At 57.0% G+C, this 115343-nt stretch carries 104 protein-coding genes, 6 tRNA genes, 1 other RNA gene and 2 pseudogenes (1 of these 113 running past the window's edge); 65 read left to right on the top strand and 48 right to left on the bottom strand.

The window, feature by feature from the left end:
- From PY793_RS08515 to PY793_RS08495, 5 genes are all read left to right on the top strand, one after another.
- A protein-coding gene (locus PY793_RS08515) for a peptidylprolyl isomerase (RefSeq protein WP_275177724.1) crosses the window boundary here: on the top strand, window positions 1–328 show its 3' end. Its footprint begins 725 nt before the window's first position; 328 of the gene's 1053 nt are visible here — the last part of the coding sequence; the start codon falls outside the window, past its left edge; its stop codon occupies window positions 326–328.
- Between the two features lie 84 nt (window positions 329–412).
- On the top strand, window positions 413–1660 hold the full coding sequence (argJ, locus tag PY793_RS08510) for a bifunctional glutamate N-acetyltransferase/amino-acid acetyltransferase ArgJ (RefSeq protein ID WP_275177666.1): 1248 nt from the start codon (window positions 413–415) through the stop codon (window positions 1658–1660).
- 56 nt (window positions 1661–1716) lie between these two features.
- Window positions 1717–2373, top strand: coding sequence for an RDD family protein (locus tag PY793_RS08505; RefSeq protein ID WP_275177665.1), 657 nt, complete (start codon window positions 1717–1719; stop codon window positions 2371–2373).
- Between the two features lie 135 nt (window positions 2374–2508).
- Window positions 2509–4971 (top strand): mechanosensitive ion channel domain-containing protein, encoded by a 2463-nt coding sequence (locus PY793_RS08500; RefSeq protein WP_275177664.1) that lies wholly within the window; start codon window positions 2509–2511, stop codon window positions 4969–4971.
- A 12-nt stretch (window positions 4972–4983) separates the two neighbouring features.
- Window positions 4984–5736 carry a 2OG-Fe dioxygenase family protein gene (locus tag PY793_RS08495; protein ID WP_275177663.1) on the top strand — a complete coding sequence of 251 codons (753 nt, stop codon included), beginning with the start codon at window positions 4984–4986 and terminating at the stop codon, window positions 5734–5736.
- A gap of 29 nt (window positions 5737–5765) precedes the next feature.
- On the opposite strand, the gene PY793_RS08490 is transcribed toward PY793_RS08495, so the two are convergent.
- Window positions 5766–6107, bottom strand: coding sequence for a hypothetical protein (locus PY793_RS08490; RefSeq protein ID WP_275177662.1), 342 nt, complete (start codon window positions 6105–6107; stop codon window positions 5766–5768).
- 174 nt (window positions 6108–6281) lie between these two features.
- Here PY793_RS08490 and PY793_RS08485 point away from each other — a divergent pair, with 174 nt between their 5' ends.
- Window positions 6282–6692, top strand: coding sequence for a hypothetical protein (locus tag PY793_RS08485; protein WP_275177661.1), 411 nt, complete (start codon window positions 6282–6284; stop codon window positions 6690–6692).
- Between the two features lie 72 nt (window positions 6693–6764).
- Here the strand turns inward: PY793_RS08485 and PY793_RS08480 are convergent, their stop codons facing one another.
- Window positions 6765–7679, bottom strand: a complete 915-nt coding sequence (locus PY793_RS08480; RefSeq protein ID WP_275177660.1) for a DnaJ C-terminal domain-containing protein — start codon at window positions 7677–7679, stop codon at window positions 6765–6767.
- Between the two features lie 421 nt (window positions 7680–8100).
- Between PY793_RS08480 and PY793_RS08475 the strand changes: the two genes are divergently transcribed.
- From PY793_RS08475 to PY793_RS08450, 6 genes are all read left to right on the top strand, one after another.
- A complete protein-coding gene (locus PY793_RS08475; protein ID WP_275177659.1) occupies window positions 8101–8391 on the top strand; it encodes an accessory factor UbiK family protein in 291 nt (96 codons plus the stop codon).
- Between the two features lie 62 nt (window positions 8392–8453).
- Window positions 8454–8954, top strand: coding sequence for a type III secretion system chaperone family protein (locus PY793_RS08470; protein ID WP_275177658.1), 501 nt, complete (start codon window positions 8454–8456; stop codon window positions 8952–8954).
- A 2-nt stretch (window positions 8955–8956) separates the two neighbouring features.
- Complete coding sequence (gene proC, locus PY793_RS08465) at window positions 8957–9778, top strand: pyrroline-5-carboxylate reductase (RefSeq protein ID WP_275177657.1); 822 nt, start codon at window positions 8957–8959, stop codon at window positions 9776–9778.
- 64 nt (window positions 9779–9842) lie between these two features.
- A complete protein-coding gene (locus PY793_RS08460; RefSeq protein ID WP_275177656.1) occupies window positions 9843–10502 on the top strand; it encodes a TetR family transcriptional regulator in 660 nt (219 codons plus the stop codon).
- 69 nt (window positions 10503–10571) lie between these two features.
- Window positions 10572–10646 (top strand) — tRNA-Gln (locus PY793_RS08455).
- Window positions 10647–10781: 135 nt separating this feature from the next.
- The gene (locus PY793_RS08450) at window positions 10782–12023 is read left to right on the top strand and encodes an MFS transporter (protein WP_275177655.1); all 1242 of its coding nucleotides are present in this window, start codon (window positions 10782–10784) and stop codon (window positions 12021–12023) included.
- An 87-nt stretch (window positions 12024–12110) separates the two neighbouring features.
- On the opposite strand, the gene PY793_RS08445 is transcribed toward PY793_RS08450, so the two are convergent.
- A complete protein-coding gene (locus PY793_RS08445; RefSeq protein WP_025826862.1) occupies window positions 12111–12380 on the bottom strand; it encodes an HU family DNA-binding protein in 270 nt (89 codons plus the stop codon).
- Window positions 12381–13083: 703 nt separating this feature from the next.
- Here PY793_RS08445 and PY793_RS08440 point away from each other — a divergent pair.
- Together PY793_RS08440 and PY793_RS08435 are read left to right on the top strand one after the other, a co-directional pair.
- Window positions 13084–13536 carry an Ivy family c-type lysozyme inhibitor gene (locus tag PY793_RS08440; RefSeq protein ID WP_275177654.1) on the top strand — a complete coding sequence of 151 codons (453 nt, stop codon included), beginning with the start codon at window positions 13084–13086 and terminating at the stop codon, window positions 13534–13536.
- An 8-nt stretch (window positions 13537–13544) separates the two neighbouring features.
- On the top strand, window positions 13545–13979 hold the full coding sequence (locus PY793_RS08435) for a DUF4186 domain-containing protein (protein ID WP_408744689.1): 435 nt from the start codon (window positions 13545–13547) through the stop codon (window positions 13977–13979).
- A gap of 18 nt (window positions 13980–13997) precedes the next feature.
- Here PY793_RS08435 and ubiM read toward each other — a convergent pair whose 3' ends face one another.
- The 9 genes and pseudogenes from ubiM to PY793_RS08390 form a co-directional block, all read right to left on the bottom strand.
- Window positions 13998–15191, bottom strand: a complete 1194-nt coding sequence (ubiM, locus tag PY793_RS08430; RefSeq protein WP_275177653.1) for a 5-demethoxyubiquinol-8 5-hydroxylase UbiM — start codon at window positions 15189–15191, stop codon at window positions 13998–14000.
- A 3-nt stretch (window positions 15192–15194) separates the two neighbouring features.
- Window positions 15195–15776: a nitroreductase family protein gene (locus PY793_RS08425; protein WP_275177652.1), complete on the bottom strand. Its 582-nt coding sequence runs from the start codon at window positions 15774–15776 to the stop codon at window positions 15195–15197.
- Between the two features lie 39 nt (window positions 15777–15815).
- Window positions 15816–16190, bottom strand: a complete 375-nt coding sequence (locus tag PY793_RS08420) for a histidine triad nucleotide-binding protein (protein WP_086646532.1) — start codon at window positions 16188–16190, stop codon at window positions 15816–15818.
- A 6-nt stretch (window positions 16191–16196) separates the two neighbouring features.
- Window positions 16197–16679: a phosphoribosyl-ATP diphosphatase gene (locus PY793_RS08415; RefSeq protein WP_275177651.1), complete on the bottom strand. Its 483-nt coding sequence runs from the start codon at window positions 16677–16679 to the stop codon at window positions 16197–16199.
- A complete protein-coding gene (hisF, locus tag PY793_RS08410; RefSeq protein ID WP_275177650.1) occupies window positions 16676–17464 on the bottom strand; it encodes an imidazole glycerol phosphate synthase subunit HisF in 789 nt (262 codons plus the stop codon). The genes PY793_RS08415 and hisF overlap by 4 nt, the downstream gene beginning before the upstream one ends.
- Window positions 17458–18797, bottom strand: a pseudogene (gene hisA, locus PY793_RS08405) (1-(5-phosphoribosyl)-5-[(5-phosphoribosylamino)methylideneamino]imidazole-4-carboxamide isomerase). Before hisA ends, hisF begins: the two are co-directional and overlap by 7 nt.
- A complete protein-coding gene (gene hisH / locus PY793_RS08400) occupies window positions 18797–19453 on the bottom strand; it encodes an imidazole glycerol phosphate synthase subunit HisH (protein WP_275177649.1) in 657 nt (218 codons plus the stop codon). The pseudogene hisA and the gene hisH overlap by 1 nt, the downstream one beginning before the upstream one ends.
- Before the next feature lie 136 nt (window positions 19454–19589).
- A complete protein-coding gene (hisB, locus tag PY793_RS08395; RefSeq protein ID WP_275177648.1) occupies window positions 19590–20186 on the bottom strand; it encodes an imidazoleglycerol-phosphate dehydratase HisB in 597 nt (198 codons plus the stop codon).
- Window positions 20187–20244: 58 nt separating this feature from the next.
- Window positions 20245–22296, bottom strand: a complete 2052-nt coding sequence (locus PY793_RS08390; RefSeq protein ID WP_275177647.1) for an NAD(+) synthase — start codon at window positions 22294–22296, stop codon at window positions 20245–20247.
- A 181-nt stretch (window positions 22297–22477) separates the two neighbouring features.
- On the opposite strand from PY793_RS08390, the gene PY793_RS08385 reads away from it, so the two are divergent.
- Window positions 22478–22552, top strand: a tRNA-Gly gene (locus tag PY793_RS08385).
- A 710-nt stretch (window positions 22553–23262) separates the two neighbouring features.
- Here the strand turns inward: PY793_RS08385 and PY793_RS08380 are convergent.
- The 6 genes from PY793_RS08380 to mnmE form a co-directional block, all read right to left on the bottom strand.
- Window positions 23263–23338: transfer RNA gene (locus tag PY793_RS08380), tRNA-Lys, on the bottom strand.
- Between the two features lie 67 nt (window positions 23339–23405).
- The gene (locus PY793_RS08375; protein ID WP_275177646.1) at window positions 23406–24317 is read right to left on the bottom strand and encodes a ParB/RepB/Spo0J family partition protein; all 912 of its coding nucleotides are present in this window, start codon (window positions 24315–24317) and stop codon (window positions 23406–23408) included.
- Entirely contained in the window at window positions 24314–25105 is a 792-nt protein-coding gene (locus PY793_RS08370; RefSeq protein WP_275177645.1) for a ParA family protein, read from the bottom strand. The genes PY793_RS08375 and PY793_RS08370 overlap by 4 nt, the downstream gene beginning before the upstream one ends.
- Window positions 25092–25688, bottom strand: a complete 597-nt coding sequence (gene rsmG, locus PY793_RS08365) for a 16S rRNA (guanine(527)-N(7))-methyltransferase RsmG (RefSeq protein ID WP_275177644.1) — start codon at window positions 25686–25688, stop codon at window positions 25092–25094. Before rsmG ends, PY793_RS08370 begins: the two co-directional genes overlap by 14 nt.
- A complete protein-coding gene (gene mnmG / locus PY793_RS08360) occupies window positions 25678–27558 on the bottom strand; it encodes a tRNA uridine-5-carboxymethylaminomethyl(34) synthesis enzyme MnmG (RefSeq protein ID WP_275177643.1) in 1881 nt (626 codons plus the stop codon). Before mnmG ends, rsmG begins: the two co-directional genes overlap by 11 nt.
- A gap of 22 nt (window positions 27559–27580) precedes the next feature.
- Window positions 27581–28900: a tRNA uridine-5-carboxymethylaminomethyl(34) synthesis GTPase MnmE gene (mnmE, locus tag PY793_RS08355; protein ID WP_275177642.1), complete on the bottom strand. Its 1320-nt coding sequence runs from the start codon at window positions 28898–28900 to the stop codon at window positions 27581–27583.
- Window positions 28901–29083: 183 nt separating this feature from the next.
- Here mnmE and PY793_RS08350 point away from each other — a divergent pair, with 183 nt between their 5' ends.
- The 4 genes from PY793_RS08350 (at window position 29084) to PY793_RS08335 (ending at window position 30922) form a co-directional block, all read left to right on the top strand.
- Window positions 29084–29548 (top strand): methylated-DNA--[protein]-cysteine S-methyltransferase, encoded by a 465-nt coding sequence (locus tag PY793_RS08350; protein WP_275177641.1) that lies wholly within the window; start codon window positions 29084–29086, stop codon window positions 29546–29548.
- Window positions 29549–29699: 151 nt separating this feature from the next.
- Complete coding sequence (locus tag PY793_RS08345; protein WP_275177640.1) at window positions 29700–29864, top strand: hypothetical protein; 165 nt, start codon at window positions 29700–29702, stop codon at window positions 29862–29864.
- A gap of 196 nt (window positions 29865–30060) precedes the next feature.
- On the top strand, window positions 30061–30201 hold the full coding sequence (locus tag PY793_RS08340) for a hypothetical protein (protein ID WP_275177639.1): 141 nt from the start codon (window positions 30061–30063) through the stop codon (window positions 30199–30201).
- A 271-nt stretch (window positions 30202–30472) separates the two neighbouring features.
- Window positions 30473–30922, top strand: coding sequence for a hypothetical protein (locus PY793_RS08335; protein WP_275177638.1), 450 nt, complete (start codon window positions 30473–30475; stop codon window positions 30920–30922).
- A gap of 211 nt (window positions 30923–31133) precedes the next feature.
- Here PY793_RS08335 and PY793_RS08330 read toward each other — a convergent pair.
- From PY793_RS08330 to hemE, 5 genes are all read right to left on the bottom strand, one after another.
- Window positions 31134–31210, bottom strand: a tRNA-Pro gene (locus PY793_RS08330).
- Between the two features lie 69 nt (window positions 31211–31279).
- The gene (locus tag PY793_RS08325) at window positions 31280–31864 is read right to left on the bottom strand and encodes an LOG family protein (RefSeq protein WP_275177637.1); all 585 of its coding nucleotides are present in this window, start codon (window positions 31862–31864) and stop codon (window positions 31280–31282) included.
- A 90-nt stretch (window positions 31865–31954) separates the two neighbouring features.
- Window positions 31955–32407, bottom strand: a complete 453-nt coding sequence (gene hemJ, locus PY793_RS08320) for a protoporphyrinogen oxidase HemJ (protein ID WP_275177636.1) — start codon at window positions 32405–32407, stop codon at window positions 31955–31957.
- Window positions 32407–33099 carry an HAD family hydrolase gene (locus PY793_RS08315; RefSeq protein ID WP_275177635.1) on the bottom strand — a complete coding sequence of 231 codons (693 nt, stop codon included), beginning with the start codon at window positions 33097–33099 and terminating at the stop codon, window positions 32407–32409. Before PY793_RS08315 ends, hemJ begins: the two co-directional genes overlap by 1 nt.
- On the bottom strand, window positions 33099–34178 hold the full coding sequence (gene hemE, locus PY793_RS08310) for a uroporphyrinogen decarboxylase (protein ID WP_275177634.1): 1080 nt from the start codon (window positions 34176–34178) through the stop codon (window positions 33099–33101). The genes PY793_RS08315 and hemE overlap by 1 nt, the downstream gene beginning before the upstream one ends.
- Window positions 34179–34546: 368 nt before the next feature.
- On the opposite strand from hemE, the gene PY793_RS08305 reads away from it, so the two are divergent.
- From PY793_RS08305 to PY793_RS08295, 3 genes and pseudogenes are all read left to right on the top strand, one after another.
- Window positions 34547–35179, top strand: coding sequence for a Maf family protein (locus PY793_RS08305; RefSeq protein ID WP_275177633.1), 633 nt, complete (start codon window positions 34547–34549; stop codon window positions 35177–35179).
- Window positions 35180–35278: 99 nt separating this feature from the next.
- A tRNA-Ala gene (locus tag PY793_RS08300) sits at window positions 35279–35354 on the top strand.
- A gap of 227 nt (window positions 35355–35581) precedes the next feature.
- A pseudogene (locus tag PY793_RS08295) lies at window positions 35582–36096 on the top strand (tyrosine-type recombinase/integrase); the annotation flags it as partial.
- A 30-nt stretch (window positions 36097–36126) separates the two neighbouring features.
- On the opposite strand, the gene PY793_RS08290 reads toward PY793_RS08295, so the two are convergent.
- Together PY793_RS08290 and PY793_RS08285 are read right to left on the bottom strand one after the other, a co-directional pair.
- On the bottom strand, window positions 36127–37602 hold the full coding sequence (locus PY793_RS08290) for an ArnT family glycosyltransferase (RefSeq protein WP_275177632.1): 1476 nt from the start codon (window positions 37600–37602) through the stop codon (window positions 36127–36129).
- Window positions 37603–38213: 611 nt separating this feature from the next.
- Entirely contained in the window at window positions 38214–39707 is a 1494-nt protein-coding gene (locus tag PY793_RS08285) for a methyl-accepting chemotaxis protein (RefSeq protein WP_275177631.1), read from the bottom strand.
- 892 nt (window positions 39708–40599) lie between these two features.
- Here PY793_RS08285 and PY793_RS08280 point away from each other — a divergent pair.
- Complete coding sequence (locus tag PY793_RS08280; RefSeq protein WP_275177630.1) at window positions 40600–41121, top strand: Spy/CpxP family protein refolding chaperone; 522 nt, start codon at window positions 40600–40602, stop codon at window positions 41119–41121.
- Between the two features lie 144 nt (window positions 41122–41265).
- Window positions 41266–42498, top strand: coding sequence for a multidrug effflux MFS transporter (locus PY793_RS08275; protein WP_275177629.1), 1233 nt, complete (start codon window positions 41266–41268; stop codon window positions 42496–42498).
- A gap of 9 nt (window positions 42499–42507) precedes the next feature.
- Here PY793_RS08275 and PY793_RS08270 read toward each other — a convergent pair whose 3' ends face one another.
- The 4 genes from PY793_RS08270 to PY793_RS08255 all read right to left on the bottom strand — a co-directional run bounded on the left by PY793_RS08270 (window position 42508) and on the right by PY793_RS08255 (window position 44819).
- The gene (locus tag PY793_RS08270) at window positions 42508–42903 is read right to left on the bottom strand and encodes a hypothetical protein (protein ID WP_275177628.1); all 396 of its coding nucleotides are present in this window, start codon (window positions 42901–42903) and stop codon (window positions 42508–42510) included.
- 34 nt (window positions 42904–42937) lie between these two features.
- On the bottom strand, window positions 42938–43123 hold the full coding sequence (locus PY793_RS08265) for a Trm112 family protein (RefSeq protein ID WP_275177627.1): 186 nt from the start codon (window positions 43121–43123) through the stop codon (window positions 42938–42940).
- 23 nt (window positions 43124–43146) lie between these two features.
- Complete coding sequence (locus PY793_RS08260) at window positions 43147–43788, bottom strand: LON peptidase substrate-binding domain-containing protein (protein ID WP_275177722.1); 642 nt, start codon at window positions 43786–43788, stop codon at window positions 43147–43149.
- A gap of 74 nt (window positions 43789–43862) precedes the next feature.
- Entirely contained in the window at window positions 43863–44819 is a 957-nt protein-coding gene (locus PY793_RS08255) for a tetratricopeptide repeat protein (RefSeq protein WP_275177626.1), read from the bottom strand.
- A gap of 238 nt (window positions 44820–45057) precedes the next feature.
- On the opposite strand from PY793_RS08255, the gene uvrA reads away from it, so the two are divergent.
- The 8 genes from uvrA to PY793_RS08215 all read left to right on the top strand — a co-directional run bounded on the left by uvrA (window position 45058) and on the right by PY793_RS08215 (window position 53974).
- On the top strand, window positions 45058–47922 hold the full coding sequence (gene uvrA / locus PY793_RS08250; RefSeq protein WP_275177625.1) for an excinuclease ABC subunit UvrA: 2865 nt from the start codon (window positions 45058–45060) through the stop codon (window positions 47920–47922).
- A complete protein-coding gene (locus tag PY793_RS08245) occupies window positions 47922–48740 on the top strand; it encodes a creatininase family protein (protein ID WP_408744688.1) in 819 nt (272 codons plus the stop codon). The genes uvrA and PY793_RS08245 overlap by 1 nt, the downstream gene beginning before the upstream one ends.
- A 135-nt stretch (window positions 48741–48875) precedes the next feature.
- Entirely contained in the window at window positions 48876–50078 is a 1203-nt protein-coding gene (locus tag PY793_RS08240; protein ID WP_275177623.1) for a YncE family protein, read from the top strand.
- Between the two features lie 82 nt (window positions 50079–50160).
- Window positions 50161–51369, top strand: a complete 1209-nt coding sequence (locus PY793_RS08235) for a DUF2075 domain-containing protein (protein WP_275177622.1) — start codon at window positions 50161–50163, stop codon at window positions 51367–51369.
- 207 nt (window positions 51370–51576) lie between these two features.
- Window positions 51577–52137 carry a NifU family protein gene (locus tag PY793_RS08230; protein WP_275177621.1) on the top strand — a complete coding sequence of 187 codons (561 nt, stop codon included), beginning with the start codon at window positions 51577–51579 and terminating at the stop codon, window positions 52135–52137.
- 102 nt (window positions 52138–52239) lie between these two features.
- Complete coding sequence (locus tag PY793_RS08225; RefSeq protein WP_275177620.1) at window positions 52240–52824, top strand: malonic semialdehyde reductase; 585 nt, start codon at window positions 52240–52242, stop codon at window positions 52822–52824.
- Window positions 52821–53516, top strand: coding sequence for a tRNA (adenosine(37)-N6)-threonylcarbamoyltransferase complex dimerization subunit type 1 TsaB (tsaB, locus tag PY793_RS08220; protein ID WP_275177721.1), 696 nt, complete (start codon window positions 52821–52823; stop codon window positions 53514–53516). Before PY793_RS08225 ends, tsaB begins: the two co-directional genes overlap by 4 nt.
- Before the next feature lie 14 nt (window positions 53517–53530).
- Window positions 53531–53974, top strand: a complete 444-nt coding sequence (locus PY793_RS08215; RefSeq protein ID WP_275177619.1) for a GNAT family N-acetyltransferase — start codon at window positions 53531–53533, stop codon at window positions 53972–53974.
- An 82-nt stretch (window positions 53975–54056) separates the two neighbouring features.
- Here the strand turns inward: PY793_RS08215 and purD are convergent, their stop codons facing one another.
- Window positions 54057–55346 (bottom strand): phosphoribosylamine--glycine ligase, encoded by a 1290-nt coding sequence (gene purD / locus PY793_RS08210; protein ID WP_275177618.1) that lies wholly within the window; start codon window positions 55344–55346, stop codon window positions 54057–54059.
- Between the two features lie 43 nt (window positions 55347–55389).
- On the opposite strand from purD, the gene xseA reads away from it, so the two are divergent.
- The 4 genes from xseA (at window position 55390) to PY793_RS08190 (ending at window position 58652) form a co-directional block, all read left to right on the top strand.
- Window positions 55390–56838: an exodeoxyribonuclease VII large subunit gene (xseA, locus tag PY793_RS08205; protein ID WP_275177617.1), complete on the top strand. Its 1449-nt coding sequence runs from the start codon at window positions 55390–55392 to the stop codon at window positions 56836–56838.
- A gap of 95 nt (window positions 56839–56933) precedes the next feature.
- The gene (locus PY793_RS08200) at window positions 56934–57275 is read left to right on the top strand and encodes a hypothetical protein (protein ID WP_275177616.1); all 342 of its coding nucleotides are present in this window, start codon (window positions 56934–56936) and stop codon (window positions 57273–57275) included.
- A gap of 83 nt (window positions 57276–57358) precedes the next feature.
- Window positions 57359–57445 (top strand) — tRNA-Leu (locus PY793_RS08195).
- 31 nt (window positions 57446–57476) lie between these two features.
- Window positions 57477–58652 (top strand): phosphoserine transaminase, encoded by a 1176-nt coding sequence (locus tag PY793_RS08190; RefSeq protein ID WP_275177615.1) that lies wholly within the window; start codon window positions 57477–57479, stop codon window positions 58650–58652.
- Window positions 58653–58818: 166 nt separating this feature from the next.
- Here PY793_RS08190 and PY793_RS08185 read toward each other — a convergent pair whose 3' ends face one another.
- From PY793_RS08185 to PY793_RS08165, 5 genes are all read right to left on the bottom strand, one after another.
- Window positions 58819–60210, bottom strand: a complete 1392-nt coding sequence (locus PY793_RS08185; RefSeq protein ID WP_275177614.1) for an NAD-dependent succinate-semialdehyde dehydrogenase — start codon at window positions 60208–60210, stop codon at window positions 58819–58821.
- A 37-nt stretch (window positions 60211–60247) separates the two neighbouring features.
- The gene (adhP, locus tag PY793_RS08180; protein ID WP_275177613.1) at window positions 60248–61276 is read right to left on the bottom strand and encodes an alcohol dehydrogenase AdhP; all 1029 of its coding nucleotides are present in this window, start codon (window positions 61274–61276) and stop codon (window positions 60248–60250) included.
- Window positions 61277–61342: 66 nt separating this feature from the next.
- The gene (locus tag PY793_RS08175; RefSeq protein ID WP_275177612.1) at window positions 61343–62758 is read right to left on the bottom strand and encodes an NAD(P)(+) transhydrogenase (Re/Si-specific) subunit beta; all 1416 of its coding nucleotides are present in this window, start codon (window positions 62756–62758) and stop codon (window positions 61343–61345) included.
- A 1-nt stretch (window position 62759) separates the two neighbouring features.
- A complete protein-coding gene (locus tag PY793_RS08170) occupies window positions 62760–63086 on the bottom strand; it encodes an NAD(P) transhydrogenase subunit alpha part 2 (RefSeq protein ID WP_275177720.1) in 327 nt (108 codons plus the stop codon).
- A complete protein-coding gene (locus PY793_RS08165; RefSeq protein ID WP_275177611.1) occupies window positions 63086–64234 on the bottom strand; it encodes an NAD(P) transhydrogenase subunit alpha in 1149 nt (382 codons plus the stop codon). The genes PY793_RS08170 and PY793_RS08165 overlap by 1 nt, the downstream gene beginning before the upstream one ends.
- Window positions 64235–64644: 410 nt before the next feature.
- On the opposite strand from PY793_RS08165, the gene PY793_RS08160 reads away from it, so the two are divergent.
- The 8 genes from PY793_RS08160 to PY793_RS08125 all read left to right on the top strand — a co-directional run bounded on the left by PY793_RS08160 (window position 64645) and on the right by PY793_RS08125 (window position 73191).
- Entirely contained in the window at window positions 64645–65667 is a 1023-nt protein-coding gene (locus PY793_RS08160) for an aspartate-semialdehyde dehydrogenase (RefSeq protein WP_275177610.1), read from the top strand.
- A gap of 137 nt (window positions 65668–65804) precedes the next feature.
- Complete coding sequence (gene sdhC, locus PY793_RS08155; protein ID WP_275177609.1) at window positions 65805–66278, top strand: succinate dehydrogenase, cytochrome b556 subunit; 474 nt, start codon at window positions 65805–65807, stop codon at window positions 66276–66278.
- A 1-nt stretch (window position 66279) separates the two neighbouring features.
- Complete coding sequence (gene sdhD / locus PY793_RS08150; RefSeq protein ID WP_275177608.1) at window positions 66280–66693, top strand: succinate dehydrogenase, hydrophobic membrane anchor protein; 414 nt, start codon at window positions 66280–66282, stop codon at window positions 66691–66693.
- Between the two features lie 116 nt (window positions 66694–66809).
- Window positions 66810–68621, top strand: a complete 1812-nt coding sequence (sdhA, locus tag PY793_RS08145; RefSeq protein ID WP_275177607.1) for a succinate dehydrogenase flavoprotein subunit — start codon at window positions 66810–66812, stop codon at window positions 68619–68621.
- Between the two features lie 24 nt (window positions 68622–68645).
- Complete coding sequence (locus PY793_RS08140) at window positions 68646–69428, top strand: succinate dehydrogenase iron-sulfur subunit (RefSeq protein ID WP_275177606.1); 783 nt, start codon at window positions 68646–68648, stop codon at window positions 69426–69428.
- A gap of 188 nt (window positions 69429–69616) precedes the next feature.
- Window positions 69617–70279, top strand: a complete 663-nt coding sequence (locus tag PY793_RS08135; RefSeq protein WP_275177605.1) for a tyrosine-protein phosphatase — start codon at window positions 69617–69619, stop codon at window positions 70277–70279.
- A gap of 28 nt (window positions 70280–70307) precedes the next feature.
- Entirely contained in the window at window positions 70308–71225 is a 918-nt protein-coding gene (locus PY793_RS08130) for a DMT family transporter (RefSeq protein WP_275177604.1), read from the top strand.
- Window positions 71176–73191, top strand: a complete 2016-nt coding sequence (locus tag PY793_RS08125) for an acyltransferase family protein (protein WP_342803917.1) — start codon at window positions 71176–71178, stop codon at window positions 73189–73191. The genes PY793_RS08130 and PY793_RS08125 overlap by 50 nt, the downstream gene beginning before the upstream one ends.
- Window positions 73192–73349: 158 nt before the next feature.
- Here the strand turns inward: PY793_RS08125 and PY793_RS08120 are convergent, their stop codons facing one another.
- The 3 genes from PY793_RS08120 to PY793_RS08110 are packed head-to-tail and all read right to left on the bottom strand — an operon-like array spanning window position 73350 to window position 77571.
- Complete coding sequence (locus PY793_RS08120) at window positions 73350–74576, bottom strand: phosphoglycerate kinase (RefSeq protein ID WP_275177603.1); 1227 nt, start codon at window positions 74574–74576, stop codon at window positions 73350–73352.
- Window positions 74576–75598: a type I glyceraldehyde-3-phosphate dehydrogenase gene (gene gap, locus PY793_RS08115; protein WP_275177602.1), complete on the bottom strand. Its 1023-nt coding sequence runs from the start codon at window positions 75596–75598 to the stop codon at window positions 74576–74578. The genes PY793_RS08120 and gap overlap by 1 nt, the downstream gene beginning before the upstream one ends.
- Before the next feature lie 20 nt (window positions 75599–75618).
- Window positions 75619–77571, bottom strand: a complete 1953-nt coding sequence (locus PY793_RS08110) for a transketolase-like TK C-terminal-containing protein (protein WP_275177601.1) — start codon at window positions 77569–77571, stop codon at window positions 75619–75621.
- Window positions 77572–77769: 198 nt separating this feature from the next.
- On the opposite strand from PY793_RS08110, the gene PY793_RS08105 reads away from it, so the two are divergent.
- Window positions 77770–78303: a hypothetical protein gene (locus tag PY793_RS08105; RefSeq protein WP_275177600.1), complete on the top strand. Its 534-nt coding sequence runs from the start codon at window positions 77770–77772 to the stop codon at window positions 78301–78303.
- 62 nt (window positions 78304–78365) lie between these two features.
- Complete coding sequence (hemA, locus tag PY793_RS08100) at window positions 78366–79679, top strand: 5-aminolevulinate synthase (RefSeq protein ID WP_275177599.1); 1314 nt, start codon at window positions 78366–78368, stop codon at window positions 79677–79679.
- Window positions 79680–79747: 68 nt separating this feature from the next.
- Here the strand turns inward: hemA and PY793_RS08095 are convergent, their stop codons facing one another.
- Window positions 79748–80908: a methyl-accepting chemotaxis protein gene (locus PY793_RS08095; RefSeq protein ID WP_275177598.1), complete on the bottom strand. Its 1161-nt coding sequence runs from the start codon at window positions 80906–80908 to the stop codon at window positions 79748–79750.
- A 348-nt stretch (window positions 80909–81256) separates the two neighbouring features.
- The gene (locus PY793_RS08090; protein ID WP_275177597.1) at window positions 81257–82033 is read right to left on the bottom strand and encodes a DsbA family protein; all 777 of its coding nucleotides are present in this window, start codon (window positions 82031–82033) and stop codon (window positions 81257–81259) included.
- Between the two features lie 191 nt (window positions 82034–82224).
- On the opposite strand from PY793_RS08090, the gene PY793_RS08085 reads away from it, so the two are divergent.
- Together PY793_RS08085 and recA are read left to right on the top strand one after the other, a co-directional pair.
- Window positions 82225–83661 (top strand): gamma-glutamyltransferase, encoded by a 1437-nt coding sequence (locus tag PY793_RS08085; RefSeq protein WP_275177596.1) that lies wholly within the window; start codon window positions 82225–82227, stop codon window positions 83659–83661.
- Between the two features lie 264 nt (window positions 83662–83925).
- A complete protein-coding gene (gene recA, locus PY793_RS08080; RefSeq protein WP_166115395.1) occupies window positions 83926–84957 on the top strand; it encodes a recombinase RecA in 1032 nt (343 codons plus the stop codon).
- On the opposite strand, the gene PY793_RS08075 is transcribed toward recA, so the two are convergent.
- Window positions 84958–85473, bottom strand: coding sequence for a GNAT family N-acetyltransferase (locus PY793_RS08075; RefSeq protein ID WP_275177595.1), 516 nt, complete (start codon window positions 85471–85473; stop codon window positions 84958–84960).
- A 64-nt stretch (window positions 85474–85537) separates the two neighbouring features.
- Between PY793_RS08075 and PY793_RS08070 the strand changes: the two genes are divergently transcribed.
- The 3 genes from PY793_RS08070 to mdoH all read left to right on the top strand — a co-directional run bounded on the left by PY793_RS08070 (window position 85538) and on the right by mdoH (window position 89671).
- Window positions 85538–85912, top strand: coding sequence for a winged helix-turn-helix domain-containing protein (locus PY793_RS08070; RefSeq protein WP_275177594.1), 375 nt, complete (start codon window positions 85538–85540; stop codon window positions 85910–85912).
- Window positions 85913–85973: 61 nt separating this feature from the next.
- Complete coding sequence (locus PY793_RS08065; RefSeq protein ID WP_275177593.1) at window positions 85974–87518, top strand: OpgD/OpgG family glucan biosynthesis protein; 1545 nt, start codon at window positions 85974–85976, stop codon at window positions 87516–87518.
- A 2-nt stretch (window positions 87519–87520) separates the two neighbouring features.
- Window positions 87521–89671 carry a glucans biosynthesis glucosyltransferase MdoH gene (gene mdoH, locus PY793_RS08060; protein WP_275177592.1) on the top strand — a complete coding sequence of 717 codons (2151 nt, stop codon included), beginning with the start codon at window positions 87521–87523 and terminating at the stop codon, window positions 89669–89671.
- 54 nt (window positions 89672–89725) lie between these two features.
- Here mdoH and PY793_RS08055 read toward each other — a convergent pair whose 3' ends face one another.
- From PY793_RS08055 to PY793_RS08045, 3 genes are read right to left on the bottom strand one after another with little or no spacing between them, the layout of a single operon-like run.
- On the bottom strand, window positions 89726–90832 hold the full coding sequence (locus PY793_RS08055; RefSeq protein WP_275177591.1) for an N-acetylglucosamine-6-phosphate deacetylase: 1107 nt from the start codon (window positions 90830–90832) through the stop codon (window positions 89726–89728).
- A gap of 3 nt (window positions 90833–90835) precedes the next feature.
- Window positions 90836–92173, bottom strand: coding sequence for a glucose/galactose MFS transporter (gene gluP / locus PY793_RS08050; RefSeq protein WP_275177590.1), 1338 nt, complete (start codon window positions 92171–92173; stop codon window positions 90836–90838).
- Between the two features lie 47 nt (window positions 92174–92220).
- Window positions 92221–92646: a hypothetical protein gene (locus PY793_RS08045; RefSeq protein ID WP_275177589.1), complete on the bottom strand. Its 426-nt coding sequence runs from the start codon at window positions 92644–92646 to the stop codon at window positions 92221–92223.
- Between the two features lie 146 nt (window positions 92647–92792).
- On the opposite strand from PY793_RS08045, the gene ffs reads away from it, so the two are divergent.
- From ffs to folB, 6 genes are all read left to right on the top strand, one after another.
- Window positions 92793–92887, top strand: an RNA gene (ffs, locus tag PY793_RS08040) — signal recognition particle sRNA small type.
- A gap of 90 nt (window positions 92888–92977) precedes the next feature.
- Window positions 92978–95023 carry a DNA polymerase III subunit gamma/tau gene (locus PY793_RS08035; protein WP_275177588.1) on the top strand — a complete coding sequence of 682 codons (2046 nt, stop codon included), beginning with the start codon at window positions 92978–92980 and terminating at the stop codon, window positions 95021–95023.
- Between the two features lie 118 nt (window positions 95024–95141).
- Entirely contained in the window at window positions 95142–95465 is a 324-nt protein-coding gene (locus PY793_RS08030) for a YbaB/EbfC family nucleoid-associated protein (RefSeq protein WP_048854954.1), read from the top strand.
- A gap of 46 nt (window positions 95466–95511) precedes the next feature.
- Entirely contained in the window at window positions 95512–96108 is a 597-nt protein-coding gene (gene recR / locus PY793_RS08025; protein WP_275177587.1) for a recombination mediator RecR, read from the top strand.
- A 32-nt stretch (window positions 96109–96140) separates the two neighbouring features.
- The gene (locus tag PY793_RS08020; protein WP_275177586.1) at window positions 96141–96893 is read left to right on the top strand and encodes an SDR family NAD(P)-dependent oxidoreductase; all 753 of its coding nucleotides are present in this window, start codon (window positions 96141–96143) and stop codon (window positions 96891–96893) included.
- 3 nt (window positions 96894–96896) lie between these two features.
- Complete coding sequence (folB, locus tag PY793_RS08015; protein WP_275177585.1) at window positions 96897–97295, top strand: dihydroneopterin aldolase; 399 nt, start codon at window positions 96897–96899, stop codon at window positions 97293–97295.
- Between the two features lie 103 nt (window positions 97296–97398).
- On the opposite strand, the gene PY793_RS08010 is transcribed toward folB, so the two are convergent.
- Window positions 97399–97728: a TIGR02300 family protein gene (locus PY793_RS08010; protein WP_275177584.1), complete on the bottom strand. Its 330-nt coding sequence runs from the start codon at window positions 97726–97728 to the stop codon at window positions 97399–97401.
- A 246-nt stretch (window positions 97729–97974) separates the two neighbouring features.
- On the opposite strand from PY793_RS08010, the gene aroA reads away from it, so the two are divergent.
- The 3 genes from aroA (at window position 97975) to rpsA (ending at window position 101971) form a co-directional block, all read left to right on the top strand.
- Complete coding sequence (gene aroA / locus PY793_RS08005; RefSeq protein ID WP_408744687.1) at window positions 97975–99324, top strand: 3-phosphoshikimate 1-carboxyvinyltransferase; 1350 nt, start codon at window positions 97975–97977, stop codon at window positions 99322–99324.
- Window positions 99321–99974 (top strand): (d)CMP kinase, encoded by a 654-nt coding sequence (cmk, locus tag PY793_RS08000; protein ID WP_275177583.1) that lies wholly within the window; start codon window positions 99321–99323, stop codon window positions 99972–99974. The genes aroA and cmk overlap by 4 nt, the downstream gene beginning before the upstream one ends.
- A 284-nt stretch (window positions 99975–100258) precedes the next feature.
- Window positions 100259–101971: a 30S ribosomal protein S1 gene (gene rpsA / locus PY793_RS07995; protein ID WP_275177582.1), complete on the top strand. Its 1713-nt coding sequence runs from the start codon at window positions 100259–100261 to the stop codon at window positions 101969–101971.
- 149 nt (window positions 101972–102120) lie between these two features.
- Here the strand turns inward: rpsA and PY793_RS07990 are convergent, their stop codons facing one another.
- A complete protein-coding gene (locus tag PY793_RS07990; protein WP_275177581.1) occupies window positions 102121–102867 on the bottom strand; it encodes a LexA family transcriptional regulator in 747 nt (248 codons plus the stop codon).
- A gap of 834 nt (window positions 102868–103701) precedes the next feature.
- Here PY793_RS07990 and PY793_RS07985 point away from each other — a divergent pair.
- Complete coding sequence (locus PY793_RS07985) at window positions 103702–107661, top strand: autotransporter outer membrane beta-barrel domain-containing protein (protein ID WP_275177580.1); 3960 nt, start codon at window positions 103702–103704, stop codon at window positions 107659–107661.
- A gap of 134 nt (window positions 107662–107795) precedes the next feature.
- Here PY793_RS07985 and rdgB read toward each other — a convergent pair whose 3' ends face one another.
- Both rdgB and rph read right to left on the bottom strand, forming a co-directional pair.
- Complete coding sequence (rdgB, locus tag PY793_RS07980; protein WP_275177579.1) at window positions 107796–108395, bottom strand: RdgB/HAM1 family non-canonical purine NTP pyrophosphatase; 600 nt, start codon at window positions 108393–108395, stop codon at window positions 107796–107798.
- Window positions 108392–109126, bottom strand: coding sequence for a ribonuclease PH (gene rph, locus PY793_RS07975; RefSeq protein ID WP_275177578.1), 735 nt, complete (start codon window positions 109124–109126; stop codon window positions 108392–108394). Before rph ends, rdgB begins: the two co-directional genes overlap by 4 nt.
- A gap of 124 nt (window positions 109127–109250) precedes the next feature.
- Between rph and hrcA the strand changes: the two genes are divergently transcribed.
- The 4 genes from hrcA to PY793_RS07955 all read left to right on the top strand — a co-directional run bounded on the left by hrcA (window position 109251) and on the right by PY793_RS07955 (window position 115325).
- Window positions 109251–110330, top strand: a complete 1080-nt coding sequence (hrcA, locus tag PY793_RS07970) for a heat-inducible transcriptional repressor HrcA (protein ID WP_275177577.1) — start codon at window positions 109251–109253, stop codon at window positions 110328–110330.
- A gap of 108 nt (window positions 110331–110438) precedes the next feature.
- Window positions 110439–113147: a penicillin-binding protein 1A gene (locus PY793_RS07965; RefSeq protein WP_275177576.1), complete on the top strand. Its 2709-nt coding sequence runs from the start codon at window positions 110439–110441 to the stop codon at window positions 113145–113147.
- A 59-nt stretch (window positions 113148–113206) separates the two neighbouring features.
- Window positions 113207–114338, top strand: a protein-coding gene (prfB, locus tag PY793_RS07960; protein ID WP_275177575.1) for a peptide chain release factor 2 whose coding sequence is annotated in 2 segments (ribosomal slippage) — window positions 113207–113275 and window positions 113277–114338 — 1131 coding nt in all. Because the reading frame shifts where the segments join, the coding sequence is not laid out codon by codon here.
- 300 nt (window positions 114339–114638) lie between these two features.
- Window positions 114639–115325, top strand: coding sequence for an energy transducer TonB (locus PY793_RS07955; RefSeq protein WP_275177574.1), 687 nt, complete (start codon window positions 114639–114641; stop codon window positions 115323–115325).
- Window positions 115326–115343 lie beyond the last annotated feature (18 nt).

The raw sequence follows: 115343 nt of genomic DNA, 5'->3' as shown, positions 1-115343 counted from the left end.
CGCCGCACAGAATGGTGGCGACCTTGGCTGGTTTAAAAAGGGCGACATGATCCCCGCCTTCTCCGATGCAGCCTTCGCCATGAAGAAGGGTGAGATCAGCACCAAACCCGTGCAGAGCCAGTATGGCTTCCACGTTATTCAGGTGCTGGACACACGCACGGACCCGACCCCCACGCTCGAAGCGGTGCACGACAAGATCCGTCAGGCCCTGATCCAGAAATACGTGCGTCAGGCCGTGGAAAAAGCCGCAGCCGGGGTCAAGATCGTGCGCTTTGACCCCACCACGGGCAAGCCGCTGGCCGATACGCCCGCAGCACCTAAAAAATAAGATACTCAAACCGGCAACAGCCCCGGCCCGCTCCAGACTGTTCTGTAGTGGACCGGGGCTGACATCTACCAAGGATACCGCCAGATGGCGCAGTCTCTCCCCGTTTCTCCCCTTGCCCAGCCAATGCCTGAGCTTGGCATTGTTCGTGGGGTAAGGCTTGGCGCCATTGCAGCGGGTATTCGCTACAAGGGCCGGACCGATCTGGTGCTGGCCGAATTTACACCCGGCACCACAGTTGCCGGTGTGTTTACCAAATCCAAATGCCCCGGCGCGCCAGTGGACTGGTGCCGCGCCATTCTGCCCGGCGGACAGGCCCGCGCACTGGTCGTCAATGCTGGTAACGCTAACGTGTTCACCGGTCGCGCAGGCCGCCAGACATGCGAAGCCACGGCACAGGCCGCAGCCAAAGTGGCAGGCTGTTCACCCGATACGGTCTACCTGGCCTCCACCGGGGTTATTGGGGAAATCCTGCCCGCCGAGCGCATTACCACCGCCCTGCCTGCCCTGCATGCCACCCTGTCCGAGACCGGGTGGGAAGCTGCTGCGCGCGGGATCATGACCACGGATACCTTCCCCAAGGCGGCTATCCGTAAAACGCAGATCAACGGCACAGAGGTGGTTATTCAGGGCATGGCCAAAGGCAGCGGCATGGTCGCACCTGACATGGCCACCATGCTGTCTTTTGTCGCAACGGATGCAGCCCTGCCAGCCTCCGTGCTGCAAACCCTGCTGGGAACAGGGGTCAAAACCACCTTCAACTGCATTACGGTCGATTCCGACACGTCCACCTCCGACATGGTTCTGTTCTTTGCCACCGGTGCAGCAGGCAACGCCCCCGTGGCCGATACGGTGGACGCCCTGCACGACCCCGCTCTGAGCGACTTCAGAACCGCACTGAATGACCTGCTGCGTGAACTCGCCCTGCTGGTCATCCGTGATGGCGAGGGGGCGACCAAACTCATGAGCATTACGGTCAGCGGAGCCGTATCTGACGAATCCGCCTGGCGTGTGGCCATGGCCATTGGCAACTCCCCACTCGTCAAGACCGCCATTGCCGGTGAAGACGCCAACTGGGGCCGTGTGGTCATGGCTGTTGGCAAATGTGGCGAACCTGCCGACCGAGACACGCTGAGCGTGTCCATTGGTGGCGTCTGCATTGCCCGTGATGGCACCGTAACCGAAGGGTATGACGAAACACCCGTGGTGGCCCATATGAAGGGGCAGGAAATTGATATTGCGGTTGACCTGGGACTTGGTCAGGGTACGGCCCGTACATGGAGCTGTGACCTGACACACGGCTATATCGACATCAACGGCTCTTACCGTAGCTGAGTGTTCCGTTTTTTACAGATGATCTGCCTTTTCTTGGCACACCAGGGAGCCTGACCATGTCCAGCATTACGCCTCCGCCCGGCTGGGGCGCTACACCGCAACCTGCCGGGTCCGGTGCATGGAACACACCACCGCAGCAGCAGCCCGATGTATGGGTTTACGCAGGGTTCTGGTGGCGTGTCTGGGCATTTTTGGTTGATGCGGTCATCCTGAGCACGGCCGAATGTATTCTCAGCCTGTTTTTTGGCCCAAAAATTAACGTGGACTGGGAAGAACTGTCCATTCCCGACGCATCCAGCCAGACGGTGGATGTGGTTAACATCACAGCAACATCGCTCCCGCATGCAAACCCGGTTTCCGTCCTGATCCCGCATCTGCACGCGGGGGCGGAATGGCATACGTTTGGCATTGTACTCAGCCTCCTGCCCATGGTGTACTGCGTCATGTTCGAAGCCTCATCATTCCGGGCGACACCGGGCAAGCGGCTGTTCGGGCTGGAGGTGGTCTCACTTCAGGGGGAGCAGATTTCTCATCTGCGCGCGCTGCTGCGATTTGTCATCAAGGCATTCCTGTCCTTCCCCCTGCTTTATATCGGGGTGCTGATGGTGGCATTCACACAGCGCAAACAGGGGTTGCATGACATGATTGCAGGCACATTGGTCCTGCGCCACACAAAACCCGCGCAGATTGCCCCTTTTCCACCCCACGCCTAAGCTCATTCCCCTGCCTGAATAACAGTTGCGCCGGTTGCCGGTCTTGATACCGCCTGATTTGCCTCCTACCCTGCAGGCAGCATCAGGCGCGTAGCGCAAAACCCCCAGACCGTTCAGCAAAGGACAGGGCAGGTCATGACCGCACAAAGCCGGGATCGTTTTTTTGTTTTTTCCTGGATTTTCAAAAGCTGCCTTCTACTCCTGCTTGGCTGGAGCTTGCTCCCCACCGAGCGCGCTCTGGCTGACAGCCCTGCCACCGTGCAGGCAGGCGGACTAAGCCAGCAGGATGCCCAGCAACTGCTGGACGTGCTGAACGACCCCCAAAAGCGCGCCGAATTTTCCCGAACACTTACCCTTATGGCCAAAGGGCTGCCCACAGCCCCGAGCAGTGCCGCCTCTACCACCACACCTGCGGTCATAGATAATTCCGTGCACTCGGAACTCGATAATCTGGGCAACACGGCTACCGAGTATGTAGACAACTTTACCAGTCTGTTTACCGATCTGGGCTCTGTTGGCACATGGTTCCGCCACGAGGTACAATCCCCCCGGTCCCGCCAGTCCCTGCTGGATTCCTTTGGCCGCGCCCTGCTGATTATTGCCCTTGCCCTTGTGGGCGAGCGGGCAACCAGCATTGGCCTGCGCAGGCCCCTGACTTCGGTCAAGAAAATGGCCGAAGCGCGCGAGGTCCGGCAGGCGGAAGCCCAGACCATAAGCAACGACACGCCCCCCGAAACCGCAGCAGTGGCCGATGCGGACGCAGACACACCCACAGATGCAGACACAACCCAGACGCGCGAAAAAGACCAGCGCCGTGGGAACGAGGTGCTCCGCTACCTTGTGCGCATTCCCTACAACGCCATGCACTTCCTGCTCAAACTGCTGCCCGTAGGGGTGTGCCTGCTGCTTGGCTATCTGGGCGCGGAATTTCTGACCTCCACCGATCAGGCCCGTACGGTGGCACTCACGCTGGTTAACGCCTACGCCATTGCCCGTGGCCTTTATCTGGTTATCGAGACCATTCTGGTCCCACACTCCCCCGCCATCCGCCTGCTGCCCATGCCAGATGACACGGCCCGGCTGCTGACCCGGTGGTGGAACGTACTGGTGGCAGCGCCTTCCATTGTCATCTGCTTGTCCATTCTGGGGCGGGAGTTTGATCTGGATACCCGCGGGGTAGAAGCCATGATGCGCGGCGTGGTGCTGGTCGAACACCTGCTGATCGCCGCCTTCATCTGGCGTATCCGCCATATTGTGGCCCGCGCACTCCAGCCCTCTCCGGGGTTGCGCAAAAATGCCCTATGGGCGTTTGCAGGCACGCTGGCCAAACTATGGTGGGTGCCGGTCATTTTTCTGGACATGGCATTGTGGTTTGTCTGGGCGGCCCACCTGAAGGGGGGGTACCAGTGGATTCTGCATGGCACACTGCTGAACCTTTTATGCCTGATTATCTCCCGCATCCTCGCGCTGCTGGTGTACGGGTTACAGGACCGACTGTTCCGCGTTGGACCGGAGTTGCAGGCCCAGTACCCTGACCTGCAAAAACGGGCGGATTTTTACTACCCGTTTGTACGCAAGATCATAACCGTCGCCATTATCCTGACCACCGCGATCTGTGTTGCGCAAAGCTGGAGTATTCCCACCTTTGACTTCTTTCTCCACTCGGCCCTTGGGCTGCGCCTGATCGGAGCCGCAGCCTGCCTGCTGATCGGCATGACCATTGCCGCTATGGCGTGGGAGACGGTGAACAGTATGCTGAACAAGCAGATATCGCGCTATTCGGCCAGCGCGCAGGAAGCGCGGGCGGCAAGACTGCGCACCGTACTGCCCATTATCCGCACGGTGCTGCTGACCGTGATCATTATTTTTGTTGCGGTCACCACCCTCTCGCAGATCGGGATCAATGTGACACCACTGCTGACGGGCGCGGGTATTCTGGGTGTCGGCCTGTCCTTTGGTTCGCAAAGTCTTGTCAAAGACGTGATCACCGGCTTTTTCATGCTGGCCGAAGACGCCATTCAGGTGGGAGACTGGGTGACGACAGGTGGCATCGCCGGTACGGTTGAACACCTCTCCATCCGTACCCTGCGTGTCCGGTCGTTTGACGGAGACCTGCATATCATTCCGTTCTCCTCCGTAACCTCCATTGCCAACACAGCACGCGGCTTTAACCAGATTATTGTGCGCCAGACACTGGATCTGAGCGAAGACACGGGCAAGGTCGTCAAGATCATGCAAAAAACCATTGAAGACATGCGTAAGGAAGATACCTTCCGCCCCATCATCTTCTCTGATTATACCGATCTGGGTGTGGATAATTCGGATGGGAACGGCGCAGTGCTGGTAGGTATTATCAAAACCGCACCGATGATGAAGTGGAAGGTCCAGCGCGAATTCTATCGCCGTATTGCCCTGCGCATGGCAGCCGCTGGCGTCAAGTTCTATACCTCCACCAGCTACTCCACCACACCACCCAACGTACCCCTGCATATGGCGCTCGACGCCATGCCCTCCATGCTGCAAGGTAGCCCTGCGGCCACCACCCCGGCCAGAACCGAGCAGCAGCCACCGGCTGCTCCGCTCAAAGCCGACAAATAAGAGGCCCACCCCATGTCCGAGCCTATTTTTGCGACCACCCTTGCGGGCACGATTATCCAAAGCCTGGAAACGCCTCTGGCAGAAGACGGGTTCGCCTTCCTTCAGGCGCAGGCCATGCAGGCCGTGCTGGAGGCCGGGGGGCTGCGGGGATGGGAGGATTTTGCCGCAAGCTGGAACGATCTGGGCGTGGACCGCTACATGGCCGATGGCGGGCGCTACCGGCGCAGGCGCTATGCCACGTTCTCGCTGACCCAGAATGCTGTAACGCGCAAACCACACCAGCCCCACTACCAGAGCAGGGACTACAATACCCTGAATGGCGGCGTGGAGCGCTGGTTCAAGCCCGTGCTGCCCGCCCTTGGCGAGCACCCGGCACTGATGGCCATATTACGGCTGGCTCTGCGCGTGGTCACGGATATGACCCCCGCAGAACGCAGGCCTAATGCGTGGCATACGGAAATACACCAGTTCCGTATTGAAGCCCGGCCAGATGCGCTCGGCCACCCAACACCTGAAGGCCTGCACCGTGATGGCGTGGACTGGGTTTTTGTCGTGATGGTCCGGCGGGAGAACGTGGCGCAGGGGGAAACATCCATCCACGACCTCAGTCACAAACAGATTGGCAGCTTTACCCTGACCAACCCCATGGACACAGCCGTTGTCAACGACAACAGGGTTTACCATGGCGTAACCCCCGTACAGCCTGTGGACCCCAGCCGCCCGGCTTACCGCGATGTTCTGGTGGTGACCCTCCGCCACGAATAGCGGAACAGCAGCCCCGGACCGAAGCGGATTTAATACCCTGCGTAATAAATGGCGTGCAGCCCAAGGGCTACAAAGCAGATAACAAAAGCCAGCGCGCCCCCCATCTGGGAAAATTCCTTGAATGTCATCCCCACGTCACTGGCAGGGGGTACAACGGGGTTCTGGACCGGAACCGGGGTGTCTGGCCGGGAGGCAGGCAGCACATGCACCGGCTCACTCAGCGCCTCGTGTGTTTGCGTGTGCACCGTGGCGTTACCGGGCAGGGCGGAAGGTACCCCGTCTACCTGCTGCGGAGCTTGTAATGCAGAAGTCTGCCCATCGTGCAGAGGAGTGGCTCCGTCAACACTGCCTTGTGTTTCCTGTTCACTCATGATGCTGTTCTCCACGTGGTTATCATGCAGACCGAAAAGGATCCTGTTTTTTTGGTCCTGTCATAGGGGTTCGTCAAGCCGTTCAGGGTATCTGCCCCACGCAGCCAGCACTGGACGGCACCCGACCGGACACGCCACATAAACCGGACCTGATTTTTTGCTATGGAAGCAGACATGAAACATATTCTTCTTTGTTCCGTCATGCTGGGGCTGGCAACAGCTCCCGCAATGGCCGCTCCCCACACAGCAGCTCCTGCACCCGCACCCACGGCTGCAGCCACTTACCCCATGACCACCTTTATGGGCTCATGGACCGTGCGGGCCGAAGTGCCAGCCTTTACGGTTGCTGGTAACAAGGCCGTGGGCCCCGCCGCGCGGCTTTTGGTCAATGTGCCCGAAGTCTACGCCGCCAATATTGGCGAAAGCCGCTTCAGCCTTGCCCAGAAAACCGGTTCATCCTGGTCTGGCACCCAGAATGGCACCACCATGACCATGACCCTGATCTCCCCCAATGCCGGGCATATCCTGATCACCAACACAAACGGACATCAGGTGGACGTCCCCCTATACCGCAACGACCCCTAAGCCACCAACCGGCCTGCGGGTCTGCTGCTTCCCCTCCCACGCGCGTTGACGTGTGGAAGGGGTACGCATGCCTTATGCGTTCACCGCGCTCTGTGGCGTCCAGTCCTTTAGAAACGCCTCCAGTGCGGCGTCAACCTTGCCAACCCTGACCTCCAGCCGCACGTAAAGATTCCCCGCATCCTTGCCACCATGAGCCTGCACACCCTTGCCGCGCAGACGCAGCACGGTACCGGTATCGGACCCGGCTGGCACGTTCATCTTAACCGTACCTGTAGGTGTTGGCACCATAATGGGGCCACCCAGCACTGCGGTTTTCAGGTCCACGGGCAGGGTTTCACGCAGGTCGGAGCCTTCTCGCGTAAAGATGGCATCGGGCAGTACGGTCACCGTAATCAGCGCATCCCCTGCCGGACCGCCCTGCACACCAGGCATCCCCTTGCCGCGCAGACGCAGAACCTTGCCATCCTCCATACCAGGGGGGATACGCACATCCAGCGTTGCGCCATCCGGCAGGTTCACACGCGACGTAGCGCCATTAACCGCATCCAGAAAGCTGACATTCAGCGCAAACGACCTGTCTGCCCCCTTGCGCGGGCCAGCACGGCGCGCACGGGCACCCCCGCCAAACATACCGCCGAACAGGTCGCTCAGGTCTTCTTCCTGAAAACCGCCCATGCCAGCACCACCGGGACGGAACCCGCCTGCACCGCCAAAACCACCGCCGCCAAAGCCGCCAGCTCCAAAACCGGGGTGGCGTTCCTGCCCCGAAGCATCAATCTCGCCCCGGTCAAAACGCGCGCGCTTGTCCGCATCGGACAAAAGATCATTGGCCTGATTAAGGGCCTTGAATTCCTCTTCAGCCTTTTTATCGCCGGGATTAAGGTCCGGATGATATTTTTTGGCCAGCTTGCGGTACGCCTTGCGGATGTCATCCTGACTGGCTGTTTTGGCAATACCTAATACTGAATACGGATCGCGATCACTCATGCAGCCGTCCCTTCCCCCATCCTGTTACCATTACCGGGCCGCATCCTGCGCCGCCCACAGCCAGTCGCCGCCCCAGGGCGTGCGTTCAGGCGGGGGGTGCAAAAAGCCTCCGCCAAGACTGTTGTCATTATAATCTTGTCTCCATACCACACTACACGCCTGCCCAAAGTGTGTTGGCTGCGCGCACCGTTTTTGCAACTGTTACCCCTAATAATGGGAACGAGACCCCAAGCGGTCAATGGAAGACAGGAGAAAGCCCCCTGTGCGTCCGACAGATAAACTGCTCCACAAAAATGGAAACCGGAGCATGGCCTCTGTCCGGCTGGACCTTTATTCTTTATAAAGTCGGAACCATAAGAGCGCTACGCCAGACAGCAACAGGCTGCTGGTCGCTCATAACGGATTGATTGGAGACCCCCGCATGGCTGACAAACCGCGCTTTTTTGACGATCTTGCAGGTGTTGCCGGAGGTGCTGTATCCGCACTGACCGGTGTGCGTGAGGAAATGAACGCCATTATCCGCAGCCGGGTGGACGAAGTGCTGACCAGCCTGCAGGTTGTCCGCCGTGAAGAATTTGAAGTCATGCGCGAACTGGCAGCGCAGGCCCGCATTGGCCAGGAAGAGGCCGAACGCCGCCTGGCCGCACTGGAAACACGGGTAAACGCGCTGGAACAGCACCTGACCGGCAGCCACAAGGGCGGCGCGCACTAATTACGGTCGCGCGCGCTCTTTTTCCCGTTTTTGTTTTTGACCGCAGGCACGGGAGTCATGCCATGCCAGCCCTGACAACCGGCTCCACCACCCCACCCACCAACCCGCTGGACCTGATGGAACAGGTCATTGCCGGGCATGGGTGGACCTTTGACCGCTGCACCCCGACCGAAATGGCGGCTGAAGCCCCGGCCCGATGGTGCGACTACGGGTTATTTTTTTCGTGGTCGGCAGAACTGGGCACCATTCTGTTCACCTGCGCCTTTGACCTGCGCGTAAGCCCGGATATGCGGCTGGCCCTGTACGAGCTGATCGGGCTTGCCAACGAGCAGGTATGGGTCGGCCACTTTAGCGTCGATACGGAAGATGGGGTGCTGCTGTTCCGCCACGCCCTGCTCCTGCGGGGCACGGAAACCGCAACCGACATTTTTGAAGACATGATCGACATCGCTCTGGCCGAGTGCGAACGGTTTTATCCGGCCCTGCGCTTTTTCCTGACCGGTGGGCTGAATGCGGCAGATGCGCTGGCCTCGGCCATGCTGGACTGCCATGGAGAGGCATGAACATGACTGAGCATTTTCCTCTTCCCTCCATCCTGCTTGTCGGATGCGGCAAAATGGGTGGCGCCATGCTTGAGGGCTGGCTCAAGGCCGGGCTGGCCCCCTCCGTCATTATTGACCGCCACCTTGCAGACCTGCCCGCCCCCCACAAGGTGGTGCAGAGCATACAGGATGTTCCCGCCAGCTTTACACCGGACATCATTATTGTCGCGGTCAAACCGCAAAAGGCCAACCCCGTGCTGGCCGAACTGGCCCAGCGCTTTGGGCAGGCAACGCTGCTTTCGGTCATGGCGGGGCGTACCATTGCCAGCCTGCATGCAACCTGCGTGCAGGCCAATCCACAGGCCAACCCGGTTATTATCCGCTCCATGCCCAACACACCCTGCGCGCTGGGGGCCGGTATGAGCGGGCTATACGCCCCCCCCCATGCTACAGTGGAACAGAAATCCCAGTGTAACGCCCTGCTCTCCGCCGTGGGGGAAACCGTATGGGTAGCTGAGGAAGAACTGATCGACTCCGTTGCCGCCATTTCCGGCAGTGGCCCGGCCTATGTGTTTTTAATGGCCGAACTGCTGGAAAAAGCAGGCGTGGAACAGGGCCTACCCGCCGCTGTTGCCCGCAAGCTGGCCCGCGGCACCCTGTATGGCGCAGGCTGCATGCTGCACACACTCCCGACCGATGCCGAAGAACTGCGCCGCAACGTAACCAGCCCCGGCGGCACCACGGCTGAAGCCCTGAAGGTCATGATGGCCCCGCAGGCATGGCCCGCAACCACCTCCGCCGCCATTGCCGCTGCCGTGCACCGCGCCAGAGAACTGGCCAGCTAAGGCTTCCCGCCTTGCCAGCACCATTCCGCCAAACCATTTACCGCTCATGCGACAGGTCTTTGATATGGATAATGATGACTTTGACACAGCCCTTGTCTCGGCTGCCCTGACACTGGCCCAGAACCGGGGCTGGGGTTCCGTAACCGTGCTGGCTGCAGCGCGCGAGGCGGGGTTGCCCCTGCCTGAAGCCCGGCGCCGCTTTCCCCTCAAGGCCAGTATCCTGCTCCGCCTTGGCCGCATGGCCGATGATGTGGCTTTAGCAGACGACATGCTCTGTGGCACTGTACGCGAGCGGCTGTTTGACCTGCTTATGCGCAGGCTCGATGTGTTCCAGCAGTATCGTGGTGGGTTGCAGTCTGTTTTGCGCACCCTGCCCATGGACCCGGCCCTGACCCTGCTGCTCGGAGGGGCTACGGTGGAAAGCATGCACTGGATGGCCGATGCCGCAGGCGTAAACGCCAATGGCGTGTCTGGCTTTGTACGCGTGAACATGCTGGTGGCCGTATGGACCCACACCCTGCGCGTCTGGGAAAAAGACGAAAGCCCCGATATGGGCAGCACCATGGCCGCTCTTGATCAGGCTTTGGACAGGGCCGGGCGCTTTGGCCTGTTCCCCACCGAAGCGGATACAGACACCCATCAGGGCGGGCTGGCTGATCTGGATGATGTGGCAGACATGGATGCAAGCTTTACGCAGAGCACAATATCGGCCCCGTGCAACTGATTTTACAACAAGCGGCCTTTACGACCGAACCCTGTTTGGCTTAAAAGGGGCGCAGGCAGTTCAGGCCATTGGGGCGTAGCCAAGCGGTAAGGCAGCGGATTTTGATTCCGCCATGCGGAGGTTCGAATCCTCCCGCCCCAGCCAGAACCCGTTCCCCCCTCCGACAAAGCAGTGGTTGCAGCCCTTCCCCGTCCTGTGGAAGGGTACGGTTGTCCTATCTGTTCCACCACACGCCATGGCCCCCGCACCAAGCGGAGCCATAACACAGCAGTTTTTGCCATGCCCGATGCCCCCGCTCCTTCATCACCCCTTTTGCGCCACCCCGGTCTGGTTGCTGTTATTGGCGCACGGGCCCTGTCTGCCTTTGCCGGGCAGGTGCAGGCCGTAGCCGTTGGCTGGCAGGTTTACGCACTGACCCATAGTGCGGCGGCTCTGGGGTTTGTGGGGCTGGCGCAGTTCCTGCCCATGGTGGCGTTTATCTTCCCTGCCGGGCATGCAGCGGACCAGCATAACCGCCAGCGTATTGTGGTAACCTGCCAGACCATAGAGTTACTGGCCGCAGCGTTCATGGCCTATGCCTCTTTTACACACCAGTTGAGCGCCACCATGATTTACGGACTGGTCGCCCTGTTTGGCACCTGCAAGGCGTTTGAAATGCCTGCCCAACAGACCTTTCTACCCTCTATTGTGCCGCCAGCCCTGTTCCCCCGGGCCACAGCCCTCTCTTCCTCCCTGTTTCAGGTCGCAAGCATTGCCGGGCCATCCCTTGGCGGGCTTTTATACGGTCTGGGTGCGGGGGTATGTTATACGCTCTGCGCGATCAGCTTTGCCGTAGCGGCACTGGCCACCTGGTCCATGGTCATCACAAGCCCGTCCCGACCACGGCAGCCCGCCACTCTGGCCGCTGTTTTTGGCGGCATTGCCTTCCTGCGGCGCAAACCCACCATGCTAGGTGCAATCTCACTGGATCTGTTTGCCGTCCTTTTGGGCGGGGCCACGGCCATGCTGCCTATTTTTGCCACGGATATTCTGCATGCCGGGCCATGGGGGCTTGGGCTGCTGCGGTCTGCCCCCGCTATTGGAGCCCTGCTTGTTGCTGCGGTTCTGGCCCGCCACCCACTGGGCCGCCACGCCGGACGGTGGATGTTTGCCTCCGTAGCCGTTTTTGGCGTGGCTACCATTCTGTTCGGTTTTTCCCACTCCATAGCCGTATCCGTACTTATGCTGGCCATTCTGGGCGGGGCGGATGTGGTGAGTGTTATGGTGCGTGGTGCGCTGGTCCAGCTTGGCACTCCGGACGAAATGCGTGGCCGTGTCTCTGCCGTGAATATGCTTTTTATCGGGTCATCCAACCAGTTGGGCGAATTTGAAAGCGGAATGCTGGCCGCTGTTATGGGCCCAGTTGCCGCCGTTGTGCTGGGGGGTATTGGCACACTGATTGTAACGGGCATATGGATGGGCCTGTTCCCCGGTCTGCGCAAACTGGACAGGCTGGAAGATATTACAACCGATACAGTATAAATCTGGAACAATAAAAAAAAGCCGCACCAGAAAACCGGTGCGGCTCCTTGCATGACCGGCCCTAAAAGGCCGGTAACGCTTTACCCGTCAGACAGCTTTTTTAAGATTGGGGCTGGCTTTAAACCGTACCGTTTTACCAGCCTTAACCTTGACCGGCTCACCCGTGCGGGGGTTGAGCGCCTTACGGGCCTTGGTTTTGCGGACTGTAAACGTGCCGAAGGACGGAAGGGTAAACCCACCCTCACGCTTGAGTTCAACAACAATGGCATCAATAAGGTCATTCGCAGCCTGATTGGCGGCAACCCCTGTGCAATTGATTGAATCCTGAATCACTGCTGCAATAAAGGCCTTGCTCATGGAGTTACTGGCTCCCTTTCAGACAGAATTTTTGTACATGACAATTATTGAACGAATATGCCTAAAAGGCTTTAACGGCTTGTAATCATATTTCTCAAAAATTACCAACATAAAAAATATATCTTTTTTCGATTCCTGCCGATGGGAACAGCAGAAACAGAATCTGTGTCTTTACAGACACACACATCTTCCCCGTCAGGTAGCACGGGGGACTGGCCCTGCATACCGCAAAAACCATGCCACTCTTTCTAACTGTTAGCACGCCTCTTTATAATATTACATAATTCCTAACTCTAAATAGTGTGACAATTTACAGAACATATCCAATGATTCCGATCATTTCTTGTCCGGACAAAAGCAACGTTCCCGGCCCTGCGCGACAACCAGACTGCCGCAGTTTTTTCTCCAGATGAGACATTTTTTGAAAATACTGTTTATAAAAATAAAATTTCCATATTCAGTTCCGTAATCAACCCGCAGAACAGCCAATTTTGCAAACCTGCGCCTGTATCCTTTTTGCCAGAAATGCACCCGATGTCCTGTTATTCCCGGATATTCCGGTTTTACTGCATGATGCAAAAAAACAGCCTTTCGGTTTATTGCCTTTATTTGATCATAAGACAGGTATATCCTGAGCCGTAAGCCAAATACAGCCCGGTTATGATGCTGTTATTGCGGCAAACAGGGTTCATGAGGTGCAACCATGCGTTTTTTCCTCTTTTTACTGTCTGCTCTTGGTCTGGCAACGCCTGCTCTGGCTGCGGACCTGCCCGTTACTGCGGACTTTGCCGCACAGCCAGCCTTCGCTCCCGCGTACCACGCCATGAGCACTCTCCCCCCCTGGGTATCGCAGTTAAAGGCGACCTCGGTCCCGGTTGAAAAAACAAATATTGATGGCAAACCCTATCTGCTGGGTCATCTGTGCAAACCCCATGACTGTGCGGACTACCAGATGGAAGTCCTGTTTACCCCTGATGGCCATAAGGCGTGGGGTTTCTTATCCGTTGTGACCCATGGTGCATTGTACCAGATGCCACTGGGTGACCCCTCCGCCCCCATTCTGGCAGCACTCAGAGCTGCTTACACAACCAACAACCCCGAACATCCCGGCTGCAATGGTCTTGCCGCTGGAAAAACAGACCTGCCAACCCCATAACGCAAGGTATGACTGTTTTTCAGGATGATCTTTTCCCACGCAGAACTGTGGCATCACAGGCTATGCCACCAGCAGAACTGTGGGAAAAGCTGGCGCGTTCGGCCTTCAGGCAACGTTTTCATCTCAATGCACAGGATATGGCGTATTTACGGGAGAAGGGTCTGCCGCTGGTAATGGAACATGGGCAGGACTTTATTGCCCGCCGTCTGGCCCCGGCCGCGCCACTCAGGGACGGACGGCAGACACCATGGAAAGGACACCCGGTTTTTGTCGCCCAGCATGCCACAGGAACATGCTGCCGCTCATGCCTGGCAAAATGGCATGAACTCCCATCCGGCCGCCGCCTGAGTGACGCGGAGCAGGATTATATTCTTGGTGTGCTGGCACACTGGCTGGCAAGGGAACTGGAACGGCCGGACGCATCCCAACCAGCCCGCAAATAAACCCGACCGCCCCCCAGCTCAGGGGGTAGAGGGCTGACGGTCCATTAACAGGGATGTCACCACCTTTTTGAAGGGGGAGAACCTGTCGGCCATACGCAGGCACCCTTCGCGGATCTGGCGGAAGGGTGGACCATCATGGGTATAGAGCGAGGCAATCCCGTTTGTGCCAGCAAACAGAAGCGCTGTTGCCTTGCGGTGCTGGCGCTCAAATGCGCGCAGGGCCGCAGGATTACCTGCATCACCATTATTCGCAACCGCTGCCAGCACCTGCCGGGCCAGTATGTCCTGCCCCTTCAGACCCAGATTGAACCCATGTGCCGTAATAGGGTGCATGCCAACGGCCGCATCCCCTACCAGAGCCAGCCTGCGGGCCGTAAACCTGTGCGCGTAAACACCTTTGAGCGGGTACACATGCCGGGTGCTGACGAGCCGCATGGCCCCAAGCCGGTTACCCACACGACGCATGATTTCGGCATTAAACGCCTCACGCGGCATATGGACCAGCGCTTCAATATCCTGCGGGGGCAGGGTCAGCACAAGGGAGGAGGCCATGCCGTTAACCGGCAGCAGGGCGATGGTCTGCCCCTCATCAAACCACTGGAGCGCAACATTGTGGTGGGGGGATTCGTGCGCCATGCGGCAAACCATCATGGACCTGCCGAAATCATGCACAATCGCGCCAATGCCCGCCCGCTGCCGGGTGGGGGAAAAACGCCCATCCGCCCCAACAACCAGCTTTGCATTCACCTGCCCGCCGGTATGGTGGACAGCCGCGTAATCCTGCCCCTGCCGGATGGTCTGCACGGCCGTACCGGATTGCAGGGTAATGTTGGGCATATGCTGTGCCGCAACAAACAGGCCACGGCGGATCTGGTTGTTGGAGACCAGCCAGCCCAGCGCATCCACCCCTTCGCCCCGCGTATCAAACGTAAGGGGGTGCCGAAAACTGCCGGTTTCAATCCGGGCTTCCTTGAGCGGGCAAACAACCGCCTGCGGAATGTGGGACCATGCCCCGACCTGTTCGAGCAGACGGACAGAATGGTGGGTCAGGGCAATTTCGCGCCCGTCAAAACCGGGTTCGGACCATATATCCAGTGGAGCACGCTCCAGAACGGTTACCGAAAGACCACCACGCGCCATAAGAAGGGCCGTGGCCAGCCCAACCGGACCACCACCAATAACGGCAACATCTGTCTGCTGTATGTCGGACATGGGTTAGTCCTTGTCTGCGCCAAAGGTTACGGGCTGGCCGTGCCAGCGTGCGGTAAACAGGGCGGGGTCGGCCCGTTTGGGGGTGTGCTGTACACCATCGGGTGTGCCCACAAACAAGAAGCCCGCCAGCCGGTCCACTCCCAGTTCGGCCGCCAGAACGGCGTCCTCCACCAGTGCGCCGGAAACCCATACGCCGCCAAAACCTGTTGCGTACAGGGCGTTAAGAATATTCATAGCCCCTGCGGCCACGCACATTTCCTGCTCCCAGAGCGGAATTTTGTGCTCCGGTTGCAGATGCATACCCAAGGCAATAATCATGGGCATGGTGGCAAAACGGGTGCGGCGTTTTTCAATTTTGGCAGCGGGGGCTTCTGGCTCCACCCGCGCCATGCTGGCCACAATGCGCTCGGCCAGAGCAGGGCGGTCCTGCCCCTCGATCACAACATAGCGCCATGGCTGAACCCGACCATGGTCGGGTGCGCACATGGCCGTGCCCAGAACAGCCATCAACTGCTCGGGCGAAGGCGCAGGCTCTTGCAGCCGGTCGGTAGAGGCGCGGGAGAGAAGCATGTCCATAGGCGTCATGGTCTGTGCCTTTGTTGCAAAAGAGGACGTTAAGCCGCGTTACTGCGGAAACGCCGGAAGTGGGCCACCCCCCATAAGGTGCAGATGAAAATGGGGAACTTCCTGCCCCGAATTGGTGCCTGCATTGGTAATCAACCGGTAGCCGTTTTCTTCCAGCCCCAGAGTGTGAGCAATCTGCCCGGCTGCACGCATGACTCCGGCAATTTCTTCCGCCGGAGCGGTTTTGCTGAAATCCATGAAGGAAACATATGGCTTTTTGGGAATAATCAGCACATGCACCGGGGCTTTGGGGGCAATGTCCTCAAAGGCCAGCACCCAGTCGTTTTCAAAAACGGGTTTGCACGGAATTTCACCACGCAGGATTTTCGCAAAAATGTTCTGCTGGTCGTAAGGGCCTTTGCCGGTCACAGCCATGGTGGGTCAGTCCTGTTTTGTTGCGTCTGGTGCGGTTGAGCCTGATGTGGGCAGGGATACTTTGGGGCGGGAGGCTTTTTCGGCAATGCCGCTTGTGCCTTCGCGCCGGGCCAGTTCTGCCCAGACCTCATCTGGCGTAATACCTGCGTTCACCCACATGACAATCAGGTGGTAAAGCACATCGGCACTTTCCCCCACCAGCAGGTTGGTGCGGCCTGCTACGGCCTCGATCAGACATTCCACCGCTTCTTCGCCAAATTTCTGGGCGATCTTGTAGGTACCGCGCGAGAGCAGGCGGGCCGAGTGACTGACTGCAGGGTCCGCGTTCTTGCGGCTTTGCACGACATCATACAGCCGGTTGAGCACGGAAGCATCGGCCCCGTCGGACTGAGGGGGGAGTTCCGGGGTTTCCGCCGCCTTGGCTTTTTTAGCCTTGATGGTTTTGGTCTCGGCTTTGGCGGTGGCTTTTGACGGAGCTTTTTTGATCATGGCGTCTGACTGACCTGAAAAGGGGCGGGGGAAGGACGAACCGGCAGTCCAGCCCGGGTCAAAGCCTGTTTGACCTGAGAGACGGTAAACTGCCCAAAATGGAAAACACTGGCGGCCAGCAACCCGGTTGCTCCAGCCTGGGCACCTTCCACAAAATGGTCAAGCGTGCCGACACCACCAGAGGCCACAATAGGCAGCCGCACAGCCTGTGTTGCCGCACGCAGCAGGGCCAGATCAAACCCGCTACCCGTGCCGTCACGGTCCATGGATGTCAGCAGGATTTCACCCGCACCGCGTTCGGCGGCCTGTTTGCACCAGTCTATGGCATTCATGCCCGTTGGAGTGCGGCCACCATGGGTAAAGACCTCCCATGTGCCCGGCGCGGTCTGCCGTGCATCCACTGCCACCACAACACACTGGCTGCCAAACTTGCGTGCGGCCTCACTGATCAGTTCGGGGCGGGTCACTGCAGCCGAATTCATGGCGCATTTATCTGCCCCGGCCAGAAGCAGGCGGCGCATGTCGTCCGTAGTGCGCACCCCCCCACCAACGGTCAGGGGGAGAAAGATTTTTTCCGCGGTGCGGCTCACCACATCCAGAATGGTATCCCGGTTTTCATGGCTGGCAGTGATGTCCAGAAAGGTCAGTTCATCCGCCCCGGCGGCATCGTACACCGCCGCCTGCTCAACCGGGTCGCCCGCATCGCGCAGGGCAACAAAGTTAACCCCCTTGACCACCCGGCCATTTTTAACGTCCAGACAGGGAATAACGCGTAGCTTCAGCATCCGCTCAGCACTCGCAGGGCTTGTGAGGGTGATACACGGCCATCATACAGCGCACGGCCAACAATAACACCTTCTATGCCCGGTGTGGTGCTGGCCGCCTCGCGCAGGGCTGCAAGGTGGTCAAGGCTGCCCACACCTCCACTGGCAATAACGGGAATGGATACGGTGTTGGCCAGCGTTACGGTCTGCTCGATATCCAGCCCTTCGAGCATGCCATCCCGGCTGATTTCGGTAAAGATAATTGCGGCCACACCAGCATCCTGCATCCGCAGGGCCAGGTCGGTTGCCTGCATGTCCGATACTTCCGCCCAGCCCTCGGTCGCCACCAGACCGGAGCGTGCGTCAATCCCTGCCACAATGCGACCGGGGAAGGCGCGGCAGGCCTCGCGCACCAGAGCGGGGTTCTTGACCGCGACAGAACCGAGAATAACGCGGGTAATCCCCGCCTCCAGCCATGCGGCAATGGCGGCCATGTCGCGCAGCCCCCCCCCAAGCTGGACCGGCACATGTGCTGCATCCAGAATGGAACGTACGGCCTGTGTATTGGCCGATGCCCCGGCAAATGCGCCGTTCAGGTCGACCACATGCAGCCATTCAAAACCTGCATCCTGCCATGCCGTGGCCTGTGCGCCGGGGTTGTCGGAATAAACGGTTGCATCGTCCATTTCCCCCCGGCGCAGGCGCACACACGCACCATCCTTCAGGTCAATGGCGGGGTAGAGGGTCAGCGGGCGGGGAGGCAAGGGTGTGGTCATGGCGTGTAGCTGGCTTCTTGTTCGTTACGGGTCTTGGTGAACTGTAAAGGCAGGGTATCATCGAGGCATTTGGTAAGGAACAGCCCTGAAACCAGCTCATCCCCCACCCGGGCGTAAAACGGGTGTTCGCCCCATATGTGGAACCCGGTCTTTTTAAACAGGGCGATGGCCGCAGTCTGTGTTTGCAGCACGTCCACATTGATCACCCGAAAGCCCATGTTGCGTGCGGCGTTTTCCACCTCCCGCAACAAGGCGGCTCCCAGCCCCTGCCTGCGCGCATACGGCGCGACAAACAGATGGGCAAGAGTGATGCACATGGCCTGTAGCTCGTTATTCCGCGGGGCGCGAATAAGCTGAGCCCCCCCAACAATAACTCCATCCAGCCGGATAGCGAACAGCATGCGCTCGGGCACCAGCAGCAGGCCCCGAAAATAACGTTCAAGCACCTGTCGGCCCTGTGGCTGTAACCAGCCAAACCCGCCTCCATCCAGAATGGCGGCATCCACGGACTCACACAAAGCCTGAAGGTCATCTTCCTCCAGCGACAGAATACGCTGGACGCGGGTTACGCGGGACATCAGAACGTTGCTTCCGGTTGCCAGGTTAAAAAGTTCGCAAGAATCTTCAGCCCCACGGTCTGGCTTTTTTCCACATGGAACTGCGTACCCGCCACGTTGTTGCGGCAGACTATGGCTGGCACGCTGCCACCGTAATCCGCACTGGCAAGCAGCACATCATCCGTGGTGTTACGCAGGGCATAGGAATGCACAAAATAGCCGTGCGGAGCCGGACCCAGCCCTTGGGTCAGGGGGTGGGACTGGTGAAGCTCCAGTTCGTTCCAGCCCATTTGCGGCAGGCGCAGACCGGGGGCTTCCATGGGAGCGATTTCCCCCCCAATCCAGCCAAATCCCTCGGTTACGCCATGCTCAAGCCCACGTTCGGCCATAAGCTGCATGCCAACGCAGATTCCCAAAAAAGGCGTCCCTTTTGCTACAGCCTGCAAAATGGCGTCCTTTAAGCCCGCAATGGCTTCCAACCCCTGCGCGCAGTCGGCAAATGCGCCTTGACCGGGCAGAATAATGCGGTCCGCGCGCCGGACCTCGGCTGGTTCGTTGGTAATGATCACCGAAGCGTCAAGGCCTGAAAGCTCGGCTGCGCGCATGGCAGCCCGGGCAGCAGAGGCCAGATTGCCTCCTTCGTAATCAACAACAGCAATGGAGAGAGGCTGGGCCATAAAACCCTCCTGGTTCTGATCGTGCGGAAAACCGTGCGACTCCCCCGCATAGGGGCAAAAACACGGCTGCTTGTCTGTTGAGGCGGGGCCATGTTCTGCCCAGAACACGGCTGGATCACACCCGCCACCGGTTGGTTTACAGGACGCCTTTGGTCGAAGGAATGGCACCAAGGGCGCGCGGGTCGGGCTCTACTGCCATACGTAGTGCGCGGGCGAGAGCCTTGAACGCCGCCTCGGCAATATGATGGCAGTTTTTACCGGCCCGCTGGTTCAGATGCAGGGTAAGCATGGCGGACATGGCAAACGCCCGAAAAAACTCCTCCACCAGTTCCGTGTCCAGCCCACCAATGCGGTCCCGGTCAAAGGTGGCTTCAAACGTCAGAAACGGGCGGCCCGAAAGATCGACCACCGCTTCGCACAAAGCTTCGTCCAGCGGCACAAGGGCAGAGCCAAACCGGCGCACACCGCGCTTGTCACCCAATGCCTGACGCATGGCCTGCCCCAGGGCAATGCCCGTATCCTCCACCGTATGGTGGCCATCTATATGCAGGTCACCCTTGACCGTTATATCCAGATCAAACAGGCCATGCTTGGCCAGAGCGGTCAGCATGTGGTCGAAAAAGCCGATACCGGTCTCAACCCGAGCCTTGCCAGTCCCGTCCAGAGTCAGGGCAATGGCGATATCGGTTTCGCTGGTAACGCGGTGAACTGTGGCGTGGCGCGATATTGTCATGGTCCCAGCTTATAGCCCAACACCGGGCACAATGCCATTCCGCCGACAGAGGGGTATTTCAGGCTTCAGGCACATGCTCTTCCAGTTCCTTCAGCCACAGGGTTGCGTTGCCATCGGATGGGGCGCGCCAGTCCCCACGGGGGGAGAGGCTTCCCCCCGCCATGACCTTGGGACCATTGGGCATGGCCGAGCGCTTGAACTGGCTGGTGGTAAAAAACCGGAACATAAAGACCTTCAGCCATTTGCGAATAACCGGCAGCCCGTAGCTTTTGTGGTCATGCGGCATAAAGCCCGGCGGCCATGCGCCGCGCCCGGCATCACGCCAGACCTGTTCGGCCATAAAGGCAATGCGGGCAGGGCCAAAGCCGTGGCGCAACACGTAATAAAGCGTGAAGTCATGCAGGGCATACGGCCCGATTGTCTCTTCCGTGCTCTGGCTGACACCTGCCGTTGCGGGGATCAGCTCGGGCGAAATCTCGGTTGCCAGCACGGTGTGCAGCACGGCGCAGACACCCGCCGGGAAATGCCCCGAGGCAATGCACCAGCGAATAAGATGCTGGATAAGGGTTTTGGGCAGGCCCGCATTGACGTTGTAATGCGCCATCTGGTCCCCCACGCCGTAGGTACACCACCCCAGCGCCAGTTCCGACAGATCACCCGTGCCAATAACAAGACTGTTATGCTGGTTGGCCAGACGGAACAGAAAATCCGTGCGCAGCCCGGCCTGCACGTTTTCAAACGTAATGTCATGCACGGCTTCCCCTCTGGCAAAAGGGTGATCCATGGTCTGGAGCATGAGGGTTGCGGCAGGCCGGATATCCAGCGTTGCCTGTGTGATGCCCAGATGCTCCATCAAGGCATGCGCACTGGCCAGTGTCTGCTCCGTGGTGCCAAAGCCGGGCATGGTGTAGCCTCGTACAGCCGTGCGGGGCCAGCCCAGTTCGTCTGCCGTGCGCACCGCCACCAGCAGCGCATGGGTGGAATCCAGCCCGCCAGATACACCAATCACCATGCCCGCTGCCCCGCAGCTTTTAAGGCGCTGCTTGAGTGCCGAAACCTGAATGGCAAAGGCCTCAAAACAGTCCTGCTCCAGCCGTGTGGGGTCCGCTGGCACAAAAGGAAAGCGGGAGAGCGGGCGCAGCAGACCAAGGTCAGCAGTAGGGGGAGCCAGTGTAAACCCTATGGAACGCCAGAGAGTTTCTGGTGGCCCGGTCATGGCGGCGCAATCGGCAAAAGAGCCAACCTGCGCACGCTCATGGCGGAGCAGTGTCAGATCAATATCCGCCACAACGGCACGAGCACCTGTAGGGAAACGCTCACTTTCGGCCAGCAGCACGCCATTTTCAAAAATGGCGGTCTGGCCATCCCATGCCAGATCCGTGGTGGATTCGCCCTCTCCCGCCGCGGCATACAGATAGGCGGCCACACACCGCGCGGACTGGGAGAGGCAGAGCAAGCTGCGGGTTCGGGCCTTGCCCACGGTAATATCGCTTGCAGACAGGTTGGCCAGAACGGTAGCCCCGGCCATGGCCTGAGCTGCGGAGGGCGGGCTGGGAACCCACATATCCTCGCAGATTTCCACACCAAGGCAAAAGCCCGGCACGTCGTGAGCCGTAAACAGAAGGTCCACACCAAAAGGAACATCCTGCCCGCCAAGACGCATGGTTTGCCCGCGAACGGCAGCCCCCGGTGCAAAATGCCGTTTTTCGTAGAATTCGCGATAATTGGGCAGGTAACTTTTGGGCACCACCCCAAGAATATGCCCCCGGTGCAGCACTACTGCGCAATTATACAGGCTGTTCCTGTGCGCCAGAGGAGCACCGACCACCAGCACGGGCAGCAGGTCAGCCGTGGCCTGTGCCAGTTCCACCAGTGCGTTTTCCACCCCGCGCTGTAGCGGGCCGTGCTGGATCAGATCCTCAATGGAATAACCACTCAACCCGAGTTCGGGAAAAACGCACAACCCCACACCCTGCCGGGCACAGGTGTGGGCCGTGGCCAGAATCTGGTCCCTGTTGGCATATGGGTCTGCAAGGGTAACGGGCGCCGTGCAGGCCGCCACGCGCACAAATCCCTGATGATACAGAGATCGGAATAAGGACGTGGTCACGGCTTTCCTTCCTTGCTGCGAGGAGCACAATCCTGTCTAGCAGGCAGGCAAACCGACCGCCAAGGGCTGGTAAGGGACAGCCCCATGACAGATGCGTGCAGTTGTATGCAAAAAAAGCGCTTTTTTTGCATTTTTCCTCTTGCATAATTGGGCGCACCCCCATAGAAGGAGGCCATCCAATGCGGGCGTAGCTCAGGGGTAGAGCACAACCTTGCCAAGGTTGGGGTCGTGGGTTCGAATCCCATCGCCCGCTCCAGATTTTCCTAAAATTTTCTGGAGCTTGGATGAATATTCCAATTATTCATCCTACCGCATTGTTTATCTCCCTTCTGCCATATTATAAATATGGCGACCTCAGACCGCAATAAGATGGTCAATCAGCCTGCCTTGTATTTGGTTGGAGTACTCCTCATGGAGTCGCCTGACATGCTGCCATAAATTGCCGCAATACCCGCTTTTGCAGACGTACAACGCTATCCCTTTAGCAATTCTAACGTATTCCAGTTACATCGGATCGCCCTAAAGGCCGGAATGTACGCCCCCTTGCCCGTACTCATATTTTTCATGGGGTCCGTCGGCAGATCCAAGCCTGTTATCACCATACGAAAAAGCAGGGTCACGCAAAGTGCGTTACATCTGACCAGCAAAACCTCTTCCTTGGTGAAAATCAGATTTTTTATACCTCATAATACCGTAAATACGTTACCAGAGCAGGGACTGGCATCATGACTATACCCGGTACAAATCTGGGCATACGTGGGAGAGAACCACAGCAACAGACAGATTTTTTGGGGAAAGAGTAAAGGAACCCTTCATTACCTGGCGGGAATCACCCCAGTAACAAAATAAACCACATGCCAGACCAATTTGGGAAAAAAAGCAGTTCCAAATAATTTCGAACTGACTCCGGACGGGCTGGACTACTTTTCCAGCCTGACACATAAACCACCAAAATCTAGAAAAATTTGGTGGGTGCACAAGGACTCGAACCTTGGACCCGCTGATTAAGAGTCAGCTGCTCTACCAACTGAGCTATGCACCCTTACAGCCCATTGGGCTGAAGTGGGGGTCTTTTACCACCCCTTTTTCATAAGCACAAGCCTGAAAATTCAGGATTTTAACAAAGCCAGCACCGTATCCAGCTGATCGAGACTTGTATAATGAATCTCCAGAGACCCCCCTTTGCGACCATCAAAATTAACGGCCACTTTTAACCCCAACCGGCTGGCAAGATCGCGCTCAAGGGCTGCGATTTCCGGGTTCTGGGTCTTTTTCTCCTTAACCACTGGTTTGCCGGTTTGCTGCTCCACTGCTTTTTGCACCAAAGCCTCTGTCTGACGAACGGATAAACCTCGGGCAATAACCTCGGCTGCGGCCGCTACAGGGTTGGGGTGAGGCAACAATGCTCTGGCATGACCAGCTGACAACGTACCTTTTTTAAGCTCTGCCCGAACTGCATCTGGCAACTTGAGCAGACGCAACATGTTGGCAACATGAGGGCGGGACTTGCCAATGGCCTTGGCAAGGTCTTCCTGCGTCAGGCTGTATTCATCCATCAGGCGGTTAAAGCCTTCGGCCTCTTCCACAGGATTCAGATCTGTGCGCTGGAGGTTTTCCACCAGCGCTGCGGCCATGGCATCGGCTTCGCTCAGATCACGCACATGTACGGGCACCTCATGACACTGAGCTAACTGTGCCGCCCGCCACCGTCGTTCACCTGCAATAATCTGGTACTGGCCTTTTTTATCCGGGTCTGGTCGCACCAGAATAGGTTGCAAAATACCCCGCTCACGAATGGAGTCCGCCAGTTCTTCAAGAGCGGCCGGTTCCATAATCTGCCGTGGCTGGAATGGCCCGGCGACAAGTGCTTCAACCGGAAGAACGCTCACAGTACCACCCTTGTGTTCAGTTGCATCCCCTTTTGCACTCATGCCCGCCCCTGCGGCATCACCCAATAATGCGGCAAGCCCCCGACCCAGTTTTGGACGGGCGATGGTTTTGCTCCGTGGTGGCGCGCTCATGCCGTTCTCCTCATGATTTCAGCGGCAAGCGCCTGATAGGCCATGGCTCCGGTTGCGCGGGGGTCATAGGTCATAACGGGCAGGCCGTGGCTCTGCGCTTCGGAAATGCGGATATTCCTCGGGATTATGGTCTCAAGCACATCATCACCAAAAAAGCTCCGTGCATCTGCGGCAACCAGTTCGGACAAATTATTCCGCTTATCATACATGGTCAGCACAATACCTGCGACCTTCAGGCCGGGATTCAGGTTTTTGGTCACATGCCCAATGGTTTTAACCAGATGCCCCAACCCTTCGAGCGCAAAAAATTCGCACTGCAAGGGAGCCAGCACACCATGGGCCGCTACCAGAGCATTCAGGGTCAGCAGGCCAAGGCTTGGTGGGCAGTCTATGATAATATAATCAGCCTGCTGTGCCAGAGATTCCAGTGCCTCACGCAGCCTGTATTCGCGGCCCTGCGTTTCAACCAGTTCGATCTCTGCCCCGACAAGTTCCGTATTGGCGGCAATAACCGACAGGTTATCAATCTCGGTTGGCTGTAACAGATCATGCGCCGATTTTTCGTGCATAAGCAGGGCATAGGCTCCACCTTTTCTGGCATCGTAGCTGACACCAACGCCGGTAGACGCATTGCCCTGCGGGTCCAGATCCAGAAGCACAACGCGAGCGCCATCGGCTGCCAAAGCTGCGGCCAGATTAATGGCGGTGGTTGTTTTGCCCACGCCACCTTTCTGGTTTGCCACTGCAAGAATGCAGCAGTCTTTTCGGGTTTTTTTAGCCTTCTGCACGATTAAAATTACTCACTTCCAGAATAACACCATCGGGGCTTGTTTTGCTGGGCCATGACCGGACATCAAACCTCCAGTTCATGGCTGCCTCTTCAATTTCCTGCTCGGCCTGCCGTCCCTTCAGAAACAGGCCAACACCACCGGGCTCCAGTATTGGGCGCGCCCATGCAAGCAATTTGTCCAGCGGGGCCAGCGCACGCGCTGTAACCACTGGTGTGGGAGCAACCTCAGCATCATCCAGCCGACAGGGCAAAACAGTAAGTGGCGCACCCGTTATTCTGGCGGCTTCACGCAAAAACGCGGATTTACGCTGATCGGATTCGATCAGCACCCCCGGAATATTAGCTGCGATTCCCAGCACAATACCAGGAAAACCACCGCCTGACCCCATATCCACAAATCGCTCACGCCCTTTTACCAAAGGTACAAGCTGGAGACTATCCAGAATATGCCGCTCCCACAGGTTATCCATATCTCTGGGGGAGACAAGGTTGATCCGCTCGTTCCATTTTTTGAGTAAAGCCATATAGGCATGCAGACGCTCTTCTGTTTCACGTGAAACAGTATCATACTCAACCAACATGAGTCTGCTCCTGCCCTTTGCGCAAATAGGCTAAAACCGCCATAAGCGCGGAAGGGGTCATGCCGGGAATACGCTGTGCAGCACTAAAACTTTCCGGCATGACCTGTTCCAGACGTTCCCTCATTTCCGTGCTGAGACCACCAATACGGGCAAAATCCAGATGTGGCGGAAAACGGATTTCCGTCTCGGCTTCCAGTTGTTTGATTTCCCTGTTCTGGCGGCTCAGATACCCGCTGTAGCGGGCCTGTGTGGTCACATATTGCCGCACCCGCTCAGGCACCTGCAAAAACCAGGGGGCAATCTGCTCTACAACAGACGGATCGGCTCCATAGCCCAGAACTTCCAGCAAACTCCTGCGCCTGCCATCCTGCGCGACCTTCATTCCCACGCAGGCAAGCTGCTGGGGCTGCCAGCCCTCGGCTGCGGCCTGCTCCGTTACAGCATTGATCTGCGCCAGTTCATGCGCAAAAGCTGCCTGTCGCTGCGCACCCACACACCCCCATTCCACGCCCAGTTGCGTCAGACGGATATCCGCATTATCTGCCCGCAGAGTCAGCCTGTATTCTGCACGGGATGTGAACATACGATAGGGCTCGCTAACCCCTTGCGTCGTCAGGTCATCCACCATAACGCCAATATACGCCTTACCACGGTCCAGACTAACGCCAGACTGGCCACCTGCGCAACGGGCAGCATTAACACCAGCCAGTAGTCCTTGCGCCCCGGCCTCCTCATACCCCGTTGTTCCGTTAATCTGCCCGGCCAGGAACAGGCCGGGACATTGACGCAACTCAAGCGATGTTGTGAGTTCACGCGGGTCAACATAATCATACTCCACCGCGTACCCGTACTGCGCAATCACCGCGTCTTCCAGACCGGGAATGGAGTGAATCATGGCATCCTGCACATGAGCTGGTAAGCTGGTGGAAATGCCGTTCGGATAAACCAGATTACCGCCCTCATGCTCAGGCAAGGCTTCGGGTTCGAGAAAAATCTGGTGGCTTGTCTTGTCCGCAAACCGCACGACCTTATCTTCAATGGAGGGGCAATATCTTGGCCCACGGCCCGAAATCCCTCCTCCATAAACAGCAGACAGGTGCAGATGTTCACGAATGATCTCGTGTGTTTTCTGTGTCGTCGCGGTAATGCCACACACCATTTGCGGGTTGGTGATGGCCTGCGTCATGCGGCTGAAAGGCTCGGGCACGACGTCCCCTTTATCTTCAGCCAGAGCGGACCAGTCTATGCTGCCGCGCTCAAGCCTTGCCGGTGTACCGGTTTTCAGGCGTCCCATCCGCAGCTTCATACCCCGTAGGCGCTGCGCCAGTGCTTTTGCTGGCTGCTCCCCGATACGTCCCGCAGGCTGGGACTGATGCCCGATATGGATAACCCCATCCAGGAATGTGCCGGTTGTCAGCACAACCGCACCCGCCTGCCATTGCCTGCCATCTTCACACACAATGCCACAGACTCGTCCATCGCTCTGGCACAGCAGGTCTGCCACAGCCCCTGCCACAATATCCAGCCCCGGCGTTTGGGCGAGCAGGTCCTGTATGGCCTGACGGTACAACATCCGATCGGCCTGCGCACGGGGGCCCTGCACCGCTGGCCCCTTGGAGCGATTAAGCAGTTTAAAATGAATACCCGCGCGATCTGCCGCACGCCCCATAAGCCCATCCAGCGCATCAATCTCCCGCACCAGATGGCCTTTGCCTATGCCCCCGATCGCCGGATTACAGGACATGGCACCAACCGTATGTTTGTTATGTGTCAGCAGAAGCGTTCTGGCTCCACACCGGGCGGCCGCGGCTGCGGCCTCGCATCCGGCGTGACCACCGCCAACCACAATCACATCATAAAACCCCATCATAACCACGCCCTGCACCATGCCTTTATTTGCCAATACAGAACTGCCCAAAAATGGCATCCAGCAGTTCTTCAACCCCTACATGTCCCGTTAACCGCCCCAGAGCCCGCATGGCCAGCCTGAGTTCCTCTCCCCGCACTTCGGGCCATTCCTGCCTGAGTGCTTCTTCCAGACTGGCGCAGGCATCCTGCACCCCTGCACTATGGCGGGCCCGGGTCAGCAACGGCATCCCCGTGGACGATGCAGTTAAGGCCAGCACCTTCTGCTCCAGAATCTGACGCAGCGTATCCAGCCCCTCACCTGTTTTAAGACTGACAGGGATAACACCAACGCCCTCTACCTCTGCCGGAAGGGCCGCCAAGTCAAGCTTGTTCCCGACCACAAGCGCACCGGGAAAGACACTTTGCGGGATATCAGATGCTGCAAACATCTGTACAACACAGTCAGCCTGTTTCACGTGAAACAAAGCGCGTCTTACACCTTCGGCTTCTATTTCATCCCCGGTTTCGCGCAGGCCAGCGGTATCAACAAACGTGACCTTGATCCCCGCCAGACTGCCCACAATTTCCAGCGCATCACGCGTGGTCCCCGCAATGGGGGAAACAATGGCGGCATCCCGTTCCGCCAGCCAGTTCAACAAACTGGACTTGCCCGCATTGGGTGGTCCCGTAATAGCAAATACCACACCACGACGGACACGCTCCCCCCGTTGTCCATCGGCAATATGCTGTTGCATCTGCACAATAAGATGGCGGATCCCTGCACGGATTTCCGCCTCCACTTCGGGGGGGATATCCTCGTCAGGGAAGTCTATCAAAGCTTCCTGAAAAGCCAGAAGCTTTTTCAGCTGTTCTGACCATCCTTCATAAACACGGCTCAATGCGCCATCGGCCTGCGCCAGTGCCTGCCTGCGCTGGCTTTCGGTTTCCGCTGCCACCAGGTCAGCTATGCCCTCGGCCTCCACCAGATCCATCCGGCCATTGGTAAAGGCCCTCCGCGTAAATTCACCGGGTTCCGCAGGGCGTGCCCCGGCCTGCACCAGAGCATGGGCCACAGCCTGAATTATGGCAGGCCCTGCATGCAGATGCAGTTCAAACCCGTCCTCCCCCGTATAGCTTTTAGGGCCGGGAAACCACAGAACAAGCGCTTCATCCAGCAAGGTATCCTGCACATCGGCCCGCCGCCAGATACGGCGCAGAACAGCCTTGCGTGGTGGAGGCAACATACCACAGAGCTTTACCAGAAGGTCCGCACTCCCTTTGCCGCTCACACGCATAACGGCAATAGCCGCACGCTCTACACCTGTAGACAGAGCAAAAATGGTGTCTTCCCCCTGATATCCCACCGTCCTGTGTTCCTTACTGTTTTGTTCAAGACAACATCGTGTTTTTAGTGCAGTTTTGTCTGCAAACGTAGATTTAAAAAATGATAAAAAACGGCCTATTATGGAAGGTGTTCGCAGCACCACCTATACTGTGCCAGCTTTTACCCTGCTCCACTCTGTTCTTATTCAGAAAGTGCCAGACCCATGCCTCAGCTTTCCCTTCATTCTCCCTTGGGACCACTTACCCTGTCTGAAGAAGATGGAAAAATCATTTCTCTGGATTGGGGCTGGGGGCGTGACCAGACCGAAACGCCTCTGCTCTGCCAGGCCCGGGACTGGCTGGACCAGTGGTTTGATGACCCATCAGCTCTGAGCGCCTTTCCCTTCCCACTGGAACCCTACGGCACGGCATACCAGAAAAAAGTCTGGGCGTTTTTGCAGACCATTCCCACAGGTTCTACCACAACATATGGGGAACTGGCACAAAAGACTGGCGGCAGCCCCCAGTCCGTAGGGCAGGCTGTTGGCCGCAACCCTATTCCCATTCTTATCCCGTGCCACCGCGTTCTGGCACGCAATGGGCTTGGGGGATATTCGGGGGATGGGGGCGTAGATGATAAACTCTGGTTACTCGAACTTGAAGGCGTAGTGCTCCCTCACCGGGCCTGAACAGCCCACAGGTTGCTAATCATCATGCCAGGCAACCTGTGGTTATGGTGTTAGCGCTTATCGCAATTTTGCGTTAAGTTGTTGTAAAAATAACCACTTTTGCAATTGAACATTGCTGTACCATCGCTTCCTTCCACATTCTGGTCTGGCGGTGGTACGTTTTGTGTGGCCGGATATTGCCCATAATCCGGGCTGGCATAATAGGATGGCGGAGCATAGTAGCTCTGGCCCGTTGCCTGCTCTGGCGGTGTTCTCTCTGGCATCGGCCGAGCAGGAGCCTGCTCAGACTGTGCATATGACCCGCTATATGTTTTGACATCCGCCATACGACCATATGCATACGGCATGGACCATCCCCAGCCCCATCCAGCCCAGTAAGGATTGCTCCAATACGGATCCCAACCGCCATATTCCCTGTAACCACCGTAATAGTCGGGGTATCCCCAGCCACCACCGTAATAACCACCCCAACCCCACCCCCAGCGCGGCCCTCTGTCCCATCTTCCGGGGCCATGCCAACCACCACCCCAGCCTCCGTGCCCCCCCCTATGCCAGCCGCCGGGACCACCATAAAAGTGGCCGCCCCAATGCTGCGCATAAGCATGACCGAAAGAGAGATGAACCCCCGCCAGCAGCAAAGCCAGAAGACCTAATTTTACCGTACGTGTCTGCTTCATTCCTACGCCCTCACTCTTGCCTGCTGATCAAGAGACAAGAAAATCATGTTCTAATAATGGGCACGATCTGGAAGGCTTTCCAGCATGGAATTCCATCTTTTTCAGTGTATCAGAAAAGCTGCTCCTACACGATTTACCTTGCATGTACTGAATACCTGATATACGTTTTAAACAATAGAGAAGCGGAGTGTCCTTAGACATCACTCCCTTTTGCCCCCTAACAAACCCAAATTAGGAGGCCGGACACATGGCATGGAAAAAAGCAACTTTTGTCTCCCTCTGGCTTGCGGCCCTGAGCCTTGCTCTCTGCTCCACATTTATTTTTATGACATGCGGACTTAAATTTTCTGTTTTCCATGCTGGTTTGGCCATGCATTGGCAGGATTTTGCAGATAATTCCACCCTGTCGCATTTTTTGTGGCAATCTCTGCCGGAGTCCGAACACTGGTCAGACTATGCGTTCTCGCTCCCCGGTCTGGTAGGGAGTGCCGCTTTTGTTTCCAGTATTGTACTCGGGTCTTTTGCTGCACTGCAGTTTGAGGAACTTAACAAGGATATTCAGGCTGACAGACAGGCCGATATGCGCCGGTGGGAAAACCTTCTGGTCGGGCAGATGCAGGATACACATCACTCCCCCCTGTTTGCTGCCAATATTCTTGTAGATAACCATTACACGGCAGCGGCCAAACAAGCCTGAACAGAAGTGCCTACTACGTAAAACCCCCTCATGTTCTCCAAGAGCATGAGGGGGTTTTTATTGAATAAACCAACATTTTTTGTAAATGCAGGTCATGTCTGCTTGAATTTTATATGAACTGGATTTTACCAGCGCTGCATGGTTCTGATATGCAAAAACACAGCGCTACGGAAGCACCCCGCAGGGAAGGCTGATTTTTCCGGAAAAGCCATGGTCGGAGTGAGAGGATTCGAACCTCCGGCCCCTGCGTCCCGAACACAGTGCTCTACCAGGCTGAGCTACACTCCGTTATGGCTGAATGCGCTATACATCTCTCTTGCTTCATAAGCAAGAGAGGAAATGCATGAGCGCCTTGGTTTACAGGGCAGACATAGGCTGATCATGCACCTGAGCAGACATGACGGAACACGCCAGAGCGGCCGATATGTCTGGCACTACCTGAAACAACGTCCGTGCTTCTGCCGAAGCAAAGCCCTGACTGACCGCCGTATCCAGCATGCCGACCATAGCATCTCCCCAGCCATCCACATTGACCAGCAGAATGGGCTTTTTATGCTGGCCAAGCTGCTTCCAGGTCAGAATTTCCATTGTCTCATCAAACGTGCCAAATCCACCTGGAAGAATCCAGAACGCATCAGCCTGTGCAAACATGATCTGCTTGCGAGCATGCATGGAACCCGTCACAATCAGTTCGGAAACCTGATCATGCATCCGTTCACGGGTTTTTAAAAACTCGGGAATAACCCCTGTTACCGCCCCACCGGATCGAATAACGGCGTCGGCCACCACACCCATGAGCCCATTGGCCCCACCGCCATAAATCAGTCGGATATTTTTTTCAGCCAACATTTTACCAGCCAGTTCAGCTGTCTGGCGATAAACAGGTTTATCCCCCATGCGGGAGCCACAAAACACTGCAACAGAACGCACAGTTAAGGACATATTACGCCGTCTCCCCGGTATTGTATTTTTATAAATTTCAGCGATTCAAACATATGAGCAAAAAATAATCCATGTTTTTAACACGGGTTTTCAAAATGGCCTGACAACAACCATAATCACGATAATCATCATCAGTACAGTTGGCACTTCATTAGCCAGTCTGTAAAACTTTTCCGAATGCTGGTTTTTATCCTGTGCAAACCCACGGTACCACCGGCCACACAGACCCTGAAAACCAAACATAAGCAGCACACTCAGCAGTTTTAAATGCCACCAGCCAGCCCCCCAGTCCACCGAGCCTGGTGTTAAAACCAGCAAAACGCCAAACAGCAGGCTGGAACACATGGCTGGCACCATAATAGCCTTGATCAACCGGCGTTCCATGGTTTTGAACCGCGTATTTTCCGCAGTCCCGGCCTCAACCTGACAATGATACACAAACAGCCGGGGTAAATAAAACAACCCCGCCATCCACGCCATGACAGACATGATGTGAAACGCGACAAACCACCTGACCCACGGAAGAAGCACGTCAAAAACCATTATGATGCAACCTTGATCAGTCTGGAAAGGATATGTGGAAAATCGGATAATTTCTCTATCCTTTCGACCCCTTTCCAATCCGGAACCGTTTTTTCCGGTGCGCGAAGCATAACACAGGCCATACCTGCATCAACTGCCGCTCTGGCACCGGGGTCACTATCTTCAAGCACGACACATTCGCACGGCAGAACACCCTCTGCCTCAGCAGCTTTCAGGTACACATCGGGTCGCGGCTTTGGCACACCCATATCCCGCGCGGAATGAATACGCCCGCCAAAATATGGGGAAAGACTGGTTTTCTCAAACTTCACGTCCATTTCCTCGCAGGAGGAATTGGACGCAACACGCATGGAAACACCCAGTTTTTGCACGGCATCAAGCATGGCGTGCACACCGGCAATGGGTTCTACGCCTTCCTTCATAGCCGTTACAAACCGCTGCTGCATTGCTGGCTCCCATTGAACGCCTAGTTCTTTACCTGCATTGCGTTCAATCATGGGTTGGATGGTCGCCAGGGACATGCCAGAAAATGTATGTACAGCCAGTGCATCTGGCACATCCCACCCGGCTTCCCGCGCCGCCTGCGCACACAGGCGGCAACAGGTTTCCTCGCTATCAACCAGCACACCATCACAGTCAAAAATAACCAGTTTGAGGGGCCCGCGAAAAACCTGGGAGAGCGCCAGACTCATCAGGGCGTTTCCCGCACGGTTTGAACAAGATCAGCCACATGCTCCACAGGCGTTTGAGGCAGAACACCATGGCCAAGGTTAAACACATGGGCACGTCCCCGCCCCGCTTCACGCACTTGCAGGGCTTCACGCCGCATGGCATCCCCCCCGGCAAGCACGGCAACCGGGTCCAGATTACCTTGTAAGCCTAAAGTTTCTGGCACCATTTTACGCACGCTCACCATATCGGCCCCGGTATCAAGTGCCAGAACATCCACCCCTGTCTCGCGCGCGTATTCTGCGGCCATCACGCCCGCAAGGCGCGGGAAACCAACAACTTTTACATGCGGGTAGCGAGCCTTGATGGTCTGCACGATCTGCCGGCTGGGCTGGATAACGTGACGGCGGAATTCCGAAGGCGGCAAAAGTCCGGCCCATGAATCAAACAGCATAACGGCTTCTGCTCCAGCTTCAATCTGGGCACAAAGGTAGGTTGCTGTTGTTTCGGTCAGCAGGGCCATAAGCCGGTCAAAAAGTGCTGGATCGGAAAAAGCCATGTTCCGCGTTACAGAAAATTCGCGCGAGCCGCGGCCTTCCACCATATAACAGGCCACGGTAAACGGAGCACCGGTAAAACCGAGCAACGTGGTTGCACCGGGTTTAGCAACCCCGATACTGTCTGGCCCATCCACTATCTTGCGTAACCGGGAGAGGGTCTCCAGCACAGGGGCAGTTGCTTCTGCAATGCGGGCAGGATCCAGCGCATTAAGATCCCGTTCGGAACGGATAGCACCAAGCACCGGACCTGTGCCTTCCACAAATTCAAGGGACTGGCCCATGGCCCATGGCAGGATCAGAATATCCGAGAACAGGATGGCGCCATCCATACCAAAGCGGCGAATGGGCTGCAGGGTCAGTTCTGTTGCAATATCGGGGGTCATGCAACGGGTCAGAAAATCCGCCTGAGCCCGCATAGCGCGAAATTCAGGCAGAAACCGGCCAGCCTGCCGCATCAACCACATCGGAGGGGGCCACATAGCCTCCCCATTCAGAGTTCTGAGCAGACGTTTGGCGGCGGGAATATGTGTTTGCGTTGTCATGAGCAGAAGTCCTGCACGTCTTTGTCCGCGCTGTCCACGTCCCTCTTCCTATAAAAAAAGAAAGAAAAAGATTTGATGATATATGAGGGTACTGTTGATAACGGGGTACCCGGCATTCCAGGAATGTACCCCATCTTTCCCACACTGTGTACAGATTGAAGACCCTTGCAAAATAAAGGCTTTTTGGAGTTATCCAGAAAACATCCAACCACCCCTGTGTACAACTCACCGGTTCATGAGAGTTGCAGGTTGTGCCCGGTACTCGGTACGGCCATGTTCTGAACCCCGTACAATCCACATGTACCCCGGTACTAAGGGAAGTACTCACAGCCCCATTTTTCACCAGTACCTGAAAGAGACTCGCCTCCGTGACCGATTTAGTACTAACGCCGACTCTAATACAGAACAGAGCGGACAAACTGCTTCTGGCCAGTGGTTCTGGTGCCAGGCGGCGTATTCTGGAAAATGCCGGACTGGCCTTTGATGTTGAAGTTTCCGAAGTTGATGAGACGCATCTCAAGCATGAAGGCTTACAGCAGAACTGGTCTGCCGATACGGTAGCCCTCCGCCTTGCAGAAGCTAAGGCACTCTCGATTCAGGAACCCGATCGGCTTGTAATAGGGGCTGATCAGATGCTGAGCTGTGGTGGAACATGGTATGACAAGCCGGAGGGGATGGCCGGAGCCCGTCAGCAACTGCTTGAACTGAGGGGTAAAACACATACCTTGCATACTGCAATCGTGCTGTGCCGGGATGGGCATATTCTTTGGCGGCATATCGTCCGGCCAAGACTGAGCATGCGTGCATTTTCACACGCATTTCTGGAGCAGTATCTGGCACTGGAGGGAGAGAGCTGCCTTGGTTGCGTTGGGTCCTACCGGCTGGAAGGTCGGGGCATACAGCTGTTTTCTGCAATAGAAGGCGATGCCTTTGCCATTCAGGGATTGCCGCTCCTGCCCCTGGTTGCCGCACTGCGTGAGATGAAAGTGCTTCCAGATTGAAAATTAGGACTTGTCAGCATTTTAAGTAGGTTGTAAGAGGCTCAACACACACCGCGAGACTGCTATAAAACAGGATCGTGCAGTGTGTAACAGAACAGTGGGGCCATAGCTCAGTTGGGAGAGCGCTTGAATGGCATTCAAGAGGTCGGCGGTTCGATTCCGCTTGGCTCCACCAGTTCTTCTTCCCAAGCCTCTGAAAAATAAATACTTTTGTTAGAGCTTGGAAGCCATACCCCTCTTAAAATCCCCCTTACGATAGCGCTTATTGAGCGCTGTGATTACCCAAATTTGAGGTTTGTTGGGTTGTCACCGCGCGTTGCTCCCACAAAGGTTGTCCATTACGCTTCTTGGGTTGCATAATAGCTGGGGAAGGCCGTGTAACATCCTGCCGTGTGTGACGGTAGGCTACGTGGGCGGATAGAACGGATCCTCGATTACGCCACCACCCACGACTGGCGCGAGGGAGAGAACCCGGCCTGGTGGCGCGGTCATCTAGCCAATATTCTGTCCAGACCGTCCTCCATCGCAAAAGTGCGACACCACCCAGCCATACCCAGAAAAGACATTGCTCACGTTATGGCAAAGCTGGCCACCGCCGATGGCATGGCAGCAAAAGCCGTCCGCTTCACCTACCTGACTGCTGGCCGCTCTGGTGAGATCAGAAACGCCGTCTGGTCGGAAATTGATCTGGCTGCCAGGATATGGACCGTCCCAGCCTCTCGCATGAAGACGGGCAAGGAACACCGCGTCTCTCTATCCGAAGGTGCAATGGCTGTTCTGCAAGACGTGTTACCCTTGCGGGATAGGCGCGCCGGGGAGATATGGTCTTCCCTGGCGGGCGGACCGGCAGGCCGCTCTCCGATGTAGCCCTATCCAAAGCTTTGCACATGGCGGCCGGCACAAAAGAAGTGACCGTACTGATCTTCTTTATTGCATATCATTCCGGATTATTTCAGGCGATAAACATCCATATCCTGCCAACCTAACTTACCATGAAAAACAAGGGTATAATCCCGCTGGACATACGAAAGCACCAAAGCCCTGGCTTCCCAGTTTTCGTCCCCTTTATAGGGTGAGCGAATGATAACAGTGCCTGGTGCGCTGAGCATAATACGTTTGACTTCCACTATGGCGGGGATACCAATCGCTTTTTCCTCCCGCGCACGGGACAGATGGCTCGGAAATGCGTAGGGGGTGGGAATACAAGCTCCACTCATACGATAGAGAGTTGAAACGCCACTGTAGACAAACAGACATTTGCTGCGGTCGACATGCTGCAAAATAGTCGACAGTTCGCTCTCAGAGCCATGCGCTATTTGTGTAACGGCAAGTTTGATCTGACCGATAAGAAAAAAACAGCCAAGGAAAATAAACGCTCGCCGTCTTTTACCTTCACGTCCAAAAAATGGAGATGCGGCGATGCTGGCCGGAATAATAATGGGTAACAGATACTGCTCAAGATAGGTTCCAAAAATCAGGAAGCCAAAAATGGCAGCCAACAGCCAGCATAGTGTAAAACGATAACTTGTACGTGCAAGGGAATTACCGAGAGGTACATGTATTCTAATACAGAAAAGTAAGGGCAGGAGAATAAGCAGTATGCCTTTTAGACGACTATAGATGACGCTATACGAAGGCGAACTCCGCTGCCATATTGATGAAAAATTGGCAAATATGAATGGCTGCACCTGACCAATGGTAAAATAATATCCGATTGCAGCAAGTGTTGGGGAAAGAGAAATAAAAATCCAAAATAGGGCATAAACTGGTAATAAAATGCGTAATCCTGCCCTCCATGCTATATACAGCCAGCAACACCCAAAAAATACACCTTCAAACACGACCGTGTATTTTATCTGCATTGCAATACCGAGCAGAAGCATGGTCACAGAGCCTTGTAGCCATACTGGCTGATCAGACAAACGAGCCCAGCCACGCAATGTAATCAAAGCCGCAATGGCAACCGGTAAACCGTAAAATATTTCAGCCTGTCCACCATTTGCAGAGCCCAGGGTCAACCAGATGAGATAGGCGATTGCAGCAAGAGTTGCTCCTGTATTGGTTGTGAAATAACGTGCAATTTTTGCAATAACCAAACCTGTTAAAAAGACAAAGACTGTCCCCACAAGCTGGTAAGCCCAAACGCCTCCCCCCCCCAAGCATCCTATACCCGCATAGAGAAGGAATAGGCCGATTGGTTTACGGTCCCATATATCCACATATGGTAACGCACCATGCAGCATTCTTTCTCCGACTAGAAGATAGAAGCCTTCGTCTGAATCAAGCAGAGGATTACCAAAAATTTGAATGCGGCTTACAATGGCAAAACAAAGAATTGTCAAACTATATTTATTGAATATTTTTTTCTCGCTAAAATAAAGATGACATTTTGAAAATAATTTTTCCAGAAAAACCGTAACCATCCCGGATCCTATACAGAAACCTGATACACAGAATGCAGCAAGTTTATTTATTGATTAACGTTTTAGAAAAATCTCTTATATTGTTGAAAATCACATGTCCATTTTTTTTTGAATGATGATTGATACGCCTTACCTGAAAGCGCACTGTACGGCCTCGAGCCTGCGAGTAAACTGTGTCACCTGATCAGTCGTGCCATAAGGTGGTATGAAAATACGAAGCTCCCTGCCGTGACCAACCGCAATGGGAGAGTTCTGAATTTCTTCATGACTGCTGGCGGACCGGAGTTATGATGCAGAGTGATTCCGTAACCCTCTTCAGGAGAGAAGGAGCGGGCCGTGTATTCCCGAACAGAAATCCCCCGCGTGTTCAGTCAGACACAACAAGCGATGCTATAGGTTGCAACCGCTATGATGGCTCCTGAGCTTGGTTTCTGTGTCTGGCAAAGTGCCACGGATGGAGATTGAAGCACTTACCATCGACCTTACCCTTCTCACATGCAGACCCGTGAGAAGAAAAACATGGATGATCTGTACTTTAAAACCAGGAGAGGTATGGTATCTCTCCTGCTGTTATTGGCATACAATGTCCGCAATAATAAAAAGAAAAATTTTTAGCTTAATATTTCTTTCAGTTTCATAATTGCGGCACCAGTGGACCGAGAGGCTTCGGCATAAGGAGTATGTGCCTTGAGCATTGCCGTGGCTTCATCATAGTACCCTTCATTAATAACCTCGGCGACTTCACTGGCGGCTCTATGGAACTCCGCATGTTTTTTCCGACAGAATTCAAATTCGGGAAGGTTTTTGTAGTCCTGCCTTGCTGGCCCGTACAGCCACTTCCCCAACATGCAACAGTTATCTTTTGCTATTGTATGCGCGTCCAGTTTCTGCCGCCGCATGATTGCAGTACGTAGTTTGGCTTTCCACTCAGCGTGTGCAATCAAAGCTGAACTTAAGTCAATTTGACCATGCAGAGTTAACGGTTGACCATCTATACCTTCAAACTGATTGATAAAACATTGTAGTGTATCGGTTTCTTCCGCCATTTTACTGATCGTGGAGGCAGACTGCTCCACCATGGTCGCATTTTGCTGCGTAATCTGATCCAAGGCGCTAACCGCTGTATTGATTTGCTGGAGCCCGGTGGCCTGCTGTTGCGCTGCCACAGCCAGCCTCTGGGTCAGGGTATTAATCTGATTTATATTATCAGCAACATTTTTTAATGCGTCCTGACTGTTCCCCACAGATTGCACACCATTCTCAATTTCGTGACCGGCATCACCAATCAAACGCCGGATTTCTTTCGAAGCCACAGAAGTACGTGCTGCCAGCGCCCGGACTTCACTTGCCACAACAGCAAATCCTGTCCCTACTACACCTGCTCTGGCGGCTTCGATACTGGCGTTAACAGCCAGTATATTCGTCTGGCTGGCAATATCATTAATGGTTCCTATGATATTTTCAATTTTACTCGATGAATCTTTGATTTCACACATAACAGAAACTGTTTTTTCCATAAATCTTCCAGATTCAGAAAGGATATTTTCTGCATTTTTAACAATATCTCTTACAGTTTCTGCATCTTTTGCGGTACTTTTTACTGCATCTGTAATTTCAGAAAGAGCCGAAGCTGTTTCCTCAAGGTTGGAAGCCTGACTTTCCGTTCTTTTTGCCAGGTCCGTGGTTGATTTACTGATTTCATGACCACTTACATACAGATGCTGGCTATTGTTATTAATAACACGCAATGTTCCCTGAAGGGTCTCCATCATTACGTTAAAATCATCACATAAATCTTGAAATTCAGCCGGAACTGGCATTGGAATACGATACGCCAGATCAGCTGCCGCCAGTGCGACAAGACCTTCGTCAATATATTTTGGAACACCGGGATCTATGTGGTGTTCAACTTTTACGTCTATTTCCTGCTCGATATGTTTTGAGTGAGAGATAACTTTCCCTATCTCATTCCTGATGACTTCCGATATATTTTCTTTAGCCCGCTGCAAATTTACACGGTTTTGTCCAAAGAACAGTGTTCTTGGCCATTCCCTTTCAATAATCGTGTCAATTTCATCAATCAGTTTTACAGCAATCTCATTCACGTCGCGGAGCCCCTCTTAAATGTAAACTTATTTTTATTGATTGATTTTTCCACACTACTTCATACTCGGAACCCTTTCAGAAGTGAAAAACAATAATTTGCTTTCACTTTGCATTTCCTGGCCAGCCTGCCATTTTGCAAATCCTTCGCAACAGATAAGGGGCTTGAGCAAAAATATCACAGGTTTGTACGAACCTGATGGCCACCACATGGCGACCGTCCTGATATCCAGCATCCTTCTTTTAACCCTGCCAAAATCATTTGCGTTCGATTTCTCAGAAACCGTGCACTGTATTCTGCAGAAAATTCTGTAACGCCATCAATGACATATGCCCTATCCAATGCGGCTGATTTACCCTTTTTAGTGACTGCCGAAAGGGAGGAGCACCGGTTATATGGCTCGGGGTTGAGCCAATGACAAGAGGCTTGAAAGTTATCCTTCAGCTCTCTTCTCCGGTGACCTGCCGCCGGATCGGGAATACGGCTCAGTGGTATTGTGAATTGCTGTCAACTACGCAGAGCAGGTCTGGTGCTTGGGGCCACAAAGCGCATGACGATGTCAGGGAGCATTATCCGCTTAATCCGGCGGAGTAAGGCAGGCCGTTGGCATAGGCACAGGAAATGCTCCCAGAGGCATCGCCTCCACGGCCACTCCTGCGCCATATCGTCCGCTGGCAGTCATGATGTCAGATAGGCGGAAGAAGATGGGGTGCAGCCGCTCAAACGGGATGATGCGACACACTTTAGGAATTTATCGCAAATCGCCAGAAACTGGTATTCCAGTTCGGCATCCTGTAAGGGATGCAATGCCTTTTTTCAGACATATCCGGGTGTCACTGTTCTTCACAGGCAGGGTGTGTGGTGCCTTGCAGCATGGCATTGATGAAAGCTGAATGATGAAAAGAGCATTGCTGGCAACAACACTGGTTATGGGTCTTGCAGCGTTTTCCGGGGCTGCTGCTCGGGCGGATGGCGTTGCGCCTTCTGTTGGAACGCCTCCCCCTGTGCCGGAATGTGGTGGCATGCACCACGGGCCGGGTGGGCATATTCTTAGGCTGGACGGGGTCAAACTGACCGCCGAACAGAAAAAAAAGATCAAGGCTGTGTTCGATTCCAATCGGCCGGAAGACCCCAAGGCAGGTATGGAGCAAGCTCATGCCCTGCAGGAGCAGATCCGTACCGTGCTGACAACACCGGGCCCGGTTGACCAGGCCAAGTTGCAGGGTCTGGAACAGCAGATCAGTGCGTTACATACGCAGTATGCCCTGCATAAGCTTCAGGTTGAGGCGCAGATCCATGATATTCTGACCAGCCAGCAACTCAAGCAGATTGCCGAACAGCCTGAGCATCCGTTGGATTGTAGAGGTAAAATGCCACTCCAACTCAGGCCTGCCCAGAGTGGCAAGCCAGAATAAGCCAGATATCCGGGCTGCCGGTTCGTCCGGCAGCCTTTTTGACGGGATACGCTGCCCGAGCAGGAGGTGCCCGGTTTTAGGTGGTGGACAAAAGCAGAGTGGCGGGAGAAAAAAAGACCTATTCTTTCTCCGGTAATTTAAAATATGACACCTTCTCCCACGGCCCCGATATCCGTTTTTCCATTAAGGCTTGTTTTTCTTCTGGGGCTGGTCACGGCCATCGGGCCGTTGGCGACAGATATGTATCTGCCTGCTTTTCCATTGGTCGAGCATGATCTGGGGGGTGGGGCCGGGTCTGCACAGTTTACGCTGGGAGCATGGTTTCTGGGGTTGGCTTTTGGTCAGTTCTCTCAAGGCCCTCTGTCTGACCGGTTCGGGCGCAAGGGGCCTCTGGTCGTGGGGTTGGGTGTATATGCACTCGCCTCTGCCGGGTGCGCACTGGTGAGTAGTTACCACCTGTTCTGCCTGTTGCGTTTTATTGGCGCGTTTGGTGGGTCCGCCTGCGCGGTTATCCCACGTGCAATTGTGCGGGATGTGGCAACAGGCAAAAAAGGCGCACATATAATGGCGCAGTTGACACTGGTTTTTGGTGTCATGCCTGTTCTTGCTCCGGGGCTGGGAAGCCTTGTTTTAAAAATGGGTGACTGGCGATGGATGTTCTGGATTGGTACGCTCTACGCGATTGCTGCCATTGTGGGTGTGCTGCTTATGCTGCCCGATACGCTGGTGGCTGAAAGGCGTATCCGTTTCCGCCCGGTGGAAATTTTATGGCGCTACCAGAGTATTTTGCGCGAGCCGGTCTTTTTTTCCAACGCCCTGATCACAACATTCTCCACTTTTGTCATGTTCGCCTATCTGGGCAGTGCGCCTGTTCTGTTTGAACAGAGATTGCATTTTTCGGCAGGAGCGTTTGGACTTTTTTTTGGTGCTAATGCGGCTGCTTTTATTCTGGGTACCCAGATCAACGGACGTTTGATTCATCGTGTATCCATGCCCGCCCTGCTGGATGGGGCTATTCTATGGGCTTTTGTGCTGGGGTGTGTCTTTGTGGCTCTGGCACTGGCGGGTGTGGTCGGGGTAGGTCATCCATGGCTGACCTGCGTCTTTATTGTGGGGCTGACCGGAGCATTGGGGTTTATTAGCCCCAATGGTACGGTCATGTCCTTCTCCCGCCATGGGCACCATGCGGGGAGTGCATCTGCCCTGCTGGGTACCATGCAGTACAGCTTTGGCTCGCTCAGCAGTGTGCTGGTTGGCCTGTTACCCGGAGGAGGTGCCATTCCAACGGCCATAGGGATGATGACCGGCGTTATGGGGATGGCTATAGGGGATATTCTACGCCGCAGAACATCCCACCAGCATGATGCAGAGTTTTAAAGTTCCGCGTTATCTGGATTTTTGCACATGGCTGTCGTCCGGCTTGCCGTAAATAGCCTGTGCTTGAGGCGTAATGGTATGGCCGTCTTCCGTAAGCATTGGGCCAGCCGAGCCACCACCATCATACATAGGAGGCAGGACTTCGTAGTGGTCTTCGGGTCTGGGTGGGGTGTCTGGTTTTTTTATGCCTGCGGCTTGCTGGGCTGCATCCAGCTTTTCCTGCCGTTCCACATCTCTTTGCGCAGCCCGTGCTTCTGCCGGTGCAGCCTCGGGTAAAAAGCGGCCGGGGCGTTCGGGGGGGAGATCAATATCATCCCCCTCAATCATGTGGTGGCAGCCTGCCAGCACTGGAGCGAGCAGGAGCAGGCTTTTAAAATAAGCGTGGTTTTTTTTTCCCAGAAGCATGGGCAAATCCGAGGCAGAGGGAAAAAAGCGTCAATCAGCCTTCAATACGGCGGGCTTCGTCGGGTAGCATAACGGGAATACCGTCAAGGACAGGAAAGGCCAGTCCGGCCTTTTCGCTGATCAGTTCATTGGTCTGCGCGTTAAAAACCAGCGGGCCTTTGGTCACGGGGCAGACCAGAATGGACAGAAGGCGCGGATCAAGCGGTGCTGTATCGGACATAAAACGGTTCCCACATCATATTGTCAGGAAGGAGGGCCTTCCTGTTCCGGACCCGACAGGTCTAGCAGTGTTTGCAGGACCCGCACACGGTCTGTCAGATTTTCTGCATCCAGCAATGCCTGTTTTTCCGCCGGAGGGAAAGGACAGATCATGGGTAAAGTGACCAGAAGCAGGCTGTCGTCCATCTGTTCTATCAGGGACCAGCGGGCATTCAGTCCTTTTTTTTGAAAATAATGCTTGAGCGAGTTCAGGAGCTGGGCCCGGTCAAACGGTTCGGAAGGAATTTCGTTCAGGTCCCCCGCAAAGGAGGATACGTCAATACGTGCAACCCTGTAACCACGGCGTAGCCCCGTCTCACGCAGCAGGCGGAAGCGGAGCAGGCCGGTCAGGGTCATGGCGTAGGTGCCATCGGCCCGTTCGGTCATGGAGGTCAGGCGGCCAAGGCAGCCAATGGGATAAAGGGGGGGCGCTTCGTTTCCTTCGTCTTCATCTTCCTGCCAGCGGGGCTGAATAAGACCGATCAGCCTGTGTGATGCCAGGGCATCTTCCACCAGAGCAATGTAGCGGGGTTCAAACACATTGAGCGGCAGCTTGCCCCGAGGCAGGAGCAGCACGCCACTCAGTGGGAAAAGCCCCACTTCTGGCGGAATATCCGCCAGTGTCATGTCTCCCAGCCGTGGAATACGGCGGGGAATATCATCATCTACAAACAGGGGTGTTGTGCGGGGCAAGAGACGGATCAGGAGAACAGGAGGGAGGACAGGCGGCGGCGGGCCAGAACCGTAGCGGGGTCATCGTTCCCCCATGCTTCAAAAAAACGCAGGAGCTGCTGGCGGGCTGCGCCATCTTTCCAGCTCCGGTCGGCCCTGATGATGTGGAGCAGTTCGTTTGCTGCGTCCTCACGTTTGCCTGCGGCGTTCAGGGCTGTAGCCAGTTCACAGCGGGCTTCGTAGTCCTCCGGGTTGGCGTCCAGCCGTGCCCGAATGCCTTCCATGGCTTCGGCTGCCTGACGGCCTTCCTTTTTCAGCTCAAGGGCTGCGCGGGCCCCGGTGACTTCCGGTGCATCCGTGATTTTTGCGGGTACATCGGCCAGTGCCGCTTCTGCGGCTTCTTCATCATCAAGAGCCAGCATGGCACGGATCAGCCCACCCCAGGCTTTGGCGTTTTCGGGCTCCTCGCCAATAACGGCAGAATACATGGCTGCGGCTTCGGCTGGCTGACCCGTTTCCAGGGCGACATCGGCTTCGTGCAACTGCTCTGTTGCAGGCAGGGTGCCACCCCCGCTGGCTTTGAGCAGGGTTTCCACAAATTTTTTCACTTCACTTTCGGGCAGGGCTCCCTGGAACACGTCCAGAATCTGCCCTTTCCAGAAGGCTGCCACCAGCGGAATGGACTGGAGCGGCAGGCCAGCCTGTGCCAACTGGCCTGCAAGGGCGCGGTTGGCTTCAATATCAATTTTAACCAGCCGCACCTTGCCTTTGGCAGCGGTGACGACTTTTTCCAAAATAGGGGTCAACTGCTTGCACGGGCTGCACCATTCCGCCCAGAAGTCCACCAGAACAGGTACGTTCCGGCTGGCGTCCATAACGTCGTGCATAAAGCTTGCCTGCGTACCATCGGTAATTACAGCAGCAGCATCCGAGCCGCCAAAACTGTTATCCGTGCTCGGGGCTGACTGACCGATCAGATGCTCCATCTGGTTTTGTTCCTCAAATTTCTGTCACGCAGGCAAAATGGCGTCTGCGATGCTTTTGGCCACAGTACACCACTTGTGTCTGTAAATGGTCAATCATGTTCGCAAGCGCAATGGCCGGAATGGTCGGGTCGGGCATTTTGCATGGCGGCTGCCTCTGGTGTGTTTCATGGATTGCATAGGGACGGATTAAAGCGCCATAATAGAGGACAAAACAGGAACGGCGGTAAAGAGCTCTTGCATGACAAAATCAGGTCTTCGAGGTCAGCACAGCATTCGGGTGCGTGGCGCACGTGTCCATAACCTGAAGAATGTTGATATCGATATCCCCCGTGACCGGCTGACCGTCGTGACCGGGCTTTCGGGGTCGGGCAAATCCTCTTTGGCGTTCGATACCATTTACGCGGAGGGCCAGCGCCGGTACGTGGAGAGTCTGTCTGCCTATGCGCGCCAGTTTCTGGAACTTATGGGCAAACCGGATGTGGATTCCATAGAGGGCCTGTCCCCGGCCATTTCCATCGAGCAGAAGACAACATCCAAAAATCCGCGTTCCACTGTTGGTACGGTCACGGAAATATATGACTATATGCGTCTGCTCTGGGCGCGGGCAGGTGTGCCGTATTCTCCCACCACAGGTCTGCCCATTGAGGCGCAGACCGTAACCCAGATGGTGGACCGCATTCTGGCCATGCCCGAGGGCACGCGGCTTATGCTGCTTTCTCCCGTTATTCGGGACCGCAAGGGCGAATACCGCAAGGAACTGGCCGAACTCCAGCGCAAGGGTTTTACCCGTGTGCGGGTGGATGGCACGTTGTACGAGATTGCAGAAGTCCCCAGCCTTAACCGCAAACTCCGCCATACGGTGGAAGTGGTTGTGGACCGTGTGGTGGTCAAACCCGGTGTGCAGACCCGTCTGGCCGACAGCCTTGAAACCGCTCTGGCCCTGAGTGATGGCATCGTCTATGCCGAGGAAGTGCTCAGGGACGAGGAGCGCGAACCGGAAAAACTGGTTTTTTCATCGCATTTTTCCTGCCCTGTCAGCGGGTTTACTCTGGAAGAGATAGAACCCCGCCTTTTCTCCTTCAATGCGCCACAGGGGGCTTGTCCCGCCTGTGACGGTCTGGGGGTGGAAACATATTTCAACCCGGTTCTGGTTGTGCCCGATATTACGCTTTCCCTTGCAAAAGGGGCTATTGCACCATGGAAGGATGCAAAATCCCCTCTTCTGGAACAGACGCTGCAAAGCCTGACGCAGCATTTTGGCGTAAGCATGGATACCCCCTGGCGCGACCTGCCAGAGCAGGCGCAGAACGGTATTCTGCATGGTGTGCAAGAGGATATCAGTTTTACCTATCAGGATGGTAAAAAAAGCTATGTTGTCGAACGGCCGTTTGAAGGAGTTCTGACAAGCCTGCAAAAAAGACTGGCCAATACGGATAGTGCCTGGGTCAAGGAAGAACTGTCCCGTTATCAGTCGGAAAAAGCCTGCCATGTCTGTCATGGTGCGCGTCTGCGGCCGGAGGCGCTGTCTGTTCGGGTTGCGGACAAGACCATTGCGCAGGCCTGTGACCTGTCTATTGGTCATGCGCTGGGCTGGTTTGACACTGTTTTGCCAACGCTTACCCCCCAGCGTGCAGAGATTGCCCGGCGTATCCTGCGTGAAATTCTGGAACGCCTGAAATTCCTTGATGATGTAGGGCTGGATTACCTGACCCTTTCACGCGGGTCAGCCACCCTTTCCGGCGGGGAAAGCCAGCGCATCCGTCTGGCAAGCCAGATCGGATCGGGGCTTACGGGTGTGCTTTATGTGCTGGATGAGCCTTCCATCGGGCTGCATCAGCGTGATAATGCACGCCTGCTTGGTACTCTTGATCGGTTGAAAAACCTTGGAAATACACTCATTGTTGTCGAACATGATGAAGACGCCATAAGAAGCGCTGACTGGCTGGTGGATATGGGGCCTGCTGCCGGTGTGAATGGTGGCCAGGTCGTGGCACAGGGTACGCCAGAACAGGTTGCCAGAAACCCCGATAGTCTGACAGGTGCTTACCTGTCTGGCCGCAAGCGGATTGAGGTGCCACAGCAGCGCAGGCCCGTGAACAAAAAACGGATGCTTACGGTGGAAGGGGCGACGGGGCATAATCTTAAAGACGTAACCGCACATTTTCCGCTTGGCACATTTACATGCGTGACCGGTGTTTCGGGGAGTGGTAAATCGACTCTGGTGATTGATACGCTTTACAAGGCGCTCTCACGCCAGCTTATGGGAGCGGCTACCTCGCCCGAGCCGTATAAAAAAATCAAGGGTATGGAGCAGCTGGACAAGATTATTGATATTGATCAGTCCCCCATTGGCCGTACCCCCCGCTCCAACCCCGCAACCTATACGGACCTGTTTACCCCCATCCGGGACTGGTTTGCCGAACTGCCAGAGAGCAAGGCCCGTGGGTACAAGGCAGGGCGTTTTTCCTTCAATGTCAAAGGTGGACGGTGCGAGGCCTGCCAGGGTGATGGCGTGCTTAAAATAGAAATGCACTTCCTCCCCGATGTGTTTGTTACTTGTGACGCCTGTAAAGGTGCGCGCTATAACCGCGAAACACTGGATATCCGATTCAGGGGCAAAACCATAGCGGATGTGCTGGCCATGAGTGTGGATGAGGCCTACCCACTTTTTTCCGCACAGAACCGTATCCGCGACCGGCTGGCCATTTTGCAAAAGGTCGGTCTGGGCTATGTGGCACTTGGCCAGCAGGCAACGACCCTGTCGGGTGGGGAGGCGCAGCGCATCAAACTTTCCAAGGAACTCGCGCGCAGGGCTACGGGCAGAACCGTGTATATTCTGGATGAGCCCACAACAGGGCTGCATACAGATGACGTCAGAAAACTGCTTGAGGTTTTGCATGCCCTGGTCGATCAGGGGAATACGGTGATCGTGATCGAGCATAATCTGGAAGTTATCAAGACTGCGGACTGGATTATAGATGTTGGGCCAGAAGGGGGCGATGGAGGTGGCACCATCGTTGCCGAAGGCACACCAGAGACCATTGCCGCGTGCAAAAAAAGCTATACGGGCCAGTTTCTTGCCCCTCTTCTGGTGCAGTCATAATGAAAAAAGCATGCTTATGTGCTATATTTTTAGGGGCTATGGCAACATTGCCCCGGCCAGTACAGGCTCAGTGCCTGAACCTTTCCAGAAGTGTTCTGTTTGAAAAACTCACATGGACAGAAATTGCACAGGATATAGCCTGTGGTTTTACAACCATTATTGTGCCTGTCGGGGGTACTGAGCAGAGTGGGCCGTACATAGCTGTTGGCAAACATAACAGCCGTGTGCAGTTTCAGGCTGAAAAAATAGCCCGTCAGTCTGGCAGAACGCTGGTGGCTCCTGTGGTGGCCTATGTGCCAGAGGGGGGTACGGCTCCGCGTACATCGCATATGCGCTTCCCCGGCACCATTACATTACCGCCGGATGTGTTTGACAGAATGCTGACCTCCATTGCCGAAAGTTTTCGGGTGCAGGGGTTCAGGCTGGTTGTTCTGATCGGTGACCATGGTGGCTATCAGAAAGATATGGAAAAACTGGCCGCGCAACTGAATGTACGGTGGCAGGCCGTGGGCGCACGGGTGCTGTATGTGCGGGATTACTACAATGTGATCCCTCACCAGTATAGCGAGTGGCTCCGGCAGAATGGCTACAGGCTGGATGTAGGCCAGCATGCGGATATAGGCGATACATCGCTTATGCTTGCGGTTGATCCATCCATGGTCCGGGAGGAAGCCCTGCGCCACGCACCTAACCCGTCTGCGGCACAGGGGATTTATGGTGGAGATCCGCGGCGGGCCACGTCCACGTTGGGGCAGCCCGGTTTGTCCATGCAGGTGGATGCGGCCGTTAAAGCCATTGATGATGCACGCCGCAAATAAATATATGGAATAATTTTTCTATAATAATAAATGAAAGATTTTAATCACCCCCGAATAGACGTTATTTACGCCGCATGATAAATGCGGAGCCGTATCAGGCGTTAGAGTGATAACAGGCACAGAAGGGTCTGGGTTATGGGTTTTAAGCAGTATCTGGTTGCAGCGGTTGCCATTGTTGGCATAAATGCTGGCAGTGCGCCCGGTTGGGCGCAGAGTGTTGGTACTCCGTCCGAGGGCGGGAGTCGCACGGCGGCTCCTCTGGTGCAGACCATTCCTGGCATGCCCCCGGTCCCCAACCCGGCCGACCTGTACAGCGAAACAGGGGTCGGTCACATTGCGCCAGAAGTGGTACTGGATCTGAAGCGGATTTACGTCCCCAACCTGCGCTCGAACGATGTGTCTGTTATTGACCCGGCTACCAACAAGGTAGTGGATCGCTTCCCTGTAGGGAAAAGCCCCCAGCATGTTGTGCCGTCATGGGACCTGCGCACCCTGTGGGTCACCAACAATGCGGAAGGCACCACTCATGGCAGCCTGACCCCCATTGACCCGCGTACGGGCCGTCCCGGTCCTTCCATTGCGGTAGATGATCCCTACAACATGTATTTTACGCCAGATGGCAAATCGGCCATTGTGGTAGCCGAAGCCCGCAAGCGTCTGGATTTTCGTGACCCGCACAGCATGCAGTTGCAGCAGTCCATTGATGTGCCCGAGTGCAAGGGTGTCAACCATGCCGATTTTTCCATAGATGGGCGCTACGCCATTTTTACATGCGAATTTGGTGGCCATCTGGTCAAGGTGGATATGGTTGAGAAAAAGGTTCTGGGTTACCTCAAACTGTCCAGTGGTGGTATGCCGCAGGATGTTCTGGTCTCCCCGAATGGCAAAATCTTTTATGTTGCCGATATGATGGCCGACGGCGTGTTTCTGGTGGATGGAGATACATTCCGCGAGATAGGCTTTATTCACACGGGGCTGGGCGCACATGGGCTGTATCCCAGCCGTGATGGTACAAAAATGTATGTCGCCAACCGTGGTTCCCACCTGATTCATGGTCACCCCCATAGTAAGGGGGGCGGGGTTTCGGTGATTGATTTTGCGACAAACAAGGTTGTGGCGACATGGCTTGTCCCCGGTGGTGGCAGCCCGGATATGGGCAATGTCAGCGCGGATGGTAAAGCCCTGTGGCTGTCTGGCCGGTTTGATGATGTTGTTTACCGGATTAACACCGATGACGGGACCATGATCAGTATTCCGGTTGGGCAGGAACCGCATGGCCTGACCGTATGGCCGCAGCCGGGCCGGTATTCCATTGGTCACACGGGTATCCTGCGCTAAAAACCGGAGGGTTTTCTGGACGGATCAAAAGCCTTTCCTCATACTGGAGGAAAGGCTTTTTTGTTGTACGGGGTTAAATGCGGTGGATAGGAAAAACAACCAGGCTTTGCAAAAACTCTCTCCTGATCGTTCTCTTTCCGTGGAGCAGGAGCGTCTGTGTGGGCAGGTTGTCAGGTTCTGTCAGGATCATATCGGACAGGGGAATGCTGTTTTTGTAATTGAAGGACATGCGGGAACAGGAAAAAGTATTGTTATCAATAAAATTTTTAACGAAATACAAAAAATGTCCCGGCAACAGGCGGGCACAAACCCGTTAACGGGAACAAGGAATTATCTTCTGGTCAATCATCCTGAGATGATGAAACTTTATAAAAATATCTCGGAACATTCGATTTATGTAAAAAAGAAAGATTATGAGCGGCCAACAACTTTCATAAACACCATGCACAGAACCGGACAGGTGGCAGATGTTGTTCTGGTAGATGAAGCACATCTTCTTTTAACAAAATCTGATAAATACAACAGGTTTGTACAGGATAATCACCTTGAGGAAATTCTGAAATGTGCAAGGGTTGTCGTGCTGGTTTTTGATGACATGCAGGTTCTCAGGTTCAAAAGCCACTGGACAAAAAGCACACTGGAATCTGTTCTGGCGCAACGGCAGGTCCAGACCTGCCAGCTTAAAAACCAGTTCCGGATGCAGGCTGGTGCACAGACATGTGCATGGATAGACGCCTTTTGTAAAAAAACCATTCTTCCTATTCCCCATGACCCGTTTTTTGATCTCAGGGTTTTTGAGGATGCACAGGATATGTATGATCTGGTGCGTGATAAAAACACGGAGTTCGGCCTCTCCCGCATGGTGGCAACATATGATTATCCTTACCGGCTGGATGGCAGGGAGCATTTTGTAACCGAGGGGCGCTTTCGGCTTAAATGGGACATTGCCCGGCCCGAAGCCCGCCTGCCATGGGCGGAACGCGCCAATACGATAGATGAGGTCGGTTCCGTTTACACCGTGCAGGGGTTCGACCTGAACTACGTTGGTCTGCTGCTTGGCCCATCTGTAAGGTATGACGCAGCGGGTAATACCCTTGTGCTCGACCCGGCCCGGTATGAGGACAGCGCAGCCTTTGCCGGGCGTAACGGCTTTGCCCAGCCCGGGCAGACCATGGAGCGCATCATGCTCAATGCGATCAATGTGTTGATGACGCGCGCGGTCAGAGGGCTATATATTTACGCGCATGATCCCGCGTTAAGGGCGCGCCTTGTCCAGTTCCGGGCCGGGTAAGGGGGGAGAGGGCCGGGGCTGCAAACCGTGCATGGCATGGCTGCCTTGTGCGGGTGTCGGGCTGGAATGACCCAAAACAGCCTTCCCCGCCCCTGTTTTGGGGCATGGTGGCACTAAAATTTTCATACAGAACTTGTTCTGTCCTCATTCTGGTGCCAACTGAAAGGTAATCGTACAGGCTTATCCTACAGATCGGACATTTCCGCCATGTTTATCGAAACCGAAGGTACCCCCAACCCCGCAACACTCAAGTTCCTGCCCGGTCAGGCCGTGGTGGGGGATGCGGGCACCATAGACTTTATTGATGCCGATGCCGTGGCCGGGCGTTCGGTTCTGGCCGATGCGCTGTTTGCCCTGCCCGGTGTTGCCCGCGTGTTTTTGGGGAACGATTTTGTTTCCGTCACCAAGTCCGACAGCGCGGACTGGGAGGAACTGCGTCCGCTGGTGCTGTCCGCCCTGATGGATCATTTTGTAGCGGGTCTGCCAGTTGTCGCTGAGGGCGTTGCTGTTCTTGAAGACGAGATTGCCCCGGAAGATGCGGAGATTGTTGTCCAGATCAAGGAACTGCTGGACACGCGTGTGCGCCCTGCCGTTGCGGGTGATGGCGGGGATATTGTTTTTCGTGGGTATCGCAACGGGATTGTGCGCCTGACCATGCAGGGTGCGTGCTCCGGCTGCCCGTCCTCCCGCGCAACGCTCAAGCATGGGGTGGAAAACATGCTCAAGCATTACGTGCCAGAGGTTGTCTCGGTCGAGCAGGTAGACTGAGCAGCCCCCGTAACGGTGGCTCTTTCCGGAGCGGGATGCTTGCCTTAAAAGAGGAAGGTCACGCGCCGGAGCAGGTTGGCGTAGCAGGAGGCAGGACAGAACATGTTGGACGCAAGTGGGTTAGAACTGCTGTTTACAAAGGCGCGAACCCCCCTGCGCTGGACCACCCGCCCTGTGGAGGAGGCTTTGCTGCACCAGATATATGATCTGGTGCGCATGGGGCCAACCTCGGGCAATTGCTGCCCTGCCCGCATTGTTTTTATTACCGGCACCAGTGGGCGCGAAAAGCTGCGCCCTGCCCTGTCCGCAGGGAATGTCAATCGGGTTATGGGCGCGCCGGTTATTGCCGTGCTGGCCCATGACCCGCTTTTTTTTGAACAACTTCCCAAGCTGAGCCCGGGGGAAGAACTGCGCTCATGGTTTGCCGCGGATGTTGGCTTGTCCGAGGAAACCGCTTTTCGCAATGGCACCTTGCAGGGCGCATATATGATCATGGCTGCTCGCGCCCTTGGGCTGGATGTTCTGCCCGTTTCGGGGTTTGACCAGTCCGTGGTGGAGGACGCTTTTCTGGCGGAATGGGGCTGGCGTGCCAATTTCCTGCTCTGTCTGGGGTATGGAGACTTCGCGGGGCAGTCCGAGCGTGCTCCCCGCCTTGAGTTCGATCAGGCCTGTCGGATTGTAGAATAGTGGTGCAGCGTATTCTGGTGCTCGACGGGAGCCCCGCAGGCGATCATGCCTGTGGTACGGCGGCCTGTATTGCCAATACGGATGGCGTGTTGCAGGTGCTTGCCTTCCGGCAGGAGGCGGGCAAGCAGGCGGCGGAAGGGCTTGGTCTGCTGGCCGCGCAGGTTTTGCAACAGGCTGGCTGGTCACGCATGCAGGGTACCACGCCGGATATGGTTGCGGTTGTGGTGGGGCCGGGGTCTTTTACCGGCTTGCGGGCCTCCTGTGCTGTGGCGGCCGGGTATGCCGTAGGCGTGGGCTGCCCGGTTGTAGGGGTGACGCGGGCAGAGGCTCTGGCCCCGGAACTGGATGCCGCCCTTGCTGCCCAACCCGACCATATGGCGGGCTGGGTCGTGGTGACTGCCGCCCGGCGTGGCCGCGTATTTGTGGAAGACAGGCAGGGCGCGCGGGCCGTGACCATAGCCGACTGGTCCGCCCCGCAGGGTCAGTGGCTGGTTGCGGGTGAGTCCCGTGCTGATCTGGCTTTTCCCTCCGCTATCATGTGCCCGATTACCCATCCTGATGTAGAGCAGGTGGCTGCTACGGCCCTGCGCCGGGTGCGTGGAGACTTGTCGCCGCGTGGAGCACTGCCTGTTTATGTGGACCCGCCAGAGGCTAAACTGCCAGCCAATGGGTTGCGGGCTGCTCCGGTATAATGGTTTTGTCGCAAATGCAGTGTGTGGGGGTGGGGCATGCGGCTGTGCTGGCCTGCCTGCATACACAGTGCTTTGCTCCGCAGGAGCAGTGGGACACAACCGCCATGCTCAGCCTGTTGGGGTCAGCCGGTGTTTGTGCCGGGCTGGTGCTGACCGGTGAGCAGCCTGTAGGGTTTGTCATGCTACGCTGTGTGGCGGGGGAGGCTGAAATCCTGACCCTGTGCGTCTTGCCTGCGTACAGGCGGCAGGGACTGGCCGCGCTGCTGGTGGCATGGAGTCTCGCCCACGCCAGAGCGCAAAAAGCCGAAATGGTTTTTCTGGAAGTGTCCGTTGGCAACCTTGCCGCGCAAAAGCTGTATGCACAGGCAGGGTTTGAGCAAAAAGGTCTGCGCCGGGCCTATTACCCCGATGGGTCCGATGCCCTTGTGCTTGGGCATGCTCCGGGTTGTAGCGGGTAAGGCCCATGCCGCCGGGGCTGCCGGGCGGCATGGGGGTGTTCTGGTTGGCGGGGGCAGGTGCCCCTTTTTTTTACCCGCCTGCTTACAGGGCGTGCCTGCCAATATCCGTCCGCCAGACCGCGCCGTTCCACGTAATGGCCTTGACACCGGCATAGGCGCGCTTCTGGGCTTCCAGCACCGTGTCCGCCAGTGCGCAGACAGCCAGCACGCGCCCGCCTGAAACCACCAGGTCTCCTGCCATGTTCTGTGTGGTGCCTGCCTGAAAAACCCGCACGCCTTCCAGAGCATTGGCTGTGTCTACACCATGGATCACGGCCCCTTTTTCGGGGCTGCCGGGGTAACCCCGTGCCGCCATGATCACACAGACCGATGCCTGGTTGGAAAACGTAATGGGGGCCACGTCCAGCCGGTCCTCGGCCAGTGCCTGCAGGGCGGGCAACAGGTCTGATGTCAGGCGTGGGAGCAGGGCTTCGGCTTCGGGGTCACCAAAGCGCACATTGTATTCGATCAGCGATGGTCCATGCCCGGTCAGCATCAGCCCGGCAAAAATAACACCCCGGAATGGCGTACCCCGGCGCACCATTTCGCGCAGCATGGGGCGTACCAGCAGGTCCAGTGCCGCTTCCTGCTCCGCCCGGCCAAAGTTTTTTGGGGGGGAGACCGCACCCATGCCCCCGGTATTGGGGCCTGTATCCCCATCTCCAATGCGTTTGTGGTCCTGTGCGGCGCCAATCAGGCAGGCGGTCTCCCCCGCACAGAAGGCAAAGAGCGAGACTTCCTCCCCCACAAGACAATCTTCGATCACCACGCTGCGGCCAGCATCGCCCAGTGCGCCACCTGTCATCATGTCCGTAATGGCGGCTTCGGCTTCGGCTACGGTTGTAGCGACAACAACGCCCTTGCCTGCGGCCAGCCCATCGGCCTTGACCACGATGGGGGCTCCTTTGCGGCGCACATAGGCAATGGCGGAGGGCGCATCCGTAAAGCGTTCCCATGCTGCGGTGGGAATACCTGCCGCATCGCAGATTTCCTTGGTAAAGCTCTTGCTGCCTTCAAGCCGGGCGGCGGCCTGTGTAGGACCAGCACAGGGCAGTCCCGCCTGTGCGCAGGCATCGGCCAACCCTGCAACCAGTGGTGCTTCGGGGCCGGGCACCACCAGATCAATCTTCTGCTCACGGGCAAAGGTTACAAGGGCTGCCACGTCATGCGCGCCAATGGGCACGTTGGTTCCGCAACGGGCCGTGCCGGGGTTGCCGGGGGCAATGAACAGCGCGGAAAGTGCCGGGGATTTGGCGAGTGTTTCGGCCATGGCATGTTCACGGCCACCTGAGCCTACCAGAAGTACGCGCAATTCTTTTCTCCTGCTGTTCATGTCTGCTCTTTCAGGGCGAGCGTCTGTAGCATAGGTTGTGCGGATGCACGAAGAGTTTGGAGCCGCCTCCCCATCTGGCGGCAATGTCCCTGAATATACGGTTTCGGAAATTTCTGGCGCAATCCGGCGTACGCTGGAGGGGTCGTTCAGCCGCGTGCGCGTGCGTGGCGAAATTACGGAATTCAAGCGTTACCCCTCCGGACATATCTATTTTTCGCTCAAGGATGAGCAGGGCAAGATTTCCGGCGTGGTCTGGCGTGGCAGTGTAAGCCGCCTTGGGCTGGTGCCCGAAAACGGGCTGGAAATTATTGCAACCGGCAAGGTCTCCTCCTATGGCGAGCGTTCAAGCTACCAGCTTATCGTGGAACGTATGGAATATGCGGGCGAGGGAGCATTGCTTGCCCGTATTGAGCGCCTGCGGATAAGGCTGGGGGAAGAGGGGCTGTTTGACCCTGCCCGCAAACGCCCCATTCCCCTGCTGCCGCGTGTGATCGGGCTTGTCACATCCTCGCAGGGGGCCGTGCTGCACGATATCTGCACAACGCTCAGGCGGCGCTTTCCCCGGCCTGTGGTGGTGTGGCCGGTGCCCGTGCAGGGTGAAGGAGCCGCAGCCCAGATTGTGGCCGCCATTAACGGTTTTTCCGCGCTGGATGGGACAGGGGGCGTGCCAAGGCCCGATGTGCTGATTGTGGCGCGCGGAGGCGGCTCGCTTGAAGACCTGATGGCTTTTAATGATGAAGGCGTGGTGCGGGCGGTGGCGGCCTGTTCCATTCCCTTAATCTCGGCCGTAGGGCATGAAACCGATACAACCCTGATCGACTTTGCCTCCGATCGCAGAGCGCCCACCCCCACGGCGGCGGCAGAAATGGCCGTGCCTGTGCGGAGCGAACTGCTGGCCGAAATTGAACACCGCGCCGCCCGTGCCACGGGTGCGCTGGCCCGACAGATGCAGACTGCCCGCCTGCGGCTGGACAGGGCGGCCGCGGCGCTGCCGGACCTGCCCGGTCTGGTGCAGACCGCGCGCATGCAGCTTGATGACCGTGCCCGCAGGCTGGACGTGGCCCTGCCCGCCCTTGTCCGCCGCCGCAAGGCGGACCTTGTGGCGGTGGAACGGCACATGCCTGCGGTGGAAACGCTTCTGTCCGGCCGCAGAACACGGCTTGCCGTGGTGGGAGGAGCATTTGTGGGGGGTATGCAGCATACCCTGCAACGGCAGGAGGTGCGGCTGGGCCATTGCCGTGTGTCCCCCGCCCCCCTTATGGCGCTCTTACGTGAGCGGCGTATTGCGCTGGGTGGGGCTGCCGGGCAGTTGGAGGCCGTATCCCCCCAGGCTGTGCTGGCGCGTGGTTACGCGCTGGTCACGGCGGAGGGCCATCCCGTGACAAAAGCCGCAGGATTGAGAAGTGGGCAACAGGTTGACCTGACTTTTGGCGATGGCTCCTGCCGTGCCATTATTGGTGACCAACCGGTGCAGGGCCTGCTGGACCTGTAAGCCTGTGTTGGGTACAGGCGGCTAACCGGGTTATGCTGGCCTCCCTGCAACTGTGTGGGCAACAAGCCACCGCGTGCTGAAAGACTGAAAAGCGCATGTCCGTTCCTGTTCGTATTCCGGCTTTGGGGTCTGTTCTTGTGCTTGGACTGCTGGCCGGGTGCGCCAGCCAGCCTACCCGTATTCCCCCGCAGAGCTTTGCACCGGGGCTGAGTGCGCCCACTCCGCCTCCCGCGAATGAGAGCCAGTTGGTGAATGACCCCTCAGCTCCCGCCAATACGCCTCTGTGCGGGGTTGCTGCGCGGGAGGCCGTGGCCATGGCCGTGCAAAATTACCCCCAACCACTAGCCGTAGGGGGGAGTTGCGTGCGTAATACGTGCTACAATACCCAGACAGGCACCTACATTGCCGCAGACGGCACGCAGCGGGTCTGTCGTTAAGGAGCCCTGCGCGCTTTGTGCAACAAATGCCGTCAACAAACTCTTTTCCGGGCGGCAATTTGCTGGTAGGGGAAAAACAGTTCGCGAGAGTGACGGAACTGGTAGACGTAGTCGACTCAAAATCGACCGCCCTTACGGGCTTAGGGGTTCGAGTCCCCTCTCTCGCACCAGACTTGCCCCATCCTCTTCTTGGCCAAGGTTATGAACGCCCTTCCCCCCACTGCTTCGTCCCGTCCGGCCATTCGCCCGTTCAATCCCTGTTTTTCGTCCGGTCCGTGCGCCAAGCGCCCGGGGTGGAGCCTTGCCGCGCTGGATAAGGCGCTTGTCGGTCGCTCCCACCGCTCGCCAGAAGGACGTGCGCGGCTGAACGAGGTTATCGTGCGCTCCCGCAAAATTCTGGGTGTGCCCGAAGGCTGGCGGGTGGGCATTGTGCCTGCGTCTGATACGGGTGCGGTGGAAATGGCGCTGTGGTCCCTGCTGGGCGAGCGCCCGGTAGACGTGCTGGCGTTTGAAAGTTTTTCGGCTCTGTGGGCGCAGGATATCGTAAGCCAGCTCAAGCTGGACAATACCCGCGTGCTCAAGGCCGATTACGGCCAGTTGCCGGACCTGAGCGCAGTCAACTGGGCGCATGACGTGGTTCTGGCGTGGAATGGCACCACCTCTGGCGTGCGCCTGCCGTCTGCCAGCGTCATTCCCGCCGGGCATGAAGGGCTGGTGATCTGCGATGCTACCTCCGCCGCCTTTGCCATGGACCTGCCATGGGACCGGCTGGATGTGGTGACATGGTCCTGGCAGAAAGCTCTGGGGGGCGAGGCCGCACATGGCATGATCGCTCTCTCTCCCCGTGCTGTGGAGCGGCTGCAAACCTTTAAGGCGCCCCGGCCCCTGCCCAAGATTTTCCGCATGACTGCCAAGGATGCGCTGATCGAAGGTATTTTTAAGGGCGATACCATCAACACCCCCTCCATGCTATGTGTCGAAGATGCGCTGGACGGCCTGCAATGGGCGGAAGCAGTCGGAGGGCTGGAAGGGCTCAAGGCCCGGTCTCAGGCCAATCTGGCGGCGGTTGCCGCGTGGGTGAAAACAACGGACTGGGTGTCCTTTCTGGCGGAAAAGGAGGAGGAGCGTTCCTCTACCGCCATTTGCCTGCGTATTGTCGCGCCATGGTTTTTGGCTCTGGAACGGGACAGGCAGATGGCAACAGTCAAAACAATGCTGGCTGTGCTGGATAAGGAAGGTATTGGCTTTGACCTTGCCAGCTACCGTGATGCCCCCGTGGGCCTGCGTATATGGGGTGGTGCTACGGTGGAAACAGCCGATATAGTCGCATTGCTGCCCTGGCTGGACTGGGCTTTCGCACTGGTTATGCCTGCATAACGCTGCATGGAAGGGCAACCCTGACCAGAGTCTGAAAAGGATATGTGTCTGGTGCATGGCCTTTTTTATGGCGGCTTTGTGCAGGCATTCCATATGTCGGTCAGATAAAAAAAGGGCGGAAGGAGTTATCCTTCCGCCCTTTTTGGTCAACGCTGTTCAGAAAGCATCAGAACGGCGCGTCAATGTCCACAATATCAATCAGCTTGGCATTGACGAACTCTTTAAGTCCAAGGCCCAGCAGTTCGCGGCCAAAGCCCGAACGTTTGACGCCACCAAACGGCAGGTCTGCCTTAACCATGGTCGGGTGGTTGATATAGACCATGCCAGTATCAATCCGGCGGGCCAGTTCCGCGCCACGTTCTTCGTTTTTGGTAAAGATGGAGCCACCAAGCCCGTAGGGGGAATCATTGGCAATTTCAATGGCGTGGTCAGCATCTTTTGCACGGAACAGCATGGTTACCGGGCCAAAGAATTCCGTATGGCGGGCCGGGTTGCCCTCTTCCAGATTGCTCAGGATAACCGGGCGGAAGAAGCAGCCTTTATTGGGCATTTCCAGCGGAATTTCTTCCGCTTTGGCACCCTGTGCCACGGCATCGGCAACCTGCTGCTTCAACCCGTCCACAGCCCCGCGTGAGGACAGGGGCGGCAGCGTGGTGGCGGGGTCCATCGGGTCGCCCATACGCAGCTCGGCAATGCCTTTGCGGTACAGCTCAACAAATTTGTCGTAAACGCCATCTTCCACAATCATACGCTTGGCGTTAACGCAAACCTGACCACCGTTCCAGTGACGGCCATAGACGGCCCATTTGGCGGCTTTTTCCACATCGGCATCGTTCAGTACGATCAGGGCATCGGAGCCACCGAGTTCCATGGTGCATTTTTTAAGCGCCAGCCCTGCTTCGGAGGCAACCTTGGCGCCAGCTCCTTCGGAGCCAGTCAGAGCCACACCACGTACGCGGATATCGGCAATAATCTTGGCAAGCTGGTCACGCGTTGGGTAAAGGTTCTGGAACCCACCTTCAAGCAGACCGGCATCGTGCATCAGTTTTTCCATGGCGGCGGCACACTGCGGCACGTTGGATGCGTGCTTGAGAATAACCACGTTACCAGCAGAAAGCTGCGGCGCAATAATGCGGGCCACCTGATAGTAAGGGAAGTTCCATGGCTCGATAGCCAGCAGAATGCCCTGTGCTTCGAACACGATTTTGGCGCGACCTTCCTTGACGGAGGCAAGGGGAAGTACTTCCGGTGCCAGAAGACGCTCGGCATTGACGGCATAATATTCAAAAATTGCTGCGGACAGCTCGGTTTCTGCCTTGGCTTCGGCGTAGAGCTTTCCCATTTCCAGCGTCAGAAGCTTGGAGTATTCATCCACATTGGCGCGCAGCAGATCGGCTGCTTTTTGCAGAATACGTGCCCGTTCGGCAAATGTTGTGTTTTTCCATTTTTTAAAGGCCGCATGTCCCTTGTCCAGAGCGGCATCGACCTGAGCATCGGTCGGGTTGGGGAAAACCTTGACCTGTTCTTCGGTAAAAGGGTTTGTCGTTGCATAAGCCATGGAAAAAATCCTTCTGGTTCATCAATATTGAAGGTGGTTAGTTTCTGAAATCCAGAACAACGCGCCCTTCAACACGACCATGCTCGAGATCATCAAATATCTGATTGATGTTTTCAAGCCGGTCAGTCTTGGTAACCGAGGTCACTTTTCCTTCAGCAAAGAAGGAGAGCGCTTCGATCATGTCCAGCCGGGTACCTACAATGGAACCGCGGATGGTAATGGCGTTCATGACCATATCAAAAATGGAAATGGGGAAGTCCCCCGGCGGCAGGCCGTTCAGGACCAGTGTGCCACCAGCGCGCACATACCCCATGGCCTGAGAGAAAGCCTTGGTGGAAACAGCCGTGATCAACCCCCCATGAGCGCCGCCGACTTCCTTCTGGATAAAGGCTGCCGGGTCGGTTGTTCTGGCGTTAACGGTGTGTGCGGCGCCAAGTTTCCGTGCGGTTTCAAGTTTGGCATCGTCAATATCAACCGCAATCATGTTCAGGCCCATGGCCACACCGTACTGGATGGCCATTTGCCCCAGCCCGCCCGCACCCGATACCGCAACCCAGTCTCCTGCGCGCGTGTCGGTCATTTTCAGACCCTTGTAAACGGTCAGCCCTGCGCACAGAACCGGCGCGACTTTAACGGGGTCTACCCCCGCAGGAATATGGGCGACGTAGCCCGGGTCCGCCACCACGTATTCCGCAAAGCAGCCATTAACGGAATAACCGGTATCTTCCTGTTTCTGGCAAAGGGTTTCCCAGCCTGCATAACAGTGCTCGCAATGACCACAGGCGGAATACAGGAAGGGCACACCAACGATGTCCCCTTTTTTGATCCAGTCAACATTGCTGCCAACTTCCACAACCGTGCCCACGCCTTCATGCCCGGGAATAAAGGGAAGGGTCGGTTTTTTGGGCCAGTCCCCATTGGCTGCGTGCAGGTCCGTGTGACAGACGCCGCAGGCGATCATCTTGACCAGGATCTGGTTGGAGTTGATGGAGGGAATGTCCAGTTCCTCAAGCGTGAGCGGCTTGCCAAATTCATGGACTACAGCGGCTTTCATCTTGCCTGACATAGTCTGCTCCTTATTGTTGCAAACAAAAAAAACGGGAGGGGCCGTCTGGCTTCCTCCCGTTGGCTGTCAGGCGGTACCGAGCGCCTTGACAGCTTCGACCATTTTGGAGAGCACGGCCTGTGCATCCCCAAAAACCATAGTGCAGTTCTTCTGGAAGAAGAGCGGGTTCTGCACCCCGGAATACCCTGTGCCGGACCCACGTTTGATGACAAAGACCTGACGCGCCTTGTAAGCGTTCAGGATAGGCATGCCATAAATGGGGGAGGATTTGTCGGTCAGGGCTTCGGGGTTGACCACGTCGTTCGCACCGATAATCAGGGCAACATCAGTGGTGGCAAAGCTGTCGTTAATATCGTCCATATCGTAAATCATGTCGTATGGAACGCCAGCTTCAGCCAGCAGCACGTTCATGTGCCCCGGCATGCGGCCTGCCACGGGATGAATGGCAAATTTGACATCCACACCATCAGCCACAAGCATTTTAACAAATTCGTACAGCTTCTGCTGCGCCTGCGCCACAGCCAGACCATAACCGGGCACAATGATCACGCTGGACGCATACCGCATGGAGGTGGCTGCGTCTGACGGGTCGGCGGACTTCATTTCCCCTTCCGGGCCTTTGGCGGAGCTGGTCGTATCCCCGAAGTTGCTGAACAGCACGTTGGTGAGCGAGCGGTTCATGGCTTTTGCCATCAGGGCGGTCAGCAGTGTGCCAGCCGAGCCGACCACCATGCCTGCAATCATCAGGGCAGGGTTGCCCATCACATAGCCTTCAAGGCCCACGGCCAGACCGGTAAAGGCGTTGTAGAGCGAAATCACCACCGGCATGTCCGCCCCACCAATGGGCAGGGTCATGCAGATACCGAACAGAAGAGCCGCGCCAAAGAACAGAATACCGGGCAGAATACCTTCTGGCGTACCATATTGCATGACTGTCAGCGCGCCGAGGGCGAGCGAGATCAGGAACAGTGCCGCGTTGAAAAACCGCTGCCCGCCAAAGCGCACGGGCTTTCTCATACGACCGTCAAGCTTGGCCCACGCAATGATCGAACCTGTAAAGGAGATACAGCCAATAAGCGCGCCTACAATGGTGACACTCAGGTGCAGCCCGGATGTGGCATGGTCAGACAGAAGGCTGACCGCAGCAAGGGATGCGGCGGAGCCACCCCCCATGCCGTTAAAGATGGCGACCATCTGCGGCATGGCGGTCATCTGCACCGTGCGGCCGCGCCAGCCGGTCCACAGGCAGCCCAGCAGCAGGGCCACAACTGCCAGTGCAACATTGACCATCAGGTGTGGACGCGCATCGGGGCTGACATTGAACAGGTTGAGGAACGTGGCCCCAACCACAAACACCATGCCGTAGCCTGCAGTTACAATGCCCGAAACGGCGGTTACGGGCGAGGACATGGCCTTCAGCCCGTAAATGAACAGGCCTGCGGCAATCAGTCCGCTCAGGCCAACAATGTATTCGATGAACATGTTACTGCTGGCCCTTTTTCTCTGTTGTCTGTTTCTGGCTCGGGCGGAACATGGCCAGCATGCGGTCGGTCACGACGTAGCCGCCCATAACGTTCCCAGCTCCCAGAAAAACGCCAACAAACCCGATAACCTGCCCGGTCAGCGTGGTGGCGTTGAACAGCGCATCCAGCGCGCCAACCACCACAATACCGTGAATGAAGTTGGAGCCGGACATAAGGGGCGTATGCAGGATGGAGGGCACCCGGCTAATCACCACGTAGCCGGTAAACGCGGCCAGCATGAAGATGTAGAGGGCGATAATGAAGGTCATGGATGTTACGGAATCCATCATGCTTTCTCCGCTGGTGTGCCTTCAATGACCTTCTGGATGGCGGCATTGGTAATTTTGCCATCATGGGTCAGGGTGGTTCCGGTTATGACTTCGTCTGTAAAATCGGGCTTGAGCACACCATCATGCAGAACCTGCTCAAGCAGGTTGTAAATGTTCTTGGCGTAGAGCTCGCTCGCCTGTGCCGCCAGACTGGATGGCAGGTTGGTCGGACCTACCATGACTACGGGACCAATCTTGACGGTCTCACCAGCTTTGGTGCCTTCACAGTTGCCGCCGTTGGGCGCACCCATGTCCACCACAACGGAGCCTTCCTTCATGCCTGCAAGCTGCTCGGCGTCAATCAGGCGGGGGGCCTTGCGGCCGGGAACTGCGGCTGTGGTAATGATCAGGTCGGCCTGTGCGATGTGCTGCGAAAGGGTGGCCCGGACCTTGGCCTTTTCGTCTGCTGTCAGTTCGCGGGCGTAGCCGCCGGCTCCGCGCGCATCTATGCCCGTATCCACAAATTTGGCACCGACGGATTCCGCTTCTTCCTTGGTTTCGGGGCGTACGTCATAGCCCTCGCACACAGCGCCAAGGCGGCGTGCCGTGGCGAGCGCCTGCAGGCCCGCAACCCCCAGCCCCATAACCAGCACACGGGCCGCACGCAGTGAGCCCACGGCCGTGGTCATCATGGGCAGGATTTTCTGCATATGCACGCTGCCCAGCAGGGGGGCGTAGTACCCTGCAAGGGCTGCCTGGCTGGACAGCGCATCCATGGCCTGCGCACGGCTGATGCGCGGAATAAGCTCCATGGCAAAAGTAGTAATCCTGCCATCGCGCAGCGCCTTGACCAGATCAGGCTGTGTCTGGGCGTAAATGAAGGAAACCAGCAGGGCGCCGGGCTTCATCTGTTTGACGGTCTCGACCGATGGAGGCTGGACGGAGAGCACGATGTCCGCATCGGCAACCAGTTTCCCGGTATCGGGTTCCTGCGTTACCTGCGCCTTTGTATAGGCATCGTCCGTGTAGGTTGCAGCACTACCCGCTCCCTGCTCCAGAACAAGATCTGCTCCAAGCTTGGCTATGCGCTGTGCTACCGCGGGAATCATGGCGACCCGGCGTTCGTCGGGCTGCGTTTCCTTCAGGATGGCAATTTTAACGGTCACGTTCTTTTCCCAATGCATGCTGTATGGGGTGAGGAGGGACCATGATGGCAGGGTAGAAAGACGGTCGTCCTCCACAACTTCTTCTGGTTGGTATGACAACCATATCTGAAAAAGGTTGCATTGATATGCGTCAAAGAAACCTTTTCTGCGGGATATAAAAATATTTTTTTCATTATTACATTTTTCAAATAAGTCCTGGGTGGCACTTCCCACAATGTCCTGGGTGGCTTTTGGTGCGTGCGGACCGTATTCCGCGCAGCCCCTGCCCGGCCGGAACAGAAGGACGGGAAAGCTATGGGGTGAGCAATTCCATTTGCTGCCGGAATGGTCTAGGGTTCGCACGATTGAATGGTCCCCCGGAAGGGGAACGTTTTTCTGATTTCTAACGAGCTCTGAATCAAAGGTGGATTATGGGTTATCGGGTTGCTGTTGTAGGCGCGACAGGTGCGGTGGGGCGGGAAATCCTCAAGACACTGGCCGAACGGGAGTTCCCGGTGGATGAGATTGTCGCACTGGCCTCCCCGCGTTCGGCGGGGCGTGAAGTGTCTTTTGGGGATCGTGTCCTGAAAGTGCAGAACCTTGAAACCTTTGATTTCAAGGGCTGGGATGTCGGGCTGTTCTCCCCCGGTGGAACTGTGTCCGCCAAATACGCGCCTATTGCCGCCAAGGCTGGCTGCGTTGTGATCGACAACACATCTCACTTCCGCATGGAACCGGATGTGCCGCTGGTGGTACCTGAGGTCAATCCGCTGGCGCTCAAGGACATGAAGCGCAACATTATTGCTAACCCCAACTGCTCGACCATTCAGATGGTGGTGGCTCTCAAGCCCCTGCATGACCTGTTTACCCTCAAGCGGGTGGTGGTTTCGACGTATCAGGCGGTCTCGGGCGCGGGGAAGGATGGCATGGACGAGCTGTTCTCCCAGACCCGTGGCAGCTTTGTGAACGACCCGCCCAGGATCGAGCAGTTCCAGAAGCAGATTGCCTTCAACTGTATTCCCCAGATCGACCGTTTTATGGATGACGGTGCGACCAAGGAAGAATGGAAGATGCGAGTCGAGACCAAAAAAATTCTCGATCCGGACGTGGAAGTACTGGCGACCTGCGTACGTGTTCCGGTGTTTGTTGGTCATTCCGAAGCCGTTATTGCCGAGTTTGCCGAGCCGGTGGACCTTGAGCGCGCCCGCGCGGCCCTGCGGGAGTCCGAAGGGGTTGTCCTGCTCGACCAGCGCGAAGATGGCGGGTATGTGACCCCGCTTGAGTGCGTGGGCGAAGATGCAACCTATGTGTCACGCCTTCGTGTCGATCCGACCGTCCCGCATGGTCTGGCGTTCTGGTGTGTTGCCGATAATCTGCGGAAAGGTGCGGCTTTGAACGCGGTTCAGATTGCTGAAACCATGATCGCACTTGATCTGCTGCCCAGACACGCCTGAGTGAGAATCCTCCCCCTCTCGGTCTCGTGTTGATCCGTTGAATTGACCGGGCCGAGGCGCGGGGCGTAGGACAAAAACGATGCAAAACGCTGGATGCAACCAGCGCTCAGGGATAGACACGGGGTACGAGGCTGACAATGCAGGATATCCGTAAGGCCCTCTATGTAGGGAGCCGAAGTGACGGCACACTGATCCAGCGACCCATGTCGCCGCACTTGCAAGTGTACCGTTACCGGCTTTCCATGGTTCTTTCCATTTCAAATCGAATCACGGGAGTGATCGCCACGGCAGGTGCCGCGCTTGGCGTTTTCTGGCTTGGTGCTGCGGCCAAGGGGCCAAAAGCCTATGCCACGGCACGCAAGGTAACGGGCAACCCGCTGGGCCAGCTTGTGCTGGTAGGGTGGCTGGCTTCGGTCGTTTACCATACGGTCGGTGGCATCCGGCATCTCATCTGGGATGCGGGATACCGGTACGACAAGGAAGAACTGAATAAGGATGGCCCAGTGGCGGTGGGTGTTACAGCCGGTGTGAGCACCGTGCTGGCCGTCGCCCTGCTTGCTGTGGCGGGTTGCCGCAGAAGCAAACGCGCCAGAGCCGGGAAGGTGTCCTGACATGAACGCTTCTGTTCCACATATTGAAGTCATGCGCTCCCAGCTTGGGCGCGCACGCGGCCTTGGTGCGGGGCATTCCGGTGTAAGCCACTGGTGGGCCGAGCGCGTTTCCGCCGCCAGCCTGCTGCCGCTTTCCACATGGTTTGTCGTGCAGATGTTCCGCCTTGGCGGGGCAGACCACGCCGAGGTGGTTAAATGGGGCGGCAAGCCCGTTAACGCCACCATGCTGGCAGCACTGATCATTACCACCTTCTACCATGCGCAGGTTGGCCTGCAGGTGATTGTGGATGATTACGTGCACGGCAAGGCGCATCTGCCTACCCGCCTGCTGGTCAGGATTGGCACATCCCTTATGGGTCTGCTTGGCGTATTTGCCGTGATCAAGCTGGTGGTGCGGAGCGGTTCCGGCAAGTAAGCCGGGCACCTGCCCACAGATAAAAGAGCCTTGTGCCGCCGATGGAACAGGTCGGATACGCGGCGGCATGAACCTGAACGACTGACAGGCCGAACGCATATGGGAGCGCCGTCACGATGAATGCCAATTCCTCTCCTTCTCGGGGAGCTTACCGGATTGTTGATCACGCATATGATGTTGTGGTCGTGGGTGCAGGTGGTTCGGGCCTGCGTGCAACGCTGGGTATGGGGGCTGCGGGCCTGAGCACAGCGTGCATTACCAAGGTTTTCCCCACCCGCAGCCATACGGTGGCCGCGCAGGGTGGCATTGGGGCCTCTCTTGGCAACATGGCCGAGGATAACTGGCGCTGGCATATGTATGACACCGTAAAGGGGTCTGACTGGCTGGGCGATCAGGACGCCATTGAATTCATGGTGCGTGAGGCCGTGCCCGCAGTGCAGGAACTGGAACATTTTGGTGTTCCCTTCTCCCGCACGGAAGAAGGCAAGATCTACCAGCGCCCCTTTGGTGGTCATATGAGCGACTTCGGCAAGGCGCCGGTGCCCCGCGCATGCGCTGCCGCCGATCGCACGGGTCATGCCATTCTGCATACGCTGTACCAGCAGTGCCTCAAACATAATGTTGAGTTCTTTGTCGAATACTTCGCCATCGACCTGATTATGGATGATGAAGGTGCCTGCCGCGGCGTTATGGCCTGGTGTCAGGACGATGGCACGATCCATCGCTTCAATGCCAAAATGGTGGTGCTGGCCACGGGCGGTTATGGCCGTGCCTATCAGTCCTGCACATCGGCCCATACCTGTACGGGCGATGGTAACGGCATGGTCATGCGCGCAGGTCTGCCCACGCAGGATATGGAATTTGTGCAGTTCCATCCCACGGGTATCTACCCTGCAGGCTGCCTGCTGACCGAAGGGTGTCGTGGTGAAGGGGGCTACCTGACCAACTCCGAGGGCGAGCGCTTTATGGAGCGTTATGCTCCCACCGCCAAGGATCTGGCCTCGCGCGATGTGGTGTCCCGCGCCATGACAATCGAGATCAAGGAAGGGCGTGGCTGTGGTCCTAAAAAAGATCACATCATGATGCATCTGGAGCATCTGGGCTCCGACCTGCTGCATGAACGTCTGCCGGGTATTCTGGAAACATCGCGTATTTTTGCCGGTGTGGACGTAACCAAGGAACCCGTGCCCGTTCTGCCGACCGTGCATTACAATATGGGGGGTATTCCCACCAATATTCACGGCGAAGTCGTGCGCCCCACGGCAGATAACCCCGATGCGGTGGTGCCGGGCCTGATGGCCGTGGGTGAGGCCGCCTGTGTGTCCGTGCATGGTGCAAACCGCCTTGGTACCAACTCCCTGCTTGACCTGATCGTATTTGGCCGTGCCGCGGCCCGCCGTGCGGCGGAAGTGGTCAAGCCGTCGGACTTTGTGCGCCCGCTTCCCGCAGGGGCTGGCGAGTTTGCCCTCGATCGTCTGGACAAGCTGCGTTACGCCAAGGGCGGCACCAAGGTTTCCGCCATGCGTGATCGTCTCCAGCGGGATATGCAGGCGCATGCCGCCGTGTTCCGTACGCAGGAAAGCCTGCAGGAAGGCGTGGACAAGATCCGTGATATCTGGAGTGGTCTGGGTGACATCTCCGTTTCCGATAGTTCACTGATCTGGAACAGTGACCTGATGGAAGCTATGGAGTTTGAAAACCTTCTGGCCAATGCAACAGCCACGCTTGAAAGCGGTCTGGCCCGGCACGAAAGCCGCGGCGCGCATGCCCGCGATGACTTCCCCGATCGTGATGACAAGGAATGGCTCAAACATTCCGTTTCGTGGCTGGATGACAAGGGCGGCGTCAAGCTGACCTACCGGCCCGTGCATATGAAAACCCTGACCGACGATGTCGAGGTTTTCCCACCCAAAAAGCGCGTTTACTGATCCGCAGGGCAAAGGGAGGCGAACATGGTCGAACTCAGACTGCCGCGTAACAGCACCGTAGGGAAAGGTAAAACCTTTCCCGCTCCGGCTGGCGCAAAAAATGTCAAAACCTTCAAGGTGTACCGCTGGTCTCCTGATGATGGTAAAAATCCGGTCATAGATTCTTACGGACTTGATCTGGATACCTTTGGGCCAATGGTGCTTGATGCCATTATTCACATCAAGAACGAGGTGGACCCTACGCTGACATTCCGGCGTTCCTGCCGGGAAGGGATCTGCGGATCCTGCGCCATGAACATTGATGGCGAAAACACATTGGCATGCCTCAAGCCGATCAAGAGCATTGAAGGCGACGTGCGGATTTATCCGCTGCCGCATATGCCCATTGTCAAGGATCTGGTGTCCAATCTGGATGGAGCTTATGCGCAGTTGCGCTCCATTCAGCCCTGGATACAGGCAGACAGTGCCCCACCGCCTGATGGCGAACGCCGCCAGAGTATTGAGGAACGCAGCAAACTGGACGGCATGTGGGAATGTATCCTGTGTTTTTGCTGCACTACGTCCTGCCCGTCCTACTGGTGGAATGGGGACAAGTATCTCGGCCCGGCCGTGCTGCTTGCCGCATATCGCTGGATTGCAGACAGCCGCGATGAACATACCGGTGAGCGTCTTGATTCACTGGAAGATACGTTCAAGCTCTATGCCTGCCGCACGATCATGAACTGTACCCAGACCTGCCCCAAGGGGCTGAACCCGGCCAAAGCCATTGGCCGGATCAAGGAATTGCAGATCGAACGCAAGGTCTGATCCTACAGGTAACGGCCTGCCCGGTTCAGTCTGGCAGGAATGAGTAAAGCCCCGGCAGGAGTAAACACCTGCCGGGGTTTTTCTGTTCAGGGGGGCGCTCTGGTAGCCGGAGGGTAATGTTGACGTGCGGAGCCGGAGGTGGAACATGGGAAGCCAGCATGCAGATGCATGATACATGAGGGGGTTTTGTGTTTAACGGCCATCTTTCTTCCCAGACCGGCCGTGCCAGAGCATGGACGGATAGTCTGTTTGTTGATCATGCTGTTCTCCGTCTGGTCTGGACCAATTTTCATGCGGTTATTCCGGGCAAGGTGTACCGCTGTAACCACCCAACCCCTGCCCGTTTGCGGCGTGCTGTGCGCAAGCTGGGTCTGCGCACGCTGGTCAACCTGCGCGGGCACAGGCAATGTGGTTCAGACGCTCTTTCGCGCAATGCCGCAGTACAGATTGGCCTTACCCATCTGGATATGGCGTTTGAAAGCAGGGGCGCTCCGCACAAGGAGCGTATTCTACGCTTTGCGCAGATGTACGCCACCTTGCAGTTCCCCATGCTGATGCACTGCAAGTCTGGCGCAGACCGGGCCGGGCTGGCTTCTGCTCTGGTCGTGATGTTTGAAGGTGGGAGTGCGGCACAGGCCCTGCGTGAACTTTCGTGGCGGTTCGGGCATTTCCGTGGGTCTCGCACGGGTATTCTGGATGCGTTTTTCCTGCGTTATCAGGCTCAGGCGGAGGGGCGTATCCCGTTTATGGAATGGCTGAATACCGAGTATGATGAAGCAGCCCTTAAACAGGATTTTGTAGCAGGCCGGATTGCCGCGTTCCTGACCGATCAGGTTTTGCGCAGGGAGTAACCCTGCATCATTTAAAAAAGAGCCGGGCATGACACATGGAGGATACGCAACGCGCAAGGTGCCGTTTCTGGCAGTGTGTGCGGCCATTTTATCTTGGGCAAGTGCATACCCGCTTGTGCGGATGGCGCTTGTTTACGTGCCTCCCATACCGCTTGCCGCATTACGGTACGCCGTAGCAGCTGTTATTGTGGCCGGATGGTTTTGTATGCGGCGTCCGGCATGTCCCCAACTGCGTGACGTGCCGCGCTTTTTGCTGTGTGGGGCTGTGGGGATTGCTCTGTATAATATTCTGTTCAACACGGGTGAGCAGAGTGTTTCTGCCGGGGCAACGAGCCTGCTGGTTAATTTTGCGCCGTTTATGTCTGCTTTTGTGGCCGTTGTTTTTTTGGGAGAAGCTCTTCCACTATGGGGGTGGGCTGGTTCCATTATAAGTTTTAGCGGCATTGTGCTTATTGGCAGTGGTTTGCCCGGAGGTTTTACATTTGGCTCGGGGGCGAGCGATGTGCTGGCGGCCGCTTTTTGCTCGGCTCTGTACCTTATGCTGCAAAAACCGCTTGTGGCGCGGTATGGTGCGCTGGCGTCCACGGCATGGATCTTGCTGATCGGCGCAGGTGTGCTGGCACCCTGGTTGCCCGCAGGCATTACGGCATTGCAGGGGCAGGGGAACTGGCCGTGGCTTCTGGTCATTCTGCTTGGTGTTTTCCCAGCGGTTCTGGGGTATGCGGCATGGGCGCATGTTGTGGGAACGGTTGGCGTTGCGCGCTCTTCGGGTTTTCTGTTTCTGCTGGCCCCCACAACGCTGATTCTGGCGTATGTCATGACGAACGAAGTGCCCGCCCTGACAACACTGCTGGGTGGGGCGGTGGTTATGGCTGGTGTGGTGTTCATGCAGACATATGGCCGCCCCCGATCTGCTCCGCTCACCCTTCCGGATGGTTCGGAGTAGGGGGATGCAGAAAACAGATGTGATATCCCCCTCTTTACGCGTGCGTGAGGAATGTGAACGACGTATGATGCGTTATAGAAGTGATATTGACGGCCTGCGTGCGCTTGCAATTCTTCCTGTTGTTTTCTTCCATTATGGACTTAAGCATCCCTTTAATGGTGGATTTGCCGGAGTTGATATTTTTTTTGTTATTTCCGGTTTTTTGATTACCCGGCACATCCATGATGCCGTGGAGCAGGATCAGTTTAATATTCTTGATTTCTACCACCGTAGAATTCGCAGAATATTACCGGCACTGTTTTCGGTATTGTTTGTCTGCTTTGGTGTGTCCACATTAACGCAAACGCCACCGGAGGTTTATAACACAAGCCGTGGAATCTTGTGGTCCATACTTTTTGCATCGAACATTTTTTTTTATAGCCAAAGCAGCTATTTTGATTCCTCCTTGCAGGCCAACCCTCTTTTGCATACGTGGTCGCTCTCTGTAGAGGAACAGTTTTATATAGTTATTCCTTTTCTGATCTATTTTTCAAAAAAGTTTTTTAAAATACCTTTAAAATACATGGTTTTCTCTCTTCTGGTGTTAAGTTTTTCCGCCTGTTTTGTGGAGATTTTTCAGGATAAGCCAGCAACATTCTACCTGCCGCAATACAGGGCATGGGAGTTTCTGGTAGGGTCTGCTGTCATGCTTGCCACGCAGCCTGCGGTTATGGCCAGAAGCCGGATGACAAAGCCGGTAATGGAAAGCTTTGGTGCTATCGGCATTATTTTCATTCTGGTCAGTCTGGTCGCACTTAACAATAAGTCCCTCTTCCCCGGTCCGGGAGCTTTGGGGCCGTGTCTGGGGGCAGCCCTTGTCCTGTATTCTGGAAGCTGGCACCGCACGGTTGTTGCATCGGGCCTTTCCTGCAGGCCATTGCGGTTTATTGGCCTTGTTTCCTATTCTTTATACTTATGGCATTGGCCGATATGGGTCTTTTTTTCAATGTATGACAGACCCAATGCTTGGACCATTCCGTTACTGCTGGGGGCTGCTTTTGGGGTTTCTGCCCTGTCCTGGCGGTTTATTGAACAGCCGTTCCGTACAAGGCCATTCCGCTTATCCGCCAAAAGTACCATAGGTGTCATGGGGGGTATTATGGTGGTTACGGTGCTTCTGGCCTTTGCAAGCAGCAGGCTTAACGCAATATTATGGCATTACAGCCCTGCTGAGCAGAAGGTCATGTCCTATATGGCGTACAAACCTGCCACAATGCGGACTGGCACATGCTTTATTGACCGTAAGACCGAAGATATTGAAGCGTACAAGGCAGCTCATTGTCTGGATGTGCAGGCAGGGAAGAAGAACTATCTGGTTCTGGGTGACAGTCATGCGGCAGACCGCTGGTATGGGTTGCAGCAGAGTTATCCCGATATCAACTTCTTACAGGCAACAGCACCAAGCTGCGAGCCTGTTCTGGGCAAAAATGGTGGTCAGTGCGGTGCGCTCCTGCACTATATTTTTGAAGTTTTTTTGCCATCGCACCATCTGGATGGGGTTATTCTTTCAGCAAACTGGCTGGAACATGACTTTAATGGCATTGTTAAAACAGCGCAGATGCTCGGGCAGTATACAGATCGGGTTATAGTGCTTGGCCCAAGCCCGGAATACGACCAGCCCCTGCCATTACTGCTGGTGCGTGCAATGGTTAAAAACAATATGGCTCTAGTTTTTAATCACATCCTGCAAGACCGAAAAAAACGGGATCAGAATCTTGCCATCCGCCTGAAAGGCACAGGTATTGAATATGTGTCTGTTTACAATATTCTTTGTCCCGACACTGTATGTCTGACAACTGTTAACAATAACGTGCCGGTTTTATTCGACGCGGATCATTTTACGGCCGAGGGTTCGGTTTTTCTGGCTGGAAACATGCACCTGTTTGATCAGACGCACAGCAATGCGGGCAGATTTTTGCCGCATTAGGGCGTGTATGCAGGCTCTAGAAAGAAGTCAGGTGTTTGTGGCTTACAAAGTACGTCACAAACACCTGATATGTTCTGGTCCTGGCGCGGCCTGCCTGTTTTTGCCATCGGTTGGCTTTCCCTACCGGGGTAGAAAAAGCCTTGCGCTGGCGCCATGCATCAGATCGGCAGGGTTTTTTCCAGCGTAGTGCTAATGGCGGTCAGGCCCGGTAGAACCTTGCCTTCAAGCCATTCCAGAAAAGCGCCTCCAGCAGTCGAGACATAGGTCATGTCATGCAGTACACCGGCATGGCGCAGCGCGGATACGGTATCCCCCCCACCGGCAACGGTTTTCAGCTTGCCTGCTTTGGTCAGTCGGCCTGCTTCCTGCGCTACGGCGTTTGTGCCCTCATCAAACGGAGGAAGTTCAAAGACGCCGAGCGGGCCGTTCCAGACCAGTGTCTTAAGCCCTCCCAGCCTGTCGTTGAGCAGCTTGACCGTTTCCGGCCCGACATCAAGCGCCATCCAGCCATCGGGAATGGCGTTGGCGGGCACGGTGCTGGTGGGTGCGCCTGCCATGAAGTCTTCGGAGATCACCATGTCAACCGGCAGGATCAGGTCGCAGTTTTTGGCCTTGGCCTGCGCCATAATCAGGCGGGCTGTATCCAGCATATCCTCTTCCTTGAGTGATTTGCCAACATTCAGGCCTTGGGCTGCCAAAAACGTGTTGGCCATGGCCCCGCCAATCGCCAGCATGTCCACCTTGTCCAGCAGGTTTTCGAGCAACTGGAGCTTGGTGGAAATCTTGGCTCCACCCACAATGGCCCCTACGGGACGCTCGGGGTTTTCCAGCGCAGCGTACAGGGCCTGCAGTTCTGCTTCCATCAGGCGGCCACCAAAAGAAGGCAGATGGGTGGCAACCCCTGCCGTGGAGGCATGGGCGCGGTGTGCGGCGGAGAATGCATCGTTCACATACACATCGCCCAGATTGGCGAGTGCTGCGGAAAGCTCGGCGTCATTACATTCTTCGCCGGGCTGGAAGCGGGTGTTTTCCAGCAGCAGAATGTCCCCATCGTTCAGGGCGCGGGTTGCGGCTTCCGTATCGGGGCCAATGCAGTCATGGGCAAAGCTGACCGGGCGGCCCAGCGCCGTGGCCAGTGCCGTGGCAATGGGCCTGAGTGACATGGCGGGCACAACCTGACCCTGGGGTCGGTCAAAATGGCTGAGCAGAATAACCCGCCCGCCTTTTTCCGCCAGTTCCCGAATAGTGGGAACGACCCGCTCAATGCGGGTCTGATCGGTTACCTGTCCGTCCTTCATAGGGACGTTCAGATCCACACGAAGCAGGATGCGCTTGCCCTTGGGGTCCAGCGTATCCAGCGTGGCAAAGGGGAGACTGGTAGCCATTAGAGTGATCCAAACAGAGCTGCCGTATCGGACATGCGGTTGGAGAAGCCCCACTCGTTGTCGTACCAGGAGCATACGCGCACCAGCTTGCCGCCATCGACCAGAGCTGTCTGTGTAGCATCAAAGGTAGAGGAGGCGATGGCGTGGTTGAAGTCGGAACTGACCAGAGGGGCTTCGTTATAGGCCAGTGCGTTCTTCATTTTGCCGGAGTCCACAACGGCCTTGATGGCGTTGTTGACGTCTTCCACGCTGCCGGGAGCCTTTTTGGGCACGAAGTCGAGCGAGACAACGGAGACATTGGCCGTAGGCACACGGATGGCCGTGCCATCGAGCTTGCCTTTGAGCTGCGGCAGAACCAGCCCCACGGCGCGCGCTGCCCCTGTGGAGGTGGGGATCATGTTCATGCCTGCTGCACGGGCGCGGCGCAGGTCCTGGTGCAGTGTGTCCACCGTGCGCTGGTCACCGGTGTAGGAGTGGATGGTCACCATGTAGCCACGCTCGATGCCAAAGGAGTCTTCCATCACCTTGGCGATGGGGGCCAGACAGTTGGTGGTGCAGGAGGCGTTGGAGATTACGGTCATGTCCGATGTCAGCACATCTTCATTCACACCGAAGACGATGGTTGCATCCACATCCGTTGCGGGGGCGGAGACAATAACCTTGCGCGCACCAGCAGCCAGCAGCAGGCCAGCTTTTTCCTTGGTGGTGAACAGTCCTGTACATTCCATGGCCACGTCCACACCTGCAAATGGCACCTTGGAGGGGTCGCGCTCGGCGGAAACGGTAATCGGGTCCCATGTGCGGCCATTGGCGGAAATGACCAGCTTGCCATTTTCCACCCGAACGTCCGCAGGCAGGCGGCCGTGCACGCTGTCATAGCTCAGGAGGTGAGCGTTATCTTCAACGCTGCCCAGATCGTTAATGGCTACGGGTACAACGTCCGTGCGTCCGCTTTCAATAATGCCGCGCAGCACAAGGCGACCGATACGACCAAAGCCATTGATGGCGATTTTGACTGCCATGGGATGTGTCTCCGTACTTTTTATGATCTTGTTATCGTTAGTGACATGTCCAGAGCTTCCAGCCGGGACGGGGGTGGGGCGGTGGGGGACGAGTCCTTTTGCGCTCCAGATGCAAGAAAGCGTGCAAGCACTTTCTCGCAGATCGCTCCGGCTGTAATGCCAAAGCGTTCATACACCGCGTTGGCAGGGGCGGATATGCCAAAATCATCCATGCCAACGAAAATTCCATCTGCTCCCAGCCAGCGCTCCCAGCCAAAGCTGCTTGCAGCTTCTATTCCCACGCGCAAACCTTCCTGCCCCAGTACGGCTGTGCGGTAGGCGGCAGGCTGCTCTGCAAAAACCTCCCAGCAGGGGATGGAAACAACTGCCACGTTCAACCCCTGCTCGGCCAGATGCTGCCCTGCCTGTGTGGCAATGGCAACCTCGGGGCCAGATGCCATAAGCGTGACGTGCCGCTCCCCCGCGCCACAGTTTATGAGGTAACCACCATGGGACGGACTACCATAATGCCCTGCCCGCCGGTCTGTGCGTGGTGGTGGGGGGTGTGGACACAGGATCAGCAGGGCCGGGCCTTGAGGCCAGTTCAGGGCAGCCTGCCAGCAGGCAAAGGTTTCCTCCGCGCAGGCGGGGCGGAAGACTGCCAGATGCGGCATGGCACGCAGGCTGGCCAGTTGTTCCACAGGCTGCCAGCCGCCGCCGTTATCGCTTAAGGCCAGCCCGTCATCGGTCAGCAGGTAGAGCACCTTGCTGCGCATGAGTGCTGTCATGCGCAAGGCGGAGCGCATGCGGTCGATGGTCATCATTCCCGCTACGCCGCAGGGCAGGATGCCCCCGTGGCGGGCCATGCCGTTGAGCATACCCGCCATGCCATGTTCCTGTATGCCACAAGGCTGTGCGGTATTGCTGAAGGGAATGGGCAGGTTGGCGCGGCGCGAGCTTCTGGTGCTCGAAGTTGCGGCCAGAATGGCTACATCCTGCCGCAGCACTGCCAGCGCGCCCAGCCCGGCAAAGGCTGCCTGCTGGGAGGAACCATCGGGGGCTGCACGCATGGTCTGCCGCCAGAGCCGCCCCCAGTCCTCCCGCATGCTCTGGCGGGCCCTGCCGGACTGGTCACGCTCAAAATCCGCGCGGGCGCGGTGCTGGGCCAGCCTGCGTATCCAGGAGCGGCGGATGGAGCCGCCACGCCGGGCTGTGGGGCTCCACGGGCCGGTCAGTTCTTCCTCGGGGGGCAGGTCGGGCAGGGTGGGGCAACAGTCGGGTATGCAGGCGACAAGAGTAGGTTTTCTGGCCCGTAACGTGGCCTGAAGTGCCGCCATAATACCGCCAAGGTCATGGGCGCGCACTTTGCGTACACTCCACCCCGATGCGCCAAACCGGGCCAGTGAGTCCGAAAAATCAGCCGGGTCGGTCAGGGGGGACGGGCAGACAAGTACGGCCATGCGGTTCAGGGCAAAACGGCTGGCCAGTTGCGCGGCTTCCAGCGCAACACCTGTGACCAGGTCACTGTCACGTGCCAGTACCCATGTGCGGTGGTTTACCAGGGAGCGGCCATAACGTTTGGCCAGATGCTGTTCGGCCAGAGCCATGCCTGCCGCGGCCGCCATACCCTGCCCAGCCGGACCTGTGGCAATTTCCACGGCCGGGTGCTCGCCGTATTCCAGCGTTGTGTTCCCCTCCTGCACGCCGGAGGCCGTCAGGCGTAGCATGGCGGCCAGCAAAGGCAGCATGGCGGAGGATGGCACCACACACCGGTCCCTGTCGGGCCAGTCGGGCATTGCGGGGTCAAAGCGGAGGATGCGGCACCACAGTGCTGTCATGGGCAGGCACATGGTCTGGAGTTCGGCCCGGGTGTCCTCCTCCGTGGTGGCGGCGGCCAGAAAGGCGCGGGCTGCCTTGTCCATGCGCAGCACAAGCGCGTCCTGTGTGTGGGAAGCGTGTGGGGTGGTGTCGTCTGTGGAAGATGTGCCGACCATCAGCCCTGTGTTTTGCCCAAGGGAGTGCAGTACAGAAGTGCCCCGTGCAACCAGCCCGGTGCCACGGGACAGTTAACCAGAGAGCAAACGGTATCTGCAAGAGGCAGTTTTGGAGCCGGACAGGTGTTTTTACGGCCGGGTTACAGGCGTAAGGGCTTGCGCCGGGCGCGTGGGAGCGCGAAAGAAGGAGCGGATACCTTGCAAAATACGTGCATCTGGCGCGCTATCTGTTTTCAAGTGGAGAGTGGTCCGGTTATGCTGTCTGTTTTTTATGCTGCAAAGGGGGGGCGTGCTGTTGGGGCTGCGCTTTCAGTCTGCCTGCTGGCGGGTATGGTCGGGTGCAAGCCGCTGGACCAGAGAACGTTTGACCCTTCCGCCGGTGTTGAGCCCAAGCCGTATATTCCTCCTTCCCCTCCCGGTCCTCTACCCGTGCCGCCCCTGATCGAACTGGTGGCAGGTACACCACAGGCGGAATGGAAGGCTCCGGTGGACCAGATTGCGCACAGGGCTCTTGCGCGTAAAAAGGAAGTGCTCTTTGTTGTAAGCTGTCTGGTGCCGCCGCAGGTGGGGCAGGAGGCCGCACAGACCGCCTTGCAGGACCTTGTCCAGCATGATGGACATGCCATTATGCAGGAACTGGTTGACGCCGGTGTGCCAGAAGCACAGGTGGAAATGTCCGCTATGCCGGATTCGTCGGTGACGAAACCAACCATACGGGTGTATGTGCGATAGGGTATCGTGCCGAAACACAAAAGCATGAAGACAATAAGGCCAGACGGCCGATGGGTAAGCCCATGCCCCGACCGTTTCTGACGAGAAGCGAGGAGAAAGCAAGCGTGGGAGCGATCAAGAACGCCCGGCATCCATTTTACGAACACTGTGAGGAAGCGCTGGGGCGGATCAAGCAGCAGGGGCGTTACAGAACCTTTACGCCACTGGCGCGTCAGGCAGAGCGCTTTCCCCTGTATGAGGAATACGTGGCCAACATGCCTGAAGGGCGTGAGGTTATTGTCTGGTCCACAAACGATTATCTGGGTATGGGCGTTGTGCCCGAAGTGCAGGATGCCGCGATTGCCGCCATACGCGAGCAGGGTGCTGGAGCGGGGGGCACACGCAATATTGCGGGCACCAGCCCGCTGCATGACCAGCTGGAAGCCGAACTGGCCGCCCTGCATGGCAAGGAAGCCGGGCTGCTCTTTATTTCAGGTTATGTTTCCAATCAGGCCAGTTTACAGACAATTCTGACGTCGATGCCAGGCTGGATCTGTTTTTCCGACCGTCTGAACCATGCCTCCATGATTGCGGGGATCAAGGGCGCGCGCGGGTCTCAGACCGTTATTTTTGAACATAATGACCTGCAGGATCTGGAGGCCAAGCTGGCTGCGGCTCCGGCAGATGCTCCCAAGCTGATTGCGTTTGAGAGCGTGTACTCCATGGATGGAGACATGTCCGACATTGGCGCGATCTGTGCTCTGGCCAGAAAATACAATGCCCTGACCTATCTGGACGAAGTACATGCCGTTGGGCTGTACGGACAGGAAGGTGGTGGCGTGTCGCAGCGCGATGGTGTTGCCGATCAGGTGGACATTATTGAAGGGACGCTGGCCAAGGGCTTTGGCGTACATGGGGGCTACATTACGGCTTCGGCCGAGATTGTGGATTTTCTGCGCTCAACGGCATCGGGGTTTATTTTTACCACAGCCCTGCCGCCATCCGTAGTGGGGGCGGCTCTGGCCAGCGTGCGCAAGGTGCGGGCGGAAAACTGGCGGCGCGAGTCCCTGTTCGAGCGTGTGCATACCATGCGCCAGCGCCTGCGGGCTGCCGGTGTGCCTTTTACCATGACCCCAAGTCACATTGTGCCTATTCCCATTGGGGATGCGGAGCGTTGCAAGCGGATCTGCCGCCGCCTTCTGGTGGAGTTTGGCCATTATGCAACGCCGATCAACTACCCGACCGTGCCCGAGGGGACCGAGCGCCTGCGCCTGACGCCCGGACCATTCCATACGGATGAGATGATGGACGATATGGTGCGCGCACTTGCGCATCTTTTGCGCGAGGAGGGTGTTATTCCCCAACCTGCTGTGCAAAAGATCGAAAACGTGGCCTGATACGGAACAGGCCTGATGCTGGTCTGGTACAGGTTATTTAAAAACCCTCCATGAAAATGGAGGGTTTTTTATTGCAGGTTGTAATGCGCAGGCAGGCTGTGCATATTGTTTGTCATTTGCGCCAGTTCTGAAACATTAAAGAACAGATTGTCGCAGATTGCGTTGGTGTTGTTTACGGTTTCGTTATTCTGGGCAGTGGAAATATTGAGTTCCTGCATGATCTGGTTCAGTTGATGGATCTCTTCTTTCTGCACCAAAGCGGTTTCTTCAAATTCCTGAAAAGAGTATTTTATTTTATCAACATGCTGAATAATTCCAGACAATGTCTGGGAGTTATCGCGCATGGAACCGGAGCAGGTATTTATGGCGTCCTGCAAATAGGAAATAAGCGTTTTGGTACGCATCAGGGATTCCGATGTCATGCGCGAAAGGTTGCGTATTTCCATTGCAACAACACCAAAGCCGGTACCGTGGTCGCCTACCTTGGAGGCTTCTATGTTCGCGTTAATGCCCAGAATATTGATCTGGGACGAAATATTTTTCATGATGTTGAGAATTTTACCAATATCTTCTGATGCTTCCGATATTTTTTCAAATTTTTCGATGGTTTCATTAATTTTTACACAGGATTCCCGTATATTTGTAGATGCATGCTGAATGTAATTTCTGGATTCCTCCATTTTTATATTCTGGTTTCTGGTTTTTTCCATGGTCGACTTTATGCGCTTGTCAGATTCCCGCAGATGCTGGTTTTGCGTTCTGTTGCGTTCCGAAAGGTTTTCGGATTCATCTCTGAGGTTGCGGGATTCCGTACTGATCGAATGGGTTGCTGCCTGGATTTTATGCAGTGTTTCATGCAGCGTTATGGTTCTGGTCTGGAGTGTGTCTGAAATGCGGTTGCTGTGGAGGTAGGACACCCTCATAAGGTCAAACGGAGTGGCCGTGCCAACATAGGACTGGTTATGTGTAATTATAAAAGATTTGTTAATATCAGAGATTTTGTTGTTCAGAATCTTTTTTGTAAAATCCAGAATAGGCGTTCTGGCTTCCACCATTAATGGACGATCGTCCATCAGTAGCGTAACCGGGCGTTTATGATACAGGGCGTATGAAAACGGGCTGGACATGAGAGAAAGGAATCTTTGCCTTTCCACAACGCCAATGGGAATGTCCCGGGCATTGATAATGCAAATATGATGGGTGTCAGGATGGTTTTTAAAAATATCCATGACAGCGCTTCCGGATTCTGTCGGGCAGAGTCTGAACCCGTCTTGCGCGAGGGAACCCATGCTGTGCTGGTCGAATGTTTTCTGCAGGGTCATTTGTCTATTTTTTGTTAAAATAAAAGGACTTTTGAGCGTAATGCCAGTTTTTACGAAGGGTAAAGTGACAGTTTTATGTCGTCTTGCGGGCAGCTATCAAAAGGGGGGGGCGCAAAACCTGCTGTTCAAAACAGGTTTCAGGGAGGGGAAACTTATAAAATTTTAATATGAAAATTTGATAATTATTCTGTGCCACCAAAGGGCAGGCCCACCACCCGGCCTGCTGGTCTGGCCGGGTGGTGGGCCCGCTGGCGGCTAGTGCGCCTGCTTCAGATTTTCAAGCGCGGCTTTCAGGTCGTTCAGAGAGACCGCTCCGGGAATAATCTGCTGTTCGCCAATAATAAATGTTGGCGTGCCATCCAGATCAATTGAGCGGGCAAGAGCTACGTTCTGCGCCAGAGCTGTCGCCACGGCGGGGCTTTTCATGTCCTTTACCAGTCGCTCGGCATCCAGCCCGGCCAGCGCCGCTGCGTGGCGGATACGCTCTATGCCGGGTGCGGAGGTGTCGGCCATAAGGGCATGCTGGAACGGTTTATAGGCGTTCTGCAAACCGGCGGCCACAATTGCCTGGGAATCCAGAACACTGTTCGGCCCCAGTACGGGAATGACCTTTTCCACCAGCCGCAGGTCCGGTTCGGCGGCCACCAGTGCGTCCAGGTCTGGCAGAACCTTGCGGCAGTAGGGGCAGCGTGGGTCATAAAACTCGACAATGCTCAGCTTGCCGTGAGGATTGCCCAGAACGATGTCGCTCGTGCTGTTGCCAAACTGCGCCTTGTTGTGGCGGACAACGTCCAGTGCGGAAGTCGCCTTCTGCTCCGATGCCTTGCTCTGCATGGCCGCTACGGCATCGGTCAGGATTGTGGGGTCGGTTTTGAGCGCATTGCGTACGATCGAGATAATCTCGGCCCGCTGGGCAGGGGTAAAGCTGCCATCGGTTGCAGCGTGCGCTGTGGGCTGGCCGCCAAGTGCAAGCAGGGTGGCCAGAGTGCCGGAGGCTGTCAGACGATAGAAAGATGAGATCAGTTTTTGCATGGTGTCCTTATCCGTAAAATCGGACGCTACGGTGCATGCCCGTCAGGGGCAAGGGATACACAGAGTGTTCTGCAAGAAAAGTGCCACGCAAGTTGTGTTGCTGATAGCCCCAAAGCAGGGTAATCCAGCTATGAGATAAAAGTACAAAACGTCTGCCCGCCGGACGGGCCCAGAAGTGGAGAGCGCTAGGCGTGGCTGCCCGATTCAACAAACACCGTTCTGTCCTGTCCCGCACCGGCTTGTCCGGTCGTGCCCGCGCGGCAGCGCTTGCTCTTGCCCTGACCAGCACACTGGCGGCCTGTGGAGGAGGGGATGGCCATACGAACCAGCCTGTTGTCAGCGGGTTTGTCGGGGCTGTGGCGGCGGATGAGCCGCGCGCGGCTCTGGTCGCGCGGGATATTCTGGCCAAAGGTGGCAATGCGGCTGACGCGGCTGCGGCTCTGGGGCTTGCGCTTGCGGTTTCCCTGCCATCGCGCGCGTCACTCGGTGGGGGGGGCGCCTGCCTTGCGTGGCGCCCGGGAGAGCCTGCGGGACAGGCGTTTGTTTTTGTGCCTCACGGCACTGCCCAGACCAATGCACAGGCAGACAGGCCTGCATCTGTGCCCCTGCTCGCACGCGGGCTTTTCCTGATGCAGATGCGCTATGGCAGCGTGGATTTTGCAGACCTTATTGTGCCCGCGCGCAATCTGGCCTCTCACGGGGTACCAGTCGGGGGGCTGCTTGCGGCGGATCTGGCGGCTGTCCAGTCTTCGCTTTTGGCCGATGACAAGGTGCGCGCCGTATTCGGTAACGACAGCGGGCATGTTCTGGCAGCAGATGACATACTGGTGCAGAGCCGTCTGGCTGGCGCGCTTGAACGCATGCGTATTGCCGGAGTGGGCGACCTGTACACAGGCGCTCTGGCCCAGACGTTTATCGAAGGGGCGCAGGCTGCGGGTGGTGGCCTGTCTTCTGCCGATCTGCGTGGGGATGTTCCCGTGGCGGAGCCGCCGCTTACGGTGCATGCCCGTGGGCTGGATATCAGCTTCCTGCCTCCCCCGGCCGATGGCGGGCTTGGCATGGCTGCGGCCTATATGGCCGGTGGTCGTGGCGGGGAGCGCGTTGTGGCGGCATGGCGTGCGCGCCAGAGTGGCAAGGGGAGCGCGACCATGGTGGCCGATGCGCAGGCCCTGCTGAATTCTGGCAGTCTGTCCTCCGGTGGGGCGCTGCCCGCACTGCCTGCATCAACATCGTTTGTTGTGACTGACCGGCAGGGCCAGACCGTGGCCTGCGCGCTGAGCATGAACAACCTGTTCGGCACAGGGCGTATTGCAGGTTCGACCGGCATTGTACTGGGGGCATCACCTGCGCAAAGGCCGCTCCCTCTGCTGGCGGCGGGCATTGTGCATCAGGGTACGGATTTCCGCGCGGCCGCCGCTGCATCGGGGCAGAATGTGGCAGCCGATACGGCAGCCATTGCCTTGCAGGCAGCTGTTGCAGGCGTGCGCCCGCAGGTGACTAATGGCAACGGGCGGGCCAATTTTGTTTCCTGCCCCGGCGGGCTTTCTGCTGGCGCTGGTCGTTGCTTTGGCTGGACAGACCCCAGAGGGGCCGGTCTTGCGGTGGGGAGTTCCCCTGCCACCCACTAGGTCTGGTGTTGTCAAAAATCAGGGGATGGTGTGCTGGAACGGTACGCCATCCTTGCTATGTTTTGCTTTTGTTCTATAATAGAACAAAACGGGTCCAAATTCTTAACGGAGTTTGTGTCAGGCTCTGGGTCTCCGTGGTGATGCGTTGCGGAGCAAAAATGTTTGTGGCAGGGGTTTTAAACCGGAACCAACAGGTTTCAGGCCCGGAGCCACGCGGGGGTCCGGTCTGGGTGTTCGGCTCATAAGCTGAGGGAATGGTAGAGAATGGATAAGGCAAAGGCGCTGGAAGGCGCTCTTGGGCAGATTGAGCGGGCTTTTGGCAAAGGGTCCGTCATGCGGCTGGGCCAGCGGCCCAAGGAACAGTCGGATGTCATCTCCACCGGCTCGCTGGGGCTGGATATTGCTCTGGGCATTGGTGGTCTGCCCCGTGGTCGTGTGGTGGAAATCTATGGGCCGGAAAGCTCGGGTAAAACCACACTGGCCCTGCACGCCATTGCAGAGGCGCAAAAGCGCGGTGGCACCTGCGCATTTATTGATGCCGAACATGCGCTGGACCCCGGCTACGCCAAAAAACTGGGCGTGGATATTGATAACCTGCTGATCAGCCAGCCCGATGCGGGTGAACAGGCGCTCGAAATTGCCGATACCCTGGTACGTTCAGGGGCGATTGACGTGCTGGTGGTGGACAGTGTGGCCGCTCTTGTGCCCCGCGCCGAACTTGAAGGTGATATGGGCGACAGCCATGTGGGGCTGCATGCCCGCCTGATGAGTCAGGCCTTGCGCAAGCTGACCGGCACGGTCGCACGTTCCAATACGCTGATGATCTTTTTAAACCAGATCCGCCTCAAGATTGGTGTGATGTTCGGCAACCCCGAAACCACAACAGGGGGGAATGCGCTCAAGTTCTATTCTTCTGTCCGTCTGGACATCCGCCGTATCGGTTCAATCAAGGACAAGGACGAGGTGACGGGCAACCAGACGCGCGTCAAGGTCGTCAAGAACAAGATGGCCCCTCCTTTCCGTCAGGTCGAATTTGACATTATGTACGGCGAAGGCATCAGCAAGGTGGGAGAACTCATTGACCTTGGCGTAAAGGCCGGTGTGGTGGAAAAATCCGGTGCGTGGTTCTCCTACGACAGCCAGCGTATTGGTCAGGGGCGTGAGAACGCCAAGCAGTTCCTGCGTGACCATCCCGAAATGGCGGCCGACATTGAACGCAAGGTGCGTGAACACGCAGGCGTTGTGGCAGAAGCCATGATGGTCGCCCCCGAGCATGATGCCGAGGGCGAGGACTAATTACCCGATCCGGCGGGAAAGCAGGCAGGCCTGTGGGTCGTATGACGCCAGAATGGCCTGTTCTTCCGCGCTGGTCACGTCTGGCACAAATCCCTGCCCCGCCCAGAACCGCAGGGCGTGGCGGGTGGATGTCAGGGTCAGTGTGGTCAGGCCCGCCTTGCGCGCGGCGTCTTCAGCCCGCGCAATGGCCATTTGCGCATAGCCTCTGCCCCGCGCCGCTGGGGCTATGGCTACGTCATGAATATACCAGCGGTCCGCCGGAGCAGGCAGGGTGCCGAGTGGGGTGTTCAACGGGGGGGAAAGCAGTCCCCGCCACGGGTGGCTGATCAGATAGCCCGCCAATGTCCCGTCCAGTATCAGGCTCAGGCAGCCTGCGGGCGCAAGGCGTAGGCGCTCGGCAAAAATATCTGTATCTTCGGGGTAGTCAGGGTGCACACTGGCGGCCAGTGCTGTAACGTAGGCAAGATCATCTGGCGTCATCAAACGCCAGATGATATCTGCGCGCGAAGTGTTCATACCAAGGTTCCGCTCTTTATGCGTGGTGTTGCACGGAGCCACTTATGACTGAAAAGCAGAGATCATGACAGGGCGACTGAGACTGACATTGCGGGTTGATGCCGATGGACGTGCCGCATTGGGGCATGGCAAGGTTCGCCTGCTGGAACAGTTGGCCGAAACCGGCTCCATTTCCGCAGCAGGGCGTGCCATGGGCATGTCTTACCGGCGTACGTGGCTTTTGGTGGATAACCTGAATCAGCTTTTTGTGGAGCCGCTGGTCATGACCCGGCCCGGCGGAGGTGGTGGCGCGTTCCTGACTGAGACAGGCAAAACCGTTCTGGCCCTTTACCGCCAGATCGAGCGCGACGCGACGCAAGCCGCTCATTCTGGTATCAGCCAGATGGAAGCTCTGCTTGTGCCTGTGGCTGAATGCCTCCAAAAAACCTTATCTGAGTGACAAAATGCATGGCGTAGCTACAATCGCGCCAGAGACTTATTGATCATAGCGGGAGATTAAAGTGTCATCAAACGTACAGCGACGAGGGGTCATTCGGGCCGGGGCGGGCGTGACTTTGGCATCGCTCGTTGGCGGAGTCGCCCGCAAGGCGCGGGCGGAGGGGCTGAGTGGCGCCACCGGCAAGTTTGATGATAGCACCGTAATCCAGATCGCCCGCAGGCTGGCCAATGCGGAATATCATCCACCGGGGCAAAATCTGCCCAAAACGTTGGATAACCTGACATTTGACCAGTATCGGAGCATTGCCTACCGGCCCGACCGCGCCTTGTGGGCGGGGGATAATCTGGCGTTCGACGTGGAGTTTTTTCCGCGTGGTTTTCTCTACCGCCCCCGCATAGAAATTTACGAGGTCCGGGACGGGCAGGCAGGCGCTGTGCCCTATTCCCCCGATCTGTTCACCTATTCCGACCCCACCTTGCGGGTTACGGATGATCTGGGCTTTGCCGGTGTCCGCCTGCGTACCGCCATTAACACCCCCGGTGTTATGGAGGAGTTCTGCGTATTTCTGGGGGCGTCCTACTTCCGTGCCGTAGCCAAGGGGCAGGATTATGGGCTTTCCGCTCGTGGATTCGCCAATGGTACGGGGGATCCAAAAGGGGAGGAATTCGCACTGTTCCGCGCATTCTGGCTGGAAAAACCACAGCAGGGCGTACAATCCGTTGTTGTGCATGCCCTGCTGGACAGCCCGACGCTAACAGGCGCTTTCCGCTTTACCATCCGTCCGGGCGACAGCACTGTGTTTGATGTGCAGACAACCCTGTTCCCACGCGCCAAGATCGAGCAGTCCGGCATAGCCCCCCTGACCGGCATGTTCTATTTTGACGTCAATGACCATAACCACGTTGATGACTGGCGCCCCGCTGCGCATGACAGCGAAGCCCTGCAAATGTGGACCGGTGCTGACCAGCAGCTTTACCGCCCGCTGCGGAATCCGCTGGACCTCCAGTTTTCCACATTCTCGGATGTTTCCCCCCGTGGATTTGGGCTGATGCAGCGCAGGCGGGCCTTCCATGATTACGAAGACCTGGCCCTGCATTACGAAAAACGTCCTTCCCTGTGGATTGAGCCGATCGGGGACTGGGGAGCAGGCTGGGTCGATCTGGTGGAAATTCCCACACCGAATGAAGTGAACGATAACATCGTCTCCTTCTGGCGGCCCAAGGAACCCCTGCGCGCGGGGCAGGAATATCACTTTACCTACCGCATGTACTGGGGGTGGGATGCGCCCTTCTCTACACCGTTGGCCCGTATTGGCGCGACCCGCGTGGGTTCAGTGGTGGATAATAATGATGCCCGCTTCTTTGCCATAGACTTTATGGGCACCCCCTTTGAGCATCTGCCAAAGGATACGCATTTCCACGTCACGCCCAAAACATCGGCGGGCACAATCCGGAATGTGGTTGTCGAGCCTAATCCGGCTATCAATGGGATACGCACCACGTTTGAGTTTATTCCAGCAGACGCCAAGGTAGCCGACCTGAATGCGGTGCTGGAAACGGATGCCGGCCCCATTTCCGAACAGTGGCTGTATCGGTGGACCCCCTGATTATGCCGGATATGAATACGGGTGCATCTGAACGACCTTTTGAAGCCCTGCCACCCGAAGCGCGGCTGGATATGCCAGTCCAGAGCCTGCAAAAACCTGCCAATATGGAAGGGCGCGGGCGCACGCCTGCCACATCGCCTTCCAGCATTGTGCTACGCCGTTTTTCGGTTATCGGGTCTGCACTTGCACTTACGGCTTATGGGGCATGGCGCACGCATATGGTGATGGACGAGGCGGGGGTATCTACCCTGGGCGTCATCGTGCTGGTGCTGTTTATTGCATTGTTCATGTGGATAGCCCTTGCGTTCACCTCTTCGGTGGCCGGGTTCTGCTCGCTGGTGACACATGGCGGCCTTGGGCTTGGCATCCACCGTACAGGGCCCCTGCCCCGGCTGACCCGTAGAACAGCCCTGCTGCTGCCAACCTATAACGAACCACCCCACCGTGTTATGGCCGGGTTGCGGGCCATTTACACCAGTCTGGAAGAAACAGGGCAGCTAGGCAGTTTTGACCTGTTTATCCTCTCAGATACCACCAACCCGGATGTATGGGTCAAGGAAGAAGCTGCCTTTCTGGCCCTGCGGGAGCAGGTTGGTGGGCATGAACGTATTTTTTACCGCCGCAGGCACAACAACGTAGAACGCAAGGCGGGCAATGTGGGGGAATGGGTGCGCCGTTTTGGGGGCGCATACGACCACATGGTGACGTTGGATGCGGATTCCGTCATGTCCGGTCAAACGCTGGTGCGTATGGCTGATGCCATGGAGCGTAACCCCGGTGTGGGGTTGATCCAGACACTCCCTGTTATTGTGGGAGGCACCACCCTGTTTGCCCGGTTGCAGCAGTTTGCCGGGCGTGTGTATGGCCCCATTATTGCGTATGGCATTGCCTGGTGGCATGGCTCGGAGGGCAACTACTGGGGGCATAACGCCATTATTCGTACCCGCGCCTTTGCCAGTCAGGCGGGGTTGCCCCATGTGCCGGGTAAACCGCCTTTTGGTGGGCATATTCTCAGCCACGACTTTGTAGAAGCAGCCCTGATGCGCCGGGGTGGCTGGGCCATTCACATGATTCCCGCGCTGGATGGATCGTATGAGGAAAGCCCACCCTCGCTGACCGATGTGGCCATCCGCGACCGGCGCTGGTGCCAGGGGAACCTGCAACACGTCAAGGTGCTGCCTACCAGAGGGCTGCACTGGGTCAGCCGCATGCATATGGTGGTAGGCATTGGCGCGTATGTCACTTCGCCTCTGTGGCTGGTGTTCCTGCTGACCGGGATTTTAATTTCGCTTCAGTCGCATTTTCAGCGTCCAGAATATTTTGGGGGCACCAAACTCCTGTATCCGCATTGGCCTCATGTGGACCCGGTGCAGGCTAAATACGTGTTTATTGGCACAATGGTTGTGCTGCTTGCCCCCAAGCTGCTGGCCTATATTGCCCTGCTGCTTGACCCTGAAGCGCGGCGCGGCAGTGGTGGCCCGGTCCGTGCGGCCATGTCCGTGCTGGTGGAAACGCTGATTGGCGGCCTGATCGCCCCGATTGCCATGCTTATCCAGACATCGGGCGTTATCTCGATCCTGAGCGGGCATGATTCTGGCTGGAACACGCAGCGGCGTGATGATGGCGGTATTCCGTTCCTGGAGGTGGCCCGCCAGTACGCACGCTTTACCCTGTTCGGTCTGGTGCTGGGGGCGGGGGCGTGGGTTGTGTCTCCCTCCCTGTTTTTCTGGATGACGCCTGTTCTGCTCGGGCTGGTATTTTCCATTCCTCTCGTTGCCTTTACCAGCAGCCGGAATATGGGGCTTGGTTTCAGGCGGGCAGGGCTTTTGCTGGTGCCGGAAGAAACACATACCCCTGATGTTCTGCAAAAACTTGAGCGCGAGGAAGTGCGGGATCAAACCCCTGCTTTGCCTGACGATGCCCTGCGTGCCCTGCGGGCTGACCCCGTGTTGTGCCAGGCACATATTGCCATGTTGCCAACCGAGCGCCGTGCGGGGGAGCCCATTAATGCCGATCTGCTTGTAGGGCTGGTCAAGCTGGCGGAAGCGCCCTCCCTGCCAGATGCGGAAAGCCGCCTGACGGTTAAGGAAAAAGCTGCCGTTCTGGGTAGTCTCAAAGGTGTGGACCTTATTTTACATCTCCCCGAGTCGTAACAGCACTAGCGGAGGTCGTGGCCCTGTTGTGGGTCAGATGGGTGTGTGGTCTGCTCAGGCAATGCGCTGGCCAGCCACCCAGACTTCCTGCACGGAAAGTGCGCTATCCATAACAACAAAATCGGCGCGTTTGCCTGCGTGCAGGGTGCCCCGGTCATGCAGACCAAGATACTGGGCTGGGTTGCGCGTGAGCAGAACAGCGGCTTGATGCAACGGCAGCCCCGCCTGTACGGCGTTGCGCAATGCGGTATCCAGTGTCAGCACGCTCCCTGCCAGAGCGCCGCTTGGCAGGCGGACCGCGCCCTGATCCACCATAACCTGCTGCCCGCCCAAAAGGCTTGGGCCATCGGGTAGTCCGGCAGCCCGCATGGCGTCTGTTACAAATAGCAGGCGTTCGGGCATAACGCGCTGGGCCAGCCGGAAGGTGGCGGGGTGCACGTGGTGGGTATCAAAAATCAGTTCGGCGTAAGCATCACTGCACATCAGGGCCGTGGCGGGGCCGGGCTTGCGGCTTTCTATACCGGCCATGGCGTTAAACAGGTGGGTAGCACCTGTTATGCCTCCTGCGGAGCAGATGTGGCATATGGCCTGCTCGGTCTCTTCATATCCAGCAAGAGTGTGGCCAAGACTGACCCGCACACCGGCCTGCGCAAAAAGCTGCATGGCCTCCTGCGCATGAGGGAGCTCGGGGGCGAGGGTTACAACGCGTACGCAGTCAAAGGCCAGAATTTCCGCCACACGCCGGGGGGTTGGCACCAGAGCGTGGGGGGGCTGCGCACCCAGCTTGTGCGGGCTGACAAATGGTCCTTCCAGATGTGCGCCATGTATGTTGGGGCCGTCTGGTATGGTGGTGCCACGCACTTCGGCAATGGCGGCAAGCGCACCAAGCACGTCAGCCCATGGGCTGGTAATGGTGGTGGGCAGTATGGTGGTGGTGCCATGCCGGGCATGGAAGCGGGCCAGCGTGTGAATGGCCTCTACGCCATCCATGGTGTCCGCCCCATTGCCGCCATGCACATGGCCGTCAATAAAACCGGGTAGAATATAGCGGTCAGGAATGGCGGCGCTGTCTGGCGTTACGGCCTGTATCTGCCCTGCAAATGTGACATGGCCTGGAACAACGCGTTCGGGTAAAACAAGATGCCCTTTGAGCTCGGCCATGATTCAGATTTCCTTTGCCACAAGAGGGAGTTTTTTCAGGTCCCTGTTCATGAAGTGGTGTGCGTACAGGGTAATCAGAATGTAGGAAAAAAGAGAAAGGCATACGAATGCCGCCTGAAAACCCATGACTGGCTTTAAAAGAACAAAAAGCTGCGGCACAATCCCGCCTCCGCAATACGCCATGACCAGAAAAGCTGAAACCTGTGCCGTGTGTTCTCCCGAACCTTTGAGTGCTAATGGAAACAGATATGGAAAAATCATGGAGTTTGCAAAACCCATTAAAGTTACGCAGGCAACGGATATGGAGCCATGCGTCGCCCATGCCCCTACGCTCAGTAGTGCCCCACACAGGCAGGAGAGAGGGATATAGCGTTCCTGTGTGATCAGACGGGGGGACAGGACAAGCCCCGCCACGTAACCGCAGAGCATGAAAAAAAGGGTAAGTGATGTAAAAAACTTTGTCTGATCAAGGGATATTCCAAAACCTTGTGCATAGGTTCCCACAGCATCGCCGGAAAGCACCTCTACCCCGACATAAAAAAACATTGCTCCGGCACCCAGCAGGGTTCTGCTGTTGAGAGACGAGAAAATTATTTTTATAAAATTCTTTTCCAAATAATTATTTTTACAAATATCCGTACGAATTTCCGGAAGGGATGATTGCAGAACCCACAGAGCTGTCAGGGCCAGAAAAAAAGCCATTCCCATATAGGGCCAGTAAATGCTGTTCAGAAAATCCTGTTGTACAGACAGTCGTTGATCCGTATCAGTCAGTGTTGATAGCGTTGCGGATATGTCGGTCATGTGAGGCATGGCCAGTGTTGCCAGTGCAACAGGGGCTGCAATACCCCCCAGCTTGTTGCAGATGCCCATAATGGCAATACGCTGCGCGCTTCGGTTTTCAGGGCCCAGAAGGCTGACATAAGGGTTAATGGCCACCTGTAACAGGGCCAGCCCCATGCCCAGCACCAGAAAACCTCCCAACGCACCGGGGTAGGAGCGTGCATGCAGGCACTGGCCGGTCAGCCCCATGCCGCCTGCCATGAGCAGCAGGGCATAAACCAGCCCGTTTTTAAAGCCGGTGCGTGTCACGCTCAGGCTCGAGGGAATGGAAAAGACGAAGTAGGAAAAGTAAAAAACAAGCGGCACCATAAATGCCGCCAGATCATTCAGGGTAAAGGCGACCCGCACAAAAGAGATCAGCGGGCCATTCAGCCATGTGACAAATCCGATGATGAAAAACAAAGCCGCGCCGAGCACCAGAGGCCGCCACCCGTAAGGCCCGGCCGGGTATGGTATGCGCGCGGCGGCAGGGGGTAGCGGGTGGGGCGGCTGTGGCATGTCCGGCTATGGCCCGTTAAAAGGATTTTAAGATGCGTGATCTGGGCCTAGTCGGCTGCCTGCGTATCTTTGGAAGGCAGGCTGTCTATTTTTTCGCAGGTCTGGCGCAGTTCAGCGGAGGGTGTGTGTGTCTCACACAGTTTTTCCACATCTGCGGCGCAGGCTTCGATCGAATTTTCAAAGTCGGATTCAAGCACGTCCTCGGCAACCGTCAGGTCCTGATTGCGGGAGCTTTCTTCATCCTTTTGCAAAAGATCCTGCGTTTTGTGCAGTTCCTTGAGCGATGCAATACACGCAGGCCCCGCTGCATCGGGTTTGAGGTGCAGAACCGCGAGTTCCTTTTGCAACTGGATATTGCTGATGTTGTTGCGCGGAGCTGTCTCGTCATCTGCCAGAGCAGGGGAGCCTGCGCTCAGGCCACCGGCCAGAAGAACGGATGCCATAGCGGCAGGATACAAACGGAAACCGGACACGAGCACAATTCTCCTGAGTCTGCGACACTGCGCACCAATTACCCCGTTTTCTAGCCTGTCTGTGTCCGATAGGTAAAGAAACAACCCTGGAAAAGCTGCCAGAAGGCTTGGCACGGACTTGGGTTTGGTGCTAGGTGTGACCTCGGAAAGTCGAGCGGTGGACGGACACCTTGCTAAACCGGTCAGGTCCGGAAGGAAGCAGCCATGGTGAGTTTCGTCCGGGTCATTGTTCGGCTTTCCACCCTGATTTTCCGCCCTTGTGGATCAGACTATTCTGCGCCGGTCGAGCCGGGCAAGCAGGGCGTGACCTTACACAGTCTGCGGGCATGGCATGAGTGATACGACTGACGAACAGTTCCCTCACGATGAGGGGCTTCCCAGTCCGGAACCGGAAGGCCCCGGTCTGTTTGGTGATGCCGATCCGGCTCCCGCTTCCTCCCGGCCTCCCCCACCAGTGCCCGATGCCGCAACCCCTCCCTACAGGGTGCTCGCACGTAAATACCGTCCCACGACCTTTGATGACCTGATCGGTCAGGAGGCCATGGTCCGCACCCTGCGCAATGCGTTTGCGCTGGGGCGTGTGGCCCATGCCTTCATGCTTACCGGGGTGCGCGGGGTGGGTAAAACCACCACCGCGCGTATTATTGCCCGTGCCCTTAACTGCACCGGGCCGGATGGCAATGGTGGCCCCACAGCCGACCCGTGTGGTGTGTGCCCCAACTGTGTGGCCATTCTGGCTGACCGCCACCCCGATGTACTGGAAATGGACGCAGCCTCCCGCACGGGGGTGGATGATGTGCGCGAGATCATAGAAGCCACGCGCTTCCGCCCCATGCAGGGGCGCATGAAGGTCTTTATCATCGACGAAGTGCATATGCTCTCGCGCAATGCCTTTAACGCGCTGCTCAAAACGCTGGAAGAGCCGCCTGCGCAGGTCACGTTCATTTTTGCCACGACCGAACTGCGTAAGGTGCCGGTTACTGTTCTGTCACGCTGCCAGCGGTTTGACCTGCGGCGTGTGCCGCAGGCCGAACTGGCTGGCCTGTTCGGCCGGATTGCACAAAAGGAACACGTCGTGCTCTCCGACGATGCGCTGGCCCTGATCGCCCGCGCAGCAGATGGGTCGGTGCGCGATGGCCTCTCCCTGCTTGATCAGGCCATTGCCCAGGGCAGCGGTGTTACGGATGAAGGCGGGGTTATTGGCGCAGGCATTGTCAGTGACATGCTGGGTCTGGCGGACCGCGAGGTGGTGTTCGACCTGCTGGATGCGGTGCTGACCGGCAGGCCCGACAGGGCTCTTGCCCTGCTGGATGCGGCTTATGCCCGTGGGGCGGACCCCGGCCTTGTGCTGGGGGATATGCTGGAGCTTGTCCACATTGTCTCACGCTTGCGGGCCGTACCCGGTCTGGGGGACTCGGCAGATATGCCAGAGGCCGAGCGGGTGCGGGGCACGCATATGGCCAGTGCGTTTACCGTGCCTGTGCTCATGCGGGCATGGCAGATGCTGGTCAAGGGGGTGCGCGAGGTGGAGAGCGCTCCCGACAGGCGCGTCGCAGCAGATATGGTGCTGATCCGCCTGTGTTACGTGGCCGATCTGCCTTCGCCCGAGGATCTGGTCAAACGCCTGAGCGCTTCGCAGGATGACGCAGGGCGTAGCGCATCATCTGTTTCTCCCTCAGCTTTGCAGGCAGGTGGCCCGCCTGCGCTGGCTGGTGCTGCGTCTGCGGGTACTGCAAGCCCGAGCGGGGCAGGTGCGCTTGCGGCTCCACAGGACGATGCAGCAGCAGGTGAGGCCGGGCATGAGCCACCGCGCCTGCGCATGGTCAGTTCCGGTGGCATGGCCGCTCCCGTTCCTGCCCCTGCCATGCAGCCTGTGGCCCGGACCGAACCCGCGCCGCCTCCAGTCCCGCGGACATGGCGGGAGGCAGTTGCGCTGGTCAGGGACCAGCGCGAGGCTATCCTGCACGGGCAGTTGCGGCATGCCGCCCATCTGATCTCTTTTTCCCCCGGGCGGATTGTCCTGCGGTTCGAGCGAGGAGTGCCGAGCGACCTTGTGCCGCAGTTGCGCCGTGTGCTGGACCGTGCAACGGGCATAAGCTGGCAGATTGAAGCCGGGCAGGAGGAAGGCGAACCCACGCTGGATATGCAGGGAGCGGAGGTGATCCAGTTCCGGCGGCGCGAGGCAGAGGCGCATCCGCTGGTCCGTGCGATTCTGACCGCTTTTCCCGATGCGCAGCTGGGCGAGGTGAATGACCATGGTCTGGATGATTATGGCCTTCCCCCCGAGGAGCCGCCCGAACTGCTGTTTGCTCCTCTGGACGCGCAGCCGCTGGATGAAGATGACCGACCATACGATCCCGGTGCCTCGCAGGACTGAAGTGAGCGGGCCGGGCTGGCAAAACAGCACGTTCTGGGCCAGATAAGGAACAGGTGATGCGCCGCAGGGGTGCGCCATAGCCGCATACGCGGCAGACAGACAAGCTAAGGGGATGACCATGAAGAACCTTGCCTCACTGATGAAGCAGGCTACGCAGATGCAGTCCAAGATGGAAGCCATGCAGAGCACACTGGAAGCCATGAGCATTGATGGCTCGGCAGGTGCGGGCATGGTCAGCGTTGTGCTGAGCGGCAAGGGGGATATGCGCTCCATTAAAATCGACCCCAAGCTGGCCGACCCGACCGAAATGGAAATGTTGCAGGACCTGATCGTGGCGGCCTGTGCGGATGCACGCAAGAAGCTGGACGAAAAAGCTGCCGAGGAAATGCAGAAGGTCACCGGCGGGCTCAACCTGCCCGCAGGCATGAAGCTGCCGTTCTGAACCACAGACACCAACCGGCCTTGAGCACGGGGGAAAGCAGGCGGGCATGGGTGGTCAGGAAATAGAGCAGCTTATTCGCCTGCTGGGGCGGCTGCCGGGTTTTGGCCCGCGTTCGGCCCGGCGTGTGGCGCTGTATCTGCTCCGCGAACCCCATACACGGCTGGCCCCGCTCGCGCGCGCCATGGAACGGGCGGGAGAGGCTATTCGCACCTGCTCCTCCTGCGGGAATCTGGATACATCGGACCCGTGCCATATCTGCACCGACCCGCTGCGTGACAGGGGGCTGGTCTGTGTGGTGGAAACGGTGGGCGATCTGTGGGCGCTTGAGCGTGCGGGGGTCCATAGGGGTGTTTATCAGGTTCTGGGGGGCACCCTGTCCCCTCTGGCGGGGGTCGGGCCGGAAGACCTTAACGTGTCCGCCCTGCTGACCCGCCTGCATGAAGGTACCGTGCGCGAGGTCATTCTGGCTCTTGGCGCCACGGTGGAGGGGGCCACGACCATGCACTGGCTGATGGACCAGCTGGAAGCATATGAGGGGCTGACCATCAGCCGTGTGGCGCAGGGCGTGCCCATGGGGGGCGCTCTGGATGTGCTGGATGATGGCACTCTGGCCGCCGCCCTTGGTGCCCGCCGTCCTGCCTGACAGATTGATGCCAACCAGTAAGGGGTAGAACCATGCCCGTGGACATGCTGCCGATCAGCCCGGCCATACCACGCCGCGCTCTGGTGACCGGGGGTGGCGAACGGTCGGGGCGGGCCGTTGTGCTTGGTCTTGCACAGGCCGGGTTTGATGTGGCCATTCATGACCGCACCAGCCGGGCCGGGGCGGAAGATATATTGCACGCCGTACGCGCGCTAGGCCGTACCGGCTGTGTGCTACAGGCCGACTTTATGCGTGAGGAGCAGGTGCAGGCTCTGTATGGGCAGGCCTCGCAGGCGCTTGGCGGCCCTTTGGGCGTGCTGGTCAACAATGCCGCCACCTGCGAGCAGGATGCATGGGACGATGCTTCGCTGGAAAGCTGGATGAGGCATATGAAACCTAACCTGCGTGCGCCTTTTGTGCTGATTCAGGCCTTTGCCAAAGGGTTGCCACAGGGGGCGCGGGGCATGGTGCTGAATATGCTGGATGAGCATGTGTGGCCATTATCGCCCCATTTTGTCAGTCATACCGTATCCAGAACTGCGCTGTGGACACTCACGCAGACCATGGCGCAGGCTCTTGCCCCCAAAGGGATCAGGGTTAACGCCGTGGGCATCGCTCCTGCTTCTCCCCTGCCCTGCCCCGGGCAGATGCAGGAGCAGTCTGTGCGGGCAATCCTTGCCCTTTTGGCCCAACCCTTTGTGACCGGGCAGATGCTGAGCCTGAATGATGGGCAACACCTGCAATGGTCCGCGGCCCCATGGGCCGGACATGCCGTGGAAGAATAAAAAATGGCCGTTTTTGCTCCGTGGGCCGACCAGCCGCCGCTGCGTTGCCTGTTTTTGAAGAATATGGTGCTCGATGCCCATATTGGCGTGTTTCCGCATGAGCAGGGTGTAACCCAGCGTATCCGGGTGTCGGTCCATTTCGGGGTGGATGACCGCACGGACCTGGAGGTGGGGCCGGATGACCTGAGCCGCACGGTCTCGTACGAGCGGGTGGTCCAGCTTGTGCATCGCATTGTGCGGGAGGGGCATGTGCGGCTGGTGGAAACACTGGCCGAGCGCATAGCCTCTGGCGTACTGAGCGATGACCGGGTGCGCGTTGTGCGCGTGCGCATAGAAAAACTGGATGTGTTTGCGGAAATAGAAGGCGTGGGGGTGGAAATAGAGCGCCGCCCCGCAAGCTGATTTTTTTGCCTCCGGGAGAGTCTGGAAGCAAAAAAAAGCCCGCTGTATGCCAGCGGGCTTTTTTTTTGGTCTGATACTAAAGATGTTCATATCCCCTGAGGGATCAGGATTCGTGGTCTTCCGAATCCGTGTTAACATCGATGTCTGAGCTGATGTCGTCGTCGTCATCATCCAGATCAGCGGTGTCTTCCATCACATCATCGTCGTCCGTATCGTCATCGGTGTCGATATCGATGTCTTCATCGACTTTCTTGATGGGGGCAGCACTCGCCGGAACGGGGGATAGACTGTCAGAGTTGCGGCGCAGGCGCGGCACCAGGACAGGCTGTTCCGTTCCGCATTTGGGGCAAATGGCGGGTGCGCGGTTCAGGTCATAAAAACGGGCACCACAGGAGACGCAGACGCGTTTGGTGCCGAGATCGGGCTGGGACATCTTGCTACCTGTCAATCCTGAGCAGATATTGGGGCCAACGCCCCGGAACACGAACGAACCCCGAACAGCACCGGAATGCTGAGACAGGACTCGAACCAGACTGTTAAGGCGATGCCCAATGCCACTGTGTTTCGGGTCGTGTCAAACCCGGAGTTTGCAAAAGGTGGTATTTTCTACATCTTCCCCCCTCTTTTTCTGCCTCTGCCCGGATTGACTTGCAGGCCGTCCCGCCGGAATGAAAAGAGCATGACACACGCATCCTCCCCCTCCGCCCGTCCGCTGCGGGTTACGCGCGCGCAGGCTCCTCTTTCCGGTTCCATCCGCGTGCCGGGTGACAAATCCATTAGCCATCGCGCTCTTATGTTTGCCTCCCTTGCCCGGGGGGAAACCCATATTACCGGGCTTCTGGAGGGGGAGGACGTTCTGCGCACTGCGGCAGCCATGCGCGCGCTGGGCGCACAGGTGGCGCAGCACGCACCGGGGGAGTGGCACGTAAGTGGTCTGGGCATTGGCAAGCTGCGTGAACCGGACGATGTGCTGGATATGGGCAATTCCGGCACGGCGGCCCGTCTTCTGTCCGGTATTCTGGCCAGCCACGGCATGGTGTCGGTCATGACCGGGGACGCCAGCCTGCGCCGCCGCCCCATGAAGCGCGTCATGGACCCGCTGGCAGGTACGGGAGCCACCTTTATGGCGCGTGAGGGCGGACGCCTGCCTATGGCCATTCATGGTCTGGCAGACCCGAGGCCGCTGGATTATTGCCTGCCCGTGGCCTCTGCACAGGTCAAATCCGCCGTGTTGCTGGCCGGGTTGAACGCACAGGGGCAGACGCGGGTGGAAGAACCTGTGGCGACCCGTGACCATACCGAAAACATGCTCCGTCATTTTGGCGCGCATGTTCAGGTGGAGGAAACCCCGCAGGGTGGTCGGGTTATTGTGCTGCAGGGGCGCCCGGACCTTGTTGCGCGTGATGTGGTGGTGCCGGGGGACCCGTCCTCCGCAGCCTTTCCCATTGTAGCAGCTCTGCTGGTGCCGGAGGCGGATATTACCATTTCTGTGGTGGGGCTGAATCCCCTGCGCACCGGCCTGTTCATGACCTTGCAGGAAATGGGAGCACAGCTTGAGATCACCAATATCCGCACCGAAGGGGGCGAACTGGTGGGCGACCTGCATGTACGTGCGTCCAGCCTTAAAGGTGTGACCGTGCCTGCGGACCGCGCTCCGTCCATGATTGATGAATACCCCATTCTGGCCGTGGCGGCGGCGTATGCTTCTGGCGTCTCGCGCTTTTGCGGGGTGGAGGAACTGCGCGTGAAGGAGAGCGACCGTCTGGCCGCAACCGTGGCGCTGCTGGAAAACAATGGCGTTAAAACAGCGGTCGAAGGGGATGATCTGGTTGTATTTGGCACCAGCAATGCCATCCCCGGCGGTGGTGTGGTGCAGACCCATATGGACCACCGGCTGGCCATGAGCGCTTCCGTGCTGGGGCTGGTGGCCCGGAACCCGGTGGAAATAGATGATACCGCGTTCATAGACACCAGCTTTCCCGGCTATTTGCAGCTCATGAACAGCCTTGGCGCGGGGTTTGCAGCATGACGCGCGGCGGACCCGTTATTGCCGTGGATGGCCCTGCGGCCGCAGGCAAGGGCACTCTGGCCCGCAAGCTGGCCGAAGCACTGGACCTGCCATATCTGGATACAGGGTTGCTCTACCGTGCCGTAGGGCGGCTGGCCCTTGATGCCGGGCAGGACCCCGCACAACCTGCCGAACGGTTCGCCCAGGCCCTGACGCCAGAGGACATGCAGCGCAAGGACCTGCGTCTGCCAGATGCCGCCCTTGCGGCCAGCAAGGTAGCAGCCCAGCCTGCGGTGCGCGCCGCTCTGGTGGAAACCCAGCGCCGCTTTGCCGCCCGGCGGGGGGCTGTGCTGGACGGGCGGGATATTGGCACTGCCATTTTTCCCGATGCGGATGTCAAACTGTTCATTACCGCATCTCCCGCCACCCGCACGCTCAGGCGCTTCTTGCAAAGTGGGGGAGACCCGGCCGCCCCCGATGCGCAAGCGCAGCTCCATGCGATGGAAGAAGCCCTGCGTGCGCGGGACAAGGCCGATACCAGCCGGGATTCCGCACCCATGCGGGTTGCGGATGACGCATATGTGATCAAGACTGACGCGCTGGATGCGCAGGCCGTTCTGGCCGAAGCCTTGCGGTTTACGCGGGAACGACTCGTGGCTGCACAAGGCTGATTACTGGCCCCGTACAGGGGGTATCAAGGTGCTGTAGCGCGTTTTTTGTCCCCCATTTGCGTGATGGATGGCGCTTTAAGTTGACAAACCGGGGTCAGGTGTTCTCTGTGCAAACAGAAATCCGCCCCAATGGTGGGTTTTTCTTGATAACAGTCTGGCCTGACTCACCAATCGGGAGGGTATTGTGACCCGTCCGCTCCGTCAGGCAAGTCGTGCCGCAGTTTGCGGTGCGCAGGAACAGCCTGCACGCATGTTGCTGACGGGCTCAGGATTTACGGTACCACATGGCTTCAGCCACCACCCAGACCACGGATCACTTCCGTGGCGAAGATTTTGCAGCCCTTCTTGATGAGACCCTTGGCCGCGATTCCGGCTTTGACGGGTCCGTTGTTCGCGGTCGCGTTGTTCGTCTGACCGACGATTACGCCATTGTTGACGTCGGCCTGAAGAGCGAAGGCCGCGTTTCCCTGCGTGAATTTGCACCTCCGGGCGTCAAGCCTGAAGTGCAGCCGGGCGATGTGATCGAACTGTACGTCGAACGTTATGAAGATCGCGACGGCAGCATTGTTCTCTCCCGCGAAAAAGCACGCCGTGAAGAAGCCTGGACCAGCCTCGAAAAAGCTTTCGAAGCCAACCAGCGCGTCAATGGCACCATCTATGGCCGCGTTAAAGGTGGCTTTACGGTTGATCTGGGCGGCGCCATGGCGTTCCTTCCCGGCAGCCAGGTGGACATCCGCCCCGTGCGTGACGTTGGCCCGCTGATGGGTGTGCCCCAGCCGTTCCAGATTCTGAAGATGGACCGTGCACGTGGCAACATCGTTGTGTCCCGTCGTGCCGTTCTGGAAGAAACGCGTGCTGAACAGCGCAGCGAACTGATCCAGGGCCTGACAGAAGGCATGATCCTTGATGGCGTGGTCAAGAACATCACCGATTACGGTGCGTTCGTTGATCTGGGTGGCGTTGACGGCCTGCTGCATGTGACCGATATCGCATGGAAGCGTATCAACCATCCCTCCGAAGCATTGCAGATCGGCCAGCCGGTACGCGTGCAGGTGATCCGCTTCAACCCCGAAACGCAGCGCATCTCCCTTGGCATGAAGCAGCTTGAAGCTGATCCATGGGAAAATGTTGCGCTTAAGTACCCGCCGGGTGCGCGCTTTACGGGCCGCGTGACCAACATTACCGATTACGGCGCATTCGTTGAGCTGGAACCTGGTGTTGAAGGTCTGGTGCACGTTTCCGAAATGTCCTGGACGAAAAAGAACGTCCACCCCGGCAAAATCGTTGCGACCTCTCAGGAAGTGGACGTGATGGTTCTGGATGTGGACAGCTCCAAGCGCCGCATCTCTCTGGGTCTGAAGCAGGTTCAGCGCAATCCTTGGGAACAGTTCGCTGAAGAACACAAGGTTGGCTCCACCGTGGAAGGCGAAATCCGCAACATTACGGAATTCGGCCTGTTCATCGGCCTGTCCGCGGATATCGACGGCATGGTGCACATGTCCGACCTGTCCTGGGACGAAGCTGGCGAAGAAGCCATGAAGAACTACGAAAAGGGCCAGGTTGTAAAAGCCAAGGTTCTGGACGTGGACGTGGAAAAAGAACGTATCTCCCTTGGCATCAAGCAGCTTCAGGAAGATCCGGCAGCCGATGCGCTGGCCAGCATCCAGAAGGGCACGATCGTAACCTGCATCGTGACCGCTGTGCAGACCAACGGCATTGAAGTGAAGGTTGACGACGTTCTGAGCGGCTTCATCCGCCGTGCGGAACTGGCGCGTGACAAAGCCGAGCAGCGCCCCGAACGCTTCGCCATTGGCGAACGTGTGGACGCCAAGGTTGTGTCTGTTGACCGTGCATCCCGCAAAGTTGCCCTGACCATCAAGGGCCGCGAAGTGGAAGAAGACAAGCAGGCTATCAACGAATACGGCTCCGCAGACAGCGGTGCGTCGCTTGGTGATATTCTGGGTGCAGCGATCCGTCGCCGTAACACCGAAGACTGAGCATAAAAAACCGGAATGGTTTGCGCCATTCCGGTTTGGCAGAACCTTTTGCCATGCAAAAAAATAGCGCCCCACAAGGGCGCTATTTTTTATGGGGGGTGTCTGTCACCCTGCTCTGAAGCTGCGGGAGTGCCCTTTTAGACTTTCTTCTAAAGGGTGGTCGTCATCAACATGGCGACTCTGCCAATGATACACATTGTGCCACTGCTGTCTGGCTCTCCCCAGCGCACCGAGGACATCAGTACTTCTTCAGGTGGGTAGTTCTTATTGTTGCTTGATACAAGAATTGTACCGTCTGTTCTTGCCGATAAACGCTTTACAAAGACGGCACCATGCATCACAAAAACATAGACGCCAAAAAGCTGATCTGTTCTTCTTGTGTCTATGACCATGGCATCTCCACTATTGATGGTAGGAGACATGCTATCCCCTGAAGCGTGCATAATAATTGTATCTTTTGCAACGCACTTGGCCATTTCCAGAGCGGCCTTGAATATAGGAATAAATACTGGTTTTTCCTGATAGTAATCAAGGCGACCAAACCCGGCAGAGGCATCAATATCAAAATAACGAACATTTAAAGTGTTCTGGTCCGGAATCACTTCGTCATTCGTTGGTTTAGTTAACGCCATTCCTCTGGTGGGTGCGCCGTGTCCTTCAGCCAGCCATTCAATACTCACGTTGCAGGCGTTGGCCAGAGCTACCAGCGCAGTCGCTTTCATGTCACGGCCAGAGAGATAACGACTGAGAGTGCTTAGAGGCATTTGTGCACGAATGGCAACCTGAGTATTGCCTCCGGCTGCCTGTACTGCCTGCTGAAGCCGCAAAGCGCGCTCTGCCACTTCGGCTTCCTTATCGTCGGGGCCGAAATCTGAATTCAAAGGTATCTTTCCCATATATATTTTCATTTCGGCAATAATTTATCTTGGAATTTTACAAAAACTTACAAACTGGAAGTTATTAGGCCCGAAAGCGCTAATCGTGGTTGCCAAATGGGAAATAACATGCCATTCTCCGGGTAATGACCTGAGGTAGTCCCCAAGTTGTTGGACCAAAAAACAGAGTCAGTACGGCCGACTCTGTTGAGAGAGCCAATGATTATGACACGAAAGGCATGGAAAGTGCACGTTGAGTATCTGACGACGTAAACAAGAGAGTGTTTTGGTGTCTGTACCTGTGTTTTTTCAGGTATTGGGGATGGCAGGAAGCGCCATTGGCAACATCCTTTCCTTCCTAATTCACCTTATTCAGGGAAGGTGTCAGCTTGTTAAGTTGATGGAAGGAGGACGTTCGGAAAGGTTTTTCTGACCGTTCCCGTGTGATGATTCTCCTGTTTTCCAGGTTGCTGGCCGTCAACCTGTAAGTCGGGCGAAGGTTGATCTGTATCAAAGTGAGTGTGGTCTATGAACGTCAAGGCATTCAAGCCTGCGGACGTCCATGGGTGTGCGCTCACACCTGTCTGTCGGTTCTTCAGATTGTCTGAGACTTCATGCTCTGAAGCAGAGAGTGTGTCTAGAAAAAGCCTTATAAAATCAATGGGAGTTATAAAATGAAAATTATTCTATAAATGATATTGCTAAAAGCAATATTAGGATTATGAGGGTGTAACTAGTATAAAAAAAACAGGTGAAGAAATGAATAAGCCAATACTTACAAATTTTTCATTATGGCGAAGTGGGAGTGCTGGAGTCGGTGTCCTCGTTGCCGTCTGCCTGTCTGCAACACGGACAATGGCCGCTCTTTCTGCTGGGGTAAGCGTTACTCAGGACACCCCTCAGGTTACGGTCAATACGCCAGTAAGTGGCAGTATCGGGCTTTATAATAACGCCAATATCAGTACCAATCTGACTATTGCCAATGGTGGAAGTCTTACAGGGACTGCCGGACAGGGGGTGTGGAATGACTTCACTGGCAAGATCGCCCAAGTGATCAACAATGGTGCCATTAGTGGTAGTACCGGAATGAGCAACCTTGGACAGATAGGTTCGTTTGAAAACGGTAACACGGGTACGTTGACTGGAGTTTCAGGGTCTAAGGGTTTTTTCAACGCTGGTAAGATCACGTCCCTGACCAATGACAAGGGCGGAAGTATTACTGCGAATCAGGCTGCCGTTTATAATGATACAAATGGTCAGATCGGTAAGTTGGACAATGAGGGTACCATTCAGAGTACCAGTGGAACTGGGGTTGCCAATTATACATCCGCCAATATTCAGACATTTGTTAATAATGGCAGTATTACAGGACTTAATGCTATTAATAACCTCGGGACGTTGGGGTCGTTTGAGAACGGTAGCACGGGTACACTGACCGGAATTTCAGGATGGTCTGGTTTTTCCAATAGCGGTAATGTCACGTCCCTGACCAATGATAAGGGTGGCGCCATTACAAGTAACAGTGCGGCAGGGGTAAACAATCTGGGCGGTAGCCAGATTCAGACATTTGTCAATAATGGCAGTATTACGGGTATATATGCTGTTGCCAATTCTGGGACGTTGGTCTCGTTTGAGAACGGTAGCACGGGTACACTGACCGGGCTTTCAGGATGGTCTGGTTTTTACAATATCAGTAAGGTCACGTTACTGACCAATGATAATGGCGGAACCATTACTGGTGGAAATACCCAGTCAGGGGTTCTCAATGATACGGTTGGCCAGATTACCACTCTGGATAACAAGGGTGTTATTACGGGGAGTAAGAACGGTAACGGTCAGGGAATACGCAACGCAGGCACAATTTCTACGCTCACAAACGAAAGTGGCGGGTCTATTGTGGGAACCGGCACTGGGGCGGCCCTCTATAATGTTGCCGGTGCTCACATCACCACAGTCAGTAACAGTGGTGCCATCACTGCTGCGGCTTCTGGTATTTATAATGCCGGTATCATCAGTGCTCTGACCAATAATGGCGGTGGTAGCATTACAAGTAACAGTGCGGCAGGGGTAAACAATCTGGGCGGTAGCCAGATTCAGACATTTGTTAATAATGGCAGTATTACGGGTATATATGCTGTTGCCAATTCTGGAACGTTGGGCTCGTTTGAGAACGGTAGCACGGGTACGCTGACCGGGCTTTCAGGATGGTCTGGTTTTTACAATATCGGTAAGGTCACGTTACTGACCAATGATAATGGCGGAACCATTACTGGTGGAAATACCCAGTCAGGGATTCTCAATGATGCAGGCGGCCAGATTACCACTCTGGACAACAAGGGTGTTATTACAGATATTAGTGATGGTCAGGGAATACGCAACGCAGGCACAATTTCCACGCTCACGAATGAAATTGGCGGGTCTATTGTAGGGAGCGGTACTAGTGCGGCCCTTTATAATGATACCAATGGCCACATTAGCACAGTCAATAACAGTGGTAACATTACTGCTGCGTCTTATGGCATTTATAACTCCGGTCTTATCAGTGCTCTGACCAATAATAATGGTGGTGCCATTACAGGTACTAACGGGGTAGGGGTAGGGGTTGGTAATCAGAGTGGTGGCCAGATTCAGACATTTCTCAATAATGGCACGATCAGTGGTACTATCGGAAATGGTGTGTACAATGCAGGCCAGATTACCACACTGACAAATGGCAAGGACGGCAGTATCCTCAGTAATGGCGCTTCGGCGCTTGGTGATGTTGAGGGGGGTCAGATCGGCACGGTGAATAATTATGGCACGATCAATGGTGGCAAATATGGGGTCAACAATAGTGGGGTCAACAATATTGGTGGAACCATTGGTGTTCTGAACAACTATGGCACCATTACGGGTGTGCTGGGTTCGATCAATAATGCAGCGGGTGTCGGCACCACGGTTGTCAACAATTACGGTGTGCTCAATGGCTCGGTCGCGTTGGGGACGGCAACGCTCAATCTGCTGGCCGGTGACAGTCCGTCTTCATCTGTCGTCAATGGTGGTATTACGGGCACATCCGCTTCGGCCATCACTGTTGGCACCAGTACAAATGCGACCAGCTTTACAGCCAATGGCAATGCCAGTGTGGGTGCGATCCAGGTGGCTTCCGGCAGCACTCTGGCGCTTTCGAATGGCAATACCTGGCAGGCTAGTGGTGATGTGACCAATAATGGTACGATTGCACTCAGTGCTCCCGGTTCTGTAGGCATCGGGGCTGGCGGACAGTTCACCAACAATGGCACGCTTGATCTGACGTCCTCCACCAGTGCCGGGAACCAGATGACGGTTGGTGGCAATTATGCCAGCGGCAGTGCCAGCATCCTCCGGGTTAACGGCGGAACAGGCAGCACGAATGCAACCGTAACCGTCAACGGGGTTTCGGTGGATGTGCTTAAGAGTGACAGGGTGCAGATCAGTGGTGCCGTGACCCTGAACGGCGGACAGGTTGCCCTCACTACAAACGGAGCGGCCTTGAAATATGGTCAGGCTTACGAAATTCTTTCGGCGGCCAGCGGAGTGAATGGCCGTTACGGCAGCCTGAACACCGACCTTGCTAATTCGTATCTCTTCCTGTCTCCCTCTCTGGTGTATACCGACAACACTGTTGACGTGATGGCTGTGCGCAACCAGACCTCGTTCCTCTCTGTTGCCGATACCCGCAATGGAAGGGCCGTCGGTGGACTTATGGACGCCCTGCCGGTGTCCGATCCTGTGTCAGCCGCGCTTGCACAGCTTGACGGACAGGGCGCGCGTTCGGCGTTTAATTCCCTCTCCGGCGAAATTCACGCATCTGCACGTACGGCTCTGGTTCAGGACAGCTTTTTTGTCAGGCAGTCCGCGCTGGACCGTCTGAACAGCGCGGAGTGTGACGGGGCTTCGACGAACGGCACGATCCATACAGCCAGTCTGAAGGCAGATCGCACTCAGGGTGGGTGTCAGCCCCGTCAGGTTGTTCTGTGGGGTATTGCTTACGGTAGTCTTGGACATAATTCCGGGAGTGATGGTGCTGCAAACATGCAGCATTCAACAGCCGGGTTTGTGATGGGAGCAGACACTCTGGTAGCACGGACATGGCGTGTGGGTGGGCTGGTGAGCTATGGCCGGTCCATGTTTGATCTGGGTGGGGATCGTAATTCCTCTGGTCACAGCAACAATGTTTCCATTGGTGGTTATGGTGGCACGCATTGGGGCGGGCTGAACCTGCGGCTGGGTGCGACGTATACATGGGATATGCTCAGTACCAGTCGGGATGTAGCACTTCCCGGCTTTGGCAACCGTCTTACAGGCAGCTATCTTGGCGGTACGGCGCAGGGTTTTGGCGAACTGGGCTATAAGTTCCATATTGCTCATACGGTGCTCGAACCGTTTGCGAATGTTGCTTATGTAAACCTGCACACGAACGGTTATCACGAGCGGGGCGGCAGTGCGGCTCTGGCGGGTAAGGCGACAGATACAGGGGTGACGTTTTCAACCTTTGGCGGGCGTGTGTCATCCGAGGTGCGTGTCAGGAAGCTGACGCTGGTCCCCTATGGGAGTCTGTCCTACCGGCATGCCTTTGGGCTGACGACACCCACGTTACGGGAAACATTTGCCCATGCGGGTGGCAGCGGAATGGATATTGCCGGTGTTGCTCTTTCAACGAATGCGGCGGTTCTGGATACCGGGCTTACCATGCGTCTGACTGACCGGATTGATGTGGGTCTTTCCTATATCGGGCAGTATGGCAACCAGTCGGTAGAGAGTGGTGCCAAGGCACACTGTAGCTTTAAATTCTGAGGCCTGGTCTGAGTAAAGTGTGACTTGACCATGGACCGGAGGGAAGGGGATGGCGCGCCCTTCCCCCACGGCGGCAGCAGGCGATCCGGTGATGACCGCCTCTACCGTTCAGGTCTGAAAAGACAGAAGACGTTCTAGTTCAGACAGGCCTTGCGGAAGGCGGCAAACGCACGGGCGCGGTGGCTGATGGCGTTTTTCTGCTCGTCTGTCATTTCCGCAAAGCTGCTGGTCTGGTTTTCGGGCTCAAAAATCGGGTCGTATCCGTGGCCGTTGGTGCCGCGTGGGGGCCAGATAATCTGCCCGTCAATCCGCCCTTCAAAGCTGAATGTGCGCCCATCGGGGAAGGCAAGGCAGAGTACGCAGACAAACCATGCGTTGCGCTCGTCCTGCCCGATCCCTTCCTCAATCCGCGTCATGGCGGCGTTAAAGTCCTTGTCGGGGCCAGCCCAGCGGGCTGAGTAAATACCCGGCGCACCCCCCAGAGCACTGACACACAGGCCTGAATCATCGGCCAGTGCGGGCAGGTTGGCCGCCTGTGCCGCCGCCTGTGCCTTGATGGCGGCATTGCCTGCAAAGGTTGTGGCGGTTTCCTCTGGTTCGGGCAGGTGCAGTTCCCCGGCGGAGAGTACGGTAATGCCAAATTCTGCCATAAGGGCGGAAAATTCGGCCAGCTTGCCAGCGTTATGGGTGGCAAGCACCAGCGTGTCGCCGGGTTTAAGAATGGGGTTGGTCATGTTCTGGGCTGCTCTGCTGTGTTGACTGCGGTCAACTGGGCTTCAAACAGTTCGCCTGCACCTTTGCGGGCAAGGGCGAACAGGGAGTTAAAGGCATCCTCGCTAAAGGGAGCATGTTCGGCCGAAGCCTGAATTTCCACAATACGGTTATCCGCGCTCAGTACAAAGTTGGTGTCGGCCAGAGCGGCGCTGTCTTCCTCGTAGTCAAGGTCCAGCACGGCACCGGCGCTGGTCAGCCCGCAGGATACGGCAGCCACCTGCCCGGTCAGTGGCATGCGTTGCAGCACACGGTTGGCTACCAGCCTGCCAAGGGCCAGACGGAGGGCCACCCATGCGCCGGTAATGGAGGCGCAGCGCGTGCCACCATCGGCGTTCAGGACGTCGCAATCCAGTGTAATGCAGAGTTCACCAAGAGCTTTAAGGTCCGTGACTGCACGCAGGGAGCGACCGATCAGGCGCTGGATTTCCTGCGTGCGGCCAGACTGTTTGCCCCGTGCCGCCTCGCGGTTGCCGCGGGCATGGGTGGCACGGGGCAGCATGCCGTATTCCGCCGTCACCCACCCGCTTCCCTTGCCACGCAGGAAAGGGGGAACGCGGTTTTCCACACTGGCGGTGCACAGAACCTCGGTGCCACCAATGCGGATAAGGGCTGAGCCTTCTGCATGGTGGGAAACACCGGTTTCTATCATAATCGGGCGCATCTGCCCGGTCTGTCGGCCTGATGGACGCATGCTGCGGCTCCTGCAAAACAATAACAAAGGGTTGCACCTGCACATAAAATGCTTTTGGCAGGAGTAAAACCGGCAATAAGCCGTTATAATCGCTTATCAGACCGCCCGAAGGAGCCTGAGAGCCATGAAGCGTGGCCTGTTGCCTGCCCAAGCAATGTTACCTCCCGAACTGGATGGACGCTCCGCCAACATCCTGCGCGAGATTGTGGAAGAATATATGGCCAGTGGTGAGCCTGTAGGCTCGCGCACCCTTTCGCGCCGGTTGGGGCAGCCGCTTTCGCCTGCAACAATCCGCAATGTCATGGTCTCCCTGACAGAAGCGGGGCTTTTGTTTTCCCCGCACACATCGGCAGGTCGCCTGCCAACGGAAAAAGGGCTGCGCTTGTTTGTGGATGGGCTGCTTCAGTTTGGCGCGCTTTCAGAAGATGAGCAGAAGGTGATAGGCCATTCGCTGGAAGCGCGCGGGCGTTCCTTGCAGGATACGCTGACCGAAGCATCTTCCCTGCTGGCGGGCATGTCCGATGCGGCAGGGCTGGTGGTGGCTCCCAGGGGTGAGGGCGGGATCAAGCACATAGAGTTCGTGGCGCTGGGCGGCAACCGTGCCCTTGTGGTGCTGGTGGGTGCCGATGGGCATGTGGAAAACCGGGTGATCGAAATCCCGGCAGGGACTCCGCCTTCTGCACTGGTGGAGGCCGCCAATTACCTGAACGCGCGCGCCATGGGGGCATCCCTGCCTGACCTGCGCCACCGGGTGGGGGCGGAAATGAGCGAAAACCGCATGGTGCTGAACAGCCTGACCGCCGAGGTGGTGGAGAGTGGTCTGGCGATCTGGAACACGGAGCGGGGGGAAAGTGGCGGCACGCTGATCGTGCGTGGCCAGTCGCGCCTGCTGGCCGATGTGGACGGGCAGGAACGTCTTGTGGCCATCCAGACCCTGTTTGACCGGCTGGAAGCGCAGGAGACAATGCTGCGTCTGCTGGAACTGGTTGAAAGTTCGGAAGGTGTGCGCATTTTTATTGGCGCGGAAAGCGGTCTGTTTGGTACCACCGGCATGTCCGTTGTCATGGCTCCGGCCAGAAACGAGGCAAACAGGATTGTCGGGGCCATAGGCGTTATTGGTCCGACGCGCATAAATTACGGGCGTGTTGTGCCTGTGGTGGACTATACAGCGCGCATATTGGGCGAACTGCTGGGTCAGGCGTAAAAACCGGGCCTGTCAGGGTCTGGAGTACAGGTCGGAATTCCGCCACGATTGTAAAGAGAATGGTGATGGCGAGGAGACGACAGAATATGGGAATGATAAAGGACCGGTATGACACGCACTCCCCTTTCTGGTGACCCGGATTCTTCCCCCCCCCATGGCCGGGATACCACACGGTCCTTTTTGTTAGGCAGGCCGTGCTTTCGGCAGTGGCGCATGCTGCTGGGTACGGCTGCGGCCGTGCTGCTGGTGGGCAGCGCTGGCGGGGCTGTGGTGGTGTGGTCGCAATACCAGAGTATTGTCGCCGACCTGCCCACGGTGGATGGCCTGCGCTCCTATCAGCCGCCGGTCATGAGCCGCCTGTACGCATCGGATGATCAGCTTGTTGCCGAACTGGCGGACGAGCGGCGGGTGTTCGTGCCTTCCAACGCCATTCCCGATCGGGTGAAAAGCGCGTTTATCGCGGCGGAAGACCAGAAGTTCTGGACCCATAAGGGCGTGGACCCCGCCGCCATTATCCGCGCGGGCCTGACCGATCTGACGCGCGGGCGTGGGCGCAGACCCATTGGCGCGTCAACCATTACACAGCAGGTTGCGCGTGTTATGCTGCTGGGGAGCAATGCTGTCTCGTTCAAGCGCAAGGCCAAGGAAGCGTTTTTGGCCATGCGTATCGAGCAGGTTTTGCCCAAGGAAAAAATTCTCGAAATTTACCTGAACGAAATTTATCTGGGCAATGGCGCCTATGGCATTGGTGCCGCCGCCCAGACATATTTTAACAAACCTCTGGACCAGCTTGATAATGCGGAGGTTGCGTTTTTGGCGGCTCTGCCCAAGTCGCCGACCAATTATAACCCTGCCCGCTTCCCCGATGCCGCGCGTGGCCGCCGTAACTGGGTGCTGGAGCGCATGGCCGATATTGGCGCCATTACGCAGGCCGAGGCCCGGCAGGCCGAGGCGGAGCCACTTGTCAGCATCAGCTATTCCCGCCCCGGTCCCGCCCCCGGCTCCGAATGGTTTGCCGAGGAAGTCCGGCGTGAACTGCTGGAAAAATATGGTCAGGACGTCACCATGCAGGGGGGGCTGGATGTGCATACCAGTCTGGACCTGCCTCTCCAGCGTGCAGCCCAGAGTATTTTGCAGCAGGGGCTTATGGCGTATGACCGCCAGCACCGTGGCTGGCATGGTCCCGTGACGCATCTGAATACCCCTGTTCCGTTAACACAGGCGGAGTGGGTGCGTGCCCTGCGTACGGTCAGCGCTCCGCCCGGCATGCTGGACCAGTGGCGTCTGGCCATTGTGCTGGATGGCAACAAGGGGCAGGTCGGCTGGCTGGAAGGCAGCGTGGTCCGTCGCAATGTTGCGCAGGGGGGCGAACCCCATACAGGACAGATCCAGTCCAAGGATATGGCATGGGTCCGCCGTTCCCGCCCCCTTCGCACGGGTGATATTGTGATGGTCGAACCCCAGAGCGGGCAGTCCGGTGTTGCGCTGATGCAGATACCGGTTGTGGAAGGCGCGATTGTGACCATGAACGCCCGCACGGGGCGTGTTCTTGCTCTGGTGGGGGGGTGGTCTTTCCAGGCATCGCAGTTTGACCGGGCCACACAGGCGCTGCGCCAGCCGGGCTCCTCCTTCAAGCCGTTTGTCTATCTGCAGGCCATGGAGCAGGGCATATCGCCCTCTCAGGAGTTTGACGATTCCCCCGTGTCCTATGGCACATGGCACCCCAATAACTACGAAAAAGACTTCTGGGGCCCCACTTCCCTGCATGACGCGCTGCGTGAATCGCGTAACCTTGTGACCATTCGGCTTGCCGCACATCTGGGCATGAACACGGTGGCGGATACGGCCATCAAGCTCGGGCTGGTGGATAGCATGCCTCATGTGCTGCCCGCAGCGCTGGGTGCTGTGGAAACCACGGTGCTGAAGGAGGCCGGAGCCTACGCTGCCCTTGCCGCCGGAGGGCGCAGGATTACCCCAACCCTGATTGATGATGTGCAGGACCGGGATGGTCATGTCATCTGGCGACCTGCAACAGGGCTTTCTCTGGTTGCGGCTCCCTCCCCGTCTGGTGGTGGGGCCGTCAATGGGGCGGATGCCATACACCCGGATGCGCCAGCAAATGCCGGAGATGCGGGCTCTGGCATGCCCTCTCTCCAGCCATCGGTTGTGGTGCTGACCCCGCAGGACCTCCCTGCGTTGCGTGATGACAGGCCCGTAGTTGCATCCGAGCAGAGTGCTTTCCAGATCACGACCATGCTGCAGGACGTCATCCGGCGGGGTACGGGTGTACGGGCGGGTGAGGGCATAGATACACCCATCGCGGGTAAGACCGGCACCAGCCAGAATTTTAATGATGCCTGGTTCGCGGGCTACACGCCTGAACTGGTGACAGTAGTGTGGGTCGGGTTTGACACCCCCCAGTCCCTCGGACGGAACGAGACAGGGGGCGCAATCGCTGGCCCATTGTGGAACAAGGTGATGAAGACGGCCCTCAAGGACCAGCCAAAACTCGATTTTGCTGCCCCCGATGGGGTGACACTGGTCAGTTACGATACAGGCCGCGGTGTTGCGATAGATGCGTTCAAGGATGGTCAGCTCCCAGGTGTGAGCGCCAACCTGCTGAGCAACGTGGATACCCAGCAGTTGAGTGCCGCCGATACGGGGGCTGAAAATATGCCGGATTCGGAGAGCGATATGGCAGCCAGCGCCAATGGTTCGGGCCAGTCTGGCGCGGTTGCGGCCAGACCGGCTGAAGGGGGCAGCGCACCGCCCCCCGCACCTTCTGGGGGTGACATTGGCATGGGTGGCCTTTATTGAAGGCCGCAGAGAGCGGAATTAGACGATAATTCCCCAAGAGCAGATGGAGAACAGGCCCGATGTCCGCCGAGACAGAAGCCCTTAACGAGCAGATCAAGCAGTCGGTGGCGCTGCTGAGGAGGCATCTTTAACTGGGATGTCGCTGAAGGCCGCCTTGCGGAACTGAACAACCAGGCAGAAGACCCCGACCTGTGGAACAACCCCGAAGCGGCGCAGAAAATGATGCGCGAGCGCACGCTTCTGGCCAATCAGATCGAAGGTGTGCAGGCGTTGGAAACCAACGTGAACGACACCTCCGAACTGATCGAGATGGCTGAAGCCGAAGGGGACGCTGATCTGGTGGCCGAAGGGCTGGCCAGCCTGCGCGCTCTGGCGGAGGAAGCCAAACGGCGTGAGATTGAAAGCCTGCTTTCCGGCGAGGCGGATAGCAATGACTGCTACCTGGAAGTCAACGCAGGGGCTGGTGGCACGGAGGCGCAGGACTGGGCCGAAATGATGCTGCGCATGTACACCCGCTGGGCAGAGGCGCATCATTACAAGGTCACGCTGATTGAAAGCTCGGAGGGCGAACAGGCCGGGCTTAAATCCGCGACCATTCTGGTTTCCGGCCCCAATGCCTACGGCTGGCTGAAGACCGAAGCGGGTGTGCACCGGCTTGTGCGCATTTCTCCTTTTGATGCAGCAGCCCGCCGCCAGACGTCCTTCGCATCGGTCTGGGTTTACCCGGTGATTGATGATTCAATTGAAATCGAGATCAATGATGCGGACCTGAAGGTGGACACCTTCCGTGCTTCCGGCGCGGGTGGTCAGCACGTGAACAAGACGGATTCCGCCATCCGTATTACCCATATCCCTACCGGGATTGTGGTTGCGTGCCAGACGGATCGTTCCCAGCACAGGAACCGCGCCACGGCCATGCAGATGCTACGTGCACGGATGTACGAAGCCGAACTGCAACGGCGTGAAGCCGCAGCAGCCGAAGCCGAGGCAGCCAAGACCGATATTGGTTGGGGGCATCAGATACGCTCGTATGTTCTGGCCCCTTACCAGATGGTCAAGGACCTGCGCACGAGTGTTGAAACAGGTAACCCCGATGCCGTGCTGGATGGGGAGCTGGATGTTTTTATGGCGGCAGCGCTGGCCATGCGTGTGGGGGCAACCCGCTCGGAGGCAAGTGCCAGCGCGCAGTAAGTCTGGCAGTTTGCTCAGGCCCGTTATGCGGGATGGTAAAAAAGGCGGGCCCTGCACGGAGCCCGCCTTTTTTCTTCTGTGGAAAGTAATTAACTTCATAAAGTTCATATGCAAACTTTTCTTATACAACCTGCTTGACATCTGCCGTGTCAGATTGCCCAATCAGCATAATGGAGAAAGGTGTGTCAGGAGGCATACCGGGTCTGGACCATGCGGCCAGATCAAAATTCCTGAGTGTTTTTCGTGGCTGAAAACGAATCAGAGATGTTTCGTTTGGCGGCTTGAAGAGGGAGGGCCAGAATGAGTAACCCTGAGCAGCAGCCAGGTTCGGCAAAGCACGTCTTTCGGGCAAGTGCTGCTGTTGGTGTGATTGCGTTCCTGTTTGTGCTGATTATGCATGTGTTGGGCATATGGGGTCTGATCTACGGGATGGGTGATGGCAATAGCCCGCCCCCACCGGCCAGACCCATTCAGACGCGCGTTCTACCGCCCCCTCCTCCTCCGCCGCCACCCCCTCCGCCACCGCCCCCTCCGCCGGTTATGACGGTGCCTCCACCGCCGTTTATTCCGCCGCCAAAAATCGAGGTGCCACCGCCCCCCAAGCCCCCGATGCGGCACGTGAGCCGCACACCGCCCAAGCGGCCTGCGGCTCCCCCCACCCAGACCGCTGACGCGCCCCCGGTGGACATACCCAATGAGGCACCCGATACAACGGCAGGCACCTCGCCGCTGAACAACGTGCGCCCCGTCTATCCGCCAGAAATGGAGGAAGACAATATTGAAGGCCGCGTCACCATTGTGTGCGATGTGGAAACAACGGGCATGACCAGCAACTGCCGCGTGCAGTCGGTTACCGGTGGTCAGGCGTTCGCCCAGGCCGCGCTGGATTACGTACACAAGGCCCGTTACCGGCCCGCAAGCCGCAATGGTGTGCCCGTGCGGGAAGTCAACAAGACATATGTCATCCGCTTCCGTCTGGATGACTGACACAGACTAAAGCTCCGG

Source organism: Acetobacter fabarum (assembly GCF_029069195.1).
Lineage (GTDB): Bacteria > Pseudomonadota > Alphaproteobacteria > Acetobacterales > Acetobacteraceae > Acetobacter > Acetobacter fabarum_A.
This window is presented reverse-complemented; position numbering and strand designations above follow the sequence as displayed.

What these genes read in the sequence shown, in the direction of transcription:
- PY793_RS08095 (WP_275177598.1), bottom strand. Translation starts at nt 80,908, where the DNA reads ATGGATATTTTTAAAAACCATCCTGACACCCATCATATTTGCATTATC.
- PY793_RS08190 (WP_275177615.1), top strand. Translation starts at nt 57,477, where the DNA reads ATGAACGCCCTTCCCCCCACTGCTTCGTCCCGTCCGGCCATTCGCCCG.
- aroA (WP_408744687.1), top strand. Translation starts at nt 97,975, where the DNA reads ATGACACACGCATCCTCCCCCTCCGCCCGTCCGCTGCGGGTTACGCGC.
- PY793_RS08230 (WP_275177621.1), top strand. Translation starts at nt 51,577, where the DNA reads ATGTTTATCGAAACCGAAGGTACCCCCAACCCCGCAACACTCAAGTTC.
- PY793_RS08265 (WP_275177627.1), bottom strand. Translation starts at nt 43,123, where the DNA reads ATGTCCGATACAGCACCGCTTGATCCGCGCCTTCTGTCCATTCTGGTC.
- recA (WP_166115395.1), top strand. Translation starts at nt 83,926, where the DNA reads ATGGATAAGGCAAAGGCGCTGGAAGGCGCTCTTGGGCAGATTGAGCGG.
- sdhA (WP_275177607.1), top strand. Translation starts at nt 66,810, where the DNA reads ATGAATGCCAATTCCTCTCCTTCTCGGGGAGCTTACCGGATTGTTGAT.
- PY793_RS08350 (WP_275177641.1), top strand. Translation starts at nt 29,084, where the DNA reads ATGCCTCAGCTTTCCCTTCATTCTCCCTTGGGACCACTTACCCTGTCT.
- folB (WP_275177585.1), top strand. Translation starts at nt 96,897, where the DNA reads ATGGCCGTTTTTGCTCCGTGGGCCGACCAGCCGCCGCTGCGTTGCCTG.
- PY793_RS08035 (WP_275177588.1), top strand. Translation starts at nt 92,978, where the DNA reads ATGAGTGATACGACTGACGAACAGTTCCCTCACGATGAGGGGCTTCCC.
- PY793_RS08505 (WP_275177665.1), top strand. Translation starts at nt 1,717, where the DNA reads ATGTCCAGCATTACGCCTCCGCCCGGCTGGGGCGCTACACCGCAACCT.
- PY793_RS08090 (WP_275177597.1), bottom strand. Translation starts at nt 82,033, where the DNA reads ATGCAAAAACTGATCTCATCTTTCTATCGTCTGACAGCCTCCGGCACT.
- adhP (WP_275177613.1), bottom strand. Translation starts at nt 61,276, where the DNA reads ATGTCAGGCAAGATGAAAGCCGCTGTAGTCCATGAATTTGGCAAGCCG.
- PY793_RS08260 (WP_275177722.1), bottom strand. Translation starts at nt 43,788, where the DNA reads ATGACACTGGCGGATATTCCGCCAGAAGTGGGGCTTTTCCCACTGAGT.
- argJ (WP_275177666.1), top strand. Translation starts at nt 413, where the DNA reads ATGGCGCAGTCTCTCCCCGTTTCTCCCCTTGCCCAGCCAATGCCTGAG.
- hrcA (WP_275177577.1), top strand. Translation starts at nt 109,251, where the DNA reads ATGAAGCGTGGCCTGTTGCCTGCCCAAGCAATGTTACCTCCCGAACTG.
- mdoH (WP_275177592.1), top strand. Translation starts at nt 87,521, where the DNA reads ATGCCGGATATGAATACGGGTGCATCTGAACGACCTTTTGAAGCCCTG.
- ubiM (WP_275177653.1), bottom strand. Translation starts at nt 15,191, where the DNA reads ATGTCCGACATACAGCAGACAGATGTTGCCGTTATTGGTGGTGGTCCG.
- PY793_RS08475 (WP_275177659.1), top strand. Translation starts at nt 8,101, where the DNA reads ATGGCTGACAAACCGCGCTTTTTTGACGATCTTGCAGGTGTTGCCGGA.
- PY793_RS07985 (WP_275177580.1), top strand. Translation starts at nt 103,702, where the DNA reads ATGGCCGCTCTTTCTGCTGGGGTAAGCGTTACTCAGGACACCCCTCAG.
- PY793_RS08470 (WP_275177658.1), top strand. Translation starts at nt 8,454, where the DNA reads ATGCCAGCCCTGACAACCGGCTCCACCACCCCACCCACCAACCCGCTG.
- PY793_RS08425 (WP_275177652.1), bottom strand. Translation starts at nt 15,776, where the DNA reads ATGACGCCTATGGACATGCTTCTCTCCCGCGCCTCTACCGACCGGCTG.
- PY793_RS08495 (WP_275177663.1), top strand. Translation starts at nt 4,984, where the DNA reads ATGTCCGAGCCTATTTTTGCGACCACCCTTGCGGGCACGATTATCCAA.
- PY793_RS08070 (WP_275177594.1), top strand. Translation starts at nt 85,538, where the DNA reads ATGACAGGGCGACTGAGACTGACATTGCGGGTTGATGCCGATGGACGT.
- proC (WP_275177657.1), top strand. Translation starts at nt 8,957, where the DNA reads ATGACTGAGCATTTTCCTCTTCCCTCCATCCTGCTTGTCGGATGCGGC.
- PY793_RS08280 (WP_275177630.1), top strand. Translation starts at nt 40,600, where the DNA reads ATGATGAAAAGAGCATTGCTGGCAACAACACTGGTTATGGGTCTTGCA.
- PY793_RS08055 (WP_275177591.1), bottom strand. Translation starts at nt 90,832, where the DNA reads ATGGCCGAGCTCAAAGGGCATCTTGTTTTACCCGAACGCGTTGTTCCA.
- PY793_RS08175 (WP_275177612.1), bottom strand. Translation starts at nt 62,758, where the DNA reads ATGTTCATCGAATACATTGTTGGCCTGAGCGGACTGATTGCCGCAGGC.
- rsmG (WP_275177644.1), bottom strand. Translation starts at nt 25,688, where the DNA reads ATGTTGGTTGAGTATGATACTGTTTCACGTGAAACAGAAGAGCGTCTG.
- PY793_RS08325 (WP_275177637.1), bottom strand. Translation starts at nt 31,864, where the DNA reads ATGTCCTTAACTGTGCGTTCTGTTGCAGTGTTTTGTGGCTCCCGCATG.
- rdgB (WP_275177579.1), bottom strand. Translation starts at nt 108,395, where the DNA reads ATGACCAACCCCATTCTTAAACCCGGCGACACGCTGGTGCTTGCCACC.
- PY793_RS08340 (WP_275177639.1), top strand. Translation starts at nt 30,061, where the DNA reads ATGCCAACCACCACCCCAGCCTCCGTGCCCCCCCCTATGCCAGCCGCC.
- PY793_RS08245 (WP_408744688.1), top strand. Translation starts at nt 47,922, where the DNA reads ATGAAAAAAGCATGCTTATGTGCTATATTTTTAGGGGCTATGGCAACA.
- PY793_RS08120 (WP_275177603.1), bottom strand. Translation starts at nt 74,576, where the DNA reads ATGGCTACCAGTCTCCCCTTTGCCACGCTGGATACGCTGGACCCCAAG.
- purD (WP_275177618.1), bottom strand. Translation starts at nt 55,346, where the DNA reads ATGAACAGCAGGAGAAAAGAATTGCGCGTACTTCTGGTAGGCTCAGGT.
- xseA (WP_275177617.1), top strand. Translation starts at nt 55,390, where the DNA reads ATGCACGAAGAGTTTGGAGCCGCCTCCCCATCTGGCGGCAATGTCCCT.
- PY793_RS08480 (WP_275177660.1), bottom strand. Translation starts at nt 7,679, where the DNA reads ATGAGTGATCGCGATCCGTATTCAGTATTAGGTATTGCCAAAACAGCC.
- mnmG (WP_275177643.1), bottom strand. Translation starts at nt 27,558, where the DNA reads ATGATGGGGTTTTATGATGTGATTGTGGTTGGCGGTGGTCACGCCGGA.
- PY793_RS08185 (WP_275177614.1), bottom strand. Translation starts at nt 60,210, where the DNA reads ATGGCTTATGCAACGACAAACCCTTTTACCGAAGAACAGGTCAAGGTT.
- hemJ (WP_275177636.1), bottom strand. Translation starts at nt 32,407, where the DNA reads ATGGTTTTTGACGTGCTTCTTCCGTGGGTCAGGTGGTTTGTCGCGTTT.
- PY793_RS08460 (WP_275177656.1), top strand. Translation starts at nt 9,843, where the DNA reads ATGGATAATGATGACTTTGACACAGCCCTTGTCTCGGCTGCCCTGACA.
- PY793_RS08335 (WP_275177638.1), top strand. Translation starts at nt 30,473, where the DNA reads ATGGCATGGAAAAAAGCAACTTTTGTCTCCCTCTGGCTTGCGGCCCTG.
- PY793_RS08270 (WP_275177628.1), bottom strand. Translation starts at nt 42,903, where the DNA reads ATGCTTCTGGGAAAAAAAAACCACGCTTATTTTAAAAGCCTGCTCCTG.
- PY793_RS08450 (WP_275177655.1), top strand. Translation starts at nt 10,782, where the DNA reads ATGCCCGATGCCCCCGCTCCTTCATCACCCCTTTTGCGCCACCCCGGT.
- hisF (WP_275177650.1), bottom strand. Translation starts at nt 17,464, where the DNA reads ATGCTGAAGCTACGCGTTATTCCCTGTCTGGACGTTAAAAATGGCCGG.
- sdhC (WP_275177609.1), top strand. Translation starts at nt 65,805, where the DNA reads ATGCAGGATATCCGTAAGGCCCTCTATGTAGGGAGCCGAAGTGACGGC.
- hisH (WP_275177649.1), bottom strand. Translation starts at nt 19,453, where the DNA reads ATGGCCCAGCCTCTCTCCATTGCTGTTGTTGATTACGAAGGAGGCAAT.
- PY793_RS08445 (WP_025826862.1), bottom strand. Translation starts at nt 12,380, where the DNA reads ATGAGCAAGGCCTTTATTGCAGCAGTGATTCAGGATTCAATCAATTGC.
- PY793_RS08160 (WP_275177610.1), top strand. Translation starts at nt 64,645, where the DNA reads ATGGGTTATCGGGTTGCTGTTGTAGGCGCGACAGGTGCGGTGGGGCGG.
- PY793_RS08215 (WP_275177619.1), top strand. Translation starts at nt 53,531, where the DNA reads ATGCAGTGTGTGGGGGTGGGGCATGCGGCTGTGCTGGCCTGCCTGCAT.
- PY793_RS08435 (WP_408744689.1), top strand. Translation starts at nt 13,545, where the DNA reads ATGACTGTTTTTCAGGATGATCTTTTCCCACGCAGAACTGTGGCATCA.
- PY793_RS08130 (WP_275177604.1), top strand. Translation starts at nt 70,308, where the DNA reads ATGACACATGGAGGATACGCAACGCGCAAGGTGCCGTTTCTGGCAGTG.
- PY793_RS08010 (WP_275177584.1), bottom strand. Translation starts at nt 97,728, where the DNA reads ATGTCCCAGCCCGATCTCGGCACCAAACGCGTCTGCGTCTCCTGTGGT.
- gap (WP_275177602.1), bottom strand. Translation starts at nt 75,598, where the DNA reads ATGGCAGTCAAAATCGCCATCAATGGCTTTGGTCGTATCGGTCGCCTT.
- PY793_RS08200 (WP_275177616.1), top strand. Translation starts at nt 56,934, where the DNA reads ATGTCCGTTCCTGTTCGTATTCCGGCTTTGGGGTCTGTTCTTGTGCTT.
- hemE (WP_275177634.1), bottom strand. Translation starts at nt 34,178, where the DNA reads ATGACAACGCAAACACATATTCCCGCCGCCAAACGTCTGCTCAGAACT.
- PY793_RS08490 (WP_275177662.1), bottom strand. Translation starts at nt 6,107, where the DNA reads ATGAGTGAACAGGAAACACAAGGCAGTGTTGACGGAGCCACTCCTCTG.
- PY793_RS08500 (WP_275177664.1), top strand. Translation starts at nt 2,509, where the DNA reads ATGACCGCACAAAGCCGGGATCGTTTTTTTGTTTTTTCCTGGATTTTC.
- PY793_RS07990 (WP_275177581.1), bottom strand. Translation starts at nt 102,867, where the DNA reads ATGGGAAAGATACCTTTGAATTCAGATTTCGGCCCCGACGATAAGGAA.
- PY793_RS08315 (WP_275177635.1), bottom strand. Translation starts at nt 33,099, where the DNA reads ATGAGTCTGGCGCTCTCCCAGGTTTTTCGCGGGCCCCTCAAACTGGTT.
- gluP (WP_275177590.1), bottom strand. Translation starts at nt 92,173, where the DNA reads ATGCCACAGCCGCCCCACCCGCTACCCCCTGCCGCCGCGCGCATACCA.
- PY793_RS08415 (WP_275177651.1), bottom strand. Translation starts at nt 16,679, where the DNA reads ATGATCAAAAAAGCTCCGTCAAAAGCCACCGCCAAAGCCGAGACCAAA.
- PY793_RS08420 (WP_086646532.1), bottom strand. Translation starts at nt 16,190, where the DNA reads ATGGCTGTGACCGGCAAAGGCCCTTACGACCAGCAGAACATTTTTGCG.
- PY793_RS08020 (WP_275177586.1), top strand. Translation starts at nt 96,141, where the DNA reads ATGCCCGTGGACATGCTGCCGATCAGCCCGGCCATACCACGCCGCGCT.
- hisB (WP_275177648.1), bottom strand. Translation starts at nt 20,186, where the DNA reads ATGACAATATCGCGCCACGCCACAGTTCACCGCGTTACCAGCGAAACC.
- PY793_RS07955 (WP_275177574.1), top strand. Translation starts at nt 114,639, where the DNA reads ATGAGTAACCCTGAGCAGCAGCCAGGTTCGGCAAAGCACGTCTTTCGG.
- PY793_RS08125 (WP_342803917.1), top strand. Translation starts at nt 71,176, where the DNA reads ATGGCCGCCCCCGATCTGCTCCGCTCACCCTTCCGGATGGTTCGGAGT.
- PY793_RS08275 (WP_275177629.1), top strand. Translation starts at nt 41,266, where the DNA reads ATGACACCTTCTCCCACGGCCCCGATATCCGTTTTTCCATTAAGGCTT.
- recR (WP_275177587.1), top strand. Translation starts at nt 95,512, where the DNA reads ATGGGTGGTCAGGAAATAGAGCAGCTTATTCGCCTGCTGGGGCGGCTG.
- cmk (WP_275177583.1), top strand. Translation starts at nt 99,321, where the DNA reads ATGACGCGCGGCGGACCCGTTATTGCCGTGGATGGCCCTGCGGCCGCA.
- PY793_RS08140 (WP_275177606.1), top strand. Translation starts at nt 68,646, where the DNA reads ATGGTCGAACTCAGACTGCCGCGTAACAGCACCGTAGGGAAAGGTAAA.
- PY793_RS08290 (WP_275177632.1), bottom strand. Translation starts at nt 37,602, where the DNA reads ATGGTTACGGTTTTTCTGGAAAAATTATTTTCAAAATGTCATCTTTAT.
- PY793_RS08240 (WP_275177623.1), top strand. Translation starts at nt 48,876, where the DNA reads ATGGGTTTTAAGCAGTATCTGGTTGCAGCGGTTGCCATTGTTGGCATA.
- PY793_RS08440 (WP_275177654.1), top strand. Translation starts at nt 13,084, where the DNA reads ATGCGTTTTTTCCTCTTTTTACTGTCTGCTCTTGGTCTGGCAACGCCT.
- PY793_RS08110 (WP_275177601.1), bottom strand. Translation starts at nt 77,571, where the DNA reads ATGGTCGGCACATCTTCCACAGACGACACCACCCCACACGCTTCCCAC.
- PY793_RS08075 (WP_275177595.1), bottom strand. Translation starts at nt 85,473, where the DNA reads ATGAACACTTCGCGCGCAGATATCATCTGGCGTTTGATGACGCCAGAT.
- PY793_RS08375 (WP_275177646.1), bottom strand. Translation starts at nt 24,317, where the DNA reads ATGAGCGCGCCACCACGGAGCAAAACCATCGCCCGTCCAAAACTGGGT.
- rpsA (WP_275177582.1), top strand. Translation starts at nt 100,259, where the DNA reads ATGGCTTCAGCCACCACCCAGACCACGGATCACTTCCGTGGCGAAGAT.
- PY793_RS08485 (WP_275177661.1), top strand. Translation starts at nt 6,282, where the DNA reads ATGAAACATATTCTTCTTTGTTCCGTCATGCTGGGGCTGGCAACAGCT.
- sdhD (WP_275177608.1), top strand. Translation starts at nt 66,280, where the DNA reads ATGAACGCTTCTGTTCCACATATTGAAGTCATGCGCTCCCAGCTTGGG.
- PY793_RS08030 (WP_048854954.1), top strand. Translation starts at nt 95,142, where the DNA reads ATGAAGAACCTTGCCTCACTGATGAAGCAGGCTACGCAGATGCAGTCC.
- rph (WP_275177578.1), bottom strand. Translation starts at nt 109,126, where the DNA reads ATGCGTCCATCAGGCCGACAGACCGGGCAGATGCGCCCGATTATGATA.
- hemA (WP_275177599.1), top strand. Translation starts at nt 78,366, where the DNA reads ATGCCCCGACCGTTTCTGACGAGAAGCGAGGAGAAAGCAAGCGTGGGA.
- PY793_RS08225 (WP_275177620.1), top strand. Translation starts at nt 52,240, where the DNA reads ATGTTGGACGCAAGTGGGTTAGAACTGCTGTTTACAAAGGCGCGAACC.
- PY793_RS08255 (WP_275177626.1), bottom strand. Translation starts at nt 44,819, where the DNA reads ATGGAGCATCTGATCGGTCAGTCAGCCCCGAGCACGGATAACAGTTTT.
- PY793_RS08170 (WP_275177720.1), bottom strand. Translation starts at nt 63,086, where the DNA reads ATGGATTCCGTAACATCCATGACCTTCATTATCGCCCTCTACATCTTC.
- uvrA (WP_275177625.1), top strand. Translation starts at nt 45,058, where the DNA reads ATGACAAAATCAGGTCTTCGAGGTCAGCACAGCATTCGGGTGCGTGGC.
- PY793_RS07965 (WP_275177576.1), top strand. Translation starts at nt 110,439, where the DNA reads ATGACACGCACTCCCCTTTCTGGTGACCCGGATTCTTCCCCCCCCCAT.